The following is a 110,392-nucleotide window of genomic DNA, read 5'->3' as shown; positions in this document are numbered from 1 at the left end:
CGACTCGACCTGCTCCATCGTCAACGCGTCAGCACACAGTCGTATCAACGACCACCTGATACACCCCGTCACGCCAGATGCGGTTGCAGTACTAGGGCGCTTCTGACGGATCTCCGAAGCCGCGGAGATCCGTCAGAAACGCCCTGGCGCTCGGCACCCCGCGCCCGCGGTCCCCGTCGCCCGCCGCGTCGTCGGACTTCTCAGGACGCAGCGGGGGGATCCGGGGCCGCGGGCGGTGTGCGCCGGTCGGCGCGGCGCAACAGCAGCAGCGCGCTCCCCGCGGTGGCGAACTCGCCGGCGGCGAGGCCGAACCACACGCCGTGCGTGCCCCAGATCAGGCCGCACGCGATGACGAGCGGGGCCTTCAGCAGGAGCAGGGGGCCGATGGTCAGGACGTAGGCGGGCAGCGGGCGTCCGAGGGCCTGGAAATAGGCCGCGGTCAGCGGGGCGACACCGGTGACGATCCCGCCGACAGCGATGACGCACAGCGCGAACCGGGCCTCCTCGGCGGCACCGCCGCCACTGACGAAGAGGCCGACGAGCGGTTCGGCGGCGACCGTCAGCAGGATCGCGGTGGCCGCGCCGTAGACGAGTGAGGCCCGCAGCGCGAGCGCCCGGGTCCGCGCGACCCGGGCCGCCAGGCCGCGCCCGGCGTTGTAGCTGACGATGGGCTGCAGCCCCTGGCTCATGCCCGTGTGCGGCATCACGGCGAAGGTCTGCAGGCGGGAGCAGACGACGTACGCGGTCAGCGCTGTCGCACCCCCGGTCACCGCGAGGGTGTCGTTGACCAGCACGGCCAGGACGGTGAGACCGATGTTGGCCAGGAAGGACGGCAGTCCGATGCCCACCTGCGTGCGCAGGGTCACGGCGTGCGGACGCAGGTCGGGGAGGCGGACGCGGTACGGCCGATCGCGCCGCAGGAAGAAGAACCACCAGCTCATCACGGCGGATACGGTCTGCCCACCGACGGTACCCAGGGCGGCTCCGCTCACCCCGAAGCCGAGGCCGAAGATCAGCAACGGGTCGAGGACGATCTGGACCACGATGGCGCCGATCCACATCCGGGTGGAGAACCCGACCCGGCCCTCGGCGCGTACCAGGCTGGAGAACCCGGTGTAGGACAGGGACCCGCACAGCAGGATCACCGCGTACTGCCGGGCGTACTCGTGCAGCGAGCCGCGGGCGCCCAGCACGTCGAGGAGCGGGTCGATGAAGACCAGGCCGGCCACGGTGGTGACGGCGGCGCTGACCCAGAACAGCGTGAAGGCGTTCCCCGCCGCGCGGGCGGCCGCGCGCTCGTCGCCGGCGCCCAGCGCACGGGAGACCAGCGTCGCGCCGCCCGCGCCCACGGTGGTGGCCACGGCTCCCAGCAGGAGCAGCAGCGGGGCGACGAGGTTGACCGCGGCCATCGCCTGATCGCCGACCCCGTGGCCGACGAACCAGGCGTTCGTCAGGGCGTAGAGGCCGAACATGCCGACGGACGCGATGGTCTGGACGCAGTTCTCCCACAGCAGCCTGCCCACCGGGCGGGTCGCCATCCGGCTCACGGCATCTTCGGCCGCGGCAGGCGCGGCCTCCAGCATTTCCCCGTGCTTCGAGATGCGCTTCACGTCCAGCAGGGAACCACGCCCCTGACCTGTTCGACCACCGCGACCTCCCGGAGCACGGGGCGATGGACCGGCACGACGTCTCGACCGCCAATGCCTCGATCCCGAAATCCGTCATACCCCGGGGTATTCGGTGGATTCGGGTGGTCTCATTGATTGGCGCTCAAACTACCTGAACAGGGGAGAACATGACCCCTCGGAGCCCAACCCGTGGTAAGTGCAGCCAAGTTGATCAGGGCTCATTGACGCCCGACGAGGCGTGGGCCACAGTGGAGATCTCGAACTTCTCGGCCAAGGCTCAATTCAGGCAGAGCACGTCCCAGTCCATCGGCGTCGCCCACTGGGGAATGCACGCGACGGCGGTCACATGCGCAGGGAAGAGTAGGTCGCAGCATGGCAGAACTCGGCAAGGCGGCATCCGGCCCCCAGACCTCACGCAACCTCGACAGCCGCGAGTTCCTCGATCTGCGCAGAACGGTCGCGGTTCGATCGAAGACCATTCACGCGCTCGAGGAAGACCCGCAGTACGCGTCGGAAGTGCCGGACGAGGTAAGCCTTCAGCTCACCTACAAGTGCAACCTCCGCTGCCTGCACTGCTACCAGTGGAGCGAACAGGGTTTCTTCCACGAGTTCAGCATCGCCGAGCAGCAGACCGAACTCGGTATCGACATCGTGCGGCGGGTGCTCGCGGCGACCTCCGAGCGGAAGTCGAAACTGTTCGTCTGGGGCGGCGAGCCGCTCATGTACTCGAAGTTCGGCGAGTTCGCCGGCCTGCTGGCCTCCGACCCGCGCCCCGTGACGATGTGCACGAACGGCCTGCTCATGCAGCGCCACGCGGAGGATCTGATACGGATCGGGAAGAACCTCAGCCTCCTGGTCAGCCTCGACGGGCTCAAGGACCACCACGAGGCGCTGCGCGGCGCGCGCAGCTTCGACCGGACGATGCGCAACATCCAGTTCATGATAGATCTCCAGCGCTCCGGTCGCTTCGACGGCACCATCTCGCTGTCCTGCATGGTCAGCAACGAGACCGTCGGGCAGATGTACGAGTTCATGGAATGGGCCGAGGAGCTGGGCGTCGACAGCGTCTATTTCCAGTTCCCCTGGTACATCAACGAGGACGTCGCCGCAGAGATGGACGAGCTCTATCGCGAGGAGTTCTCCTGGCTCAATCCGCTTCAGCCGGGAAAGCCCGCGACGTGGCACTCGTACACCTACCGCCTCAAGCCGGAGGGCATTCCGACGCTACGGGAATCGATGACCAGGCTGGCCGGGCGGCGCTGGAAGTCGCGAATCCGATATCAGCCGCAGGTCGGGCTGGACGAAGTGGACGACTTCGTCCGGGGCACCTCGAAGCCGGCCCAGGGTCGGCGGCGCTGCCTCGCGGTGTCGAACCGCATGGAGGTCCACGCCGACGGAAACGTCAGCTCCTGCAAGTTCTTTCCCGAGTTCGTGGTGGGAAATCTCAATGAAACGGATGTCCTCGATCTCTGGCACAGCGAACGTTTCCGGCGCGTACGGCAAATCCTGCGGAGCAGGGGCCTCATGCCTGTGTGTTCAAAATGCGTACTTCTGTATCTGAATGGAGTCTAGGCGTGGACGCGATCTTCAGCACCGTATCGACATGCCTGCGCAAGGTCCTGGCGCGCGAGGTCTCCATCGAGCCGGAGACGAACATCATCGACGACCTCGGCCTCGACTCCCTGCAGATGATCGAGTTCCTGCTCACGGTCGAGGACGCGCTCCAGGTCGAGCTGGACTTCGAGACCATGGACATGGACTGCCTCCGGTCCGTGGACGCGTTCTGCGGCTTCGTGGCCACCAGGAGCTGAGGACCGGGATCGGATGCGAGCCGTGGAACCGCCGAAGAGCTCCGTGCACCTCGGCCCGGTGGGGGTGGAGGACTCCTGGCGGCCCTCCGACCTCGCCACGCTGCCCCGCGTCGGGTCCGCCCACGGCACCGCCATCGCGCAGGCCCTGGACGAGGTTCTCTCCGCGCTGAGCGAGGAAGGGGACCGGTTGATCACGGCCTTCGAGCTTCCACCCGAATTCGTCGAGGCGATGCGGACAGCGGGCTTCCCGGTGAACCCCTTGCCCCACCCTGAAGGCGTCGGCGACGTCGTCGCGCGCACGCTGGCCCAGGCGGGCGTGCTCCGTCCCCAGGTCGCCGGAATGACCCTGCGGCCGTACGCCGCGCGCCCGGAGTACGAGGATCTCGCTTCCGCGCTGGACCTCGCCTACACGGCGCCCACCGTCGAGTGCGCGAAGCGGGTCAACTCGAAGACGTGGTCCAACGACGTCGTCCTGGCTCACGGATGGAACGGGGCCGCGTGGCCCGTCACCTCGCTCGCCGGGCTGGAGCGCCGGGTCGCGCAGGCCGGTCCCGTCGTGCTGCTGAAGGACCCTTACGGTGTGTCGGGCCAGGGAACCCTGGCGATCCGCTCGGAGAGCGCGTACCGCTCCGTGGCCCGGCACCTCGCCCGGCAGGTCGACCGGGGCAAGCGGCTCGAACTGCTCGTCCAGCCCCTGTTCGACAAGCGCAGGGACATCTCGTCGCACTGGCACATCTTCCCGGACGGCTCCGTACGGAGCGCCGGTCTGCTGGAGAACGATGTCGAGGGCTTCCGCTACCGCGGCTCCTCCCCGGCGGCCCCGGAATCCTTCCGCCAGGAGGAGATCGAGCACATCGACACGGCGGGCAGGACCCTGTGCAAGGAACTCTTCGCGGCCGGATACTTCGGCCCGGTGGACATCGACGGGCTCGTCGCGACGGACGGGACGGTCGTCCCGTGCCTGGAGGTGAACGCCCGCGTATCCATGGGTACCGTCGCGCTGGCACTGACGCGCCACGCCGCGCGGGTGGGCCTGCACGCGACGCTCGAGTTCATCAACACACGGCTGGACGCCGGCGTGCGCCCCTTCCCGTCGTTCGTGAACAGGCTGGACGACGCGGGCCTGCTGTACCGGCGGCAGCGCCCGGGTGTCGTGCCCATCGCGGCCAACACACTCACCCGAGGAGAACGCGGCCGTCTCGTCCTCGGCGTGTTCCACCCGCCCGGTGACGCGGCGCGCGTGCTGCGTGAGGCCATGGGGATCGCGTGCGCGTGCGGGATCCACCCGGAGGACCAGCGCTACTCCTGCCCCGCACGGCCCGCCGACGATCCGGAGCGATGACGGCCTCCGGCCGTCCACCCCCCTTGGAGAGAACAGCCCATGTCCAACATGCCGATCCGCTCCCCCAAAGCAGGCCCGTCCTGGCTGGTGCTACAACTGCTCGAGCGATGCAACCTGCGCTGCCACATGTGCTACGAGTGGGGTGACGGAGGATCCTTCCACGTCCTTCCGGATCTCGCCGAACTCGACGTCGACCTCGTCCTGCGCACCCTCGAGGAGTGCCGGCCGATCCGGCCGTACGTGGAACTGTTCGGCGGGGAGCCGCTGCTCTACAAGGGCGTCTGGCGGGTCATCGACGCGATCCACGCCGGCGGGAGCCAGCTCGTCTTCCCCACCAACGGGACGACACTGCGCAGCCACGCGGACCGGCTGGTGGCCGACCGTCACATCAGGGTGTGGGTGTCCGTGGACGGGCCGCGCGAGGTCAACGACGTACAGCGCGGCGCCGGGGTCTTCGACAAGGCCATGGCCGGGATCGACGCGCTGGACAGCCTCAAGCGCCGCCGCGGCGTGAGGTTCCCCGAGATCGGCATCACCTACCTCGTCACGCCGGACAACGCCGGTCACATCTCGGAGTTCTTCAAGGAGGTCGACCTGAGCAAGCTCGGCGCCGTGAGTCTCGAACTGCAGAGCTTCGCGACGGCCGAGATGCACCGGCACTACGGCCGTGTGGCCCGCGACAACTTCGGCATCCCGGCGGTCCGGCACTCGGCCCCCTACATCCGCAGTCCCCAGTTCTTCGAGTCGATCGACATCGAGGACCTCGTCCGGCAGATGGCCGACGCGCGGGACGCGTGCGAGCGGTCCGGGGTGAAGTTCTTCTCCCGTCCGGCGGCGCTCGAGGCCGAGACCATCGGCGCCTACCTGCGCGCCGACTGGACCGCGATGAAGGACTTCCACGAGCGCTGCGCCGTCCCGTGGCGCTACGCCGAGATCTCCGCGCGCGGCGATGTCACGACCTGCCACACGTTCTACGACATCCCGCTCGGGAACATCCACGAATCCTCGCTGCTGGACATCTGGCAGGGAGAGCAGGCCACGAAGATCCGGAAGCACCTGCGCTCCTCGTTGTGGCCCATCTGCCCCACCTGCACGCGCTACTACTCGCTCGAAACCCACCCGGTCTGACGAGGGCAATGAACATCACAGTGACGTCCGGAGTCGCACTGGGGACGCACATACCCGGGCTGCTGCTCGATCGCGCCCTGACGGCGCGCGGGTTGCCGAGCGGGGTGTACGTGCTGGAGAGGTACTTCCCCGACGAGGTCAGGCAGCGCATACAGACCGCGAAGGGCCGGTACAGCCGCGACTTCCGGCTGGCCAAGGCGGCCCACGCGCTCGCCACCGACCACGCGGAGCTGATCGCGCCGGAGACGCTCGCCGCGCTCTTCGACGAGTGGGACGCGGCCGGAGCGGGCTCGATCACCGTCTTCTCCGGATTCTGGGCGGGGATCGTCGCGGCATACGTCGACCGGCGTCCGGACGTCCGCGTCGACGTGTGCCATGTCGACGCGGTGCCCTCCCCGTCCCATCGCCACGCGGCCGAGGTCACCGGGGGCACGCACACGTGGCTGCTCGACGCGCGGACGAACACGTTGAACGAGGCGATCCCGGTGACGAAGGCCGGCGCGCGGCTCCCCTGGGAGTCGCGGTCGATCAGCTTCCTCGCCCACGGCGGCGGCTGGGGCATGGGGACACATACGTCCGCCGCCGCGCGGCTCGTCGAGGCGGGAGAGCCGGTGAGCCTGATCCTGCCGGAACCCTGGAGTGATCCGCCGGCCGGGCTGAGCGCGTACCACCAGGACCCCGGGTGGGAGCCCAGCCCGGGAACGGCCTTTCCGCGCCTGGTCGCGGGCCCGGGCACGTCGGCTCCCCCGTTCGACTCCCGGGAGCACTGGTCCGACACGTTCGAGCTGACCCGGCGCAGCCGCGCGGTGGTCAGCAAGCCGGGCGCGGGCACGCTCATCGACTCGCTCAACGCCGCGACGCCCGTTCTGTTCACGGAGGCGCTGGGCGGCTGGGAGCTCGCCAATGAGAGCGTCTGGTGCGCCCTCGGGTTCGGGATGCGCCTGTCGGAGTGGCTGGACAAGCGCGATCCGGCGGTGCTCGAGGCGATGCACGAGCGCCTTCGCGCGGCCGGCGACGGGGCCGCGTCCTATCCGGACCGCATCATCGCCCGGGGATTCGGGCGGCGAAGCCGATGAGGGTTCGGGGGCGCGGCGACGGTCGCGCGCCGAGACCCCACCGCATGCATACGGATCGCGATGTTGATGATCCACGAGGGGGATTGATGGCCGTCGGCGACAGTGAATCGCACAGCCTCTCCGTCCGGGGGGCCGAGGGGGGACCGATGCCCCTCACCTGGGGACAGGGAAACATGTGGGACAGCATGGCCGCACTCGGTTCGTCGTCGGACCGTCTCAACATCTCCTGGCCCATTTCCTCACTGAAGGACGGCATCAGCGTGTCCGGGGCGCTCGACCGCCTACGGGGGCTGCTGTCCTCCCTCGACATCTTTCGCGCGTCGTTCGACACCGAGCGCGTGCGGCTGACGTTTCGGGGCGAAGCCGATATCGAGGTCCGCGTGACCGAGGCACCGGCCGACGCGGCTCCCGTGCGCCACGGGTACAACACGCGCAAGGATCCGGCCTGCGCGGAGTTGGCGAGCGGGGCGTTCGGCATGGACGAACCCCAGATCCGCCTGGGACTGCATCACGCCGGCGGAATCGTCACGCAGATCAACGTCGCGATGTCGCACCTCGCGTTCGACGGCGGCGCCCACCGTCCGCTGGACCGCCTGATCCGCCACGCGGTCGAGGGGCGCGACACCTGTGCGCTCGGAATGCAGACCGCGGAACTGGTCGCATACGAGCAGTCGGCCGACCAGGTCCGCAGAAGCGACGCCGTCATCAACGGCTGGTCGGCCTCGTCCGCGAGGCTGCCACCCGGCCGCGGCCTGATGTCGATGACGCCGGGCGCGTTCTCGGTGACGATTCTCCGGTCTCGGGCAGCCGCGGTCGCCGTCGAGGCGCTCGCCCTGCGCCACGGGGTGAGCGCGAGCGGCGTCGTCGTCTCCGCGCTGACGAGAACCATCCGCCGGCACGTCGACAGCGAGCTTTCCGCGCTCCTGCTGGTCTGCAACAACCGGTCGCATCCAAAACTCACGGACTTCGTCGGCCAGACGATCGGGAACGGGCTGCTCGTCCTGCCGGATGACCGGCCCGGCGACCCTTTCGCCGCATACGCGAAGAACATCTACGCCCGGACGATCACCACGTACAGCCGTGCGCGTTACGACTGCATCAAGTGGCGTGCCACGCTCGCCGAGCTCACGGCGAAGGGGCTCGCGACCGACCTCTCGTACTACTTCAACGACGTGCGCAGCGATCGCGGCGTATGGGCGGGCCTGGAGAGCGGGCTGCCGGATCTCAAGGCCATGCTCGAAGAGTCGTCCATCACCACGGTCGGCCGGCGTGACATGGGCGACGCCACCCTCTTCGCCGATCTCGGCAGCGACGGCCACGAGCTGATCCTGCAAGTGGTCTGCGACGACACGCGGATTCCGCCGGCAGACGCCGCCTCGGCACTCGCCGCGCTGGAGAACCTCCTCGTCACCGAGGCCTTGGAAGCCTGAACCGAGCGCGACCGACCGGTTGAGCACGAGCTAGGAGCTGAGAGCGATGCGCAACGAAGCCACCGAGCCGGAGATCCACTACTACCCGCGGCCCTACGGCGTTCAGGAGCGGCTGACGCTGAACACCGAATCGACCGTCAAGTTCATCACCATCGACCCGGGGCAGCGGGTGAGTCTGCACCGGCACGCGAAACGCGACGAGTGGTGGACCGTCCTGGACGGCCCGCTCGACGTGCAGATCGACGATCGCGCGTGGACGGCCGCCGCCGGAGAGCGCATCTGGATTCCGCGCGGCCTCGCCCACCGCATCCACAACCCGGGCGGCGCGCCGCGCAGGTTCCTCGAACTGTCCCTCGGCTTCTTCGACGAAGAGGACATCGAACGCCTCGAGGACGACTACCGTCTGCTCGCCTCCACGGACCGCTGAGCCTGCGCGCTCTCCACCGCGGCACGCAGCTCGTCGAGATGCGCCAGTCCACTCAGCGCCGCGTCGGCCGGCACGCCGAAGTCGATGAGGCACGCGATCTCGTCGACGCCCGCCTCCCGCACGCGCTCCACGACGGGAAGCACATCCGAAACCGCGCCGAACAGGCCGTCCGAGGTGAGATAGCGCTGGTAGGCACCATCGACGGCCGCCGGCGCGTACGTGGATCTGGCCCAGGCCCAGGCCCGCTCCTCCGCGGACGGCCGCCCCGCGGCGGTTCCCTTGCCCGTGGACGGCCCGGCCGAGCGCAGGTTCAGATCAAGCGCGGACTTCAGATAGCGCCGCAGCGGCTCACGCACGAGGCGCTCCACCGACTCGAGTTCCTCGCCGAGGCAGGTGTGCAGCATCAGGACGACGTGTCCGCGACCATCGCGCCCCGAGCCCGCGTAGGCGCGCCGATATGCCGCGACGTTCTCCGCCAACGACTCCATGCTCTGCGTGAGCAGGTTCGTCAGCACACCGGCGCCGACGTGCCCGGCGGTCTCGAACGTGCCCGGGTTGCCGCTGCTGGTGAGCCACAGCGGAATCTCCGCCTGCACCGGCCGCGGGTAGACCCGGCACTCCGGTTCGGCGTCCAATGCCTCGCCCCGCCAGAGCCGACGAAGGGTCTCGACGGCGGCGACGGTGCGCTGCCGGCGATCGGCGTACGCCTCCGGTCGGAAGACGAAGTCCCGCTGGTTCCAGCCGGAGGCGAGCGCGACGCCGGCCCGGCCGTGCGAGAGGTTGTCCACCATGGCCCACTCCTCGGCCACCCGCACCGGATGGTGCAGCGGCAGCACCACACTGCCCGCCCGCACCTGCACCCGCGAGGTCACGGCCGCCACCGCCGCGGCCGTCACCGACGGGTTCGGGAACAGGCCGCCGAAGCGGTGGAAGTGCCGCTCGGGCGTCCAGACGGCGGCGAGCCCGTGCTCGTCCGCGAATCGGGCTCCCTCCATCAGCAGGTGGTAGCGATCGCCCTCGGCTTCCCCGTCGTCGGCGAAATAGAAAAGGCTGAAGTCCACGGTTTCTTCCCGTCAATGGTCTGACGCCAAGGATTGGACGAATCACATGCAACGTGGGCCCGAATTGGCGCTCACGTTAGCAATCGACGCTGCCGAGAGGCCAGCAACAGCAAGGCGCCGCGAGGGGACCCGAGTGCACAACGCCGGCCGGGTGCTACCGTCCGATCATGCTTCGGGCGGAGGACTGATGGAGAGCATCACGAAGAACCGGCAGCCCGTTGAGGCGCTTCGCGCGATGGTCGCCCGCGCCTACGGCCCGGAGGAGGTGTGCGCCGCGGGCGAGGACTGGGTCAGCGAACTGACCGACGGCTGGTTCAACGTGGCTTACCGGATCCGGCTGCGATCAGGCCCGCACGTCGTCCTCAAGATAGCGCCGCCGCCGGATGTCGAGGTCATGACCTACGAGCGCGGTGCCATGGCCACCGAACTGGCGGCGCTGCGGCTGATCCGGGAACACACGAAGGTTCCCGTGCCGGCGGTCGACTTCGCCGATCAGAGCCATGAGGTGTGCGACGCCGACTACTTCTTCATGACGTACATAGACGCGGACAACCTCAATGCCATCAGGAACACCTTGGCCGGGGTGGAGATCGACGCGTACGACGAGGCGCTCGGCGCGATCACCCACGAGCTGAACAGCATCCCGGGCACCTCGTTCGGCCCGCTGGCCGGGCCGGGCGACAGCACGTGGCGCGCGGCCTTCCTGCGGATGGTCGAGGAACTGCTGGGCGACGGCGAGCGGCGCGGCGTCGACCTGCGCCACGGCTACGACGAGATGCGCGAAGTCGTGGCCGCCCACGCCGATGCCCTGGACGAGGTGACCGAGCCCCGGTTCGTCGAGTGGGACCTGTGGCCCGGCAACTGCATGGTGCGCGACGGCCGGATCGTGGCGATCCTCGACCACGAGCGAGCGTTCTACGGCGATCCGCTGATGGAGTTCGGCTTCACCGGGAGTGAGTCGAGCGCTTACGGGGACGCCACGGCTTTCATCCGCGGCTACGGCCACCGGCCGTTCACCACCGCCGAGCGGACCCGTCGGCGGCTGTACAACCTCCACCTCGCACTGATCCAGATCATCGAGACGAGCTACCGGGCACACACCGACACCGAGCAGTACGACTGGGCGTGCGAGCGGCTGCGGGAGACCGTGACCCTGCTCGGCAAGCAAGCACGCTGACGGTCTCCACTCACCGGTGGCCGGTGAACCTGGGCCGCAGCCTGCGCGCCCACCGGACCACATACCGATGCCGGGGCGGCCCGCGCCCGCGTCGTCGAGGTTGCTCGACCGCGAAGAGCGCGTGCAGGACGGCACGGCGTCCGCCTGGGCCGCGAGGACGGTGCGGGCGAGGCGGAGGTGGAGCGGGCGGCGGGCGGTGGGCGGCGGGTTTGTGAGCGTGGCGGAGGATGCCGGCCGCGGTGGTGTGGTCGCGGCGTCAAGGGCTTGGCGGGCGAGGTCGCCGAGGAGGCCGGCGGCCAGGTCGTTGCCGCCTGAGGCGTGGGCGTTGTGGAGGCCGGCGGTCCAGTGCCGGCCGAGGTGGAAGCAGCCGGGCGCGGAGGTCGGGGACCGAGTGCATCCGCGGCCGCGTCTTCGCCACCAGAGCCGAAGCGAACCTCACGCTCTTCGAGTACATCGACGGCTTCTACAATCCCCGCCGCATCCAGAAACGACTCGGCTACCTCAGCCCCATCGAGTACGAGGTGAAGCACTACGCCAACCAGGCAACGACCGAACAAGTGAACCTGAAACCACGCCAAACCGCCCTGACCAGCTAGTCAGCCACCCCCGCACAACGGGGGAACCTCAGCTCGCTTGGAGTACCCCGCGTGGTCTGCCGTGGCCGCGGGGCCTCGGGAGCGGCCGTACCCCCTGAGGTCGGGACAGACGACGGTGAAGCCGCGCCGGACCAGGAGCGGGGCCACGCGGTGCCAGGTCGCGGATGTCCTCGGGTGGCCATGGAGCAGCACCACGGGCGGGCCCTCGCCACCATGGCGAACGAAGATCGATGCCTCGCCCGACTGAACCCGCTTGGTCCCGAAGCCTGCGAACACAGCTGAACCTTCCCGGCCACGACACCACCTGCCCGCCGCGCCCGCAGGCCGCGGACAGTCCCGCCAGGGGGCCAGGCCACCGGAGCCCGCAGGATGCGCCGGCCAACACGCTCCGTCGGCCACTGCGAAGTCGACACACGTTCCCCTGCTTCTGCCCCCGTGGACGTCATGAACACAACTACCCGGCACCGACGCGGCCACCACCGTCAGAACCGCCCGCGGCTCCACGAGAAGACCAAGGCTCGGATGGCGCCGGCCGTGACGGCCCTGCTGCTCGAACGACGCCGGGTTGGCCACTGGACCGCGGCCGTCCTCACCCGGGGACCAGGTCGGCACGTCGGTCCTCAAGGACGCACGGAGCCCCCGGCGGGTACCGGGGGCGGTGGGTGTCTTGTCCGGGCGGGGGAGAAGGGGGTCGGTGACATGGTGCGGGGTCGCTCGTCTGGTGGCGCGCCGAGGACCGAGTTGCCGGCGCCGAAGGTGGTGCGGGACATGCCGGGCTCGACGATCGTCACGCAGAAACCGAACGGTGCGAGCTCGGCGGCGGACGACTCCCGGAATCCTTCGTTTCCCCACTTGGTGGCGTGGTAGAGGCTCATGGCGGGGAAGGCGATCTGTCCGCCGACGCCGGCGACCTGGATGTACCGTCCGCGAACGCGCGGTCCACGACCTCGCGCAGCGCAGTGGTGTCGGTGACGTCCAGGCGGGCACGCCAGAGCTGCTCGCCGTAGCGGGCCGCCAGATCGTCGAGGGTCTCCGGGCGCCGGGCGGTGGCGGCGACCTGGTCGCCTCGTGCGAGCAGTTCGCCACGTACGGCCTCGCCGGTGCCAGGATCGACCGCATCGCCGAGGCCGCCGCTGCCAACAAGCGGTCGATCTACATGCACTTCGGGACCAAGGAAGAGCTGTTCGACATGGTTGTCGCCGACAGCATGCTGGAGTTGGCGAAGGCGGTCTCGATCGACGCCGGTCACCTGCCTGGCTACGCCGGCGAACTGTTCGACCGGCTGGAGCAGCGGACACACGTACGGCGGCTGTACCTGCGGGCAGGGCTGGAGCGACAGCAGCCCATCGACGTGGAGGTCGAGGAGTACCGGCGGAACGTCGCAGCGATCAAGGCCGCACAGGAAGCGGGCCGGATCCGCGCCGACATCCCGGCGGTAGAGCTGATGGCCATGGTGATCGGGCTGGTGATCAGCTGGGACACCGCTTCCTGGTCACTGAAGGCGCTGCAAGCGGAGACCGTTCACGAATCCTTCACCGGCCGCAGGGCCGCCGTGGCCGGACTCATCCAGCCGTCCCGGGTCCACTCCTGAGGGCCATCCGCACGACCACGCCGTCGAGCACTCCGAAGGGTCGGCACAGAGCCCCCGCGGACGCTGGCGGTCCTCCACGACGACGTCCAGTTGGAGATCCTGGGCAACACCGACGAGCTGGACCGTCTGTGCTCGGCGAACTGACAGCAGGCAGATCATGAGGCGGCCGTCTTCAGCGCGCGGGGGAGGTGGATGTGGAGGTGCTCGACCACGACCTCGCGGTCTCGGTCCCGCAGTGTTTGGGCGAGGAGTCCGCAAGTGCGCCGGCCCTTGCCCGGACCGAGAAAACGATCAGGACCGGGTGAGTTTGGCGGCCACGGCATCGAGGACCCAGTCCAGGCCGGTCGTGAAGGATGTCTCGGCGTCCACGTCCGTGCCGTCGTACACGGCCTTGGACAGCGCCGGGAAGCGGCCCGTGGCCAGCATCCGTGTCACATGCGGGCCGGAGGCGCGCTGCCAGTCGCGCTTGGACAGGCCCGTGGCGCGCTCGGCCCGCAGGCTCGCGACCTCGCGCCTGATCGCGCCGGTGAAGTAGGCGCTGACAGTCTCCACGGCGCGCATGACGGTGTCGATGTCGGCGAGGCCGTCGAGGGCGGCCAGCGTGGCCTCGGTCACGGCGAGGCCGTTCGGGCCCAGGGTCGGGCGGCCGCCGAGCAGGTCGGCCAGCCATTCGTGGCGGAGAGCGGCCTGCCTGGTGCGGTGGGCGAGGATGCGCAGCGCCTCCCGCCAGTCACCGGGCTGCTCCTCGGGGAGGATCTCGGCGTGGACCTCGTCCACCATGAGGTCGAACAGCTCCTGCTTGGTGGAGATGTATCCGTACAGCCGCATCGGGCCGGCGTTCAGCCGGGCGGCGACCTTGCGCACCGACACTGCCTCCAGCCCGCCTTCGTCGGCCAGCGCGATGGCGGCGGCGACGATCCGCTCCCGGTCGAGCGGCACGGGGCGAGTCGGCGGCTCCGGCCGGTCCCACACAGTCATGGTCACACCGTTCTGTTGCGTTGCGTCGCCGGGGGGAAATACAGTGTATCGACATGAGACATCGTATCGCCGTGGTCGGGAGCGGCCCTGCCGGCCTTACCTTCGCCCGTGTCCTGCACCGCCATGGCTACCCCGTTGCCGTCCTCGAACGCGATCCCGCCCCCGATGCCCGCCCCCCGGGCGGCACGCTGGACCTGCACGAAGGGCTGGGCCAGCTCGCGCTGGACAAGGCGGGGCTGCTGACGAAGTTTCAGGCGCTGTCCCGTCCCGAGGGGCAGGCCATGCGCATCCTGGACGCGGACGGGACCGTCCTGCGCGACTGGCGACCCCGTCCAGACGACCGGGCCAATCCCGAGATCGACCGCGGGCAACTCCGTGACCTGCTGCTCGGCCCTCTCGACGTCCAGTGGGGGCGGGGTGTGACGCAGGTGGTGCCGGGGACCGGGGACGGCGCACTGGTTCATTTCGCGGACGGGCGGCAGGAGACGTTCGACCTCGTGGTCGGCGCGGACGGCGCCTGGTCCCGGGTCCGCCCGGCGGTCTCGTCGGTGACGCCGCAGTACACCGGCGTCACCTCGGTCGAGACCTCCCTGGACGACGTCGACACCCGCCACTCCGACCTCGCCCGGCTGGTCGGCGACGGTTCCGTGGCTGTGTACGGCGTGAACCGAGCTCTCGTCGCGCAGCGCAACAGCGGCGGCCACGTCAAGGTGTTCGCCCAGTTCCGCGCGCCGCTGGACTGGCACACGGACCTGGACCTGGCCGACGTCGAGGCCGTGCGATCGAGCCTGCTGGCTCTGTTCGACGGCTGGGCCGCTCCCGTCCTCGACCTCCTCCGCCACGGCACCGCTTTCGTCCACCGCCCCCTCTACGTCCTGCCCGTGTCCCACACCTGGACCCACGTCCGCGGGGTGACGCTACTGGGCGACGCCGCCCATCTGATGCCTCCCTTGGGGGCGGGCGCGAACCTCGCGATGCTGGAAGGCGCCGAACTCGCCGAGTCCATCGCCACCGGCCCTGGAGATCTGGACGAGGCCGTCCGCGCCTTCGAGGAACAGATGTGGGCACGGGCCGGCAGATGGGCGAAGATCACGACGGCCGGTCTGGAACGCCTGGTGAGCCCGGACCCCGCCGAAGCCCTCGCCCTCTTCGACCAAGTCCAGCCGTCAGGCCAGCCATCCTGACTGCCCAGCGCGAGAGCACGAGGAGTAACAGCTCGCCACGGCTTCACGGGACGGTACGGCACCGCGACGGAGCGGCCCCGTGCGAGCTGCTGCGGCAATGGCCGGACGGGCAGTCCGAGTTACGCGGCCGCACCCGTCGGCAGACGGCTGCGACGGCTCCTCCGGGGGAGAGGGGAGTGGCCACCGACGCTCTGCTCGCGCTCCTCGCCTGGCCACGCTTTCCGAGCACGCCGGTCCCGTGCGAGGCGTGGCGTTCAGCCGGGACGGCCGGTGGCTGGCCACGGTCGGCAGTGACGCAACGGCCCAGTTGTGGGACGTCCGCGAGCCGTTCTGCCCCCGCCTCCAGACCCGCTTCACCGATCACAGGGACGCTGTCACTTCGGTCGCCCTCGCGCCGGACGGCCGTACGATCGCCACGGCATCCGACGACGGTCGGGCCGCGGTGCGGGAGCTCGCGGACAGCCTCGGTCTGCGCCGGGACACGTCGAGGTCCGCACCGAACATCCGAGTGCCGGCTGCGGCGTTCACCCCGACCGGGGCCTGCTGACACTCACGCAGGCGTACGACGACAACGACCTGGACGGCCCGATGCCGCCGGCCGAACCCTGGGACGCGACACGGCCGACGGCTCCCAGGCGGTCGTCGTCACTCGACACCGAGGACGTCTCCACGGCCGCGTTCAGCCGTGACGTACGCCTGCTGGCACCGGGTCCTCGACGGGAACTATCCGGCTGGAGCCGGCCAGGACGAGGAGCACTCCCCGCGCGAGCCGGAAGCGTTCCCTTCGGCCATGCCGGCCGCGTGGGACGCGTCCGTCCCGGGACCGCGGGGTTCCAGCCGTCCCCAGTGGCAGCCCCGTGGCTGAACCCACCACCGACAGGGGCAGCCGGTCCAGGCGCACGGACGCAAGACCGGGCCCGTCGGTGGCCGTGCACGACAAGGACGGCGTCCGTCGTGGTGCCCCATTGCCCCTGTCGAGGCCGGTGTGCGTTCGCCCAGCCGGCGGCGCAGGCGTTGGCCGGGCCGCTCCTTCACGGAGCGGCCCGGCCTTCGTGTCCCTTCTCCCGTCGGGACGGGCGGCGTGAGCAGCGGCAGGCGCAGCAGGCCCGGCGTGCGTTCCTGGAGCTCATGGAGCCGGGCGCGCTGGACGCGGATCAGGCTCTGGCGGCGGTGCGCGCTCGCCTTCGCCGCTCCAGGCTGTGGAGCAGGCCGTGCCTGAGTACCGCCGCAGCGCCCTCGGATGGCTCGGCCGGACCAGAAAGCGGAGGCGGAGGCCCAGCGGGCGTACAGAATTGAGCAGGGTCGCCGCTGGTTCCAGCACAACCCGCACGGCGCGGACGCCATCGCGGACGCGACGAAGGCCGCCGACGCGGCCCGGGAGCGCACTGCGGGGCCGGATGTGCTCCGAGGTTCCTCGACCCCTCCTGTCAGATTCGGCGCCTAGGCTGTCCTCCAGATTTGATCAAGGAGCAGGACAGTGCAGATAAGGCGTCATCAGGTAGACGCGGCCGCCGTGTCGGCGGCACGCGAGGACTTCGCGAACCGGATCGGGGGTCAGGTGCGGTCCATGTCGCGGGCCGGCCGGATGGCCACCTACGAATGGCAGACGATCGCCGAAGAGTTCCTCGCCTACCTGGGTGCTCTCTCCGTCGAGACACCCGATCTCGACACCCCGGAGGCCAAGGCCGCCCTCGCGGACGCTTCCGAAGCTGCGGCCGGCGCCGTCTGCTACACCGCGTACCACCCGCACTGCAGCTTCCAGGTCTTCCTGGAGTACGTGAACTTCGGCATGAGCTACGACCCGGGCGAGGACGCCCCCGAGGAGAGCGTCACGGTCGGGGAGTGGATCGACGCGCTCTGCCTGGCGCTCCTGAGGGACAGGGCGAAGTGGCACGGCGAGGCCTTCCACTTCGCCCGGGACAAGTTCGCCGGGCAGGCGCAGGGGACGCCCGCCGGTGAACTCGCCACCGGATTGATGGCCATGGTCCTGGACCACACCGGCAGCGACGAGGAGCATCCGCCGAGCGCGCCGGCCAAGCTCGCCGCCATCGACGCCGCCCTGCACCGCATCGCCACCCGCGCCCAGGAGACCGGCGAGGCGTTGCTGGACCGGCCGGACAGCGCGGCGCTGCGCACGCTGCGCGCCCTGGCGGCCGAGGACCGGGAGGCCTTCGACACGGCGCTGGCCGGCTTTCTGGCCAGGCAGAGCACCCTGCACGGTCCTTCGGCCTCCCCGAGCAGCCTTCTGCCGCTCGTCCCCATCGCCCTGGCAGCGCTCGCGTACCGGACCCTGGGCTGGGCGCCCGCTGTCCGCACCGACTACCTCCCGCATGCCCTGATCACCGGCTTCGAGACCCGAGGCCCACGGGTCGCGGGCTTCGGCCGGGACCGGCGGCCGGACGCGGTCGCCGCGCTCGCCGTCGGCCCGTTGGTGGTGGAGCGGCCCGCTTGCGAGCGGACCGTTCACCCGCGGACCGAGGCCATGTACGAGGACGACGTCCGGGAGACGTTCACCTCCGCCGACGGAGAACCCCTCGACGTCTCGCGGCTCGGCTGGGTCATGGGCGATCAGGAGCGCCTCTTCAAGTGGCGCGCGGGTGACCCCGGCGGCGGCGTGACGGACGCCCAGCTCGCGAACCTTCGGCTGGCCTCCCAGATGGGGGCGGCCCTGTTCCGCATCGCACTCGCGGAGCCGGGCACCGAGGCCGAGGTGACCATCGACGGCCGCACGCTGCGCTACCCGGCCGAGCGGGGCGCGGAAGCCGGCGCCGACACCTGGCAGAGAGCCACTGCCTTCGCCTTGATCACCGGCGCACGCGAGGACCTCGCCCCGCTGGTCCTCACCGGACCCGCCTTCACCCGCCCGGACGGCTCCGCCTTCGCCGCCTACCGCGAGGCCCTCCATGCCTACCTGAAGGGCGCCGACCCCGAGCCGGCCGCGCAGGGGGCGTTGCGGCAGGCCGAGAAGGCCAGGGACTGGGGCTTCGCCATGCCGCCGGCCGTGCTGCTGTCGCAGCTCGTGGAGGGAGACGAGGAGAGCTTCAACCTGGCCCTGGCCGACGCGCTCGAAGCCCACCGCGCCTACTACCAAGTCGCCGACCGAGCCGACGATCCGGATGCTTCCCTCAACGTCGACGTCCTCGCTCTGGCCTGCCACGCCCGCCGCCGCGGCTGGGCCATCCGCGTCGAGTCCCCCTACCTCCCGCCTGCCCTCCTGCGGGCCGCCGAACCTTTCTAAGGGCTGTCCCGTAATCCCTGGTGGATCAGCGCGCGGCGTCAGATGCGGTGCATCGCAAGGCGGAGGGACGTCCGCATACTCGCGTGTCGCCGTGCGCATCCGGCGTGTACCAAGCGGGTTTGATCGCCCCGCGGCGTCATTCTCCCCGCGTGCCGAAGGTAATCGGCTGAGATCGCCTTGCGGGCGATCACCTGCCACCAGCGTTCCCATTCCAATGGGGACTGCGGTGGCTGGTGGGGAGTCAGGACATTCTCCCCGCACAGCGGGCAGCGTCCCTCCTGCCGGTCGAGCCGGCGGAGGTTATAGCTGTCAAGTGCGGGTTTGATCCTGCGGCGCCGCTTGACCCAATACTCAGTCAAGGCGGGGTCGTCTGGTGACGCCGCGCCCTTGACCAGGGTGTGTCGGACGATCGGTGTCCAGGACGACTTGACCAGGAAGGTGCCGCTGTCGCGGTCGCCGAAGACCCAGTAGTCGTTCCTGAACTTGTTGTACTTGCCGAAGTACCGTCCGGAGATCCAGTGCTTCGACTTCTTGGGGTGACGGAAGCAGGCCCACTTGTAGGTCAGCTTCCACATGTGGATGTCGATGTCCTTGAAGACCTCGGCAGCCACCACCCCTCGGTAATAGGCAGCCCAACCCCGGATGATGGGGTTGAGCCTGACGATGACCGCCTTCTCGTTCGATCCGCGTAAACCGTGCATCACTTCCGAGAGCCGTTCCCGATGCCGCTTGACGGCGGCCTTGCTCGGCTTGATCAGCAGCTTGCCCACCAGATAGCGGCGGAGATTGAAGCCCAGGAAGTCGAAGCCGTCTTCAAGGTGGACCACTCGGGTCTTCTCCTCGTTGAAAGCCAAGCCCCTCGGCTTCAGCCACTCGGCAAGCCGTGCCTTGACCTCGCGCGCCTGCTGCTCGGTAAAGCAGCACACGACGAAGTCATCGGCGTATCTGACCAGCACCGTAGAGTCAGGGCGCGTCTGCCCCACTGCCCTCTGGGACGGGGCAGTCGCGAGCCGGACTCCGGCCGCCTCCTCCAGGCCGTGCAGAGCGACGTTCAGCAGCAGAGGGCTGATCACACCCCCTTGCGGGGTGCCCTCCTTGGTCGAGGAGAACCCCTTGCCGGGCTCGAACACCCCGGCCCTCAGCCACTGTCCGATCTGCTTCCGCCCCGGGAACATCCCGAGTGCGGAGAGCAACCGGTCGTGATCGATCTTGTCGAACGCCGCTGACAGGTCCGCATCCAAGATCCACACCCGCGTTGAGCCCTTGCGGAGCGTGTTGAAGAGCATCTCGATTGCGTCCTGGCAGCCTCGGCCCGGTCGAAAACCGTAGGAACGGTGCTCGAACCTGGCCTCCCACTCAGGCTCCAGCGCATTGCGTACCCGGCCTTGATGGCACCGGTCGACGATGACTGGAATTCCCAGTGGGCGCTGCTTTCCGTTGGCCTTGGGGATATACACCCGCTTCACCGGCAAGGGTTTCCAGGTGCCCCGGCCCTGGTGCACCTGCACCGCGACCTTGGCCCGATCCTCGGAGGTCAGAGCGACCACCCCGTCCACCCCGGCCGTGACGCGGCCAGCATTGCGCTGCGTCGCCTGCCGCACACTCAACAACGTGTTCGACCGACTGCGCAGCATCAGCTTTTGCAGGTTCCGGACTTGCGCCCAGTCCTGCTCCTGAGCCGCCTTGAAAATCCTCTGCCGCAGTCGCTGTACTTCGAGCTCGCAGGCACGCCAATTTACAGCGTCCCAGTCGATCCCATTGCCCTCAGGTCCGTTCACCATAGGTGCCTAACTTGTCCCTCGGTTCCAGTGCCATGACACAAAATCATCAAAGGCTCACCTGTCCACGTCAGCCCGCTTTCGCGTCCGGGCACCAGGCCCGGTATCCGACCGGTTATCCACGGCAGTCGGCGGAGGAGCCGACCACATTGCCGCAGTTTCCCGTCTCCTTTCGGCTGCCGGCATTCGCTTCTTGGACATCCTGTTCCCGCCCGGGAGTTCAGCTCCCCTTGCGGTCGGCCTACCGCCGCCAACCTTCAGCGACGGACCCGGACGGGGTTTCCACGTTTCGCACACATGAGATGCGACCGGGGTCGGGTGCCCTCTGTACCCCGAGGTCAGCGGTACTCACACGACCAGTAGTTGGTCCCTGGTCGCCGCCTGCCGCTCCTCCACGGCGTAGACCCTGCACCCCGGAATTACTTCCATCCATCCGAGGTCTCTGGGTAACGAGGCATCATCGAGGGTTCACTGTTGTTCACCCACCCGGTCTTCCCCTCCTCCGCTCCCCGGATGGATCGGGGCGCGGTTCGCATGTTCCCTGAGCTTCGAACCCCGGGATTACCCCCAGCGCACGTCAGGGCGGGGACGGGCATCGAGTACTAGCCCGAGATCACGGAGCAGGCATACGCCCACCCTCCTTTCCCGTGGTCCGCTCATGTTGTGCGACCTCGTGTCGCAACCAGTTTTCCCAGTCGAGCATGACCAGGGGCGCGCGGGTGAGGTTCGCCCAGTGCAGATCGGCATGCCCGGTCGTCGTCTCACGGATCCGCACGGCGTCGATGCCGAGGAAGCGGCGGAAGTTCCGGTCGATCCAGCCCTGCCGTACGGATTCCCGGTCGGTGGGCACCGCCGCGAGCGTGCCGAGGGCGTGCTTCAGGTCCGACCACCAGGCGTCGGGCAGAGCGATGTCCTGGGCGAGGGCGGGACCGCCGACGGTGACCGGTGGGACGGGCACATACTCGGTGAGCTCGGCCCGGTAGGCGAGTTCCGACGCGGTCCAGTCGAGGACGCCGCGAAGCCGCGGCCGCGGTACCGATCGCGGCACCTGCGTGTCCGCGGTCGCCGTGCCTTCCCACAGCCGTCCGCCGGCCTTGTCCATCGCGGCGGCGACGACCCGGAGCCAGCATGCCCCGGTCCGGCGTCCGAGGGTGCGGCCCTGCCACCCCCACACCTCCGGCCCCGACGCGGACACCTGGAACCGCTGCGCGGCGGTCGCGTGCGCGCGCCGCATCCGTTCCCTGTCGTCAGGTTCCTTCGGCGCGGTGAACACCGTCTCGCGTACTGCCGGTTCCACCGTCACACCCCCTCCGTCACGACACCGGCCCCGGGGCGCTCAACGGGGCGGGGCAGCAGCGCGTCACGCCCCGGCCACCGGAACACCAGACGGCAGTGCTCCTTGTCCAGGACGTCCCCGGCGGGCAGCAGATCGTCGGGCGTGCCGGCCGGGTGGACCGTCAGGGCGGGGTCAGCGTGCTTGCTGTTGTCGTCGGCGCGCACGTGGCGGTCCCAGGCCCGGACCGTGGCCGCTAGCTGCTCGGCGAGCTGTGGCCCCTGCTCGCCGAAGGCGTGGACGACCCACTCCCACTCCTTGTCCTCCGGGCGTTCGCCGTCCTGCGTCTGGACGTGGGTCACGTAGGCGAGCGAGGCGTCGCCGACGATCGCGGGTGCGTCACGGTCCTTCGCGATGCCGGTCACACCCTCGTCCGGGTCCTGGTGGGCGGCCAGCCGGCAGAAGGCGGGCAAGGTGGTGGCCGCGTACAGCTGCAGGGAGCCGAAGAAGGCGCCCGCCCCCATGACCACACCGGTGGCGACCTCGTGCCGCGGCCTGCGCAGCGCCTCCTCCAGGCCCGCCGTCGGGGCGGCGGCACCGTCGTCGAAGCGGAGCGTCAGGCCGCCGTCGAGAAGGGAGACGACCGGGACGGTGCGGGCCTGCCGCCCCCGGTCGCGGACGAAGCCGCAGTAGGTGAAGTGGCGGGCGTGCAGCACCTGGCCGCGCCGCTCGAAGGAGATCGCCCGGGTGTAGCCGCCGATCTCCAGCGGAAGGACGAGGCGTCCGCCCTCGGCCAGCTGCTCCCGCCAGGCCGGGGCGATGTCCCAGCAGCTGTAGGTGATCACGCTGCCGTCGAAGCCGCCGCGGGGCACGAGGTGGGCGGGTGCGCCGAGGGCCGCGTCGGCTTCGACGACGGTGACGCGGCCGCTGCCGGCCTCCGTGGTGAACCGGCGGGTGCGGCGCACGACCCACGGGTCGATGTCGACGGTGACCACGCGCCCGTCGGGTCCGACGACGTGGGCGATCAGCTCGGCGTTGTAGCCGCCGGATCCCGCCTCGAGCACGATCGCACCCGGCTTCGGGCACAGGTTCTCGATCATGTCGGCCTGGAGCCACGCCGAGGACACCGAGCTGATCGCCGCTCCGGCCTCGTCGCGCCGGGTGACCACGGCCCGGTCGCCGCCGTCGTACGCGGCCGCGAGGTTCGCTTCCGGGGCGAAGCGGTGGCGCGGCACGGTCCGCAGCGCGTCGCGGACCGGCTCGGACGGGGCCCAGCCGCCGTCGATCACCGTCTCGGCCATCGCCTGACGCAGCCGCACCGCCTCGGCCGGCTCACCCGGCACCATCGGCTGCCCGACGGCGATGGGGTAGGAGACCACGGGCGGCAGGTCGGGAACGACTCCGGGCCACACGGCATCCAGCGCCTGCGCGGCCGGGACGAACACGGCGCCGACGCGGGCAAGAGCGTGCAGGTCGAAGAACTCCCAGCGGTCGAACAGCTCCGGTTCCCGGTTGGCCGGGGTTCCCGTCCACGCGGTGATACGGACGACCGCCGTGAGCCGCGGAATGCCGTGACTGTCGTCGACCAGCATCGTCACCACGAGCGCATCCGCCGGATCGGCGACCAGGCCCGTCTCCTCGGCGAGTTCGCGCACCGCCGCGGCGGCGAAGTCCTCCGATGCGGTGGTCTTGCCACCAGGCAGCTCGAGCATGCCGTGCCGGGACCGGCCGAGCAGGACCCGCCCGGCTTCGTCGGTGACGACGGCGAGGGCTCCGGTCAGGGCGTGTCCGGTGGTCGGCCTCTTCTCGACGGCCCGGGTGCCGGTGTGGCAGGGCCCGCGCAGGACCAGGAAGGCCAGACCGTCCGCGTCCAGCCGCTCCACCGTCTCCCATCCGGCGGCGACCAGGGCGATCTCGTCCTCATCCAGGGCGATTCCGCGCCGCTCCGCAGGCGTGTTCTCCACCACCGGCGTGATGACGACGAGAGCGCCACCGTCCCGCAGCCGCTCACCCAGCCCGTGCATGATGCGACCGCGGTCCTTCACGAACGGGTACATCAGCCGCAGCACGACCAGGTCGTACCCCTTCTCGTGCAGCGGGGCCGGGTCATCGCGCTCGATGTCCAGCTGCAGCCAGCGCACGCCCTCGACGTCGGTGTGCTCCGCGCGGGCCCGGGCGATCGCACTGGCGGCGAAGTCGACGGCGTCCACGGTGTAGCCGAGGGAGGCGAGACAGACGGACATCTCCCCGGTCCCGCAGCCCACGTCGAGCGCCCGCCCGCCGCCGTCGGGGGCAGGGGTGTGCTCGGCGAGCAGATCCCGCTCGCGCTCACCGACCTGCCGGAATCCCTTGCCGTCGCTGTAGTGCTGCTCCCACTGGTCGCGGGCGGTGTACGTCAACGTGCTGCTCCTCGTGTAGCGGGGTGATGGCCAGGGCGTGGTGCGGCGCGGAGCCGGGCCAGGGTGCGCCGGCCGCGCTCCACCGGCTCGGGATCGCCGTGGGCGGCGCCGTAGGAGATGCCGGAGACGGCGTCCAGGACGGAGAGGACCGTGAGCCGGGCCTCTTCCTCCGCGGTGAAGGGGCGGCCGTAGCCGTCCATCACGGCCTCCAGAAGGCCCCGCGTCGGCGGCCACCAGCCTGGGCGCGGCCGCGCCCAGGCCGACGACATAGCCGCGGAGCGCGGCTGCTTCTCGCTGGTGGAAGCGGGCGTTCTGGTGGATCTTGACGTACCGGGTGCCGCCCTCGGCGCCACGCGCCCGCCATACGCGGCTTTCCTCGCGTGCCCCAGGTCGAGCAGGGCGGGGTCGGGCACGCCGCGCCGGGTGGCGGCCAGGAGACGGACCACCGCGTCCGGCAGGCCGGGACGGCAACGGGCGCAGTCGGCAGCCTCGGACCCGAACAGGGCATCGTCTGAAACCACCGCAGAGGCCGACTGGCCGGGGCGGGTCATCGCGAATCTCCAGCGACGTGGGCGAGTTGCCAGGTCAGAGCGCCGTTCGGGCTCATGGCGCGCTGAACGTCATCGGCGTCGAAGCGAAGCCGGTACACGGCCGGTTCACCGGCCGCCCGCCGGCGGGCGGCGACATCCCGGACCTCCGCCCAGATGTCCCGGGGGCCGCAGGTCGTCACGTCCCACCGGCGGTGGCCGACCGGTCTCACCCGCATCCACGACCCGCACCGGGGCGCGCCGAGCGTCAGGTCCTCGGCGCCGAAGTGGCGCACCAACCCCGGGTACAGAGCGTCCAAGGCCAGCCACATGCCGCGTGCCGTGTCCGCCGGCGGCGCCACCCGGCTGCGCCGCGTCCGCCCTTCGGCCGTGGTGATCGTCGCGCGGAACCCGGCGGACAGGAACAGCCGGTCGAAGCCGGCACCGGCGCGATGCCCGAACTCGACCGCGCGCAGCTCCGCCTCCACGGTCCCGTCCGGCCGTTTGCCGATCACGGCCAGGCCCGGCCACGACGGCGACGACATCCCGAGCGTCATCAGGGCGCGCCCGCCCGGAGCCAGCTGCACCACCAGGGCCCTCGGCACGCGGCGGACGGCGAAGGAGACGAACATCCGGTCGTAGGGAGCCGCGTCGGCCCACCCCCTGGTGCGTCTCCGGTCGCAACGGCCGGCTGGTAGCCGAGTGCGGACAGGCGCTCGCGGGCGCCCGCGGTGACGTTCGGGTCGATGTCGAGGGAGACGACACCGGCGTCGCCGCACACGAAGCACGCCACCGACGCGGTCACCCCGGCGCCGGTCCCGACGTCCAGCACTCGCTGCCCGGGCCGCAGGTCCAGCTGCTGAAGCAGGTCCGCGGTCATGCCCATCGTGCTCGACATCGCGGTCATGGAGCCCCCGCGGCGCGGACCGGCGGCGCGGCCGACGATCGGCTCGCCGTCGTGCTGGATCGCGACACTGTCCCCGCTGTGCAGCCGCTCCAGCAGCTCGTCCCGGTCGGCCGGGCGGGACCAGTCCAGCAGATCCCAGCGCGGCGGGTCCTCGTCCGGGACACTGCGCCGCACGTACGCCTGGGGCATCAGGATCTGGCGCGGCAGCGCGAGCAGGGCCGCACGCACCGGCTGGGGGCCCAACTCTCCGCTCTCCTCCAGCCGGGCGACCATCGCCGCCCGGGCGGCCGCGGCCCCGGATGTGTCGTCGGCGGACCGAGACGGCGGGAGAGCCGCGGTGGGCATCAGGGCGCCCGGCGCGACCCCGGCCTCCTCCGACACCTCGCGCGGCGCCGCGGCGGGCAGCGTGCGGTCATCGGGCTCGATGTGGCCGCCGGGGGTGAGCGGTAGACCGTCGGTGGCCCGATGCCGGGTGTGCAGGACGCGGCGCCGGCGGCTGATCACGACAGCGCTGCGGGTGACGTGCCCAGCAGCGTCGTGCGGGCGGTCATGTCGACGGGCCCGTCCAGCGCTGCGAGCAGCCCGGCCGGGGCGTCACGCTCGTCAGGGTGGTGGCCGAGGTACGCCTCGACGGTCTTACGGATCGCGGAAGAGCTGGGGGCATGAGCGTCGTCTCGCCTTCGACGTGGGGGCGGTTCTGTGGCCGGGCCGGGGAACTCGTACTGATGGGTCGGCTCGCCGTCTCGTGATCGGACGGCTGGGTGCCGCGGGAGCCGGCCGCGGCCTTCGGTAGGTGCTCCGCCCTGCCTCATCGCTGCCTGGTTCGATCTACGTCGATGCGTTCCCCTCGTGGACGTGATGACGGTGCCGGGGTGTTCAACGACACCGCCGCGATGTCGAACGCCTGCTCTTTCGGACGGTTTGCGCACCCTGGGATTGAGCGGTTCTCCGAAGGTGCTCGGTGCACCGACCCTTGCCGCGCAAGAGCACACGCTCGCCGGCTGATTGGCCGAAACGCCGACGCCCGAGCGCTGTGGCTGTGCGTGATCAGGGACGCCTCGCTACGGGCTCCAGGTCCCGCCGGGTCACGGCCTGGCGGCGGTGACCGCCTCGGTGGGACCACCTCGTCGAAGCGCCCGGACGACGCGAAGGTGGAGAGCGCCTCGCACAGGTGCTGCTCGCAGTGACATGGCCTGCGCGAGTCGGTGGGGCCACGACCCGGCGGGAGAGCCCCGCCGGCCTGCCGCGGCCGCTGCCCCCGTCCTCGCGCACCCGCCTCCGCCCCGGCCAGGCGCCACGGGGGCGGCGCACGGACGGGACGGAGGGTGCCGGCCGCGCCAGGAGACGGCTGAGCCGTTCCTCCGGTGCGGACGGCGAAGGATTCGCCCGTTCCTTCGGAGAGAACTCACCTCGATGCCAGCAGCCCCCGCCTCCGCAACTCCGGTGCCAGGCCGTCCGAGAGCCAGTGGGCCTCCTCCAGGTTCGGGAACCCGGAGAGGATGAACTCGCTCACGCCGATCTCGCGGTACTCCTCCAGCCGGTCGGCGACCTCCGCGTGGCTGCCTACGAACGCCAGCGCCGAGCCTCCGGCCAGGAGCCCGAAACCGCCCCAGAGATTGGGCGCCACGTGGAGACTGTCCAGGTCCTCGATGCCGGCTCCTTCGAGGAGGCTCTGGCCCCTGGCCTGGCCGACCGAGCCACGGGCGCCCAACAGCGCGCGGGCCTGTGCGGCGTGGGCCGGGTCGATGCCGGCGAGATGCCGCTCGGCGTCCGCGAACGCCTGCTCGGCGGTGTCCCGGCTGAGCAGCCAGGCGCGCAGGCCGAACCGCGGCGCCGACCGGCCCTCGGGCACCGCCTCGGCCAGCCACTTGATCTTCTCCACGATCATGTCCAGCGGTTCGAGCCAGCTCAGATAGACGTCGGCGTGCTGGGCGGCGACCGGCCGGGCGTACTCCGAGGACCCGCCGAACCAGATCTCCGGCGGCTCGGCGGGCAGGTCGCGCCCCGGGGCCGTCACGGAGGCGTCCCGCGTCGCGAAGTACTCCCCGGTGTGATCGACCGACTCACCCGCCAGCAGCGGCCGGACGATCCGCAGGAACTCCTCGGTGCGGGCGTACTGCACGGCCTTGTCGCCGTGGTCGCCGTAACGGCGTGCCTCCCACCCAGGTTCACCGGTCACCACGTTCAACGCCAGGCGGCCGTGGCCGGCGAGCCGCTGGAAGGTCGCGGCGTGATGCGCGGTCAGCAGCGGGTGCTGGGTGCGGGGGTGCAGCGCCACCAGGAACCGGAGGGTGCGGGTGTGCGCCAGGAGCACGGACGAGACGATCCAGGGGTCCTCGCAGGAGGACCCGGTCGGGACGAGTACCGACGTGCACCCGGCCTCCTCCACCGCCAGGGCGATCTCCGTCAGGTAGGACAGGGTCGGTGCGCGGAAGCCCCCGGGCCCGGCGGAGTCCCGGTCGGGCAGCACGACGTTGGTGCCGCCCTGCCGGAACTGCCGGGCCTCCCCGGAGCTCGGCAGGTACCAGTGGAGGCGGATCTGGGCGTCGGTCGTCATGTCAACGGCCCGCTTTCGATGGGAGAGGTCGGAGCAGTGAGTTCCGGATCGCCGCGTACACCGGTTCCGGATCGTGTCGGAAGTAGAAGTGGTCACCCGTGAACCAATGGGCGGTGAAGTCCCCGGCCGTCTGGTCCCGCCAGGCCAGGAGGGCGTCGGGCGGCACCGAGGTGTCCTGCTCGCCCCCGAAGACCTCGAGGGGCAGCGGAAGCGGATCACCGGGTTCGTGACGGTAGGAGTCGAGCAGCCGCGAGTCGGCGCGGAACGTCTGCATGACCAGGGCGGTCAGTTCGGGATTGGTGGTCACGTGAGGTGGCAGCGCGCCGTAGCGGGCCTCGATCTCCGCCATGAGCTGCGGGTCGGCGAGGCCCGCAAGCCCGGTGGCCGTCCGCCCGAGCTGCGGGGCGGCGTGGGCCGAGGCGATGAGCTTGCGGGGCAGCGGCTTGCCGCGGGCGCGCAGTTCCCTGATCGTCTCGAACGCGGTCAGGGCGCCGAGACTGTGTCCGAAGAACACGGCCGGCTCGGCGAACTCGGTCTCGTCCACCAGATCCCTGACGAACTCTTCGATGGTGTCCGGTTCCCGCTCGCGCGAGCGGGGACCCCGTCCCGGCGCGCAGATGCCGTAGACCTCCACCCCGGGGAGTTCCGAGCCCCACCGGACGAACTCGCTTGGGATCGCGCCCGCGTGCGGGAAGCAGTACAGAGTGACGAGAGGGCGGTCCGCCAGAGGTTTTCCGATGGTCCAGGCGCTTCGTGGTCCGCTCATGGCTTGTCTCGTTTCTCCGCAGGCCGGGTCGCGCGGCACACCCGCGTCACCTCGCGGCTCCCTTTCACGACCGGTGCTGGATGACGGTGTCGGCCAGTGCCCGCTCCGGGGCGTCCGCCAGGCCGACGAGCACGTCGCCGACCGCCGCGGCCAGCACGCCGGCCTGCTTCGCCGAGACCCGCGTCCCCTGGTAGGACAGCACGGCGGCCAGCTCGCCGTCCTCTTCGGCCACGGTCAGGGTGATGCCCGTCTTGGCCTCCCTGGCACCGAGCCGGTCGAGGAAGACCGGCCGCAGACGCGTCCCTCCCAGCTCCGCCGTGCGGTCGCTGCGCAGGTTCATGTTCAACGTGACATCGGTGTAGGGCGAGCGTCCTGGCTGCCGCACCGGGGCCAGCCGCTCCAGGACGTCCTCGAACGGGGCGCCGGCGTGAACGAACGCGTCGAGCGTCTCGGTCCTCAGCGCGGCCAGTACGTCGCCGAGCGAGCTGTTCGCGGTCACGTCGGACCGCAGCACGACGGTGTTCAGGGAGGGCCCGAGCAGGTCCGGGAAAGCGCCCCGGTCCGGTTGGACGGCGGGGACGCCCACCGTCAGACTCGGCTGGCCGGTCCAGCGGTGCACAGCGGTCACCAGCGCCGCGCCCACCACCATGAACCAGGACACCGAGTGGCGGGTCTGGAGGTGCCGCAGCCGCTGTCCCAGGCCGGCCGGCAACGGCACCGTGACCGCCCCGTCCGGCTCGGGCGCCGCCGGCGGCTCGGGGAACTCGACCGTGCTCCTCGCGCCGTCGAGCCGTTCACGCCAGAAGTCGAGGTCACGGCGGTGCCGCTCGCCTCCGCGGGCCGCTTCGCCGGCGGCCACGAACTCGCGGTACTGCGTGCGCGGCGGCTTGGCGGGTACTCCGTCCGCGACGGCACGGTAGTAGCGGTCGAGCTCCGACAGCAGCGTCGGGACCGATTCCCCGTCGATGACGAGGTGGTGTGCGCACACCAGCAGCGCGTGCGCGTGTGCCCCGAGGTCCGCCACGGCGAACCGCAGCAGACGCCCGGACTCCAGGTCGAAGGGCTGCTCCGCGCTCTCTTCGAGCCATTGGGCCAGTTCCTCGTCCGGCTCGGCGGGGTCGGCGACGGACACCAGCTCGATGCGGGGCCGCCACGGCTCCCGGACGACCTGGCGCAGCGCGCCGCCGTCCGTCACGAACGCGGTGCGCAGGATCTCGTGCCCTGCGACCAGCTCGGCCAGTGCACGGTTCAGCACCGCCAGGCCGAGTGGCCCCTCGGCCTTCCAGGACAGCAGGACCGCGTTGCGGGAGCGCTCCTCGACCTGCTCCGCGAGCCAGAGCTGTCGCTGCAGTGGGCCGGCCGCCGGCAGTCGGTCGGCGGCCGTCGCCGCGTCCGCAGCGACGGCGGACACGCGGTCGCCGAGTTCGCGGTTGCCGAGCCCGCGGTCGCCGAGCCCGCGGTTGCCGAGCCCGCGGTTGCCGAGCCCGCGGTCGCCGAGCCCGCGGTTGCCGAGCCCGCGGTCGCCGAGCCCGCGGTTGACGAGTTCGCGGTCGCCGAGCCCGCGGTCGCCGAGCCCGCGGTCGACGAGCGCGGCGAGGTCGCCCAGGCGGGGGTGCTCGAACAAGGCGCGCATCGGCAGTTTCACACCGAAGTGCTGCTGGATCCGTGCGATCAGCGAGACCGCGTTCATCGAGTGCCCGCCCAGCGCGAAGAACGAGTCGTCGGGTTTCACCGAGGAGACACCGAGCAGTTCCGACCACAGCTGCCCGAGGACCGCCGCCGTGCCGCTCCCGGTGGTGACCGGTCCTACGGCCACCGGTTCGGCCGGGGGTGTCCCCGGCCGGCGGCGCAGCGCTTCCTTGTCGACTTTTCCGTTGGGCGTCAACGGAATCTCCGGGACGGTGCGGAACTCTCCCGGGATCATGTAGCCGGGCACCTTGGCGAGCAGGTGGTCGTAGAGGTCGCGCCGGGTGAGCGGGGCGGTGGTGGCCACGACTGCGACGAGGCGGTCCGGCTCGGTCAGCACCGCGGCGTCGTGGACCTGCGGGTGTTCGAGCAGCGCGGCGCGCACCTCGCCGGGTTCGACGCGGTATCCGCGAAGCTGCACCTGGTCGTCGGCCCGGCCGATGAATTCCAGTGCTCCGTCCGGTCGGTACCGGGCCAGATCGCCGCTGCGGAACAGCTTTCCGTCGCCGAACGGCGACTCGACGAACCGCTGCGCGGTCAGCTCGGGCCTGCCGGCGTAGCCGCCCGCGACCCCGTCGCCGCCGACGTGGATCTCACCGACCGCGCCGACCGGCAGCAGCCGACGGCCCGTCAGCCGGTCCAGGAGCAGCAGCCGGGTGGTGGGGATCGGCCGGCCGATGACGCCGGCGTCCGCGTCGACGTCCGCCCGGGTGACGGTGTGGATGCTGGCGTGCACCGTGGTCTCGGTGATGCCGTACATGTTCACCAGCCGCACATGGGGACGGCGTTCCAGCCAGTCACCCAGTACCGCCGGGCGCAGGGCCTCGCCTCCGAAGATCACGTAGCGCAGCCGGTTGAGCCCCGTGGGCGTTGCCGGTTCCCGGTCCGCGATACGGCCGAACGCGCTCGGGGTCTGGTTGAGCACGGTGACCCCTTCGCGTTGCAGCAGCGCCCAGAACTGCTCCGGGTCGCGGGTCTGCTCCTCGGTCACGAGCACCAGCCTGCCGCCGTGCACGAGTGCGCCGAAGACCTCCCAGACCGAGAAGTCGAAGGCGTAGGAGTGGAACATCGTCCACACGTCGCTCGGTCCGAACACGAACGGGAAGCGCTCGTTGGTGACGAGCCGCACCAGGTTCCGGTGGGTGATCACCACACCCTTCGGCTTTCCGGTGGTGCCGGAGGTGTAGATGCAGTAGGCGGGCGCGTCGGCGGCCACCTGAGGCAGGTCGCGGTCGGTGCCGGGTTCGGCGTCGGCGGCGACGGCGGTCCCCGAGAACCCCGGGATGTCAGCGCCGTCCGGGGTCACCGCGAGCCGGGCCTTGGAGTCGTCGAGGATGAAGGCCGCCCGCTCCCGCGGCCCCGCAGGGTCGACCGGCAGGTACGCGGCCCCCGCGAACAGCACGGCGAGGATGGCTTCGATCTGCCGTGGCCCTCGCGGCAGCAGCAGGGCGACGAGTTCGCCCGGCTCCACGCCGTGTTCGAGGAGGACCTTCGCGAGCCGCTGGGACCTGGCGAGGAGCTGTCCGTAGGTGATCTCCGTGCCTTCGTGCGTCAGAGCCACGGACTCGGGCCGGCGCCCGGCGGCCTGCCGGACCAGTTCGTGGACGGTGGTGTCCGGGTACGCGGCGTCGGTCGCGTTCCAGACGGCCAGTTGGGTGTGGCGTTCGTCGTCGGTCAGCGGGTCCAGGTCACCGAGCGCGGTGTGCGGTCGCTTCGCGACCTGCCGCAGGACCGTCGTGAAGTGCTCCGCGAGGGCGGCGATCTGGTCGTGGTCGAAGTAGCGGCCGTTGTAGACGAGTACGCCCTTGTGGCCGCCGTCTTCCGCGCGCAGCACGAGGTGGAGGTCGTACTTGCCGTAGCCGCCCGCGAGGCCGGTCTCCTCCTGTGGCCCGGTTCCGTCGAGGACCGTGACGAGCACGTCGAACAGGGCGGTGCGGCTCATGTCCTTGACCGGGTCGATCCGGCGTACCAGCTCGTCGAACCGTGCGTGCTCGTGCCGCTGGGCGTGCGCGCGCTCGGCCGCGACCGCGGTCGCCAGCCGGCCGAAGGTGACGTCCGGCTGCGCCTCGAAGCGCAGCGGCAGCAGGTTGGACAGGGGGCCGACGATGTCGCGGTCGGCGTCGTGGCGTCCCGGGTGGGTCAGACCCAGCACCAGGTCGGTCTGTCCGGTGTACCAGCCGAGGACGGCGGTGAAGGCGGCCAGCAGCACGTCAGCGGGGGTTACGCCGAGCCCTTCGGCGAGCGTGCCGACCGCTGTGTCCGCCGGGACCGAGAAGCCGGCCGCGGCCTCCTCGTAGACGTGGACGGCGTCGCGCTGACGCCGTTCGGGCAGGCGCAGGGGTTCGGCCGGAGGGCTGAGCACGGCGGCGCGTGCCTCGATGTCCGCGCGCCGCGCCTCTTGCGGTATCCGCTCGTGCCAGGTGCTGAAGCTGCTGGGTTCGGGGGTGTCGCCGAGGAGCTGCCGGGCGAGGAGCCGCAGCGAGTGGTCGTCCGCGACGGCCTGGTGGGCGGTCAGCGCCAGCCAGGCCGAGCCGTCTTCGCGCGGCAGCACGGTGACGCGCAGCAGCGGGCCCTCGACCAGGTCGAACGGTGCGGTGGCGGCTGCGCGCAGCGCTTCGGGGCCGGTGCCGGCGGGCAGCCACTCCGGGCGCACCGGGAGGGTCTCGTGGATGCGCTGCACCACCTGGCCGTCCACGTGGTCGAACGTGGTGCGCAGCGCCTCGTGCGCCCGCACCACCGCCGAGACGGCGGCGTCCAGCCGGGACCGCTCGGGGGCCTCGGGAAGCCGCAGCACGAGCCTGAGGTTGTGGTAGGTCGGCGCCGCCGGATAGATCTCCCCGTTCTCGAACCGGTCCACGAACCACATGCGCTGCTGGTGGGGGGAGGCGGGCCGGACGAGGACGGCGGGCGCTGTCCTCGGGGCGGTGCGGTCCGGCTCGACGGGGACGGCGGGCGCTGTCCTGGGGGCGGTGCGGTCCGGCTCGACGGGGACGGCGGGCGCTGTCCTGGGGGCGGTGCGGTCCGGCTCGACGGGGATGGCGGGCGCTGTCCTGGGGGCGGTGCGGTCCGGCTCGGACGGCACGGGGTCCGCGGCCGGCAGGTCGTCCGTCTCTTCCGGGGCGGCGGCCGGAGCCACCGCGGCCGTGAAGTCGTGCAGGCGGGGGTGGTCGAACAGGGTCCGGATCGACGCCGCCTCGGCGTCGTAGAGCCTGTTGACCGCGAGCACCAGCTTCTCCGCCAGCAGCGAGTGGCCCCCCAGCTCGAAGAACGAGTCTTCCGGGCCGATCTCCCGCACGCCGAGCACTTCGGCCCAGAGACGGGCCATCTCCGTCACCGACTCGTCCGCGGCCCGCTCCGGAGCAGGGCCGGGCCGTGGCCGTTCCACGGCTCCGGGGTCTGTCTCGAGGTCCCGTCGGACGTCGATCAGCGGCGTCTCGGGGTTCTCGGCGACCGAGTCGAGTATGGAACGGTAGTCGTGGGCGAGTTCGGCTATCCGGGTGGGGCCGACGGCTCCGGTCGGGTCCTTCCACAGCACGTGGGTGCCGGCGCTGTCCTCTCGCACCATCGTCGCCAGGACGAAACCGGCGGAGCTCTCCATGCCGAGCAGCCGCAGCGACGCCCGGTGCTCGCCGTGGTGCAGGGGCAGATCCTGCACGTCGACCCCGGCCCGCAGGCCGGCGTTCCAGACCTGGAACACCGTCTGGTGGGTGCGTGCCCCCGCTTCCGGCCCGGTGAGGCCGGCCGCCCGGATGATCGCCGGCAGTGGCAGGTTCCCGTGCGCGACGGCGTCCCTCACGCGACCGTGGACACGACGCGTCAGCGAGGCGTAGGTGTCGTCCGCCGTGGGCCGGTCCAGGACCGGCAGGGGGTTCACGAAGTCCCAGACCAGTTCGCGCAGCGACGCCGAGGACCGGCCGTGGTAGGGCACGAACGACAGGACGTCCGAGCCTCCGCCGTAGCGGCGCAGCAACGCGAAGTAGCTTCCCAGGAGCACCGAGGTGTAGGAGACGCCGATCTCGGTGGCACGTGAGCGCAGCCGGGCGGCGAGTTCTCCGGGTAACAGCTCCTCCAGCACGGTGTACCGCGTCTCGTCCACGCTCGGCGGCAGCCGGAAGCCGATGTCCTGCCCGCCCAGCGTCTGCCGCCAGTACTCCCGGTCGGGTTCGCCTTCCGGACCGTCGGCCAGCGCGTGCGACCGCTCGGCGAAGCGCACCAGTTCGCCGTGGTCGGGGGCGACCGGAGTGGCACCCGCGTAGGTGTCCCTCAGCGCCTCCAGGAGCACGAGGATCGACGCGCCGTCGAACACCAGGTGGTGCACGGCCAGGACCAGGACGGTGAAGTCCGCGCCCCGCAGCAGCTCCACCCGGGCGAGCGGTCCGCGGCGCAGGTTGAACGGCCGTTGCCAGCTCCGGCGTACGGCCTCGTCCCTGGGGAGGTCCGTCGTCGTCTCCGTCACCGGGATCTCCGGGCCGCCCGAGCGGTCCAGGACCAGGCCGCCCGGTGTGGCCAGTACCCGGCCGCGGAGCTGGGGGTAGAGCTCGCCGATCTCCCTGACCGCCGCACGCAGGCGTGCCACGTCGAGTGAACCGGTCACTTCGAACGGCGTCGGGATGATGTTCGTCCAGGCGGTCGGGTCACGTTTCCACGCGACCCAGATGGCTTCCTGCCCGACCGAGAGCGGGACCTGCTTCGGGTCACTCACATGTGCCTCATTTCCGCGTCGCGTCCGGCTTCTTCTTCGCCGCCCGGTGCTTGTCCGGTGCGGCGAAGTCAGGTCGGTCCATGGCGGACAGCCGGATGTGTGGGGGGGCGTTGACGCGCTGCCGCGCGCGACAACGGGAGACGTCTGCCGGCCCCTGGGCGTCGGCATCGGTGGCTCTCCTCGCTCGGGCGAGGACCGGGGCCATGGGCAGACGGGTTCGGCCGAAGCGGCGGATCTCGGGGCTCACCGCCCGGATGATGGTCCGGGCTCACCGCCCGGATGGTGGTCCGGGCTCACCGCCCGGACGGTGTGGGCGGCGCCGCGTCGGCGAGCAGTTGGTGGGCGGGTCAGGCTCGTCTTGTTGCTGGGATCACACCTGGATCCGCACGTGCAGCCGCCTGAGCCACGCGTCGAGCTGCAACACCATCTCGACGTCCGCACGGCCGAGCCAGCCACCACGGTCGAGCCGGCTCGGATCGTCGACGACAGCGGCGGCGGCACGACGGTCCAGCAGCGTGTGCACAGGGGCCGCCGAGTCGTTCAACAGCGCCCGGAGGCGGCTCAGGAGAGCGGATTTGTAGTACGTGTCGTAGGTGATCGGGTAGGGCACCTTCGGCCGGGTGCGCACCGACTCCGGGACCAGGTCGTGCCCGAGGGCGCGCAGGAGGCTCTTCTCCCTGCCGTCGAAGGACTTCGCCGGCGCCGGCAAGTGGTACACGGCCGACACCACCTGAGGGTCGGCGAACGGAAAGCGCACCTGCAGCCCGGCGGCCGTCGATATCCGCTCCGAGTGGAGCACCGTCTGCTCGAGCAGCCGGGTGATCGTCAGGTGATCGATCTCGCGGGCGAGGCGGTCGGCGCGGGACGCGCCCGGCGGGTGCCGCACCTCGGCGACGGCTTCGCGGAACAGCGAGTCGATCCAGCCGGACACGTCGATGGCGCAGAGCAGATCGGCGTCGAACAGCCCGGCCCCGATGCCGTACGGCAGTCCGAAACGCCGGGAACGCTCGATCCAGGGAAACGATGTCAGAGCACGGGTGGGGTCGGGATCCCCGCCGAGCCCGGTGAACACCGCGTCCGCGCCCTCCCCGCTGAGCACCACCGGCACCGCCTCCGCGACCCGGCGTCCGAAGACGTACGGCGTGATGTTCTTGTCGCCGAACGGGGTCGGGTGGTCCTTGGCCGCGGCGACCTCGGCCAGCAGACCGGGTTCCGAGAGCTCGCGGGGGTCGATCTCGGCCTCGTGATGCTCGCACCCGAGGAAGTCGACGACCTCCTGCGCGTACGGCCGGTCGGGAACCGGGACACCGGTCTGGTCGAACACGACCGTGAAGGTCTTCGGGGGGTGTTTCGCGATGCCGGCGGTGAGGCCGGTCAGCACACTCGAGTCCAGTCCTCCGGACAGCAGCACAGCGGGCTCGGAGTCGCCCAGCGCACGGCGCACGGCATCGTCCAGCAGCTCTCTGACCTGCTCGACGGGGCGGCCCGGTGGGGCCTCCGGTGGATCCTGCAGTGACCAGTAGCGCGCCTCGGAGCCGACACCGCCGGCCCGGAACTCGACCGTGCTTCCGGGCACCACCTCCCGCACGTCCGCGAGCACCCCGCGCCCCGGCGGGCGCAGTTGCGTGATCAGCGCGCTCAGGCCGTCGGCGGTGAGCCGGGGCCGGACCCACGGGTGCCGCGCGAGAGTGGCGAGGTCGGAGGAGAACAGCAGGCCGTTCCCGGTCACCACATAGCTGAGTGGCTTGATGCCGAGGCGGTCGCGTCCCAGCAGCACCCTGTCCGCGTCCAGGACGGCGAACGCGAAGTCGCCCTGGAACCGCTCGACAGCGGCTCGCCCCCACTTGAGGTAGGCGTGGGCCACCAGTTGTGAGGGCGAGTACCCCGGGCGCACCGCCAGCGAGGCCGCGAGGCCGGTGGCGTTGGCGAGGTGACCGTCGAAGACCACGGCCACCGGCGGGGCCCCGGCGCGCTCGAGCACCGCCGGCCCTGTGGGCCCGGTCCAGGTGGGACCGACCGTCTGCACAAGGGCGGCACTCTCGTGCCGCCATGTCCCGTGTCCGACCCTGCCGCGCACAGCGAGGTCCGTCATCACGCGGCTGAAGTCCGCTTCGCGCACCTCAGCCTTTTTGGAATAAGCCGACCATCCGGCAAAACTAGACATCGAGACCTCGCGAGATTCTGCAGCCTCACGTAATTCACAGGATTCGAATTACGTCCGTACCGTCTGCCGCGCATGTCCGTTTTTCGGTGACCGCCCCAATAACTTCCGCGACACGTTCGACTCATTTCACTCTGTTGAGCGCTGAGCTCTGGCCGTCACTTCTTGGAACCTCATGGCAATGTAGCCCGACCGGCCGCCGGTAATGTTACGGGATCATGAAATGTGGAAGGTCGAGGCGCACTTATGGCACCTGTCGTCATGTCCTGAATGTTCCGTCTCCGTCGTTTCTTCGTCCTTGCCCACGGAATGGGATGGCACGCGAAATGAACAGCGAAAAGTACGGCTTCGCTGCGGCGGCCGGCATGGATTCCACATTTCATGATCCCGCAACATTACCGGCGATCAACGGGGGAAGATTGCCATGAGGTTCCAAGGAGTGACGGCCGGAACGCAGTGGCAATAGCGCACGAGCGGGGTCGTCCTGGGGTTGACACGGGTTCGGATCTTGCAATGCTGGACCAGTCAACGGGGTGACACTCAATGCGCCGCAAGGTCTTGGCGGCGGGCGGGCGCGACGAACAGGTACGCCACATAGCTCACGGAGATCCGATGACGCAGGAAAACTCTGTCGCCGTAGTCGGGTTGAGTTGCCGATTCCCCGGTGCTCACAACACCGAGGAGTACTGGAGAAACCTTTGCGCGGGCATCGACAGCATCAGCCACTTCGATCGGTCCGCACTCGACGCGTCGGGAATCGACGCCGCGCTCGTCACGGATCCCAGGTTCGTTCCGGCCCGCGGAGTGGTGCCCGACGGTGAACTGTTCGACCGGGAGTTCTTCGGGTACAGCGCCGCCGAGGCAGCGACGATGGACCCGCAGCACCGCGTCTTCCTGGAGTGCGCCGCACAGGCCCTGGACGACGCGGGCATCGACCCCGACCGGTCGGGGGAGTGGACCGGCCTGTTCGCGGGCGGTGACCACACGCCCGCGCCGCCGGCGGGCTCCGTCGACACCGCCACGGCCACTCAGCGGCTGATCGGGCGGGAGAAGGACTTCCTGGCCACCCGGGCCGCATACAAACTCGACCTGCGCGGCCCGGCGATCACCGTGCAGACAGCCTGCTCGACCGGGCTGGTAGCGGTCCACCAGGCGTGCCAGGCGCTGCTCGGCCACGAGTGCGACGTGGCACTCGCCGGAGCCGCCGCGCTCCACCTCCCGCAGGTCGGCGGCCATCTCCACCAGGAGGGGTCGATCCTCTCCGCGGACGGCCGCTGCCGCGCCTTCGATGCCGACGCCTCCGGCACCGTCAACAGCGGCGGCGTGGGAGTCGTCGTACTGAAACGCCTCACCGACGCGCTGGAGAACGGCGACCGGATCGTCGCCGTGATCCGGGGATCGGCGGTGAACAACGACGGCCGGGAGAAGGTCGGCTACACGGCGCCCTCGGTGACAGGGCAGCGGGACGTGATCAGGATGGCGCTGGCCCGGGCGGGCGTCTCCTCCGACGAGATCGGCTACGTGGAGGCGCACGGCACCGGCACACCCGTCGGGGACCCGGTCGAGGCGGCCGCGCTGACCGCGGCCTTCGCCGCCGAGAGCGAGGGCTCCCGGACCGGTCCCTGCCTGCTCGGCACCGTGAAGGCCAACATCGGCCACACCGGCGCCGCGGCGGGCATCGCCGGCCTGATCAAGACCTCGCTCATGCTGCACCACCGCGTCTTCGTCCCGACCCCGCACTTCTCCCGCCCCAACCCGGCCCTGGACCTCGACGCGTCACCGTTCCGGGTCAGCACCGAGTACCGCCCCTGGGAGCAGGCCGGTTCACGGCTCGCCGGCGTCAGCTCCTTCGGCATCGGCGGCACCAACGCCCACCTCGTCCTGGAGGAACCGCCCCGCACCGAGCCGGGCGATCTCCATGAGGCAGACGAGGCAGACGAGGCAGATGAGGCAGACGGGGCAGACGAGGCAGATGAGGCAGACGGGGCACACGCACTCTGCCTGTCCGCCGCCACCCCCGAGGCGCTGCACACGCTGCGCACCCGGCTGGCCGACCGGTTCGGCGCGGCCGACGCGCCCCGGCCGGTGGACGCGGCACGGACCCTGGCCGCGCGCCGGCGCTTCCCGTACCGCCTGTCGGTCGTCGCCCGGAACGCCGCCGAGGCCGCCGCGCTGCTGCGGGACAGCGACCGGACCGCCCGGGCCGCGGAAGCTCCCCGGGTGGCCTTCCTCTTCCCCGGACAGGGCGCCCTGCAAGCCGGTCACGGACAGGCCGCCCACGCACTGCTCCCGGTGTTCCGCGAGGTCTTCGAGACCTGCCGGGCCCACGTCCGCGCCCGCCACGACATCGACCTGGCACCGGCGCTGGACCCCGGCACCTCCCCCGACTGGTTCCTCGACACCCGCCACCAGCAACTCGGCCTGTTCGTGTACGGCTACGCGCTGGCCCGGCAGCTGTCCGCCTGGGGCGTCACCCCCGAGTCCTCCCTGGGACACAGCGTCGGCGAGTACGTGGCCGCCGCGGTCGCCGGTGTCTGGGACCGGCAGGACGCACTGGACCTCGTCCATGCGCGCGCGACCGCGATGCACCGGGCGCCGTCCGGCCGGATGCTCGTGGTGCGAGCACCGCTCGACGAGGTGACGCCGCTGCTCGACGACAGTGTGTCGCTCGCCACGGTGGGGACGGGTTACGTCGTCGTGTCCGGCCCGACGGAACGGATCGAGGCGCTCGCCGCCGACCGGCAGGCCGCCGGCACCGCGAGCCGGCTCCTGCCGACCGCCCACGCCTTCCACTCCCCGCTGATGGCGACCGCCGCCGACGAGCTGCGCAAGGCCGTGGCCACGGTGCCGGGGAAGGCGCCGCACCAGGCGTGGATCTCCGGACTCACCGGCGAGTGGACGGCCCCCGAGCAGGCGCGGGACCCCGACTACTGGGCCCGGCAGCTCACGGGCACCATCCGGCTGGACCTCGGGATGCGCACGCTCGCCGAGGGCGGCGCGCCGGTCCTGGTGGAGCTGGGGCCCGGGGACTCGCTGACCCGGGAGGCGATCCGCCGGTCGGCGGACCTCGTCGCCGTGCCGCTCCTGGGCCGCTCCCCGGCCGATGAGCGCGGGAACCTGCTCGGCGGTCTCGCGCGGCTGTGGGAGGAAGGGGTGAGTGTGGACTGGGAGTCCCTGGCGCCCGTCCGCGCCGGACGGATCTGCTCCCTGCCGCCCCATCCGCTGGCCCGAACCGCCGTGCCGGCCCCGCTCGCGGCACCGCCCCGTCCACCGGCGGCCGCGCCGGTCACGCCCCCGTCCTCCTCGCACCGGACCCCGCAGGCCGTCGCCCCTGTGTGGACGCAGGCCGGTGCCGCCCGTCCCGGCGCCTACGACGTGCTGCTCGCCGGAGACTCCGCCGGGCTCGGCGCGGCCCTGTCCGGTCACGGGGTCACCGCGGTCGCCTGGCGGCCCGGTGCCCTCGCGGCGGCGGCCGGCGACATCGCGGTTCGGACCGGGCGCCGCCCCCTGGTGATCGCCGTTCCACCGGAGCGGGAAGCGCTGACCGGTCCGGACGCGCCGGACGTCGCCCCGGTGCTCGCCGAAGCGGTCGAGACCGCCGGGCGGCTCGGCGCCCCCTTGTTCGTCGCGGGCCGCGGGCTGACCGACGTCCTGGCCGCCGCCCCGGCGGCCGCCGCCCCCGACTGGGGCGCCTGGGCCGCGCACCACTTACGGACCGGACAGCCCGTCGCCCTGCTCGACCTCGGTGACGGCACCGCACCGTCCCGGCTGCCCGGCCCCGGGGCCGACGCGCACGCCTGGCGCGGCGGGCTCTGGTGGGATCTCCGACAGAGGCCCGTGCAGCTCCCCGCCTCCACGGCGGACGGCCCGCCCCCGTCCTGGACCGTGGTCGGCGACGGGCACCCGCGCGCCGCCGCGCTGGCCGCCGATCTGGCCGAGCACGACCTGCCGGTACGGGAGTACGTCGAGGCCGCGCCGCCGCCCGACCTCACCGCTCCCGTGCACGCCGCCGTGGACGGTGTGGCCTGGACCAGCCGGACCACGCCGCTCACCCGGCGGACCGAGCTGAGCCGGCGGCTGGACCTGTACTGCGCCGGGCTGACCGGGCAGCAGATCGTGGCGATGACCGGCCTCACGGACGGACGGCGGACAACCGACCAGGAGCTGCGCCGGCGCATTGATCCCGACCGGCGCCTGCCCGCACTGACCGACTTCTGCCTGCGCGTCCTGGAGCAGGAGGGCTGGCTGTCACGGGACGGCGACCACTGGCAGGCCGCCGACACGCTCACCGCCTCGCTGGCCGCCGCGCTGGCCGTCGAGTCCGAGCTGGACGAACTCCCGGGCCTGACGCGGATGCTGCGCCATGTCACCGCCGCCTACCCCGACGTCCTCGCCGGTCACCGCACCCCCGTATCGGTTCTCTACCCCGACGCCGACACCGGGTTCCTCGACGACTGCCTGCGCGACAACCGGATTCCGCTGGACGACTGCGCCGCCGCGCTGGAGGCCCTGCGCGACGTCGTGCGCACCGCGACCGCCGGAGCCGGGGAGACCGGCCGGACGCTGCGCGTCCTGGAGATCGGCGCGGGAGCCGGCCGGCTCACCTGGCCCCTGCTGACCGAGTGGCCCGGCCGGCGGGGCATCGAATACCACATCACCGACGTCAGTCCGCTGATCGTGCGGCGTGCCGAGGCCCACGCGGCCGAACTCGGTCTGACCGGCCTGAGGTTCTCCACCTACGACATCGGAACGGACCCGGCCGACCAGCGGCTGGTGCGGGGCAGCTACGACCTGGTGCTCGGGTACAACGTCGTCCACGTGGCCGAGTCGGTTCCCACCGCGCTGCGGCGGCTCGCGGGGCTGCTGCGGCCCGGCGGCCGGCTGGGCCTGGTCGAGGTCACGGAGATCGCCCGCTGGTCCCATGTCATGTGGGGCCTGGCCCCGGGATGGTGGGACTTCGAAGACGAACTGCGCACCGACTCCATCCACCTCGACGCACCCACCTGGCTGCGAGCGATCGACGACGCCGGATTCACCGACGTCCGGGCGGTGGACGCCAGTCTCGCCAGTGACCACGTGGTGGTGTTCGCGGCCGGCCCCGGACCCGAACCCGAACAGCCGCCGGGCGACGGCGGGCTGCTCTACCTGCCCCGGACCGGCCCGGACTCCGCGGACCGGTGGCGGGAAGTGCGCGAGCGGCAGCCCGGCCGCGCCCCCGCCTGGGTGGTGACCGAGGACCCCGACTCCTGGCAGGGCGAGCGGCTGCGCCGCGGACTCGACCCCTCGCCGGACAGCCACGCCTGGGGGCACCTGGAGGTCCCCCGCGTCGATCCCGGCCGGCTGGCGCGTCTGCTCGCCCTGGACCCGCCGCCCGGACGCCTGCGACTGCCGGACGGCCCACCCGCACCCGAGGCGGACCCGACGGCCCCGGGTGCGGACGCCGGGTCCGCGGCGCCGGCGCCGGCCACACAGGTCACGCCGGCCGCACCGACCCCGGCCGAACCGTCCGGCACGGCCGGCGCGGACGGCCTCGCGACGGACCTGGCCGCCCTGTGGTGCGAGGTGCTGGGCACCCCGACGGTGGGCGACGACGCCGACTTCCACGGGCTCGGCGGAGACTCGCTGATGCTCGTGCAGCTCAGCGGACTGATCGGCAGCCGTCTGGGCCACGACGTGCCCGTCACGTCACTGCCGCACGACCTCACCTTCGCCGCGCTGGTCAATGCCGTCCGGCACCTCGTCCCCGCCGTGGAGCAGACCCGCGCCCCCGACGCCACGGCACCGGCGCCGCTTCCCGACCCCACGCCCGACCACCTGCCCGACCACCTCACCCTGCTCCGCGCGGCCGACTCGGGCCGCCCGCTCTTCCTGGCGGCACCGGCCACGGGCAGCACCCTGTGCTACCGGCTGCTCGCCGACCATCTCGACGGCAGCCGGCCGGTCTACGGTCTGGACGCGCCCGGCCTCAACGACCACCGCCGTCCGCTGGCCCGCCTCGAGGACATCGCCGCGCACCACGTCACCGTGTTGCGGCAGGTGCAGCGCAACGGGCCGTACCTGCTGGGCGGCTGGTCGTACGGAGCGATGGTCGCCCACGAGATGACCCGCCTGCTGGAGACGATGGGCGAGTCGGTGGAGCTTCTTGTGGGCATCGACGGCTTCCTGCCCGCCACCGGCGGCCTGCCGGTCGGCGCCCTGCCGCACTGGCTGGTGCCCAGCCTGCGCCTGCAATGGGAGGCCCGCTTCCACGGCGCCCGCTCCCGGCGCCCGGTGCCGGAACGGCCCGAGGGCGAGCTGCCCCGGGTGCGGGAGCTGGCCGGGCTGCGCCTCACCGCCGGTGTGCCGGACTACGTACGGCTGCACAACACCAGCATCAGCGCCCTGCTGCGCCACCGCCCCCGGCCGGTCCGCGCACCGATGCTGCTGCTCAAGGCCGGCACCGACCAGGACCGGCGTACCAAGCTCGGCCGGCGCATCGCCCCGCTGTACGGCGCCGGGGTGACCGTGCGCCCCCTGCCGGGCGACCACCACAGCATCCTGGGCAGCCGGCACGTACCCGCGCTCGCCGCCGCGATCGACCAGGCCCTGGCGCCACCGGCGGACTCCGACCGCTGACGCACTCCCCCCACCCCGATTGGCTTGCCCATGGTGCGACGACGTCCTGCCCAGCCACGCAACTTCTCGTCCGACCCCGACCGCCCCAGCTTCCTGGAGGAGCTGTACCAGGGCCGCTTCCGCTGGGACCTGGTCCACCCCGTCGCCGAGCAGGACGCGGCCGACCGCGCGGCCGGGGACCGGGCCGTCGCCGAACTGGGGGCCTTCCTGCGCGAACACGTCGACCCGGCCGAGGTGGAGGAATCGCGGCGGCTGCCCGAGAGCCTGTACCCGCTGCTGCGGTCCCGGGGCTACCTGAGCCTCCAGCTCGACCCCTCGCTCGGCGGCCTGGGCCTGTCGCACTTCAACGTGTTCCGGGTCGTGCAGGCCGCCGCGAGCCACTGCTTCCCCGTCGCCCTGGTGATGGGCATCGAGAACTCCGTCGGCGCGCCCGCCTTCTGGCCGGTGGTGCCGGACGGGCCGCTGAAGGACCTGCTGCACCGGCACCAGAAGCTCGGCGGCCTGTCCGGCACCGCGGACACCGAACCCGGCGGCGCCGCCAACCAGCACCGGGCCACCACCGCCGTGCCGGTCGACGGCGGGGCGGCGTACGTGCTCGACGGCCACAAGGTCTTCGTGGGGCACGCGCCCCTCGGCACGCTGTTCAGCGTGACCGCGACCGTCCGGGAGAACGGCACCGCCACCAACCAGGTCTTCTTCGTGGAGGCCGACACCCCGGGGTTCTCGCGCGGGCGGTGGCACGAGTTCTCCGGCATCCACGGCTTCCCCAACGGCTGGATCACCCTGGACAACGTCCGGGTGCCCGCCTCGCACCAGCTCCTGGAGGAGGGGAACGGACAGGCCCGCCTGACCCCCGCCGTCTCACGGCTCGTCACCCGGGGACGGCTGCACATGATCGTGGCGCCGTCGCTGGCCGTGGCGAAGCTGTGCTGCCGGTGGTCCCGTGAGTTCGTCAACCGCCGGGTGGTGGACGGACGCCCGCTCGGGGAGTACGAGGAGATCCGGCGCAGGCTCGCCGACTCGCTCGCGGAGACCTTCGCCGTGGAGAGCGTCGCCCGCGCCGCCCTGCTCAACGAGGACCAGGACCTGGGACGCAACACGGCCTTCGAACAGAACGTCGCGAAGAACATCGCCTCCGTCGTCGCCGACCGCGTGGCCGACCGGACCCTCTCCCTCACGGCGGCGGAGGGCTATGAGACGGCGGCGAGCAAGAAGCGCCGCGGGGCACCGGCGCTGCCGGTGGAGCAGGCCGTCCGCGACGTGCGCAACATGCGGATCTCCGGCGGCGTGGACTTCATGATCGACTACTGGCTGGCGGGCCGCAACATCCTGTCGTACTACTACCCCGAGCCCGACGAACCCGAAGCCCCGGCCGCCCCCGACGCGAGCCTCCTGGACGCCGACCTGACCGACCGCAACCGCGCCCATCTCGCGGCGGTCGTCGAGGAGACCCACCGGTTCGGGCTGACCTGCCGGGAGCTGGCCCGCCGCCACCCGGACCGGTCCGAGCTCACCGCCCGCCAGCGCGTGCTGGTCCTGCTCTCCCAGATCTCCGCCGAACTCCTCACCATGGCCGTCGTCCTGGCTCGCGCCTCCGGCATGACACGGACCGCCGCGCCGGCGGCCGAGGACGGCCAGCGCCTGGCCGACCTGTACTGCGAGGCGGCCCGGCACCGTGTGGCCGGGCACCTGCGGCAGCTGCGGGACGCCGCCTCCGACGACGACAGCGCCGACTACGCCGGGCAGAGCACAAGCTGGCTCTCCGCCACCGGGCCCCACCCGCTCTCCGAGGACCTGCTCTGACGAGGGAGCGGCGTCACCCGCCGTGCGGACACGTACTCGACGAAGGAGCAGTTGCCATGACGGTCCCCGACCACACCACCCAGGGCCGCCCGTCCGGCGCCCCGGAGCCGGACGAGGAGGTGGTGGTCCCGGCCTCGGCGTTCCAGCAGCGGATCTGGCTCGCGGAACGGATGGACGCCGCCGCCACGTACAACGTGCCGCTGGCCTGGCGGGTGACCGGCCCGCCGCTCGACGCCGACACCCTGCGGCGTGCCCTCGCGCTGCTGGTGGCACGGTTCGAGATCCTGCGCACCCGGTTCGAGGAGCGGGACGGCACCCTGCGGCAGCGGATCGGCGTGCCCTGGAGCCCGCGGGTGGACCGGGTCGACCTGCGCGGGGACGGCGCCCCGCAGGACGCGCTGCACGCGTGGCTCCGCCGGGCCGCCGACGAACCGTTCGACCCGGCGTCGGGCCGGCTGCTGACCGCCGCGCTGCTGGAGACGGGCGGCCCCGGGGGACAGGTGCTCTTCGTCCGCCTGCACCACCTGGTGTGGGACGGCGAGTCCGCCGGGATCTTCCTGCGGGAGCTGGCCGACTGCTACACGCAGGCGTCCGGCGGCGGCCCGGCGCCCGGGCACCGCCCTCTCCCGGCGGTGGCCGCTCCGCGCGACGGCCGCGCACAGTACCGGGACTTCGTCGCCGCGCAGGACGGCGGCGACACCGGGCAGCGGGCCGCCGAGCTGGCGTACTGGACCGACCACCTCGCCGGGGCGCCCGCCTACCTGGACCTCTCGCCCTGCGGGCCGGACCCCGAGGGCAACGGCACCGTGACCGTCCCCCTGCCCGCGGGCCTGGCCGCCCGGCTGCGCCGCGTCCAGCAGGACCAGGTCTGCACCCTGTACCAGCTCGCGGCGACGGCGCTGGCCGCCGTCCTGCACCGCTGGACCGGCCGGGACGACGTCGTCTTCGGCGCCCCGCTCGCACAGCGCGACGACCCGCGCTTCGCGGGGCTGATCGGACCGTGCCTCAACACGGTGGTGCTGCGCTCGCGCCCCGCCGCCGACGCGACGCTGCGGGACCTGCTCGTCAGCCTGCGCGGAGAAGTCCTCGACGCGTACCAGCACAGCGGCGTCCCCTTCGAGAAGGTGGTGGAGCGGCTGAACCCACCGCGCCGCTCCGGCCACGTCCCGTACGCCGACGTGACCCTGAGCCTGGAGACCGTCCCCGCCGAGCCGCCCCGGCTGGGCGGGGGCACGCTGGTCAGGCTGCCGCTGTCCTCGGAGGACGCCGACTACCGGGCCAAGTTCGGACTGACCGTGGTGCTGACGCTCTCCGGTGACACCCTCGAGGCGGCCTTCTCCTACCGCGGCGACCACGCCCACCGGGCCGACGTCGCCCAGCTGGCGACGCTGTACGGGCGACTGCTGGCCCGGCTCCCGGAAACCCTCGGCAGCCGCCTCGACACCCTCGACCTCGTGGCGGACGACGCCGCGGAGCTCGCCCGCCTGGACGCCTGGGAGAACGGCGGTGAGGCCGGCCCGACGACCACCGTCCCGGACCTGCTCGGCCGATGGGTCCGTCAGACGCCCGACGCCCCGGCCGTGGACACCGCGCGAGGCGTCCTCACCTACGCCGGACTGCACCGGCGCGCACTGGCCCTCGCCGCGCGTCTGCGGCCGCTGTGCCCGGCCGACGACCCGGTGGTGGCCGTGCTCCTGCGCCGGGGCGAGGACCTGGTCGTCGCGATGCTCGCCGCCTGGTACGCGGGCGCCGCCTTCTGCCCTCTCGACCCGGACCTCCCGGCGGCCCGGGTGGGCGAGCTGCTCGACGACCTGGGCGCGTGCGCGGTGATCGCCGACGGCCCCTCCGGCGCCGCGCACCCCGCCGCGGCCGGCCTACCGGTCCTGGGCGTCGTGCCGGGTGCCGGGGACGGCCTGCCGGTCCTGGGCGTCGTGCCGGGTGCCGGGGACGGCCTACCGGTCCTGGGCGTCGTGCCGGGTGCCGTGGACGGTCGGCCGGTCCTGGGCGTCGTGCCGGGTGCCGTGGACGGCCGGCCGGGACAGGACCGGCCGGCGACGGGGACGGACACCGTCGGCCCGCACCTGGCCTCGCCGCGGGCGGCGGCGTACATCGTCTACACCTCCGGTACGACGGGCAGGCCGAAGGGCGTCGTCGTCCGCCACCGCAGCCTGGCCCAGCTCGCCTCGTGGGGACGGGAGTCGTTCGGTCTGGAGCCCGGAGACCGGACCGGGCAGCTCCTGGGAGTCGCCTTCGACGCCACCCAGTGGGACGTGTGGTCCGCCCTCGCCTCCGGCGGCTGCGTCGTCCCCCACGAGGGAGCACCGGCCGCCGACGACCTCGCGGACTGGCTCACCCGGCGGCGAGTTACCGTCGTCCTGCTCGCCACACCGCTCGCGGAAGCACTGTGGGCGTCCGGGGCGGCACTGCCGCGGCTGCGCCAGCTGATCGTCGGTGCCGCCGCCCTGACGAGGACGCCGCCCGCCGGCACCCCGTACCGGATACGCAACGCCTACGGTCCCACCGAGTCGACCGTGATCGCGCTCACTCACGACCTCTCCGGCGGTGCCACCGGGCCGATGAACACCATCGGACGGCCCATCGCCGGAACCCGGGCCGAGATCCTGGACCCGGCGGGGCGGCGCTGCGCCGCCGGAGTGCCCGGCGAGATCTTCCTGCGGGGCGCGGGCGTCGCGGCCGGCTACTGGCGGCGGCCGGAGTTGACGGCGGAGCGCTTCCACGGCCGCGCCGGCCCGGTCTACCGCACCGGGGACCGGGGCCGGTGGCTGCCGGACGGCACCGTCGAGTACCTGGGCCGGGTGGACCGGCAGCTGAAGGTCCGCGGCCACCGGATCGAACCGGGCGAGATCGAGGCGGCGCTGCTGCGGCACCCCGCGGTGTCCTCCGCCCTCGTGCACGGCGACCCGGGCCGCACGCCCAGCCTGGTCGCCTACCTCGTCGCCGCGTCACCGGCGGGGCAGCGGCCCGACCGCGCCGAACTGCTCGACGACCTGCGGTCCCGGCTGCCCGCTCCCTCGGTCCCCGAGGCGTACGTATGGCTGGACCGGCTGCCCCTGAACGCCAGCGGGAAGGTCGACACCGCGCGGCTGCCGCGGCCGCGCCGCGAGGACCTGCCGGTGGCCGCCGAGCGGACCGCCCCGCGCGACGACACGGAACGGCGGATCACGGCCGCCTGGGCGGAAGTCCTGGGCCGCGACGAGATCGGCGTGCACGACAACTTCTTCGACCTGGGAGGCAACTCCCTCCTGCTCACCCGGCTGCACACCTCGCTCCACGGGCGCGGGTTCACCGCCCTGACCCTGACCGCGCTCTACGAGCACACCACGATCGCCGCCCTGGCGCGGTTCCTCACGGCTTCCGAAGCACAGCCCGCCGCCCCCGCCGACGGGCTCCGCGACCGCGCGGCGCGGGCGCGCCGGGCGATGGCGGACCGGGGCTCGCGCGGCAGGGACGGCCGGGCGGGCGTCCGGGGGAGTGACGGCTGATGTCTCCACCGCCCGGCAACGCGTCGCGCGGCGTGCTCCGTACGGTGCTGGCCGCCGAAGTGCTCTCCATGAGCGGCTCGCAGCTCAGCGCCGTGGCCATGCCCTGGTTCGTCCTGGAGAGCACGGGTTCGGCGGCGGACATGGGGGTGGTGATGGCGGCCCAGATGATCGCCGTCGCCCTCTTCGGCGTACTGGGGGCTCCGCTGAGCGGACGCCTCGGCCCCCGCCGGGTGCTGGTGGCATCCGACCACAGCCGTGCCCTGCTGGTGGCGCTGGTGCCGCTGCTGCACCAGGCCGGTCTGCTGCCGCTGCCGGTGATCATGCTCCTGCTCTTCGCCATCGGCTCCTTCTTCGCCCCCTACACCGCGAGTCAGCAGGCGCTGCTGCCGTTCCTCGCCGGCGAGGACGAGAAACTGCTCAGCCAGGCCAACGCCCACCTCCAGGGCGCGACCCGCCTCGCCATCCTGATCGGCCCGCCCGTCTCCGGACTGCTCGTGAGCTGGCTCGGTGCGCCGACCGTCCTGCTCCTGGACGCCGGGACCTATCTGGCCTCCGCGCTGATCCTCGGTCTCCGTATCCCGCGCGGCCTCGCCCCGCCGGTCCGCACCGCCCGCCGGAACACCGGGGCCGCGGTGAACGTGCTGCGCCGCGACCGGCTGCTGGGCTGCTGGACCCTCGGACAGGTCCTGACCGAAACGGCGTGGCAGGCCCTGTTCGTCCTGCTGCCGGTCCTCGCCCTCGAGCAGTACGGCGGCTCGGCCACCCTGGCCGGTCTGCTGCTCGGCGCCTTCGGCGGCGGAGCGCTCAGCGGCACCCTGCTCGTCGGACGGGCTCTGCGACGCCTCTCCCCGACCCGGCTGTCGGTCCTCGGCAGGATCGGCCAGACCGCGGCCTTCTTCGCCCTGCTGCTGCCGCTGAACGCGCCCGGACTCGCCGCCGTCCTGTTCACCGCCGGGCTGCTCAACGGCCTGTCCAACGGACCGATCGCGGCCGTGCGCACCGCGCGCATCCCGGCCCCGCTGCGGTCGACGGCGCTCACCCTGATCGCCGCCTTCGGGCTGACCGGCGGAAGCGTCGGTCTGGTCACCAGCGGAGCGGCGGCGGAGAGCCTGCCGCTGCACACCGTGTTCGCCCTGCTGGCCCTGTGCCAGGTCCTGGCCGCCGCGTGCTTCGTCCTGGGCGCCCGCCGGCCCCGCCGGGGGACGGCGGCGCGAACCCCCCGCGAAACCGGCCCGCCCGTTCCCACCCCACCGCGCCCCGCCCATGACCGACGGCCTCCCCGCCCCGACTCACCCGACGCATGACGGACGAGAAACGAAGGATGCCGATGACCTCGCTCGCACAGCGCTGCTGCCCGCATCTGGCAGGCGCCCCCGACACCGACCACGCCCTCGGGCCCGACTTCGTCCAGGACCCCTTCCCCGCCCTCGACCGGCTGCGGACCGAAGGCCCGGTGCACCTGGTCACCCTGCCCAACGGCGCCGAACGCTGGCTCGTCACACGCCACGACGACGTGATCCAGGCCCTGGAGGACCTCCGGCTGAGCAACGAGCTCGGGCGCGGTCTCCAGCAGAGCCTGCCGCCCGAGCCGCTGCCGCCGCGCGCCCAGGTCGGCCTGCGCACCACGCAGCTCCTCGGCCGCGCGATGGCCAACCTCGACCCGCCGGACCACGACCGCCTGCGCAAGCTCATCGTCCGGGGGTTCAGCGCGAAGCGCGTCGAGGGAATGCGCGACCGAATCCAGCAGAGCACGGACGAACTGTTCGACGCGCTGGGGGACGCGCCCGAGTTCGACCTGGTCGAAACGGTGGCGAACCGGCTCCCCATCGCGGTGATCTGCGAGCTGCTGGGCGTCCCGGCCACCGACACCGGACTCTTCCGCACCGCCGCCTCCGTGGTCGGCGGCCATATCGCCGACGACGAGGCCGCCCTGCGCGTCGTCGCGGCCCTCGACGCCTTCGACGCCTACGTACGCGAACTGATCGACGCCCGCCGTACCACGCCGCGGGCCGACCTCATCAGCGACCTCGTCACCGCCGAGACGGACGGCGAACGCCTGACGGAGGACGAACTCGTCAGCATGATCGGGATCGTCCTCTTCGGCGGCTACGAGCCCTCCGCGCAGCTGATCGGCAACGCCCTGGTCGCGCTGTTGCAGCACCCGGACCAACTCGCCGCCGTACGCGCCGACTTCGGTCTGATCCCGGCCGTGATCGAGGAGACCATGCGGTACGACGGTCCGGTCACGCCGGGACTGAGCCGCTACGCCCTGGAAGACGTCGAGATCGGTGGCACGACCATCCCCAAGGGCTCCTACGTCATCGTCAGCACCGCCTCCGCCAACCGCGACCCCGAGCACTGGCCGGACCCGGCGACGTTCGACATCGGACGCTCGTTCACGGCGCGCTCGCTGGGGTTCGGCCACGGACTGCACTACTGCGTGGGGGCACGCCTCGCCTCCCTGGAGGTGGAGATCGTGATCGCCGCCGCGCTGCGCCGCTACCCCCGCCTGCGGCCGGCCGTCCCGGTGGCGGAGATGGAGCGCCGGCCGGGTTCGGTGCGCGGGCTGCGCGCGATCCCGTTGCGGGTCGACTGAGCGAAGACGGCCGGCACGCGGGAGGTCTGTCCGGGAGCCATCGCTTCCCGGACAGACCTCCCGCGTTCACCCACCGACCGAGCCCGATCGCCCCGCCCGCAACACGCTCGCCCCGACCGGCCGGTCGCCTCGCGCCTCCTGCCGCCGCGCCGGCCGCCCGGCGCTCGCGACCTGGGGGCCGGGGGCCGCGAGGACGGTCCGGCGGCTTCCGCACCGCCCCTGCCGGTCCGCGGGGCCGAGGCGTCAGGCGGCGCCGCCGTCCGGTTCCGGGCCCGGCGGACGAACACCTCGTACAGGTCCTGCGTGGCCTGCGGTACGGAGTCCGCCTTTCGGCGCCGGAGTAGCAGCAGCACATGGCCGACCTCACCGGCGAACGGCCGGCAGGTGAACCGGCGAACGGCCGGCAGGTGAGGGTGCCGAGCCGCTGCGAGGGGGCGCCGACCACGCTGAAGTCCGGCCTCTTGCTGCGGCGGGCGCAGAACGATCACTGACGGCGCCGCGAGCGGTTCGTGCAGCCGGGGAAGTCGGCGCAGAATGGGAATGTGATCTTCCGAAGCGGCCGGGCAATCCCCTGGCGGGGGCGGACCGTATACAGGGGTGTGCCGAGCTTCCGGTTCCCCGCCGACCGTCTCCCCGACGAGGCTCTGCTGTCCGGTCTGGCCGCCGGTGATCCGGATCTGGCGGTCACCTTCGTACGGAGGTTCCAGCGCGCGGTCTTCGGTGTCGCCGTCGCCGTCACCGGAGATCGGCAACTTGCCGAGGACATCGCCCAGCAGACGTTCGAGCGTGCATGGCGTCATGCGCAGATCTACGACTCGCGCCGCGGGTCGGTGACGACCTGGCTGACGACCATCGCGCACAATCTCGCCATCGACGCCGTCCGTGCGCGGCGGACGCAGCCGGTGGCACCCGAGGACCTCGACGCGCTCCTCGACGCCGTGACCGATACCCCCGAGCAGTGGGCGCTGGCCGACGAGGCCTCGTCCCGGCTGCGGGCCGCCGTGGCGCAGCTGCCGCGGGAGCAGGGCCGTGCCCTGGTGATGGCGGGCATCTACGGAATGACGGCCCAGCAGATCGCCGACCGGGAGAAGATCCCGTTGGGCACCGCGAAGACCCGGATCAGGACAGCGATGGGCAAGCTGCGCACCACACTCGCCTCTCCGAATCGAGGGGACCATGGCCAGTGACATGACCTGCGAGGCGCTGCGGGAGATCGGCGCCGAGATGGCACTGGGCGTGCTGCCCGGCCGTGAGCGGGCGGTGGCGGTCGCGCATCTGGACCGGTGCGCGGCCTGTCGGGAGTACATCGAGCACATGACCCTGGTGGGCGACGGACTGATCGGGCTGGTGCCGGGCAGCGAGCCGCCGCTCGGGTTCGAGACCCGGGTGGCGCGCGGACTGCCCCAGGACGTGACGGCGCACGAGGGGGACCCCCACACGCGGGCGTCCGGCCCCGCGTACGAGGCGGCCCGCAGTCGCGCACGCCGTGTCCGGCTGCGGGTCGCATCCGCCGCGGCCCTGTTCGCGCTTGTGTTCGGATTCGTCGGCTGGGCGGTCGGCACCGCCATCGAGAGTGTCACGGCCCCGAGCTCCCCTGCGGTGGAGACCCAGACGCTCTTGATGGAGGGAGAGCTGACCTCGGCCTCGGGCCTCGGGCCGTCGGTCGGCGACGTCTACGCCCACCCCGGAGACCCGGGGAAACCGGGTTGGATCTACATGAGCGTCGACCTCGCCGCTGTCGGCACGCCCTACAGCGGCAAGGTCGTCTGCCTCCTGGAGCGCTCGGACGGCACCATGATCCGCGTGGGCACGTTCTCCCTGAGCAACGGACGTGGTGACTGGGGTGCGGCGGCCCCGGTCGACCCCGAGGCGCTCTCCGGCGCCCGTCTGACCACCTCCGACGGCACCGTCCTCGCCACCGGCCACTTCGAGACCGGCCCGAGCGCGTGACATCGGCGCCCCGCCACGACCTCAGGGGCAGGCGGTGCGGTGTCCCGGGCCGGGCAGCGTCGCGTCGAGTGCGGCGGCCAGATCGGCAACCGAGGGCCGGGACGACGGATCGGTCCGAAGGCAGCCGTCGATGGCCGCCGCGAGCCTTCCGGGCAGACGCCGCCGCGAGCCGATCGGCGGGGCGGTCCCTGCCGACTGCGGATACCAGTCGTCCCGGCCGCCCGTGACGCTGCCGCCGCAGGGCTCGTCCCTGTTCTCCCCAAGGGGAGAGACCTCGCGGGCAGCCCCGCGGCTGAACGGTGTGTCCCCGGCGGCGACCTCGTACAACGTGATGCCGATGCCCCACACGTCGGCGGCTGCCGACAGCGGTCCGCCGCGGGCCTGCTCGGGAGCGAGGTAGCGGAACGTGCCCACCCCCGCGGGCGCGGGCCCGGGCGGCCGCGCGATGCTCAGGTCGAACACCTTGACGTGACCGCGGTCCACCACCACGTTCGACGGCTTGAGGTCCAAGTGCAGCAGACCCTGACCGTGGAGGTAGTGGATCGCGGAACACAACTGCACCCCGAGCAGCGCCACGTCGGCGGCGGACGGCCGGCGCCGCAGCCGGTGGACGAGGTGGGACAGCGTTTCGCCGGTCAGCGTCTCCAGCACGACGAACGGCACCGGCGACTCGAACGTCTCGTACGCGCGGACCAGGTGCGGATGGGTGAAGGCTTCCAGCCACCGCCCCTCACGCAGCAACTGGTCGCGGAGCTGCTCCTGGTCCCGGCGGTCGGGGCGCACCGCCTTGATCACACAGCGGCAGTCCCGTTCGTCGCTCCAGACGTCGTAGACGTCGAGCCAGCCGCTGCGCGCCAGATGCGCCAGGACCTCGTAGCCCGGGACCGGTCTCGTGCCGGGTGCCAGCGGAGGCGCGGTCCGCGCCGCCGGGACGCTCACGGCAGCACCGTCCCCGGGGCCGAGGACCCGGCTGGGGCCGCACCGGCCAGGGTGCCCAGCCGGTGCAGCCGGGCGTATGTCCCGCCTCGCTCGAGCAGGTCGTCGTGGGTGCCGCACTCGACGATCCTGCCCTGGTCGAGAACCACGATCCGCGTGGCGTCCCGGACGGTCAGCAGGTTGTGGGAGATGACGACGGTCGTCCGCCCGGCCATGAGCCGGCGCAGCGGGTCCATGATCCGACGGCCGGACCGCACATCGAGGCCGGTGGTCGGTTCGTCGAGGAGGAGCACGGGCGCGTCCCTGATCATGGCGCGGGCGATCGCCAGGCGCTGGCGCTGCCCGCCGGAGAGCGTCCGGCCGCGCTGGCCGACCATCGTGTCGTAGCCCTCCGGGAGCAGCTCGATGAACTCGTGCGCGTCCGCGGCGCGCGCGGCCGCGACGATGTCCGCCTCCGTCGCCTCTGGCCGGCCGTAGGCGATGTTGTCCCGCACGGTGCCGTGGAAGACCAGCGTCTCCTGCCAAACCACCGCGACGCTCTCCCGCAGGTCGGACAGGCGCAGGTCCCGCAGATCCGTCCCGTCGAGGCGGACCGCGCCCTGGTCGGGGTCGTAGAAGCGCAGCTGCAGCTTCGCGACCGTCGACTTGCCTGCCCCGCTGGCCCCGACCAGCGCCAGCGTCTCTCCGGCTGCCGCGTGGAACGACACGTCCGACAGCGCCCAGGACGGCGTACCGGGATAGCGGAAGGAGACGTTGTCGAACTCCACGTCACCCCGCGCGCGGCCGATCCGACGGGCGCCGGCGGCCTCGACGACCTGCGGCCGCTGGTCCAGCAACTCGATGATCCGTTCGGCCGCGGCGGACGCCGCGTAGAAGGTGGTGCCGAGGTGGGACAGGCCGCGGACCGGACTGTAGAGGTTGCCGGCCAGCGCCAGGAAGACCAGCAGTTCGCCCAGCGTGAGCTGCCCCTGGGCCAGCTTCCAGGTGCCCAGGCTCATGACCGCGAGGACGCCGGACACCTCGATGACCTCGACGAGCGATCCGTAGACGGCGCGGATCCGCGTCGAGGCCATCGTGGCCCGGAACCTCCCGACGTTCTCACGCTCGAACCGGCGTTCCTCCCACCTCTGCCGGTTGTACGCCTGCACCAGGGCGACGTTGCCCAGCGACTCCTCGGCGATCGCGCTGATCGCACCGCTGCGGCGCCTGCGCTCCCGGGACGCTTCCTTGATCAGCCGCGAGAAGTGCCGGGCGGCGCCCCAGAACAGCGGCACGATGACCAGGGCGAGGAGGGTCAGATCCCACTGCAGATAGAACAGCAGACCGAGGAAGACACCCAGGCGGATCACGTAGTAGAGGGCGTCCGCCACTCCCGAGAGCAGGAACGTCTCGACCGCGTCGACATCGCCCGTCACCCGCGCCAACACGTCTCCGAGCCGCCGGCGTTCGAAGAACCCGAGCGACAGGCCCTGGACGTGCCGAAACGCATCGGAGCGAAGCGTCAGCAGGAAGCGTTCGCTGACCCGCGTGGACGTCACATCGTCGGCGAACCCCAGAATGCCGGAGCCGATGATGAGCCCCAGATAGCTCGGTGCGATCCACACAAGCGGTCCGACGTCGCGGGGAACGAGCACGTCGTCCACCACGATCTTGAAGAGCCAGATCTCCGTGGCGTCGAGGGCGGGGCCGATCAGGCTGAAGAGGACGAGGGGAGCGAACCAGCGCCGGCCGCCGCGGGTGTAGGGCCAGAACCGGCGGAACACCTCGCGCGGCGACACCGGGGGCGCGGCGGCCACCACATCGCAAGCCTCACCCACCGACAGCAGACGTCGCAGGACATGCACCATGGCATGCGTTCCTCGTGGAGGGACGGACGGCTCGTGGAGGGACGGACGGACGGAGCGGACCAGCACCCTCCGGTCCCCGGTCCGCTCAGCCTCCGCGGTGTGGTCACCAGCGTCCGTGTCCGTGGCGGTCGCCGCAGTCGTGCCCGTGACGGTCGCCGCGGCCGTGTCCGTGACGGTCGCCGTGGTCACGGCCGTGTCCGTGACCATGCCCCGAGGAGTCGTCGCGGCGCGACGTGTCATTGTCGCGGTCCCGGCGATGGGCAGGGATCAGATTGCTGAAGATTGCCATGACATTCCTCCTGGAACTCGCTGCACATGGGATACGTCTCAGGGCGGGACTTGGATGGCGTTCCGGGACAAGAGTTTGAAATGGGTTGCGTATCGGCCGAAGCCTGGACACGGTTCATCCCAGCCGTGCCGCGAGCCCTGAAAGGTGCTGACAGGGACTCTGTGTCCGGGAGGCGCGGAGCGGATGCGCGAACCGCCAGATGCCATCGGCCGGCGACCTGGAGGGCCTGCGGGGCGCCGCGGGTGGCACCTTCGGCGAAGAAGGGCGCCCGGTCACGGCAGACGATCTCGATGCCGGGCCGCTCGGCGAGCCAGGCCGCGAGCGTGTCCGCCTCCCTGTCGGGAAGGAGGTCGACCGGGCGACGTGTCTCGACGTCGACGAGCACGGTTCCGCAGACACGGCCCTTGCGCTGGGCGTACTCGTCCACGCCGACCACGCGGGGTACCGCGGTGGCGGGGTCCGGCAGCGAGGTGATCAGCCTCAACAGGGTGTTCCGGCTGACCGGAACCTTGAAGGCGTCCGTCATCCGGGCGCCGGCCCGGCCCGCGAGCGCAAGACCGACCGGCACCAGCGTCGACTGCAGCCGCTCGGTCCGTCGCCCGAACCTGCGGGTGAGACCGGGTACTTGCTCGGCGAAGGTCATGCGCTCGCGGGATTCCTCCTCGCAGACGAACCTCCGCACCCGCAACGACACCACGACGAACTTGCCCCCTGTCGGCAGGTCACGAGGAAATCGCAGGTAGGGAGCCGTGTGTTCGCCCCGACCAGCGCCCGCACCCCGGACAGGCCGCCCGTCCCGCGGTCGTGCGGGCCTCGACCCGGACGACCGTGTCGATCACCTCGACCGATTCCACCGACACGCCCTCGACCGAGGAAAACAGCAGCTCGTTCAACTGCGGCAGCACTTCGTTCAGGGCGAAGGACTGTCGGCCACACCACCATCCAGCCAGGCGATCTTCGGGCGAACTTTAGTGGTCGTAGGCGGTCGGCGCGCGCATGAACCTGCCTCCACTCATCAGGCCCCTTGGAATCGATCACCTAGGGAACCGGGAGGCGCTCTACCGGCGGACCGCCGAGATCAGCCCGCCGGGCCGCTCCTCGCGCTGCGGCGGGGTGCTGATCGGGCGGCCGTAGGCGGCAGCGCGCTCGCGCAGGGTGTGGCTGGCGGCCTCCCAGCCGCGCCCGGCCAGCCAGCCCACCGGATCGTCGGGCATCTCCGAGACCCACATGGACGCCGCCGATCCCGGCGCGGCGTCCGCGCCGAAGCGCTCGATGACGCCGCGCGAGCCCAATGTCAGTCCCATCCGACTGCCTGCCGCCGACTGCGCGCTGATCCGGGCCAGCAGCAGCTCCACCGCATCCTCGGGCAGATAGATCAGTAGTCCTTCGGCGATCCACGCGGTCGGCACGGCCGGGTCGTGCCCTGCGGCGGCCAGCGCGCCTGGCCAGTCCTCACGCAGATCCACCGCGACGGTGATCCGCTCGCAGCGCGCGACGGCCCGCTCCTGGCGAAGCACCGAAGCCTTGAAGTCCAGTGGGGCGGCGGTGTCGACCTCGAACAGCCGGGTGCCCTCGGGCCAGTCCATCCGGAAGGCCCGGCTGTCCATGCCGGCGCCGAGCAGCACGACCTGCCGGACCCCGGACGCGGAGGCCTGCCGCAACAGGTCGTCGAGGAACTTCGTCCTGATGACGATGGAGAACGACACGGCCAGCCGACGGCGTCGCGCGGCCTCGTCATCGGGCGGCGGCGAGGAGGGCCACAGGCCGCCGGCGGTGGCGAAGGCCCGTGCCAGTGGGTCACGGAACAGCGCGTTCTCCCGCTCGGTCTCCAGCGCCCGCACCCTGGCCACCCCCACCGCCGTGGCCCACACCCCCGACGGCTGCACCCGCTCCTGCTCATCAGTCACCGCGCCAGCCTAGCCTCGCGCTTTCGCGAGGTGGGGTGTCCGAGGCTTGATCAATAAGCGGAGAGTGCCCCTGACCTGCAACGATGTGACTTGTCTAGGGTCATGTCGCCGTAGGGAAAGAAGCACTCTCCAGGTGAAGAGGCGTATCGGGTCGTACCCGCGTGTCCGCATCGAGGGCGGCGGCCGGGCGGTGGTCTCGCAGGCCGGGGGCGTGCTGCTGGTCGAGACCGTCCGCAAGGCCGGTTTGGACACCGCGATATCCGCGGCGCTGACGCCGTGGCGGAAGCCGCGGGCGGTGCACGATCCGGGGAAGATTCTGCTGGACGTGGCCCTGGCGGTGGCGCTGGGCGGAGACTGCCTCGCGGATGTCGGCATGCTGCGGGCCGAGCCGGCCGTGTTCGGGCCGGACGGCATGCGGATCACCTGCTTCGCCACCAACACCGCTGACCGGCCGATCGCCGAACTCGAGCTCCGCCACCGCCTGCGGGCCCGGGCCGAGGACCGCATCCGGGCCGCCCGGGCCACCGGCCTGCGCAACCTGCCCCTGCACCACACCGCCCAGAACAAGGTCTGGCTGGAGATCGTCCAGATCGCTCTCGACCTGCTGGCCTGGATGCCCATGCTCGCCCTGACCGGCCAGGCCCGCCTTTTCGAGCCCCGCCGGCTGCGATTTCGTCTGTTCTCCGCGGCCGGGCAGCTCGTCACCACCGGTCGGCGCCGCATCCTCCGCCTCGCCCGCCACTGGCCCTGGACCCATGAAATCACCGGCGCCCTTGAACGGCTTGCGCTCCTGCCGAACCCCGGCTGAACAGCAGATTCGCCTGTCCCTACGAGAAGAGGATCCAGCCCGGAGCAGTGGAACCCGGCGCCCACCCGAGGCGACACTCGGGCCGTCGGAATGCCCGCCATCAGCCACCGAGAGCGAAACGGCCCACCGACTCCGTCGGCGGACCGTCATGCAAGATCGAGGCTAGAGGGATACACGGGGGCATGGTAGTTGTCGGTGCTGAGTCCGGTGCTGCAGAAACGCTTCGCTTTTCACCGATCTGCCCATTACGGATCAGGTGCTGCGCGTCGGTTGGACAATGATCGCTCGATATGCGAACAATGTAGTTACAGCTCATGCGGTTTCGGGCGATGCTGGCCAATTTCGGGCCTGCGGCTCGCGAAACACATGGTCACAGTCCGCTGGGGTTATTCGCCGGGGTCTTTGGCCGTTACGGTCACACGCCCTGCCATTCCGCATGACGGCCTGGGCTCGAATTCACCTGAACGAAATGGAGGAAACGTCATGCCTATTATCGACCCGAACAAGAAGGACGGGGGCACCAAACTCCCGGCGGGAGTAAGTCAGGGGCGAAAGTCTGTCCATCTGGAGGCGTACACCGGCAGGGGCAGCCTTATCGCAGGCAAGGGCCGCTTCCAGGCGAAAGGCAGGCTGACCACCACGGATGGTCAGCCCATCGCGGACGCCACGCTCGAATTCCACCTCAAGGGCGACAACACGCTCTACGACACGGTGGACACCGACCCCGACGGGTACGCCGAATACGACACGGCACAAACCACCGCGGACGTACAGGGCATCCTCATCGGGGGCTTGAGCGGGTACACCATTCACTTCGCCGGCAATCCGACCTTCAAAGCGGCTACGGCCGAGGGTGCTATCCACGTCACCGCGTAGCCGGCTGTCGCCCGCATTCCCAGCCTCACGCACAAAACATCCGTCGCGGCGAAGCACCGGGCCATCATGCCGACGTCGCCGACCGCGGGCGCGAGACCTTCCACGCCGTTGACTGACCGGGCAGTTCATCCTGCCCGGGACGACAGCTGGAGGCTTTCCCGCGACGCGGAAAGCCTCCAGGAGGACCCGGCCGCTGTCGGGAAGCCGGACCGCTGTGCAATCCAGACAGACCCGCCGACACCACTGGCGCCCCGGCTCCCCGCCACGCCAGCCGGCACTCCGCATCATGAGGAGAACAGGGTGAAGAAGCAAGCTCCCGCGGCTACGACCGCTTTGAGCGAACCGATCGAGAACTTCATCAAGGACGGCACCTTCCGCCACCCCGCTGCGTCGAACAAGCCGGGGGACGAGCCGTATCTGGAGATCTATGGCCCGGAGGAACTCGGGGCCTGGCAGGTCGAAGACGGAGGGCTGGCGCTGATCTGCTCCGCGTCGATGACCCGGTCGAATCACCAGGCCATCGACATCGGCGGCGCTGTCCTGACCCAGGACTTCGATCCCCCGAACGGCAGGAAGGTCGAGATCACCTGGATGCACAGCAAGAACACGGACCCGTCGTGCCACGGGACCCTGCAGTCCTACGGGGCCTACGTGCTGGACACCTCCAATGATGAGGTGGTCGCCGAGAAGCACCTCCAGCCCATCAGCACCGTCTTCACCCACATCCCGGCCGAGCAGAAGCTGACATTCACCGTCAACAGCGGGGCCTCCTACGCCCTCCGCTTCGAGGGTGAGACCGGCACCACCGGCGGCGCCATGATCTACCAGGTCGTGGGCCAGGCAGCCACCGAGTACTGAGGAGCTGCCGTGCCGACCGCGAGCCGCCCCGACGCGCGGCGAGGAAAGGCACGGCGCTCAACCACGGCACATCCAGCACACGATGTGCTGCGTCACCGCCTGCTCGTGGTGTCCGCCCGCCAGCGCCGGGACCCCGAGCGACCGGAGCAACCCACTGAACCCTCGGTCAGTAACCCGCGTATCTCTCGTGGCTGCGGCTTCGTCAACCGTAGGACGTTCCTCAGGGTCGATGGGCACCGAGTGCGAGGCCGGCCTCGATGGCCATGGCTGTGAAGGCGATCGTGTCGCTTCCCCGGCGCCCCATGGCACCGTCATAGGCGGATGGCGCGCCGGCGGACTCGCGAACCCGCAGGGTCTCGATGATGATCGGGTGCTGGCGGGACTCGAAGACGGTCAGGGCATACCGGCCCGCGCCGCTCTTGGAGGTGAGGGATCCCGTCGGGAACACGGGAGCAGGTAATGCAGGCGGCTGACGCCGAGCACACCCCACTCCACAGCGCCAGGCTCGTCCGCCTCATCCGGGCTCATGACCAGCGCCTCGTGCCAGCCCGGACCAGTAGCCCGACAGGTTGCCCTGGATGAACGCGCGCAGAGCGGCGTCATCGGACCACACCTCGGACTCGCTGATGACCGAGCCGCGGACCGTCACACCGTGACGGACGAGTTCGTGCCAGGTGACCGGGTCGATGCCGAACCGCCCAGCCGCCTTGATCTCACATGCTGGACGACAGCGACCGCGGCCTCATCCACGCCCTGCGCATCGACGGGCGGGCGCCGTTCAGCGCGATCGCCGATGTCCTCGGCGTCTCGGCGCAGACGGTCTCCCGCCGCTACAGGCGGTAATGCGCAGACGCTGCGCTGCGGGTGGTGGGCCTGGCCGAGCCGCAGCGCAGCGACCGCACCCAGTGGCTGCTGCGGCTGACCACGGGCCGCGCGCCGCCCAGGACCTTGCCGACGCGCTGGCCCGCCGTGCCGACACATCCTGGGTCAAGCTCGCCTCGGGCGGCACCGAGATCGTCGCCATCGTGCACACCTCGACCGCCGACGGGCCCGCCGGACACGCGCTGTTGCTGCACGACATCCCGCGCACGGCCGGCATCACCGCCGTCTCCGCACATTGCGTGCTGCACACCTACCTCGGTGGGCCCACCGCCTGGTCCGGCCATGAACAAGCCCTCGACGCCACGCAGCGGCGCCGCCTGCGCACCGCCCTAGCTGAGGCGGCAGCTGTCACCGCCGTCTCTGGGGCGCGGGCGGCCTTTACCGATGCCGATTCCGACCTGATCCCTGCCCTCCAGCGCGACGGTCGGGCGAGCCTGAGCAGCCTTGCCGCAGCCACCGGCTGGTCGCCCGCCACCGTCGCGCGTCGGCTGGAGCAACTGCGGGCCGACGGCCGGCTCTTCTTCGATGTCGAACTCGACTCCACCCTGCTGGGCGTCAACACACAGGCGCTCCTGTGGATGGCCGTCGCCCCCGCCCGCCTCGACCAGGTCGCCCGTAGCCTGGCCCGGCACCCCGAGCTGGCCTACGTGGCCGCCGTCACCGGCCCCCACAATCTCACCGCCCACGCCTTGTGCCCCGACCCAGCGGCGCTGCACCGCTACCTCACCGAACGCCTGGGCACGCTGAAGGCGATCCGCACCCTGGAGAGCGCACCCGTGCTGCGCACGCTCAAGATGGCCGGACCGCTCCCGACCACCGGCAAGCCGCTCATGCGCCGCCGCTAGCTCGTGCCATACCACGCGCGGGTGGCGTGGGAGCCGCCCCATGGCGGCGGAGGCGTCCAGCCCATGCCCGACGACATCCCCGACCGCCAGGCCGACGCGCGCTCCGGACAGCGATATCACGTCGTACCAGTCGCCACCGACCCTGGCAGGCGAACGCCGCCCTGCACCGCATGGTGTTCACTCGGCTGCGCCACGACCCGCGCACCCAGGCGTACTACGAACGCCGCGCTCGTTGATCACCATGCCGACCGAGTAGGACAGCCGGCGTCCGCGCTGGGCGAGCCAGGCCACGAACCCATGGGTGCCACCACCGGAGTCGCAGCGGATCAGCGTCCGCCGCCCTCGCCGGTACTTCCCCGGCGGTTGAGCGAGAGCGAGGCGGGTGGCGGTGATGTGGTCGGCGGCCGTGTTCGAGCCCGCGTTGCCTGGGCGGAGGAGAGCCGCGACGGGTTCTCCGGTTCCTCCGGTTCGTAGTCGACGAACCCCGTGAGCGGGTGGTGGCCGTAGGTCTTCTTCCAAGAGGACTTCGAGGGCGTGGGATCCGACGTGGAGGATCTGTTCGACGTAGCCGTCCTGGAGGCGGGTGCCGGCCAGTACCGACAGCCGGATGCCGACGGCGCGGGTGAAGCGGCCGGAGGGCATGGCGTCGGCCTGTTCGTTACAGGTGATCGCTGCCCGTGGCTGTCCGAGGTCGCGGTGGATCTCGGTGGCGTCGGTGGCGAGCCGGGCGTGGGTGAAGTACGTCAGCCGGTCGGGGTCGTGGCTGTCGGGGCGGATCGAGCCGAGCAGGTCCTCCGAGCGGGCGAGTGCGGTACTGGCGGCCCTGGCGTCGTCGCTTGCGCGGCCGGGCGCGTGCTTCGGCGAGTTCGGTGCAGGCCAGCTTCAGACGGTGGCGCCGCCACCGCAAGTGCGCGACCTTGCGGGCCCGGGAGCAGAACAGCTTGTCGCTGCGGACCGTGCCCGGGTCCTGTCCGCCGTACGGCGGCGCTTGAGTTCGCCCATAGGCGAATACCTAGCGTCGATTCCATGACAGAAGACAACCTCAATGGTCGGCTTCGGATCGCCGTGGTGATCGGAAGCGTCCGTAAGCCCAGACTGGCCGATCCTCTCGCCGCGTGGTTGGAGCGCGAACTCACCGCGGTCAACTGGCTCGACCTCGACATGATCGACCTTGCCTCGGCCTCGCTGCCGATGCACGAGATGCAGCCGGGCGGGGCAACTGCGTCCCCGATCGCTGCTCGGCTGGCGGACGCCGACGGATTCGTGTTTCTCACACCGGAGTACAACCACAGCTTCCCCGCGCCGGTGAAGAACGCGATCGATTGGCACTTCACCGAGTGGGCGTACAAGCCGGTCGCGTTCGTCGGATACGGCGGATCCGGCGGCATCAGGGCCATCGAGCAGTTGCGGACGGTCTTCCCGGAACTGCGCGCCACCACCGTCCGGGAGTCGGTGCTGCTGCCGATGGCGTGGGAATACCTCGACGCCGACGGCCGTTTCGTTCCTCCACCGGGTACGGTGCAGGCGCTGCACGCGGCGATGAACGAATTGCGCACCTGGGCGCGGGCGTTGCGCTCCCTTCGACTCGCAGATCGGGCCGGTGGGGAATGAACAAGCTGACAGGACCGGAACTGCGCGCCGCGATCGTGCTGGCGTTCGGCGGATTGATGGCGGTGCTGGACGCCACGATCGTCGCGGTGGCGCTGCCTCATCTGATGGCGACGTTCGGTGCGTCGTTGACCTCCGTCCAATGGATCATCACCGCGTACACGCTCGGCATGGTCGCAACGATGCCGCTGGCTGCCGGTCTTGCCGCGCGCTGGGGCGCACGGCGCGTGTACCTGGGGGCGCTGGTCGGTTTCGCGTTCGCCTCCGCTGCCGCCGGGGCGTCCGGCAGCCTGGGATGGCTGATCGCCGCGCGAGCGGCACAGGGTCTCGGCGGGGGCCTGATGACGCCCCTCGGGATGGCGATCGGGTTCGGCACGGTCGCGCCCGAACGCCGCGGTCGGATGATAGCGGTCACCGGCCTGCCGATGCTGATCGGACCGATCCTGGGCCCGGTACTCGGCGCGTTGCTCCTGGGCACCGGGTTGTGGCGGCCGTTGTTCTTCATCACGGTGCCGCTGGCGCTGCTCGGCGGTGTCGGCACGCTGGCCTGGCTGCCAGTCGATACCGCACACCGACGGCGGGTCCGGCTCGACCTGTTCGGAGCGATGCTGCTGGTTCCGGGCATTGTCGCGGTGGCCTACGGCATCAGCGCCCAGGACGGCCCGGCCTGGGTCCGGATCGCCACGGCTGCCATCGGCCCGGTGCTGGTCGCGGTCTTCTCAGCTCGGGCACTGACCCATCCTGAACCGCTGTTACGCATCGGCCTTCTGCGGAATCCGAGGTTCGGCCAGGGCGCCGCAGTCCTTGGCCTGTATGCGGCCCCCTACTTCGGCACCGTCGTGCTGACGCCTGCCTACGTGCAGATCCTGCGCTCGGACAGCGCATCGGTCACGGCGGCGTTGATGGTTCCCGGTGCGGTCGGCATGGGCATCAGCCTGCAGCTCGCTGCCCGAGGCATGGAACGGCTTGGTCCCCGGCTGATCGTCGGCACCGGGCTCGGCCTCGCGATCGGCTCCGGCCTTGTCCAGGCGATCATTCTCCGGCCCGACACTCCCTACCTGATGCTCGGACTGCTCGGGCTCCTCCAAGGAGCGGGCACCGGCGCGATCATGATGCCGACGATGTCCAGTTCCAGCCGCGATCTCAACGGCCCCGACCTGGCCTCGGCCTCCGCGCTCCTGTCCCTGGTGACCACGATCGCGAACGGAATGGGCACAGTAGCGGTCAGCGCGCTGTTCACCGTGCTGACCGCCGCGATGACCGGTGGCGGGTCGCTCTCGGCTCTGGCCGGCGAAGGAGCGGCGGCCAGCGCCGCCGACGCGGACACCATCGTGGATTCCCAGCGGTTGACCCACGTGGCGGCCCTCATCGTGATGTCACTTGCCCTGGTCGTGCGTCTGCGCTCTCCACGCCGCGCCCCCGTGATACTGGACCGGCAGGATTCATCGGCGAACGCGGGGCATACACCATGACCACCACCGAGCACCCCGGCGAAGCGAACCATGCCTCACTCACGGTCGGGCAGGTAGCCAGGGCCGCGGGGATCACGGCCAACGCCGTCCGCTTCTACGAGCGCTACGGTGTGATCAGCGGTTACCGCAACAGCGGCAACGCCCGCCGCTTCACCGTCGACGCGATCTGCCGGATCAAACTTGCACTCGCCGCACAACGCGTGGGAATCACCCTCAAGGAGAGCGCCGACATCCTCGCCGGTGTCCCGCCCCTCTCACCCGATCTCAACCAGTGGGCTGCTGCGGGGGAGGAACTCGTCCGGATCGGCCGCGCCCGCATCAGCCAGCTTCAAGCGACTGTGAACGAACTGGACACCCTCGATTTCCTGAGGTCGGACCTCTCAAAAGGCCAGCCCCAAGCCCAAGCTCGCTGACGATGGACATGGACACGCCGATCGCTCGCCGTGCAACAGGCCGCACACCCAGCGTGAGAACGGGCGCAGTGCGGCGGAGCGGGATCAGTCGGTGTCGAGGCCGTCGATCAGGCGGTTGAGGAGCCGGGTGAAGGTGGCTTCGGGCGTGAGGGGGCGTCCGGGGGCGGCGAGGGCTTCGGCGAGTTCCGGGTGGTGGCCGTCCGCGGCGACGGTGGCGAGGTAGCGGGCTTCGACTGCGACTCGGTCGGGGGACTGCGCGGCTGCGGTCCGCGCGATCTCATGGGCGACGTGTCCGGCCACGCATGCGGTGAGTTGGGCGAAGACCTCCAGCTTCGCCGCACCGTCCAGTCCGGTGGGCCGCAGGGCGAGATGACGAGGGCGACCTGGCGTGGCCTCCCGGCCAAACAGAACGATGTCGGGTGGGAGCCGGGGCTGCTGGTGCCGGCCGCCGACGGCAGCCCGCTGATCACGGACCACGACTTCCCGCGCGCCGAGGGCGACTTCCCACCCTCTTGGTGCGCTCACCGTACGGCAGGGGCCTGCCGTGGTCTCCCATGTACGGCGTGCTCTTCGCCGAACAGGGTTTTCACGTGGTGCTGCAGAGCTGTCGCGGCACCGGCGGCTCCGGCGGTGCAAGCGCCCTGTGGCGCAACGAGGCCGCTGACGGCCAGTCCACGGTGTCCTGGCTGCGCGAGCGGAGCTGGTTCAACGGAACACCGGGGACCCTCGGCCCGGACGACCCCGGACCGGCCTCGCAGATGCTGGTCACCGACGGTCCCCCTGGCCCGCACCGTCGCCGACCTGCGACTGGCATACGAGGCGCTGGCCGGGACCGGCCCGCGGGACCCGCGGGCCGTACCGGTATCCCTGTACGGCGAGCCGCTGGCGGGGCCGGTCAAGGTCGCGGTTGTCGCCGATCCCGGAGGTCACGGCATCCACCCCGCGGTCCGCGGGGCCGTCACGGCGGCAGCGGACGCTTTGCGCGACGCCGGGTACGACGTGCGGGAGATGGCGGGCGTTCCGCGGATGGCCGAGGCACTCGAGACATACGGCCGGATCACCGTGACCGAATTCGCGCCGACCTGGCCAGTGGTGCGGAAACTGCTTGGCGAAGGCGGAGACCGCTACATCCAGATGGCCATGAAGAAGACTCCTCCTGCGAATGCCGCAGAGTTCACGAAGCTGATGGGGAACTGGCTCAGTATCCGCCGCTCCTGGGCGGAGTTCCTAAGGGTTGTCCCGTAACCCCGAGGAGTTGCGCCACGGCCCTTTGGCCACGAGGGTCAACACTGTGACCACCGGGGTTCGTCTCGGTGGCCCTCTCCGCATCGATGAACGCGTAGCGCACGGCTACTTCGTCGACTCCCTCGCGAAGAAGGCCGCGGCTTTTTTCAGGACCTCGATCGTCTGCTGCTGTTCCCGGTTCTCTCGCCGCAGACGACGCAGCTCTTCCTTCTCGCGCCTGGTCAGCGCGCCCGCCAGCCCCTGGCCCCGGTCGGCCTTGTCCTGGTTCACCCAGTTCCGCAGGCCCTCCGGGCTCACCCCGATCTGGCGGGCGACCTCGGTCACCGTCTTCCCCGACGAGTGGACCAGCGCGACCGCGTCCCGCTTGAACTCGGCCGTGTACCGCTTGCTCGTGTTGCTCTTCTTACTCACTACCTGGACTGCTTCCTCCGGGACCCATCCGTCCCAGTTTCAGGCTGTCCAAATCAACGGGGGAACTTCAGCTTTCGGGGCATGCCTTCGTCAGTACGACGGTCGCGGAGAGGGCGCGCAGATCATCGAAGGCTCGGGAGAGATGCACGTTCAAGCTCTGTGAGGGATCGTCGATCCAGGCTTGGGCCGCGTGGTGAAAGGCCGCCCAACCGGTCTGAGCAGCGAGGCCGGCCAGCCGGTCGGCGACACCGCGCTGCCGCAGCGCCTCCGCTACGGCGTCAGTGAGCGACGCCGCCTTGGCCAAGTCGCGTTCGCGGAGCGCTGGTGTCACTGCGATGATCGCCAATCGTGGTTCGGAGAACGGGCGGTTGTCCTCAAGGATCCGTCCAGCTTTCCGGAAGGCGCAGAGCAGTACCTCGAGCGGTTGCAGACCATCGGGCGCTTCGGCTACTTCTTGCATCAGCGCGGCGCGCAGATCGGCTTCGCCGTCGAAGAGCACCTCGCGCTTGTCCGGGAAGTGCCGGAAGAACGTGCGCTCGTTGACGCCGGCCCGGGCAGCGATCTCAGCCGTGGTGGTCTGGTCGAACCCGCGCTCCCGGTACAGCTCCAGTGCCGCCTGCTGAAGACGGCGGCGCGCTTCTACTCCGCTCCGTGGCACCCCCCGAGGCTACCGCATGTGTCAGCGACCGACGCTACGTTGCGCCAGTAACTGGCGCTACCGTAATGTCAGTGACTGGCGCTACTTGGCGCCAGTCACTGACATTACGTGGGAGAACGATCCGTGCATGTATTTGTCACTGGTGGGTCCGGCCTGACCGGCCCCGCCGTCGTCGCCGAGCTCACCGCAGCCGGCCACACCGTCACCGCTCTGGCGCGCTCGGATGCCGCCGCCGCCCGGCTGGAGTCGCTGGGTGCCGCACCACACCGCGGCTCCCTGGACGACCTCGACAGCCTGCGCCTCGGCGCTGAAGCCGCCGACGGCGTCCTGCATATGGCCTACGGCGGCGACTTCTCCGACCTCGACGACATGATGCGGCGCGACCGGACCGCGATCGAGGCGCTCGGCCAACCGTTGGAACACTCGGGCAAGCCGTTGGTCATCACCTCGGGCACGCTGGTCATGCCCGCCGGCCGGGAGACCACTGAGAAGGACGAGCCCGACACGGCTGGGATCGCCGCATTCCGCATCGCGGGCGAGCGAGCGTGCCTGGGCTTCACCGCCCGGGGAGTGCGCACGAGCGTGGTCCGGCTCGCTCCGACCGTCCACGGCCCCGGAGACTACGGCTTTATCGGCATGCTCATCGCCACCGCACGAAGGACCGGAATCTCGGCCTACGTCGGCGACGGCGGCAACCGGTGGCCTGCGGTACATCGGCTCGACGCGGCCATCCTGTTCCGCCTGGCATTGGAGAAGGCTCCTGCCGGCAGCGTGCTGCATGGAGTAGCCGAGAGCGGCGTAACCCTGAAGAGGATCGCGGAGACGATCGCTCAGGGCCTCGGTCTGCCTGCGGTCTCGCTGACCCCGGACGAGGCTGCCGCGCACTTCCCGAGCCCGTTCATGGCCACTGTCTACGGCTTCGATGCGCCCGTCTCCAGCTCTTACACTCAGGAGTTGCTCGGCTGGTCGCCCACCCACCCGACACTGCTTGAAGACCTGGAGCACGGCGATTACTTCGCCACGCCGACCTCCTGACCACCTCTCATCAGCGCCGATAAGACGCTGATCCTTCCCGGCGGAGGTCAATCTCGAAAGGACCAGAACTGGCGACCAGTGTGGTCAGCGAGCGGGCCGCCCGTAGCCGGCACGCTGCCGAGGCAGGGTGGGCATGCCCAGGTCCATCCTGCCCATCGCGGCGGTGCGGCGGCCCTGGGTGCGCTTGCTGCGCAGGAACTTCAGGGTCAGGTCGAGTCCTTCGACCTCACCGTGCCAGCCTTCATCGATCGCGCGTTGGCGGCGGGCCTGCAGGTCGGTCTCCAGCTCGTCGAGGCGGGGCAGCATCTCGGGGTTGATCGACAGCATCGGGCATCGGATGCAGGCTTCTCTGAACTTGTAAGTTGCGGCCCCTCGATCCCCTCCATGGCCTCGATAGAGTCGGGGTGATGACTGGGAACCGAGGCCGTTGGCCGAAGATCGATGAAGAATGCGGCGTCAAGGACGTGACCCGGCGTCCATCCTGATCCTGGAAGTGGCTGGGCGAGCGGGGTGTGAACGCCATGATCAGGATGGACGCCGGGTCACGTCCGCTGGAGTGGTGTATCGACGGCCACTCGGTGATCTCGTGTCGAGGCTATGCGGTGAGTTCGGTGGGCAGGGCAGTGTCGTCGGTTTCTGACTCGATCGGGTGGAGGCGGGCCTTGGCGAGGAGGTCGAGGCCCGTGTAGCGGCGGGCCTCGGTCCATTCGTCGTTCTGCTCGGCGAGGACAGCGCCGACAAGGCGGACGACGGCGGTTCGGTCGGGGAAGATGCCGGCCACGTCGGTGCGGCGGCGGATCTCCTTGTTCAGACGTTCCTGCGGATTGTTCGACCAGATCTGCCTCCAGAGTTCACGCGGGAAGCCGGTGAAGGCGAGCAGGTCGTGCTGGGCTGCGTCCAAGTGGGTCGCTGCCTTGGGGAACTTGGCTTCCAGAGCGTCCAGGACGTGGGCCATCTGGGCCGTCACCGCGTCGGTGTCGGGCTGTTCGAACACGGTCCGCAGCAGAGTCGCCACCCAGGGCTGGGCTGACTTCGGGACCTGGCTCAGGAGATTCCTCGCGTAGTGGGTGCGGCAGCGCTGCCAGGACGCGCCGGGCAGCGTGGCGCCGACCGCGTCGACGAGGCCGGCGTGGGCGTCGGAGACGACGAGCTGGATCCCGGACAGGCCCCGGGCGACGAGCGAGCGCAGGAAGGCGAGCCAGCCGGCGCCGTCCTCGGCGGTCGCGACGTCCAGGCCGAGGATCTCGCGGTGCCCGTCGGCGTTGACCCCCACCGCGACCAGGGAGTGGACGTTGATGATCCTGCCGCCCTCGCGGACCTTCTGCGTGAGCGCGTCGACCCGGGCGAAGGTGTAGGGACCGGCGTCGAGCGGCCGGTTGCGGAAGGCGGTGACCTGCTCGTCGAGGTGCTTGGCCATCGCACTGGCCTGGGACTTCGACAGCTGGGTGACGCCGAGGGACTCCGCGAGCTTCTCGACCCGGCGGGTGGAGACACCGAGGAGGTAGGCGGTGGCGACCACCGAGATCAGGGCCTGCTCTGCCCGGCGACGCCGTTCCAGCAGCCAGTGCGGGAAGTAGCTCCCGGTCCGGAGCTTGGGGACGGCGAGTTCGACCGTGCCGGCCCTGGTGTCCCACTCGCGTGGGCGGTAGCCGTTGCGGTGGTTGACACGTTCGTCGCTGACCTGCCCGTATTCGGCATTGCAGAGGGCATCGGCCTCCGCGGACATGAGCGCGTCGGCGAACGTCTTCACCATCGCGCGCAGCAGATCGGGACTCGCCGCGGCGAGGTTGTTCTCGGCGAGGGCATGCAGGGGCACACTGTCGGGTGCGGTCATCGTGCTGATCTCCTTCGAGCTTCGACATCTCGAAGATCAGCCGGTGGCCGTTCTCGTATCCGGGCACTCACTCCGACGCCCGGGCAAACGCCCGGACCAGGTGGGAACCCGTACACCACTTCCCAGGACGCAACCGTAGGTTCTTGCGGACTTGCGTGGGCGGGTCCCCGGCGGAGGCAAAAGGGAGTGACCGTGGCTGGCGCACGGCTCGGAGAGTCTGTGGCACATCCGGCTCCCCTGGACCACGGACGCGGACGAACTCATAAGGGAGTACGCCGAGCAGCACCCGGTGGAGGAGGTGCCCTTCCTGTACTTCGAGCACTACCCCGGCACCACCTTCGCGGACAGCCCGCCCACGAAGGAACTCCTGGACACGGCGGTGTCCGACCGGCCTTGTCTGTGCCAGGACTTCAGCGACCACGAGCACTGGGTCAACAGCCGGATGCTCGAACTCATGGGCGTCACCAAGGACACCCCCGACCCCGTGCCGGGGCTGGAGATGTTCGTCCGGGACGAGGACGGCGAACCGACGGGGCTGCTGCGGGAGAGCGTGCACCGGCACTTCGTCGACGTGATGTGGGAGGAGATCGGCTGGGCCCCGCCGGCCGACCTCGGCCCCGAACGCGTCAGCACGTTCTTCCGCTTCATGACCGAGAACGGCGTCATCGGGCTGCTGGAGGCGCTGGTCCCGGACGAGCGCATCCTCGACACGGTGGCCGAACTCGACCGGCGCGGCGAGCTGAACATGTACTACGAGGGTGCGGTCCGCTTCCGCGGCGCCGAGGACCTGTCCGAGGCCATCGACCGGCTGAAGGACTACCGGGCCCGCTACGCCGGTCCGCACATCGGGCTGAACACGCTGAAGCTGTTCCTCGACGGCACGAACGAGAGCGGCAACAGCGCGCTGCTCACGCCCAGGTGCGACCACGCGGACACCGCGGATCTGGGCGAGATCGCCATGGAGACCGACGAGCTGACCGACTGCCTGCTCGTCTGCAACCGGGAAGAGGTGGACGTCCACATCCACCTGGTCGGCGACCGGGCCTTCCGGATCGCCTGCGACGCGGTGGAGGCGGCCCGCGCCCGGTGCGAGGCGACGGGCGACGAGTGGCGGACCCAGGTGACGCTGGCCCACTGCGAACTGGCCGACCCAGCGGACATGGAGCGCCCGGCGAAGCTGGGCATCATGATCAACTGGACCTCCCACTCGTCCGGCGGCTACTTCGGGGAAGGGGCGCGCAAGCACCTCGGCGACGAGCGGTGGAACCGCATGTACCGCTTCGACGAGATGGCCGCCTCCGGAGCGACGGTCACCTTCGCCAGCGATGTCGTCACCGGGTACGAACTGCGGCGTGCCGCGCCCCTGTTCGGAATGCAGATCGCGCACACCCGGGTCGACCCCGACTACCCGCTCGACCCGGAGTCCTGCCGGGACGGCGTGCGCCCGCCGACCTCCGCGCGACTGCCGCGCGATCTGCTGCTCAAGGGCTACACGATCAACGGGGCCCGGCAGTTGCGGATGGCCGCGACGACCGGATCCCTCACGGTCGGGAAGGCCGCGAACCTGAACGCATTCGGCTCTGATCTGTTCGACGTCGACGCCGATCGCATCGGTGACATCACGGTCGACGCGGTCGTCTTCGAGGGGAAAGTCGTGGCGGGTTCCCTCTGACGGCGTCGGGCCCCGGGGGCCGGCCTTCTTTCTGTCCGTCGGCGCTCAGCGCCCCGACGGACAGATGGGACTCGGCTCGGCCCTCAGGTGCCAGGAGCCCGTCGCTCGGTCGTGGCGGGAGTGCGTGGCGACGACACCACCACGGCGCCCCATACGTCGACCGCTCATCGCGCCGACCTGCTGAGTCGCTTGACGGGGCCGCCTCAGGCCACCTCCGGTGTGGTGTCCTCGAAGCCCAGCTCGCGCAGGGCGGTGCGCAGCCGGTCCGCCGCCTCGTCGAGGTCCTTGTCGTCCGCCGGGCCGGCCTTCGAGAAGTCGAGGTCCTCCATGCCCCACGCGGGCGCCACGTGGATGTGCAGGTGCGGTACCTCGAAGCCGGCGACGACCAGTGCCGCCCGTGGCGCGTCCCAGGCCCGCTGCACGCCCCGGCCGACGGACTGCGCCACCCGTACGCAGTGCCCGAGCAGGTCGCCGTCCACCTCCGTCCACTGGTCGACCTCCTGGCGCGGTACGACGAGGGTGTGTCCGGGGGCGAGCGGGGCGATGGAGAGGAAGGCCGTCACCTGTGGGTCCTGCCAGACGAACCGGCCGGGCAGTTCACCGGCCATGATGCGGGAGAAGACGCTGCTCATGCCAAGACCTTACGGGCTGGTGGGGTGGGCGGGGGGCGAAAGGAGTCAGGTCAGGGAAGGCAGGGCAGCTCCGGGCAGACCAGTGTCGTGGCGGCCCAGGCGAGGCCGGCGCCGAACGCGGTGAGCAGCAGCCGGTCGCCCGGCTTGACGCGGCCCTCGGCGATCTCCTGCGCGAGCAGGATCGGCACCGAGGCCGCCGAGGTGTTGCCGACGTGCTGGATGTTGCTCGCCATCCGGTCGGCCGGGATGTCGAGCAGGTCGCCCAGCGCTGCGAGGATGTGGGTGTTGGCCTGGTGGATCACGAACCGGTCCACGTCGGCCAGTTCCCAGCCCGCCGCCGCGAGCGCCTCGCGCGAGGCGGCGGTCATCCGCTTGACCGCGTTGTTGAAGACCGGGAGCCCGGACATGGTGATGTACCGCTGGGTGCCGGAGCCGGGCCCGCCGGGCTCCGGGTGGCGCGATCCGCCGCCCGGGGCCTGGATCAGGTCGCCGAGACCGCCGTCGCTGCCGAGTACCACCGGGCCGATCTCGCCCTGCTCGGCGCCGGGGACGCCGGCCCGGACCACCGCCGCGCCCGCGCCGTCGGCGAACAGGGCCGAGGTCGACGGGTCCTGGGGATCGAGGTGGCTGGTGATGGTCTCCGCCCCGATGACCAGGACGCGCCCCGCGGTGCCCGCGGCGATCAGTCCGCGGGCGGTGGCCAGCCCGTAGAGGAACCCGCTGCAGGCCACCGACAGGTCGAACGCCCCCACCGCGCCGAGACCCAGCCGGGCCGCGACGCCGGGTGCGACGGCGGGGAGCTTCTTGTCCGGTGACGAGGTGCAGACGATGACCGTGTCCACCTCGGTGACGCCCGCCGAGTCCAGCGCCCGCCGGGCGGCCTCGACGGCGAGGTCCGAGGTCGCCGTGCCGGGTGTGACGACATGCCGCTGGTCGATCCCGGTACGGCTGCTGAGCCAGTCGGCCGGGACGCCGAGGCGTTCGCCGAGCACCTCGTTGGTCAGCACGGTCGGCGGCAGCCAGTAGCCGATGCCCGCGAGCACCGCGGCGGGCGGACCGTCAGCGGACCGCGCGGGAGGCGTGTGCGCCATCGCCCGTCACCTCCACACTCGGCGAGCGATAGTGCCAGTAGTGGTCGGCGGCGGGCAGCCAGGCACGCCGCAGCGGGTCGTGCACCACCCGGACCACCAGGCTGACGGGGACGAACAACAGGAAGTACAGGGGAAGGAGGAGCAGATTCCGCATCGTGACGACCTCTTCGGTGCAGGGCTTCGGTCCGGTGTTCAGTCCAGGGGGATCTCGTCGCGCCAGTCACCCGTCTCCCGCCATTCCGGCTGCCCCTCCTTGGTCAGGAAGTAGCCGCCGAGCGCGAGTACGTCGATGTCCGTGCGCATGAAGCAGGCGTAGGCGTCCTGCGGTGAGCGCACGATGGGTTCACCGCGCACGTTGAAGGAGGTGTTGACCAGCACCGGGCATCCGGTCAGGTCACGGAAGGCGCTGAGCAGGCGGTGGAACTGCGGGTTGGCCTTGCCGTCGACGGTCTGCACCCGGGCGGAGGAGTCGACGTGGGTGACGGCGGGGATGGTGGACCGCCGCACGCGCAGCAGGTCGAGACCGGTCAGGCCGGTGGTGTCGGGGCCGCTGAGCCGCTGTGCCTTCGCGACCTCGGCGACCATGAGCATGTAGGGGCTGTCCTGGCCGAGATCGAAGTAGTCGCCGGCCGCGTCGGCGAGCACCGCGGGGGCGAACGGCCGGAACGACTCCCGGAACTTGATCTTCAGGTTCATCGCGGTCTGCATCTCGGGATCGCGGGGATCGCCCAGGATCGAGCGGGCCCCCAGCGCGCGGGGACCGAACTCCATCCGTCCCTGGAACCAGCCGATGATCTTCTTGTCGGCGAGCGACTTGGCGACCCGTTCGGCGATCCCGTCCGGACCGAGGTACTCGTACGGGATCGCCTCACGGTCGAGATAGGCGCCGATCTCCTCGTCCCCGAACGCGGGCCCGAGCAGCGAACCGGACATCGCGTCCTGGCCGTCGGCGTACCTGGGCCGGGACGCGCCGCGGTCCAGCGCGACGGCCATGGCGGCGCCCAGCGCCCCGCCGGCGTCGCCCGCGGCCGGCTGGACCCATACCTCGTCGAGGTCCACCTCGCGGGAGATCCTCCCGTTGGCGACGCAGTTCAGCGCCACCCCGCCGGCCATGCACAGCCTGCTCTCGCCGGTGAGCCGCAGGCTCGTGCGGGCCAGCCGGACCAGGATCTCCTCGACGACCTTCTGCACCGACGCCGCGAGGTCGAACTCCCGCTCGGTCAGCGGGCTTTCGGGGGTCCGGCGGGGTCCGCCGAAGAGCTGCTCGAAGGCCCGGCCGGTCATCACCTGCCCGCGCAGGTACTCGAAGTACCGCATGTCGAGCCGGAACGACCCGTCCGGCTTGACGTCGACCAGCTTCTCCCTGATGAGGTCGGCGTAGCGCGGTGTGCCGTACGGCGCCAGCCCCATCACCTTGTACTCGCCGGAGTCCACCTTGAACCCGCAGAAATAGGTGAACGCGGAGTAGAGCAGACCGAGGGAGTGCGGGAAGCGGATCTCGGCGACCTGCCGCAGCGCGCTGCCCCGGCCGTGCCAGATGGTGGTGGTGGCCCAGTCGCCGACGCCGTCGACGCACAGCACGGCCGCCGACTCGTAGGGGCTCGGCAGGAAGGCCGACATGGCGTGCGACTCGTGGTGCTGTCGGCACTCGACCTTCGGCACCGGACCCCGGCCCACCTTGCGCAGTTCTTCGCGCACCCGGGTGGCGGCCCGCGACTTCGCGGACAGCCACTGCGGCAGGGTGTCCCGGAACACCTGGTACCCGCTCGGGGCGGCACCGACGTAGGTGGCCAGGACCCGCCGGAACTTCACGGCCGGGTCCTCGTAGTAGGCGACCGCGTCGAGATCGCCGAGGGTGGCGCCCGCCTCGCGCAGGCAGTACCGCACCGCCTGCTCGGGGAAGGCCGGATCGTGCCTGCGGCGGCTGAACCGCTCCTCCTGCGCGGCGGCGAGGGGCGCCCCGTCGGCGACGAGGGCCGCCGCGCTGTCGTGGTAGTAGGCCGATATCCCGAGGACCAACCCGGTCATGACTGTGCTGCCCTTTCCTCGCGGTGGACGGGCGCGTGGACGGCGGGGCGCCGGCCCCGGTCCGACCGGCGGGCCCGGCGGGCCGCCTGCCTCGCCCAGAACGAACTCGGCGGATTGAGCGACCGGTAACCGGCCCGGATCCGCTCCCACACCGCCGTCTGCGCTTCGACGCCCTGGGCCAGCACGATCGCGCTCATGTAGGCGTCGATGGCGTCGGCGGCCCAGGCCGAATGCCCGGTGGCCACGTTGTCGATGGTGTTGTGCAGGTCGACGAAGCGGGTGCTGAAGCCGTGGTGCCGCAGGTCGATACTGGCCCGGCGGTAGCTGCCGCCCACCCCGGACAGCTCCATGGCCAGGTTCAGCCCGAAGATCTCCGGCATGAAGGTCTGCGGGAGGCGTCCGATGCTGAGCCAGTACACCGGCAGTTCCAGCGAACTGGCCCTGAAGCCCGGCCAGTTCGCGAACTCGGGGGAGTCGGTGGGGGGCAGGTGCACGTCCATCTGGGCGAGGAGCTTGCGGTAGACCACCGGGTGGCTCAGGTCGTGCACACCGTTGCCCAGTTCGTCGTAGTACGTCTCGAACAGGAAGGAGCCGTGCTCGGCAGCGGCGTGCTCGTAGTCGGTGAAGCCCTGGAGCCACGCGCCGTCGATCAGGGTCAGCGGAGCGAGCTGCACCGTGGAGTCGATGAGTTCCTCGCGGGAGGCCGGCTCGTTGTCGCCGTCCGCGAAGGCCTGGTCGTGCCGGTCGTGCTGGTCCAGCAGCCAGGGCCGCAGCCCCTGAGGGGTCCAGGGCGTCGGCAGCTGATCGGGGCTCTTGTCGAGTCCGTGCCGGGCCCGGGCCAGCCAGGCACTCGCGTAGTCGTACGCGTACCGCCGCAGCTCGGGGGTGTCCTGGCGCCGCTGCAACAGGTGGTAGGCCGACCGGACGTCGGTGGGCGTGGGGTTCGTGCCCGTCGGGCCCGGCGCGGGCCCGGACCGCAGGAGCGCCGGCAGGGGATGGGAGACGGGGCGTCCGGCACCGGGCGGCGGCGCGACGGCGGACGTACCTGCCGGCAGTGAGTCGATCCAGCGCCGGATCACCGAGAGGTCCTCCGGCGAGAACACCCGGAACATCGGGCCCCGCTCCATCACCAGTCCGTTGACCAGGGGGCTCGCCCCGGAGCGTCCCGGGCGCACCAGCTTGCTCGCCGCGAGGGCGTCCAGCAGCGGCGCCGGGTCGTGGCGGGCCTCGCGCAGCAACTCGTTGAGGGGACGGCCGTCGAGTTCGTAGCGGTGGTGGTAGACCGCGCCCTCCCGGGCCCGCCGGCTGATCAGCTCGGCCATGGTGAAGGCGGGATCGCGCGCCGCGCACAGGTCCGCGTACACGTCCTCGTGCCAGCGCTCCAGCCCCGCCCAGGCCCAGCGGAAACCCGTGGCGACCCGCTCCCCGGTCTTCTCCTCCTGCGCCAGCAGGGACGCCCAGACCGGGTCCCAGCCCGGCGCGGGCGGCTCCGACCTCAGGCGCTCGGCCCAGCGGCCCGCGCCGTCGGCACCCCCGGCCGCGACGACCAGGGCGGGCAGCAGCCCGGCCACCCGCAGACACGCGTCGGCGCCGAGGATCTCCGGCCGGAACTCCTCCGGGTGCCGGCTCATCGCCAGCAGGACGGCGGGCAGGTAGAACTCGCGGTCCGCGATCCGCTGGTCGAGGGTGAGCCGGGAGGTCGGCACCGCGTATCCGGCCAGCTCCGCCTCCTGGAGCAACGCCACATAGGCACTGCCCCGGGACGCGTTCGGCTGTCCGACGCCGACATCGGAGGCGTAGAGCGCGAGGACACTCAACGCGTCGCTGTCCTCGGCGGTACCGGGGCCGCTCAGCCACTGCAGCCAGGCCCCGGCCACGACGGCCAGCGGCGCGCAGGCCAGCGCCGCCCGTTCGGCCAGCACCGCGGCCGTGCCGGGCACGGCGTCCGGCGCGTCGCACTCGCCGAGCAGGGCGAGACAGCGGTCCCGCTCCCGGGCCGACCAGGCGGCGACGCCGTCGCGGAGTTCGGTGAGGCCCGCTCCTTCGGTTTCCGGGGCCGGCAGGCCGCGCACTTCGGCGCGGAGCCGCTCCGTGAAGCCGGCACCGGGGAAGACGGCCTCCGGGTCGAGCGCCAGGGCGTACAGGGTCCGGCTCGCGTTGTCGGCGGCCGGCGGGGTCGGGGGCGTTGGGCGCGGTGCCGCGTCCGGCTGGGGGACGGGGACGGACATGATGCCTCTCCTTGCATGCGTCCGGCTCCGGGCGCCGGCCGCATCCGGCCGGCGCCCCGAGGCGCGGTCAGAACATGGGGTAGATCGACGTGTCTTTCTTCCGCTTCTTCTTGCGCCACCACATCAAGCTGGCCATGAACTTCTTGAACGCCATGGTCGTGAGGCCCTTTCAGCGCAGTGAGAGCATTCCGGCGAGCAGTTCGGCGATGACGTCGTGGCCGTGGTCGGTGAAGTGGCCGCGGTCGACGAACAGCCAGTCCTCGCTCGTCGTCACCTTGGCCAGTTCCGGGGACAGGTCGATGAAGCGCACGTCCTGTTTGTCGCACTCGGCGCGCAGCGCCTCCGCGTAGCTCCGGCCGGTGGCGGCCTTGGTGCCGTCGCCGAACAGCTCCTCCAGCGACACCCCGAGCGCGGCGAGCTTGTCCAGCTCCTTGAAGATCAGGGCCTCCTGCTCGGAAGGCTCGTCCCGGACCCAGGTCGCCACCGGCGAGAGCACATAGGTGATCCGGGTGCCGGTCCCCGCGGTCAGCTGCCGCCACCCCTGGAGGTGCCGCGCCGCCAGCTCGGCCGAGCGGGCGATCAGCTCCGGCATCGGCGGCAGCGGTTCCCGCTCCGCGCGCTCGGGGCCGTCCTGCGCCCTGTCGCGCGACCAGAGCCGCCGGCCGGCCTTGCGGTGGCGGGCGCGCAGTTCGTCCATGAGGTCGTAGTACTCGTTGCAGTAGAAGAACGCGCCGTGGTCGCCCTGCTGCCAGGCGGGCAGCCGGCTCAGCAGCAGGTTGTTCAGGCCGGAGAAGAGGACGATCTCCTCGATCTCGGGGACCAGGTGCCGGAAGAGCAGCATCTGGACCACTTCCTGGGTCGAGTTGAAGCTGCGCCCGCCGAAGTTCAGCCACGGCGTCGACGGCGCGTAGCGCGACCACAGGTACGACGGGATGGTCGCGGCGTCACTGGTGGCGCCGACGCCGAACGCGGCCGAACTGCCGGCGAACAGCCGCACCGGCCCCTTGGCGATGTCACTGTCCGGCGAGGCCCGCAGACCGTCGGGACCATGGGAGAAGCGGAAGCCGTACCGGTCGGTGTTCAGGACGTCCGAGGTGTAGTTGGTCTTGTTGGCGAACATCAGGTAGGGCAGATAGTGGGTCGACCCGCGGTCGTCGAAGTCGTCGTACTGCATCATCTGCGGAGTCAGCACTTCCCGGTGCAGCTTCAGGCCCATGTCCGTTGTCCTCTCAGGCGATCGCACGGGCGAAGGCGTCGACCACGTCGTCGACGGTGCGGACGTTCGGGGGCTGCTCGGCGCCGGAGAAGACCTCGACGCCGAACTCCGCCTCCAGCTTCAGGACGAGACGGGCGTACAGCATCGAGCTGAGCCCCAGTGCGTTCAGTTCGTCCGAGCCGTCGATGCCAGGAACCACGACGCCGACGTCCTCCAGCGTCTCCATGAGCTGCTCGACGACCCGTTCCTTGATGTCGGCCGTGCTCAGCATGCGTTCTCCTTCGTGATGGGTGCGTCCGACGCCCTCTTGGCCGTCAGAGCCAGCAGGTCGTAGCGGGTGACCGGCAGGCCGTCCTGATTCGCCACCTCGACCTCCCAGCGGACCTCGCCGTGGTCGGTGCCGGGGCGCGGGGTGATCTCCTTGGCGGTCAGGGTCACGGTCAGCTCGTCGCCGGGGCGTACCGGTGCGAGGAACACGAGGTTCTCCAGGCCCTGGTTGGCCAGCACCGGCCCGGGTCCCTCGGTCACGAACAGGCCGGTGGCCAGCCCGATCACCAGCGAGCCGTGCGCGACGATCCCGCGCAGGACGGGATTGCGGGCGGCGGCGGCCTCGTCGGCGTGGGCGTAGAAGCGGTCGCCGGTGAGCCGGGTGAACCGGTCGATGTCGGCCCGGGTGACCGTGCGCCGCCCGGTCACCAGCGCGTCGCCGACCCGGAGGTCGTCGAGGTGGCGTCCGAGCAGGTGGGTGTCGTGGATGACCCGTGCGCCGCCGTGCACCCACCTGTTGGTCACGGCGCCGGACACGGTGGGGGAGCTCTCCAGCACCACGGCGGCCTGCTGAGCGCGCAGCCGACGCAGGCACTCGGCGGCGCCGGGGCCGGTCCGGGGCGTGGGCCGTGCGGCGGGCTCCACCACCTCGACCCGCTCGTGCCAGGGGGCGATGGCGTGCACGAGCGTGCGCGCCGCGGCCGGGTCCCCGGTGACCAGCCAGCCGCGCAGTCCGCCCCGGCCGAGCGAGAGACCGGCGGCGATCTCGTCGGCCGTGCGGTACGGGATGAGCGTGCCGACCGGGCCGAACGCCTCGACCGTGTGCAGGGGCCGCGGGTCGGCGTCCGGGCGCGCGGCCAGCAGGACCGGCGCCATGAACGCCCCCGTCCGCGGATCGCCGCCGGTCACCTCGGCCCGGTCGGCGGACCCGGTCACCGTGGCCGCCGCGCCGGACAGCTCGCGCACGGCACGCCGGACGGTGTCCCGGTGGGCCGGATCGACGAGCGGTCCCATCCGCACACCGGGGGCGGCGGGAGGCCCCACCGTCACGTCCGCCAGTGCGGCGGCGGTCGCCTGCGCCACCCGGTCGAGCAGGCCGGCCGGGACGAACGCCCGCCGCACCGCCGCCGCGCTCTGGCCGGCGTGCGCGGTCAGACCGGCGACCAGGCGGTCGACGAACCGGTGGAACGCGGGGTCGTCCGGTGCCGCGTCCGGCCCGAGCACCGCGCAGGTGAGCGGTTCGGCCGCGAAGTGGCAGCGCGGTTCCACGGTCAGCCGCAGCAGACGGGCCCGCAGCCGGGCGGCCGTCGCCCGGGTGCCGGTGAAGGAGACCAGGTCCTGCGCGGTGAAGCAGTCGGGCAGGGCCACCGGTCCGGAGACCGTCTGCAGCGCGCCCTCGGGCAGCACCCCGGCCGCGACGACCGACTCGACCAGCCGGGTGACCAGGGCGGCGGTACGGCCGGCGGGCCGGACGACGCTGGGCAGGCCGGCCAGATAGCTCAGGGCGAACTGTTCGAGGACCGTGCTCACCGGGAGGCTGAAGCCGTTGATGTGCAGGGCGACACCGGGCCGGTCCACCGTCGTCAGCCCCGACACCACGCCGGCGCCCCTGGCCACCTCGGCGGCCTCACCGTGCACCAGGACCTTGTCCTCGGCGGCGTCCGCGTCGGGCAGCAGGCCGGTGACCGCGGCGGCGTGATGACGGACCGTCAGAACCCCGCCGTCGATGTCGGCCGCGGCGTCGGCGGGGGTCGCGCCCAGCGCGCCGGAGAGCTCCGACAGCTCGCCCAGCAGGGCCCGGTCGCGGCCGAGCAGTCGCACGAGCTCGCGGAGCTGCCGGGCGCGGCGCTGCCGGCTCAGGGACCGCACCGCCGGCGAACCCACCGACCGGGCGTGCCGCAGCGCCGCCGTCAGATCGGTCCGCGCCGTCGACACCCGGAAGATCTCGCATCCGGTCGTCGCGTCGTGATGTGCCCTGCCCTTGTCATCGGGCGTGTACCACCGCCCACCCACATAGTGCGGAATCATTCACAGAACCCTTCTCGGCAGGACCGGGCATCACTGTGCCGGGCACTGCTTTCGGTTCCCTTCCGGTCGGCTTTCCACGGACCCGGAAGATCGATAGCCGGTGAGAAGCGAGCGAAAAGCCCCTTCGAGCACTCTGATCTCCGATGCGCACGAGCCCGCCACACGGGCTGACGGCGGCCGGCGCCCGGGGCCGGACACCGGCGGTCCCTCTTCAGGAGGCAGCAAGATGGGCGAGGATTTCACCGACCGGCGACTGGCCCGCACCCCGATCGCGATCGTCGGTATGTCCGGGCTTTTCCCGAAGGCCCGCAACCACCGGGAGTACTGGCAGAACGTCGTCGCGGGGATCGACTGCACCGAGGACGTACCGGACTCCCGCTGGCGCACCGCCGACTACTACGACCCGGACCCGACGGCGCCGGACAAGTCGTACGCACGGCGCGGCGCGTTCCTGCCCGACGTCGAATTCGATCCGCTGGAGTTCGGGCTGCCCCCCAACCAGCTGGAGATCACCAGCATGCAGCAGGTGCTCAGCCTCGGTCTCGCCCGGGACCTGCTGCGCGACGCGGGCGCGCCGGACTCGGCCTGGTACGACCCGCTGCGCACCGGCGTGGTGCTGGGTGTCACCGGCCGGCCGCCGCTGGCGCACGGACTGACCGCCCGGCTCACCACCCCGGTGCTCAAGGAGGTGGTCCGCAGCTGCGGCCTGTCCGCCCGGGACGCCGAGGAGATCGCCGAGAAGTACGTCACCGCCTTCCCGCCGTTCCAGGAGAACTCCTTCCCCGGCTACCTGCCCAACGTGATCGCCGGACGGGTGGCCAACCGGCTCGGCCTGGGCGGGATGAACTGCACGGTGGACGCGGCCTGCGCGGCGTCGCTGGCGGCCGTCCGGCTCGCCGTCTCCGAACTGGTCGACGGCCGCGCCGACATGATGATCACCGGCGGGGTGGACACCGAGAACTCGATCTTCGAGTACGTCAGCTTCGCCAAGGTCGGCGCGCTCTCCCACAGCGACCGGATCAGTCCCTTCTCCGCGGCGGCCGACGGCACCCTGCTCGGTGAGGGCATCGGCATGATCGGGCTGCGCCGGCTGGCGGACGCCGAACGCGACGGCAACACCGTCTACGCGGTGATCCGCGGCATCGGCTCCTCCAGCGACGGCCGGGCGAACAGCATCTACGCGCCGCGCGCCGAAGGCCAGCGGGTCGCCCTCGACCGGGCCTACGCCGACGCCGAGTGCTCACCCGCGTCGGTCGGCCTGTTCGAGGCGCACGCCACCGGCACGGTCGCCGGCGACCGCACCGAACTGACCACGCTCGACGGCCTGCTGCGCGGCGCCTCCGACGAACGCGGGTTCGCGGCGCTGGGCAGCGTGAAGTCGCAGATCGGGCACACGAAGGCCGCCGCGGGCACGGCCAGCCTGATGAAGGCGGCCCTCGCCCTGCGCGAGAAGGTGCTGCCCGGCACGATCAACGTCGACGAGCCCAACGGCTCCGTCGAGTTCACCGACGCCCCGTTCTACGTCAACACCCGGACCCGGCCCTGGGTCCTCGACCCGGCCCGCCCGGCCCGCCGGGCCGCCGTCTCCGCCATGGGGTTCGGCGGCACCAACTTCCACTTCGTGCTGGAGGAGCACCGCCCCGAGCGGACCGGGCAGCGGGTGCTGCACCGCACCCCGACGGCCCGCCTGTGGCACGCCCCGGACCGGGAGACCCTGCTGGACCTGGTACGCGGCGACGCCCCGGCCGGTGACGGCGGCGCGGACATCCCCGCCGCGCACGCGCGCATCGGCTTCGTCGCCCTCGACGACGAGCACGCGAGCGCCCTGCGCGAACTGGCCGTCCGGGAACTCACCGACGCCGAGGACGTCGAGGAGTGGTCGCATCCCCGGGGCGTGTTCTACCGCCGGCACGCGGCACCCGACGTGCGCGTCGGCGCGCTCTTCGCCGGGCAGGGCAGCCAGTACGTCGACATGGGCCTGACGGCCGTACTCAACAACCCGGTGGTCGGCGCCGCGTTCGACGCGGCCAACGCGTCGTTCGCCGACGCCGGCCCGCGCCTGGGCCAAGTGGTGTTCCCACCGCCCGCGTTCGACGCCGAGACCCGCGGCCGGCAAGAGGCGACGCTGCGCCGCACCCAGTACGCGCAGCCGGCGATCGGCGCGCTGTCGGCGGGCCAGTTCGGCGTCCTGCGGGAACTGGGCCTGGTCTGCGCCGGGTACGCCGGGCACAGCTTCGGCGAGCTGACCGCGCTGTGGGCCTCCGGCGCCCTCGGCGACGCCGACTTCCACCGGATCGCCGCGGCGCGCGGCGCGGCCATGATGCCGCGCGAGGGACACGACCCCGGCACCATGGCGGCGGTGTTCGCCACCCGCGAGGAGGTCACGGAACTGCTCGTGGAGTTCCCCGGGGTCGTCGTGTGCAACCACAACAGTCCGGGCCAGGTCGTCGTCGGCGGTGGCACCGAGGAGGTCGAGCGGCTGCTGGCCGAGTGCCGGGACCGCAGGACCAGAGCGGTCCGGCTGCCGGTGGCCGCGGCCTTCCACACCGAGTACATCGCCCACGCGCTGGACACCTTCGGGCCCCAGGCGCTGGCCACCACCATCACCGAACCCGCCGCGCCGGTGTACGCGAACTCGCCGGGGGCCGAGTACGGCGCCGACCCCGAGGCCAACGCCCGCACCCTGATCCAGCAGTTGCGCCGGCCCGTCGAGTTCGTGTCCGCGCTGCAGCGGATGCGGGACGACGGGATCACCGTGTTCGTCGAGTTCGGACCCCAGCAGCAGCTCAGCCAACTGGTCACCCAGACCCTGGGCGACGGGGTGCGGGTCATCCCCACCGACGCGGGTCCGCGCGGCGACAGCGACCTGATGCTGAAGCGGGCCGCGGTACGCCTCGCCGTGCTCGGCCTGCCGCTGACGGGCATCAACCGGTACGCCGAACCGCTGCCGGAGCCCACGGTGGCCAAGGGCCCGACCGTGTCGCTGTCCGCGCCGGAGTACACACCCCCCGAGCGGCGTGCCGCCTACGAGGCCGCGCTCACCGACGGCTACCGGGTGCCGTCCGCCACGGCGGCGCCCACCCCGACGCCCACCCTGCTCGCCCCTCCCACCGCGGATGTGAAGGACGACATGCCCGAGGCCCTGGACCAGTACCTCTCGTTGCACGCCCAGTACCTGGAGAGCCAGTCGCGGGTGACCGCGCAGATAGCCGAGGCGCTGGGCCGGCCGATGGACGCGCACCTGGCCGGGGCCGTCACCGCGGCGGCCCGGCAGAGCGAGGCCGTCGGCCAGGCCCACGGCCGGGCCGGTGAGGTCCTGGCGAAGCTGGCCGAGCTGCGGTCCGGGCCCCCCGGAGCGGCACCGGCCCTCACCCCACCGGCGGCCGGTGACGGCACCCTCGACGCGATCACCTTCGAACCGGCGCCGGCGCCGGCGCCGCTGCCCGATCCGCTGCTGATCGGCGCCGGTGCCGAGACGTACGTCCAGAACGGCCTGCCGCACCCGCCCGAGCCCGCGGAGGCCCCGCCCGCGGCACCGGCGCAGGAGCACCCGGTGACCGGCGACGACGTGCGCACCCAGCTGATCGAGGTGATCGCGGAGAAGACCGGCTACCCGACGAGCATGCTCGACCCCTCCATGGACCTGGAGACGGATCTCGGCGTGGACTCCATCAAACGGGTCCAGGTGCTGTCGGCGCTGCGCAAACGGATGCCGCAACTGCCGTCCGTGGAGCTGGAGCGACTCGGTGAGCTGCGCACGGCCGATCAGATCGCCGCCTACCTGAGCGAGGCCGGTGATGCGGCCCCAAAAGCGCGTGAGGCCGGCGCGGGCACGCGCCGGTACCTCGTCGAACTCGTCGCCCTGCCCGCCCCCGACGTACTCGACGGCGCCTACCGGGCCGACCCGGTCGCCATCGTCGTCGGCGGCGAGCGGACCGGCGGTGACCCCACCGACGCCGACGCGCTCGCGGACGGGCTGACCGCGCGCGGCTGGACCGTGCGCCGGGTGCCGCCGGGTGCGGAACCCGCCGGACCCGTCACCGACGACGTCGACCTGTGGCTCTGCCTGCTCGGCGCCGAGCCGGAGTGGGACGCGGCCCGCCGGCGCCTGGCCGGCACCGTCCTGCTGGCGAAGCAGGCCGCCCTCACCCTGCCCGCGCGGGCCCACCGCACCGGTTTCGTCACCGTCACCCGCCTCGACGGCGGACTCGGCCTGCACGGCCGGCGCGGCCCGGTCGCCTCGCTCGTCGGCGGCATCGGCGGCGCGGTCAAGACCCTGGCGCAGGAACGCCCGGGACTGTTCTGCCGCGCCCTCGACATCGACCCGGGGCTGCCGCGGGCCGACTTCGTCACCACCGTGCTCGACGAGATCCAGGACGCGGCACTCGACACCGTAGAGGTCGGCGTCGACGCCACGGGGACGCGCCGGACCGTGGCGCCCGGCCCGCACGGCCCGGCCCGCCGGGTGTCCGAGGTCGGCGGTGCGCCCCTCGACGAGCTGACGCCGACCGATCAGGACGTGCTGCTCGTGACCGGCGGCGCCCGCGCGGTGACCGCCCGGTGCGTGCGCGCGCTGGCCGACGCCACGGCCGCCCGGTTCGTGCTGCTCGGCCGGACCGAACCGGGCACCGAACCCGAGTGGGCCGCAGGGGTCGCCGACGCGCGGCTCAAGGACGCGGCGATCGCGGCGCTGTCCGCGGACGGCGTACGGCGCAGCCCCCGGGAGATCGACCGGATCTGCGCGGACCTGCTGGCCCGGCGGGAGGTCGGGCAGACCCTGGCCGCGCTCGGCGACCGCGCCGACTACGTCCGCGCCGACGTCACCGACGCGGCGTCCGTCGCCGCCGCGCTGGCCGGACACCGTGCCCGGGTGACGGGCGTGGTGCACGGCGCGGGCGCGCTCGCCGACGCGCTGCTGCCCGACAAGACGGCCGACCAGATCGAGCACGTCCTCCGGGTCAAGCTGGACGGCCTGCGCAACGTACTGGACGCCCTCGACCCCTCGGCCCTGCGCCACCTGGTGCTGTTCACCTCGGTGGCCGGACTGCTCGGCAACCCGGGGCAGGCCGACTACGCGGTGGCCAACGAGGCGCTGTGCCGGTTCGCGGCGGGCTGGAAGCACGAGCACCCCGCCGCGCACGTCACCGCCATCGACTGGGGCGCCTGGCGGGGCGGCATGGTCACCCCCGACCTGGCCGACCTCTTCGCCGAGCGGGGTGTGCCGCTGCTGGACCCGGAGGCCGGCACCCGGGCCTTCGTCGAGCAGTTCACCCGGCCGCACCGGTCCGACGTACGCGTGCTGATCGGGGAGAGCAGGACGCTCGGCGGTACGCGGGTGGGGCCGCCGGCCGCGTTCACCGCGCGCCGGGACATCACCGCCGTCGCGGCCGATCCGGTGCTCCGGGCGCACACGATCGGGGCGCACCCGGTGCTGCCGAGCACATTCGGACTGGGCTGGCTGGTCAACGTCGTGGAACGGGCCAACCCCGGGCTGTACGTGACAGGGGCCCGGGACTTCCAGGTCCACAAGGGGATCGTCTTCGACGGCAGCGCGCCCGGCGCCCACCGGATCGTCGTCGAGCCCGGCGCGGGCGAGGGGGCGCAGAGCACGGTGCGGGCCGCGGTGAGCGGTGCGAACGCCGACGGGCGGCCGGTGCCGCACTACGCCGTCACCCTCGTCCTGGCGACGGAACCCGCGCCGGCACCGGTCATCGACGTCCCGCCGGTCGTCGACGGACCGGAGGACGCGCTGGAGTGGTACCGCGACGCTACGATGTTCCACGGCCCGCCGTTGCAGGGACTGCGCCAGGTGCTGGAACGCACGTCCACCCGGCTGACCCTGCGGTGCCGGCTGGCGGACGCGGACGTGTCGGGCCGGGCGTTCCACGGCCTGCTGCACGGCCCGGTCCTCGCGGACCTGCTCCTGCAGGCACTGGGCGTGCTGGGCGGCGAGCTGCTCGGCCGGCCCTGCCTGCCGCTGGGCATCGGCCGCGCCGAGTGGTTCGCCCCGCTCCCCGACGACGAGCCGTTCCTCATCGTGGCCGAGGCCGCCGACGGGGCCGGCGCCGGCGACCAGTTCACCGGCACCGCGACCGCGACCACCCTGGACGGCCGGGTGCTGCAGCGGTTCGCCGACGCGGACTTCGTGGCCACGGCCGGCATGGCGGGGAAGTTCCGGCGTTCGGTGCGCGGGCGGCAGGACGCCGCCGATGCCGTGACCGTCCCGGAGACGCGTGGGAGAAACGGGCGGAGCGCGCAGGGCGCACAACCGGCCGACGTCCCGACCGGCGCGCGCGGCAAGGGAGCCCGGTCATGACGGCCCCGGTGCGGACCGGCGACGGTGTCGCCCGGGACCCGCGGCGCATCCACCGTGAACTGCTGCGGCTGGACCGGCCCTGTTTCGTGATCCGCGACGACTCGGGCGTCGGTGTCACCGTCGACCCCGAACTCGCCCGCCGCACACGGGTGCTGGCCTCGGTGCCGCCGCTGCCGCCCGAGTCCCTGGGCGACCGTGAGTTCCTGGCCGCGCACGGCGTACGGCAGGCCTACGCCGCCGGAGCGATGGCGGGCGGTATCGCCTCCGCCGACCTGGTGACCGCCCTGTCCCGGGCGGGCTACCTGGCCTCCTTCGGGGCCGGCGGCGTGGTGCCCGACAAGATAGACCAGGCGCTGACCCGCATCCGGCGGCAGACGCCGGGGACGCCGTTCGCCTGCAACCTGATCCACAGCCCCAGCGAGCCGGCCATGGAACGCGCGGCGGTACGGCTGTTCCTGCACCACCGGGTGCGGTGCGTCGAGGCGTCGGCGTTCATGGACCTGACCCCGCAGATCGTGCACTACCGGGCCGCCGGGCTGGTCCGGGAGGACGACGGTTCGGTCCGGGCCGAGCACCGGCTGATCGCCAAGGTGTCCCGGGCCGAGGTCGCCGAACGCTTCCTGCGGCCGGCCCCGGCGGACCTGCTGCGGGGACTCGTCCAGGACGGGTCGATCACCGCCGGGCAGGCCGAGCTGGCCGCGCGGACACCGATGGCCGACGACATCACCGCCGAGGCCGACTCCGGCGGCCACACCGACCGCCGGCCGCTGGTGGTGCTGCTGCCGGAGCTGATCGCCCTGCGCGACCGCGTCCAGCGCGAACTGGGGAACCCGCGGCAGGTGCGGATCGGCGCGGCCGGCGGCATCGGCACCCCGGCCGCCGCCGCCACCGCGTTCGGGCTCGGCGCCGCCTACGTGGTCACCGGGTCGGTCAACCAGTCCTGCGTCGAGGCCGACCAGTCCCCGGCCGCCAAGGAACTGCTCGCCGCCGCCGGGACCAGCGACTGCGTGATGGCACCGTCGGCCGACATGTTCGAACTCGGTGTCCACGTGCAGGTGCTGCAGCGGGGCACCATGTTCGCCGGCCGCGCCAGGCGCCTGTACGAGCTGTACCGGGCCCACGACTCGATCGAGTCCCTCCCGGACGACGACCGCCGCGAACTGGAGAAACGGGTCTTCCAGCGGCCCCTGTCCGACGTGTGGCAGGACTGCGTGCGCTTCTTCGCCGAGCGGGACCCGGCACAGATCCGGCACGCCGAGGACAACCCCAAGCGCCGGATGGCCCTGATCTTCCGCTGGTACCTCGGACGGTCCTCGGGATGGAGCGTGCAGGGTGCTCCCGAACGCGCCGCGGACTACCAGATCTGGTGCGGCCCCGCGATGGGCGCGTTCAACCAGTGGGTCACCGGCACCTACCTGGCCACGCCCGCCAACCGCGGCGTCGTCGACGTCGCCACCCACCTCATGCGCGGCGCCGCCTACACCAGCCGGGTCCACCAGCTGCGGCTGGCCGGCGTACGGCTGCCGGCGGAGTGCGCCACCTACCTGCCGGCGCCGCCGGCCACCCGCGGAGGCGATCAGCGGTGAGCCCGACCCACTGCAAGCTGTGCTCGCTCGGCAGCGGCCACCCGGGCATCGCCATCGACGCACAGCAGGTCTGCAACCTGTGCCGGATGGACCTGGCCGGCGACCTGCTGGTGAACTACCGGTACACCAACGACGTCTTCCGCGACTTCCAGCAGGCCGGTCCGAATCCGGACGGCCCCTACGACTGCCTGTTCATGTACAGCGGCGGCAAGGACAGCACGTACATGCTCGACAAGTTCGTCAACGAGTACGGCAAGCGCGTCGCCGCCTTCACCTTCGACGTGCCCTTCGAGTCCAGCCACGCCGCCGACAACATCCGGCTGGCCAGGGAGCGCATCGACGCGACCTTCATCGAGGACGCCGACGACGAGAACATCAAGCTGATGATGCGCGAGGTGTTCAACCGGCCCGCACCCGCCAGACCGGGCGGCTACCTCGACGAGAAACTGCCCTGCGTCTCCTGCCGCACGTTCTTCGTGATCCGCGCGATCCTCTACGCCTTCCGCCACCGCATCCCCTACATCGCGATGTGCGCGGACCCGCAGCAGATCCTCACCATGGAGTCGAACGTCCTGGAGGTCGTGCGCGGCTTCTACCGCACCTTCGGACAGCGGCTCGCCGACACCTGGTTCGGCGGCGAACTGCAGCGCATTCTGTTCGCCGAGGAGAAGGACCTGCCCAGGATCGTCTTCCCGTTCATCGCGATGCGCCACGCCTACGACCCGGACCGCATGGTCGAGGAACTCAAGGCCAAGGGCCTGTACAACTCCTCGCCGATGGAGACGCACTGCACGCTGTTCCCGCTGCTGAACTACTACTCGTTCAAGCACTGGGACTGCATGTTCTACAAGCTCAACGCGGCCAGCCGGGTGCGGGCCGGCCGGCGCGGCTCCGGGGGCGGGCGGTCGACCTTCAGCATCAGGTTCCCCGAGACCCTCGACCTCCTCGGTGTCGAGCGGCGGTTGCGCGAGGTGACGCTCGCGATCGCCGCGGGCGAGGGCGACCGCGACGGGCGGCGCGCGGAACTGGTCGGGATCTTCCGCGACCTCGGCGCCGACGAGGAGGCCGCGGGGTTCGTGGCCGACAGCTTTCTCGACATGCCGGCCGTGGCCGACGACCTGGGGATCCGGCTTACCTGAGAGGACCGCACGTGGAGCCGACCGTTACCGACACGGACATCGCGATCATCGGCCTGAGCTGCCGGCTGCCCGGCGCGGACGATCCCGAGCAGTTCTGGCGCAACCTGTGCCAGGGGCGGGAGACCGTCACGTTCTTCACCGACGCCGAACTGCTCGCCGCGGGCGCCGACCCCGAGCTGATCCGGCAGGAACGCTACGTCAAGGCGGGGCAGGTGATCGAGGGCGCCGACCGGTTCGCCGCCCCGCTGTTCCGCATCCCGCGCGAGGAGGCCGAGATACTCGACCCGCAGCAGCGCGTCCTCCTGGAGTGCGCGCTCACCGCGCTGGAGGACGCGGGCTGCGACCCCGCCCGCCACCCCGGACCGGTCGGCGTGTACGCGGGGGTTGGGCTCAACGCCTACGCGTGGCTGGCGCTCGCCGACCGGTTCGCCGGCGGGTCCGCGCTCGACCGCCACCGGCTGATGGTCGCCAACGACAAGGACTTCCTCGCCACCCGCGTCTCCTACAAACTCGATCTGCGCGGGCCGAGCGTCAACGTCAACACCGCCTGCTCGACCTCGCTGGTCGCCGTCCACCTGGCCTGTCTGAGCCTGCTCGGCGGCGAGTGCGACATCGCGCTCGCGGGCAGCGCCCACCTGCGGGTGCCGCAGACCGAGGGCTACCTCCACCAGGACGGCATGATCTTCTCGCCGGACGGGCACTGCCGGGCCTTCGACGCCGACGCGCGCGGCACGGTGATCGGCAGCGGCGCGGGCGTGGTCGTGCTCAAGCGGCTGGCCGACGCGCTCGCGGAGGGCGACCGGATCCGCGCGGTGGTCAAGGGCACCGCCATCAACAACGACGGCTCCCGGAAAGCCGGGTACACGGCGCCGAGCGTGGCCGGACAGGCCGCCGTCATCACCACCGCCCAGCAGGTCGCCGACTGCGCCCCACGGACCATCGGCTACGTCGAGGCGCACGGCACCGGCACCGCGCTCGGCGACCCGATCGAGGTCGCCGCGCTCAACGAGGCGTTCGCCGACGCGGGGATGGCACCCGGGTCCTGCCCGATCGGCTCGGTGAAGACCAACATCGGGCACCTGGACACGGCGGCGGGCATGGCCGGCCTGATCAAGACCGTGCTGATGCTGGAGCACGGCCAGTTCGTGCCGACGGTGAACTTCAAGAACCCCAACCCCGACATCGACTTCGCGGGCGGGCCGTTCTACGTGAACACCGAGGCGGCCGACTGGCCGGCGGGGCCGTGGCCGCGGCGGGCCGGCGTCAGCTCCTTCGGCATCGGCGGCACCAACGCCCACGTCGTACTCGAAGAGGCGCCGTCCCGGGAGCCGGCGCCGGCGGTCGAGGGGCCGCACCTGCTGCTGGTCTCCGCCGACACGCCCGCCGCCCTCGAACGGTCCGCCGCCGCCCTGGCCCGCCGGCTGCGTGGCAGCGGGGCGAACCTGCACGACGTCGCCACCACACTCGCCCTCGGCCGCCGCGAGCACCGCTGCCGCCGGGCGCTGGTCACCGGGCCCGACGAGACCGCCGACGACGCGGCGCTCGCGCTCGCGCTGGCCGACCCCGGCCGCGTCCACAGCGGCGTACGCGGCCCGGACGGGACGCGGCACGCGTTCGTCTGCACCGGCTCCCTGCCGGACGGCGGCGCCCACGCGGCGGCGCTGTACCGGGAGTCGCCCGCCTTCAGGGCACTGGTGGACGCCTTGCTGCCCGGGGACGGCGCGGCGGGCGAGTCGGTGCTGACGTCCGGTGACGCGGTGGCGGCGGCCGTGGCGGAGACCGCGCTGGCCCGGCTCTGGACCGCCTGGGGCGTCCGGCCCGCCGCGGTGATCGGGCTCGGCGCGGGCCGGCGCGCGGCGGCGTGCGTCGCGGGCGCCACCGACCCGGCGGCCCTCCTCGATGCCGGGGCCGTGGCGGAGCGGGCTCCGCGGATACCGCTCTGGCGCGCGGGGTCCTGGCAGGCGGCGGGCGCCGTACGCGGGCCCGCCCCCGCCACCGACGACACCGGCCCGACCGGGGCGGCGAAGGACGAGACGCTGGACCGGGTGCTGGCGGGTACCGGCTGGTCCGCGCTGGAGCTGTACCCGGGCACCGGCACCGGGACCGAGGCGCTGCTCCGGGAGGTCGGCCGGGCGTGGACCGAGGGGACGCCGGTCGACTGGGACCGCTTCTACGAGGGCCGGACCGGGCGGCGGGTCGAACTGCCGACCTACCCCTTCGAGCGGGCCAGGTACTGGATCGACACCGACGGCCCGGCCCGGAAGTCCGCCACCACCCTGCGCGAGCGGTTCGGCACGCTGACCGCGTCGGCACAGCAGGACCTGCTGGTGCGGTACCTGCGGGAGGAGATCGGGGCCGCCCTCGCCGCCAAGGACCTGGGCGACGAACTGCCCGATGCGGACCGTGACCTGTTCGAACTCGACGTGGAGTCGCTGATGCTGATCGAGGTGGTCGCCAAGCTCGGTGACGAACTCGGGTGCGAGGTGCCGCTGACGGCGTTCATCGACCACCCCACCATCCGGGGTGCCGCGCTCAGCCTCACGGAGCTGCCGGGGTATCCGGGCGCCGCCGTGGTCTGACACCCGGTTCGTACGACGGCGCGGTCCGGCGGCCGGCTCCCCGTAGCGGGGGAGCCGGCCGCCGTCGTCGTCGGCGCGGTCCTCAGCCGGAGAGCCTGGCGCGGCGGCGGCTGATGAGGCTCCGGTCGGGCCGTGCGAGGTGCCGGCGCGCGGTGTCCGCGCCCGCCGTGCCGCCGAGCCGGGCGGCCATGGTGCGGATGGTGGGGCACCGGAACATGTCCACGACCACCAGGTCCGTGCCGGAGTCCGCGCGCAGCCTCGCCACCACGTCCACCACGTTCAGGGAATTGCCGCCGGACTCGAAGAAGTTGTCGTCGAGTCCGAACTCCCCGGCGGGCAGCGCCTCCCGCCAGGCCCGGGCGACCAGCCGCTCCAGGTCGGTCCCGGGGGCGGGGCCGGTGCGGGCCGCGGTGCCGCGCACCGGTGCCGGCAGCGCCTTGCGGTCCACCTTCCCGTTGTCGGTCAGCGGAATCCGTGCCAACGGGACGAACGCGGTGGGCACCATGTAACGCGGCAGTGCGGCCTCGGCGTGCCGGCGCAGGACGGCGGCGTCCATCGCCCCGGCTGCCGGGTTCTCGGCCGCCGGGTTATCGGTCCCCGGGTTCTCGGTCCCCGCGTCCGCGGGGACGACGTAGGCCACGATGCCGCGCCCGTGCGACGCGTCCTCGTGGACGACGGCGACGCAGCGGGCGACGGCGGGGTGTCCGGCCAAGACGCTCTCGATCTCGCCGAGTTCGATCCGGTAGCCGTGCAGCTTCACCTGGTTGTCGGCCCGGTGGAGGTACTCCAGCTCCCCGTCGGCGCGGTGGCGGACCACGTCACCGGTGCGGTACATCGACCCCGGGCGGCCCGGCTCGCGGACGAAGCGTTCGGCGGTGAGGTCGGGCCGGCCGAGGTAGCCGTCCGCGACGCCGTCCCCCGCGATGTACAGCTCACCGGGCACGAACGGGGGCACCGGCTCGCCCCGGCCGTCCAGCACGTAGCACCGGGTGTTGGCGATCGGCCGTCCGATCGTGACCCGCCGCCCCGCGCGCACCCGCGAGACCGCGGACCAGACCGTGGTCTCCGTCGGGCCGTACATGTTCCACACCTGACCTGCCCGGTCCGTGAGTTCGGCGGCCAGATCGGCGGGCAGCGCCTCTCCGCCGCACAGCACCCGCAGCTCCGCCCGGCCGGGCCAGCCGGCCGAGCACAGCATGCGCCAGGTGGCGGGCGTCGCCTGCAGCACGGTGGGCGCGGTGCGCTCGACCAGGGTGCGCAGCGCGAACCCGTCGGCGGCGGCCTGCTCGGACGCCACGTCGACGCGCCCGCCGACGGTGAGCGGCAGGAAGAGTTCGAGCCCCGCGATGTCGAAGCACACCGTGGTGACGGCGAGCAGCCGGTCGTCCGGCCCGCACCCCGGTTCGCGCGCCATCGACATCAGGAAGTTGCTCAGCGCCCGGTGCCCGACCTGCACGCCCTTGGGGTTTCCGGTCGACCCGGAGGTGTAGATGACGTACGCGGGCGCGTCGGGCGAGGCGCGGTCGAGCCGGCCGGTCTCCCGGCCCGCCGCGCGCAGCGCCTCGTCGGGAGCGAGCAGCGGTACGTCGCCGCCGAGGCCGTCCGCCGCACCGGGGTCGGCCAGCAGCAGGGCGAGCCGGGCGTCGGCGGCCATGTGGTCGAGGCGGCGGCGCGGATAGACCGGGTCGAGCGGCACGTAGGCCGCGCCGGAGGCGAGCGTTCCCAGCAGCACCGGGACCAGGTCGGCGCGGCGGCGCAGCAGCACACCGACCCGGTCCCCCGGTCCGATGCCGCGCGCCGCCAGGGCCCGCGCCACCCGGTCCGTGCGGTCCGCCAGTTCGCGGTAGGTCAGCTCGGTCTCCTCGTCCGAGACCGCGACGGCGTCCGGACGGGCGTGCGCCTGCCGGGCGACGAGCGTGGTGACGCACTCCAGGACCGGCTCCGCGGACGCCGTGTCGTTCCACTCCACGAGGACACGCCGGCGCCGTCGCCGGGACATCAGCGGCACGGCGAGGACGGGTCCGGCGGTGTCGCAGGCGGCGGCCTCGGCCAGGCCGGCGAGGAAGTCCGCGCAGTCCGCGGCGAGTCCGGCGGCGGCCTCAGGACCGAACTCCCGGCCGTCGAGCAGCCAGGTGCACCGGGTGCCGTCGGCGGCGACATGGACGGCGGCGGTACGCCCGCGCAGAGCGTCCGGCGGCGGCGCGGCACCGAGGTGCAGGGCGGTCGGCAGCGTCCCGGACGCGTCCGTGCCGCGCGGTCTGGGGTAGCGGGTGCGCAGATCGCGCAGGTGGGGACCGCGGCGGGCCACGGCCGACAGCGCGCCGGCGACCTGGTCGCGGAAGTCGGCGAAGCTCCGGTCCGGGCCGGGGACCCGCAGCGGGACCTCGGTGGCGAACAGCCGGCCCGCCGCCGGGTGCGGCAGGTCCGCCGGCGGACCGACGGAGAGCGCCACGTCGAAGGGGCCCGTACCGCTCAGCCCGTTCAGCCGGGCGAGGAACGCGAGCGTCGCGGCGACCGCGTGCGCGGCGAGCGGGCGGGGGACCGGGACGCTCAGCTCGTGCCGTCCCTCGGCCGCCGTGGGGGAGGGGTCGCGGTGCGGCAGGGCGAACGGCGCCGGCCGGGTCAGCCGGTCCGCCCAGAACGCCTCGTGCCGCCGGGCCGCCGCGGAGTGCCGCGCGAACGCCTCGACGAACGCGCCGTCCGGCAGCGGTAACGCGTCGCCGGCCGACAGGTGCCAGAGCGCGGCCAGGTCCTGGACCGCGAGGACCGCGCCGTCCACGGACGCGAACCCGGTCAGGCGCAGGTCGCCGTCGGCGGTGGCGACGGTGAGCGCGCTGTCGTCGAGCCCGGTGATCGTGCCCGGCCGGGCCGCCGAACGGGTCGCGGCGACGGCGGCGGCGGTGACGAGGACGACGTCGTCCGGGCCCGTCAACCGCGCCGCTCCCCACGCGTTGGGGTGCGGACCGAAGTCGGCCGCGCGCACCAGGGCGTCCAGTTCGGCCGCGCCGCGCGTCCAGCGCAGGAGCCCGCCGTCCGGCAGCGGATCGGTGAGACCGCGGTACGTGCGCAGGCTCGCATCCTGTGGCCGCGGGCGCACCGTGTCCTGTTCGAGCCCTTCGACCAGCTCGGTGAAGGACTCGATCGCGGCGTGCAGGCACTTGGCGTTGAGGCTGAAGGCGGTGTCGTCCGGTTCCAGCGGTACGCCGCGCTGGACCAGGATGTCGCCGGCGTCGGCCTCGGCGGTCATCACGTGCCACGTCACGCCGTGGTCGCGGGCCGGGCCGGCCGCGGATTCCACCAGCGCCCAACTCGTCGCGTACAGACCGGCGTGCCGGGGCAGCGGTCCGTCGTGGTAGTTGACGGCCAGCCGCCGGGGCACGTCGAGCACGCCCTGGGACAGCATCCGGAGATTGGCCGCGCTGAACAGGAAGTCGACCGGGACCCGCCGCAGCGAGACCTCCAGCTCCGGTCCGTACGGGAGCGGGTCGAGTCCCTTCTCCTCGGCCCAGGCGGCGAGTTCGGGATCGTCGGTGACGAAGGCCGTGACCCGGTGGCCGCGGTCGAGCAGGATCTGCGCGCACCGCGCGGTCAGGGGATTGCCCCCGACGACCGCGCACGACCACGGCCGGCCGGCGGCGGCGTCGGGCCCGGGCATCACGGGGCGCTGGGTCGCTGCCATGGCGACGGTCCTCTCCTCGCGGGGAAATTTCGCGTGCAATTCCATGTGCTCGTTACGCTCATCTCACTCGTCGCGCTACTTTGATCCTCCGTCTTTCGCGGCGTCCCCCGCCACCGCGTATACCATGCGTCGAAGAAACGTCATGGACCGTTAATGCGTAATTTCGGGGGGACCGGGCGTACATGGACGACACCGAAACGCTGATCCACTTGTCCGTGCGGCCGAACGATCTCGATGCGCAAGGCCACGTGAACAACGCCGTCGGTCTCGAATACCTGGAGGCCGGGCGCTGGGACTGGTTCGCCCGCCACCGGCTCGTTCCGGACGGCACGGTGGCACCCGTGGTGGCCCGCGCCGAGATCGACTACCTGGCGCCCGTCCCCTACACCCGCCTCGTCGTGGCAACACGCCTCGTCACGCCGCTGGGGCCCGGTGCGGACGGCTCGCGGGCCTTCCGCGCCGACTTCCGCCAGGAGATCAGGATTCCGCAGCGCGCGCGGCCCGCCCTCCGCGCCCTGATCACCCTCGCGTTCGTGGACCGGGAACGCGGCGGCGGTCCGGTCAGCCTGCGCGCGTTCCGCGAGCGCGCGGCAGCGCCGGGCACCACCGACGGGAATTGATCCGGAACATGCGGATATTTTAACCGGACCCGGGCCCGGCTGTTTTGTGCGGTGTGTGGCCCAGGAGATCTGTCGTTGGCCTGACGGTAACTCGGCGGTGGGACCATTGCATGTGGTCCGGGTGATAAGGCGGTGCAACGGCGCACAGGGTGCCCGGAGGTCCGCATGGTTCGCTTTCACCCCGAGGAACTCTTATGCCGAGACCCGGTCCGCCGCGCACTCAGTTACCCGGCATGAACGAGCCGGGTGCGCATTCCCCACGGCTCAGGCTGCTCGGGCCGGTCGCGCTGATCGCGGAGCGGGGCACGCTGGACGTCGGACCGCCTCGCCTGCGGGTGGTTCTCGCCGTGCTGGCCCTCAACGCGAACCGGGTCACCCCGGTCGAGAAGCTGGTCGACGCGCTGTGGGAGGAGGCCCCGCCGTCCACCGCGCGCGGCCAGATCCAGGTCTGCATCTCCGCGCTGCGCAAACTGCTCGACCGCGCCGGAGCGCCCGGCATCATCAAGACCCGTCCGCCCGGCTACCTGTTGGAGCTGGCCCCGGACCAACTGGACACCGAACGGTTCGCCCTGCTGGTCGCACTGGCGGGCAAGCAGGCGGAGGCGGGCCGCCTCACCGACGCCGCGGCGACGCTGCGCGAGGCGCTGCGGCTGTGGCACGGCCCCGCGCTGGCCGGAGTGCGCAGCAGCCTGGTCCAGCGCAGCGCCGCACTGCTGGAGGAGTCCCGCCTCACCGCGCTGGAACGGCGGATCACCCTGGATCTCGCCCTCGGACTGCACGGGCAGGTGACCGGCGAACTGTACGCGCTGTGCGCGGAACACCCCGGCCGGGAAGGGTTCCGCGGCCTGCTCATGCTCGCCCTGTACCGCTGCGGCCGGCAGGTCGAGGCACTGGCCGTCGCCCGCGCCGCACGCCAGTTCCTGATCGACGAGGTGGGTATCGAACCCGGCCTGGAACTGCGCGAACTGGAACGCGCCGTCCTCCACCAGGACCCGGGCCTCCACCTGTCCGCCGACCAACTGCCGCCGGACCTCGCGGCCGAGCCGGACACCACCGGCGGGACACCGCCACCGGCCGAGCCGAACACCGCGCCGAACACCGCGCCGAACACCTGGCCGGGCGCCGACGAGCCGCCCTGCCAGGTGCCGCACCTGCTGCCCGCGAGCATCGCCGACTTCACCGGCAGACAGGCCCAGCTCACCCGGATCGAACGCCTGCTGACCGAGGACCCGCATCCGTACGCGGTGCGCATCGTGGCGATCTGCGGCAAGGCCGGCGTCGGCAAGTCGAGCCTCGCGGTACGCGTCGCCCACCAGCTCGGCGACGCCTTCCCGGACGGCCACCTCTACGCCGACATGGGCTCCGGCCGGGGGGACGAGCACACCTCCCGGTTACTGGGCCGCTTCCTGCGCGCCCTGGGCGTCGAGGGATCGGCCGTCCCCGACGACCTCACCGAACGCGCCGAGATGTACCGCAGCAGACTGGCCAACAAGCGGATCCTGGTCCTGCTGGACGAAGTGGCGGACGAGGAACAGGTGCTCCCCATGCTGCCCGGCAGTCCGACCTGCGCGGTCATCGTGACGGGCCGGACCAGACTCGGCGGCCTGTCGGGATGGCACCGGGTGGACGTCGGCGTCCTCGACACGGACGAGTCGATCGAACTGCTCGCCCGGATCGTCGGTGAACGGCGGATACGGGCGGAACGGGACGCGGCGGTCGAACTGGCCGGCCTGTGCGGCGGACTGCCGCTGGCCCTGCGCATCGCCGGGGCCCGGCTGGAGTCCCGGCCGGACCACCGGATCGGCGCACTGGTACGGCGGCTGGCCGACGAGTCCCGGCGGCTGGACGAGTTCACCCACCAGGGACTGGCGCTGCGCTCCAGCATCGACGCGGCCTACCGCGAACTGAACGGGCAGGCCCGGCGGCTGCTCCGGCTGTGCACGCTCATGCCGAGCCCCCACTTCCCCGGCTGGACCGCCGCCACCCTGCTGGACATCGGTCCGCGGCAGGCCCAAGACCTGTTGGAGAGCCTGGTGGACGCCCAACTGCTGGACACCGTCACACCCCTCGACACCCCGCTGCCGCACTACTGCCTGCATGACCTGATCCGCCTGTACGCCCAGGAACAGCTGACGCTGACCGAGAGCGAGGAGGACCGCAGGGCCACCCTCGGGCGGGTGCTGCGCGCCTGGCTGGCACTGGCCCGGCAGTGGCACCGGGAACTGCACGGCCAGGACTACACCACCCCGGAGGCGGGCCTCGCCGAGGCGGGCACGGTCCGCTGGGCGCCGGAACGCAGCTCCCTCATCGCGGCCATCAGGCTCGCCGCCGAGACCGGCTTCCACGAGCTGTACTGGGATCTGGTGCTCACGTCGGCCGGTCTCTTCGAGCGCGGCGGCTACCTCGACGAGTGGCACGAGACCACCCGACTGGCACTGGCCGCGACCGAGCGCGCCCGGAACCACCGGGTCACCTCGGCCATGCTGTACTCGGCCGGCCGGCTGTACGTGAGGCGGCAACGACTGCGCGAAGCCGAACACAACGTGGGCGCGGCACTCTCGGAACGACGGCGCTCCTGGAACGACGGCCCTCCTGAGTGACGGCTCGACCCGCCCGGCGGGGCGGCGCCGCAGCCGAACAGCGCCTCCGGATCCGGTTCCTCCCCCTCCTCCCCGAACAGCCCGTCCTCCTCGCTGAGCCCGGTCAGCTTCTCCAGGGACGGCATGTCCACCTCCGCCGGCCAGGCGGGCAGGACGAGTTCCTTCCCGGCCGCCGCGCCGATCTTCGTGTACTCCGTGAGGACCTGGCGTGCCTCGTCCGGGTGTGCTGAAGTCCTCCACCAGCTCCGGGTCCGTCTCCGCGAAGGGGGACGCGATCACGTGAGGCTGCCCCCAAACAGGACCGCGCGACAGACCTCACGGAGTCCTACTAGGGCGTGTTGTGAAAGTGGATCATCATCGTGGATGATCACTGGCCGTGGGGCGTGGTGATCTGACGAACGGCCAGTGGGCCCGGCTGAAGCCGTTGCTGCCGCATGGCAAGAAGCCGGGTCGACCGCCGACGTGGACGCGCCGGCAGTTGATCGACGGCATAAGGTGGCGGACCCGGACCGGAGCGCCGTGGCGGGACGTGCCCGAACGGTACGGGCCCTGGGACCGCGTCTACGACCTGTTCCGACGCTGGCAACGGGACGGCACCTGGAAGCGGATCTTCGTGCAGCTGCAGGCCGAGGCCGATGCGAAAGGCTTGATCACGTGGGACGTGAGCGTGGACTCTACGGTCGCCCGGGCTCACCAGCACGCTGCTGGCGCGCGTAAAAAGGGGCACTGCAGAAGGAGCCTCCCGGTGGCGTCTTCACCGAGCCCGACGACCATGGCCTCGGTCGGTCGCGCGGCGGGCTGACCTCGAAGCTGCACCTGGCCGTGGAGCAGGGCCAAAAGCCTCTGTCACTGCTGATCACCGCCGGGCAGCGGCACGACAACCCGCAGTTCCAGCCGGTCCTGGAGGGCATCCGGGTGCCCCGCATCGGCCCGGGCCGGCCACGGACCAAGCCGGACAGGGTCCGCGCGGATAAGGCGTACGGCTCCCGCGCGAACCGGGCCTACCTGCGCAGACGCGGGATCGGCTGCACGATCCCGGAGAAGGCCGACCAGGTCCGCAACCGCAAGAACCTCGGGGCCCGCGGTGGTCGTCCGCCCAAGTTCGACAAGGACGACTACAAGGAGCGCCATGCGGTGGAGTGCGGCATCAACCGGCTCAAGCGCCACCGGGCCGTGGCCACGAGGTACGAGAAGCTCGCGGTCCGCTACGAAGCGACGGTGCTGGTCGCGGCCATCAACGAATGGCTGTGACCAGTACGCTTACGACTGGTGCGACGGCGTCGAATCGGTCAGCGACTTGAACAGGTGCACGTCCGCGTGCCCTCCAGGGATACCCAGGGTCCGACCGGTCTCGGCATAGCCGTGGCGCTGGTAGAAGCCGGGAGCCTGGAAGCTGAAAGAGGAGACGGTGACGCGATCGCAACCGCGTCGCCGTGCCTCTGTCTCAGCTGCCTGCAGGATCCTGCTACCCCACCCGTCCTTGCGGCTGTCCTCGCGAACCCACAGCAGCTCGATGCCGCAGAGGCCGCCCCAAGTCCATGCGGCCAGCCCGCCGACCAGTTCGCCTGCTTCATCGGTGACCTTGATCGAGAACGTTCCGCGGTCAGCCGCACCTGTGGCGGCCGTGTTGAAGGCGACCAATTCCTCGGTCAATCGGTCGTTGAGGTCGGTGTCGCGCTCGCCGATGGTCAGAGTCAGGGCGGGGCTGTGGTCAGTCGTCACGCCGCGGAGTATGTCAGTCCGTCCGGCTCCACAGCACGCGATTACTCAGGACCATGATCCACTTTCGCAACAGACCCTAGGCAGATGTGGCCCGTGAGCTCTTGAGCGCCGCGTGCAGCGCCTCGCACAGGCGGGCGGTCTGTTCTTCGCCGAGGTCGGCCAGGGGCGCCTGCTGAGCCGCCCGTTCCAGCAGCTGTTCCCTCAGCACGGCCCCTTCCGGCGTCAGGGCGAGCATCTTCGCGCGACGGTCGGTGGGGTGGGGTTTGCGTTCGACCAAGCCGCGGTCCGCCAGGCGGTCGATTACGAAGGTGACGTTGGACGGCTCGCAGCACATGATGCCGGCCAGCTCGCGCATGGTCCGGGGGGTGTCGAGGTCACGCAGTGCAGTGGCCTGAGGCAGTGTCAGTCCCAGGTCAGCGACGCAGCGACGGGCGTGTTCTTCAAACATTCGATCCAGGTCGCGGATCAGGGTGCGGAGCTCCCGGTGGCGGCTGCCGGGACGGGAGCCGACCGTTTCGGGGGTCTGCTGCATGGGTCGGACGATACCAGGATGCTTCAAGGAATGACATCTCAAGTAGAGATACTTAAAGCTAGGATCTTTTGCATGTCTTTGCTTGCAGCTTGAATCATGTAAGCCATAGTTTTCCTTCCGGTGTCCAAGCCGGTGCGCTGACCGACACCGTTCGATGCGGGCCCTACAGACAGGCACAGGGGGAATTCATGCTCTGCCCAGCACGCACGGCTGAGGACGTGATCGATCTGGGCGTGCTGGGAGCCCGCTTCACAGCCGATCCGTACCCTCTGTACGCGAAGATGCGCCGCAGCGGCCCTGTCCACCGGGTACGGCTGGACGGCGGTGTCGAGGCGTGGCTCGTGGTACGGCACCAGGAGGCGCGGGCGGCCCTTGCAGACCCCCGGCTCACCAAAGACTGGTCGACTGCCGCGCCCGGGCTTCGCGCCTTCCGCACGGGCCACCCGGAGCGGTCCACGCCTCTGGTCGGCGGTTCTCTTCTTGCCGCTGACCCGCCCCGGCACACTCGTCTGCGCCGACTGGTGACCGCGTCCTTCTCCGCGCGCCGTGTCGCCGAGCTCGGTCCCCGTATCCAGCAGCTCGCCAACCGCCTGGTGGACGACCTGGTCCGTCACCCGCGTGTCGACGCGGTCTCGGGACTCGCCTTTCCTCTCCCTATCATGGTGATCTGTGAGCTGCTCGGGGTGCCCGAACTCGACCAGGAGCGGTTCCGGGAGTGGTCCACGACTCTGGTGACTGCGGACGGCGCAACACCCGCCTACCGTGACGCCGCCGCCGCAGTCAACGCCTACCTTGACGAACTCATCGAGGCAAAACGGTCCCAGCCCCAGCCGGGAGACGACCTACTGGCTGCGCTCCTGCGCGTCACCGAGGAGCAGGACGACCACCTCTCCACCGACGAACTGCGCTCCCTGGCACAGCTGTTACTCGTCGCCGGACATGAGACCACCGTCAACCTCATCGCCAACTCCCTGCTGGCCCTGCTCCAACATCCGCGCCAGCTCGCAGCCCTCCGAGCCGACTATTCCCTGCTGGAAGGCACCATCGAGGAAACCTTGCGCCACAACAGCCCGGTGGAGTGCGCCACCTGGCGGTTCGCAGTGGAGCCGGTCGAAATCGGTGGCGTCCTCGTCCCGGGTGGCGGAAGCCTGGTCCTCGTGGCGCTGGCAGCCGCCGGCCACGACGAGGACCAGTACCCGGACGCCGCGGAATTCGACATCACCCGGGCCTCCGGTGGCCACCTGGCCTTCGGCCACGGCATCCACTACTGCCTGGGCGCGCCACTTGCCCGCCTGGAAGCCCGGATTGCACTGCGTACGCTGCTTGAACGCTGCCCCGCGTTGGCCCTGGACACCGACGCCGGGCCTCTCGCCTGGCGGCCCGGGATGCTCGTGCGCGGCCCCGAACGACTTCCCTTGCTTCCCGGTGCCTGAAGCTCAGGGACGGTGGGGCGTCCGTCTCCGGCCTCTCGCCCGCCGTCCCCTCTGATCCCATCCCAGCCGTCGACACACGGCCGTGCAGGCCGGTGAACACAAGGAACGACCACTGACGTGAGTGCAACAGCGAACACTGACAGCAAGGCGGAAGTGCAGCCCTCTCCGCTTTCCGCCCCTGCGATCCTGGTCTTTTCCTCCGTGGCGGTGGGCTTCGTGATGGCCGCACTCGACGCCACAGTGGTGAACGTCGCGGGGGCCAGTATCGAGGGAAGCCTCCATCTCGGACTGCCCTCGCTCACCTGGGTGGTCGACGGCTACATGCTCGCCTTCGCCTCGTTGCTGCTGCTTGCCGGATCGATCGGCAGCCGGTTCGGCGCGAAGAAGGTCTATCTGGTCGGCCTGGCCGGATTCACCGCCGCCTCACTGGCCTGCGCACTGGCGCCCACGGGCGGAGCGCTGGTGGCCGCCCGCGCCGTGCAGGGCGTCGCGGCCGCGCTCTTCCTGCCCGGTTCGCTGGTCCTGCTCGTGCACGCCTTCCCCGATCCGGCCAGACGCGCGCGGATGGTCGCGCTGTGGTCGGGGGCCGGCGCGGCCGCCTCCGGTCTCGGCCCGGTGATCGGCGGTCTGCTGGTGGGGCTGTGGGGCTGGCGGAGCGTCTTCGTGATCAACGTCCTGATCGGTGTCGTCGGCCTGTTCCTGACGGCTCGGCTGATCAAGCCCGTGCCGGCGAACACCGAAGACACGCTCAAGATCACCCAGCACGTCCTGAGCGTGCTCGCCTTGGTCGGCCTCGCCTACACACTCATCGAGGGACCGAGCCAGGGCTGGACCGATCCGGTCGTCCTGTCCGGCGCGGCGGCCGCGGTCGTTCTCGGCGTCGTCTTCGCCCTGCGCGAGGTGCGTGGACCGGCTCCCGTCTTTCCCGTACAGCTTTTCCGTAACAGCCAGTTCTCCGTGGCCAACCTCGTCGGCTTCCTGCTCAACTTCGGGCTGTACGGCGTGCTCTACATGCTCGGCCTGTTCCTCCAGCAGGAGCACCACGCCAGTCCCATGCGCGCCGGCTTCCAGATGCTGCCCATGATGATCGTGTTCGTCATCGGCAACCTGACCGTTGCCCGGTTCGTGACCAAAGTCGGCACCCGGCTGCCGATGCTCATCGGCTTGACCGTCGCGGCCGTGCTCTCAGCCCTGCTCGCAGTCCTGGCATCGCAGCCGTACTGGCTGCTGGCCGCGGTGGTCTCGGTCGCCAACCTCGGTCTGGGCGTCACCGCACCCGCGATGACCGCCGCGCTCATGGACGCGGCGGGCCGCCAACACGCCAGCGTCAGCAGCGCCACATTCAACGCCAACCGACAGATCGGCACCCTGGTGGGTGTGGCCGTCACAGGCACCGTGCTCGCCTCGGTACACAACTGGGACACCGGAGCCCGGACGACCTTCGCCGTGGCCGCAACCGCCTACGCGATCGCCGCACTGCTCGTGGCCCGCTGGGCCAGACGGCCCTCCGACGAAGGGACACCGGCGGCGTAGATCTGCCTGTCCCTCGCAGCCTGCCGCCGTCCACCGCGCTTTTTCTACCCGGCTGCTTGCCATCAGCCACCCCTTTTTTGTCCCCGTCATCGTCCTCACGACTCCTCCCGGACATGCCGCTCAGGAAGAGGTAAATGACCATGGCTTCTCCCAGTTCGACCAGCACTGTGCAAGTTGCCGATCCGGCGCTGGCCCCGCTCTTCACTCCATTTGAGATCGGCAGCCTGCGGTTACCGAACCGGCTCGTCATGGCGCCCATGACGCGGGCCGCCTCACCGGGCGGTGTGCCAGGCACCGACGTCGCTGAGTACTACGCCCGCCGGGCACGGGGCGGCATCGGCCTGATCGTGACCGAGGGCACCGTCATCGGCCACGCCGCTTCCGCCGTACCGGACGGCATACCGTTCTTCGCCGGCGCCGAGGCACTCGCCGGCTGGTCCCGTGTGGTTGCGGCGGTACACGCCGCCGGCGGCCGGATCGTGCCGCAACTGTGGCACGTCGGCGCCTACGACGGCCCCGACGCCGCCAGAAATCCTGCCGTCGAACCGGTTGGCCCCTCTGGGCTGGGGCTCTCCGGAGCGCCGCTCGGCACACCCATGACCGAAGCCGACATCGCGAGCGTGGTCGAAGCGTTCGCCCGTGCCGTCACCGACGCGAAACAACTCGGCTTTGACGGCATCGAACTGCACGGCGCACACGGTTTTCTCATCGACCAGTTCCTGTGGTCGCACACGAACCGACGAACTGACCGCTACGGCGGAAGCGCGACGGAACGCAGCAGGTTCGGCGCGGAAGTCGTGGCCGCCTGCCGAGCCGCGGTAGGGCCCGACTTCCCGATCATTCTGCGCATCTCCCAGTGGAAAATGACCGACTTCGAGGCCAGGATCGCCAACGCCCCATCGGAACTGGAGGCACTCCTTACACCGCTGGCCGAGGCCGGCGTCGACGCCTTCCAAGCATCCACCCGCCGATTCTGGCAACCCGAGTTCGCGGCATCGAAGCCCGAGCTGGGGCTGGCGGGATGGGCGAAGAAGGTCACCGGAAAACCGAGCATCGCCGTAGGGTCGGTCGGGCTCGAACCCAGTGACTTCCAAAACGCCTTCGCCGGACAGGGGGCGGGCGTCGCACCGCTCGACAGGGCGACCGCACTGATCAAGCGAGGCGACGCCGACCTGCTGGCGATCGGCCGCCTGCTGGTGTCGGACCCGGAGTGGGCAGCCAAAGTACGCGACGGACGGATAGCCGAGCTGCTGCCGTTCGACCCCGCGGCGCTGGCCTCCCTGACGTGACCCCTCTCAGGCTCATTCTTCGGCCTACCGGCGCTGGCCACACCTGCCCGCGCATTCCTTCCAACCTGAACTAAAAAGGGATCGATCATGGTAAACGGAAAGATCCGGGTCGGGGTGGTGGGCGCCAGCCCCGAACGGAGCTGGGCGGCGCGCGCCCATCTGCCGGCGCTGTCAGCCCTGCCGGAGTACGAAGTCACTGCGGTCGCGACCACCCGGAAGGAGAGCGCGAACGCCGCAGCGGAGCGATTCGGCGCGCTACACGCCTTCACCGACGGCCTGGAGCTTGCCGCATCACCGGACGTGGACCTCGTCGTCGTGGCCGTCCGTGTGCCTGCGCACTTCCCGCTGGTGGAGGCTGCGCTGGCCGAGGGCAAACACGTGTACTGCGAGTGGCCCCTGGGCCGCACAACGCAGGAAGCCGAAGTCCTCACACAGCTGGCGGCACGGTCCGACGGTCATCAGGCTGTGGGGCTCCAGGCGCGACTCGCGCCTGCCATCCAGTACGCTCAGCAGCTGCTCGCGGACGGCTACGTGGGCCAGGTCACGTCCGCGTCCGTGCACGGCGCCCGCAGCCGGGGAACTACGAACCAGATCCCGGGCTGGGCCGCCTACGTTCTGGACCGAACTTCGGGGGCCGGCACGCTCGAAGTGGCCGGCGGCCACACGATCGACACGCTCGAGCAGCTGCTCGGCCAGATCGTTCAGCTCTCGGCCACGCTGGCCGTCCGGCGACAGGACTTCGTCCTGGCCGAGACAGGCGTCCCATTCCAGGCCACGGCTGCCGACAGTGTGCTCCTTCAGGCCCGGCTGACGGACGGCACCCCCGTCTCGGTGCACCTTCACGACGGCAGAGTCACCGAGGCCCGAACAGCCTTCGAGATCGCCGGCACGGAAGGGACGCTCACCCTGGAGACCGCTGGCCCCGGCAGCAACTCCGGGATCCAGATCAGCGAGCTGCGGCTGATCGGAAGCCGGCTGCCCGATGGAGGCAAACCCCGTGTGCTGCCCATCCCCCCTCCTACCGCCGTGTGCCACCAACAGTGTCAGAGCTGGGCGCACTGAACGTCGCACAGACATACGCTCGCCTTGCCGAGGACATCCGGCACGGCACCCGCACCGTCGCGGACTTCGGCGCGGCCCTGCGGTTGCACCGGCTCCTTGACGAGATCCGCACCTCAGACGAGATGGGCACACGGTGGACCGCGTGACGTCGCAGCACTCCGACCTGCCATCTGCGGAGCCGGAGACTGCGCTCCCGCAGATAAATATCACCCCCGACGGCATCCTGTGCTTCGCCCGGCGCTGGATCCGCTGCTGGAACGAGCGCGATCTCGAGGGCCTGCTCATCCACTACGCCGACGACGTGGTCGTGAACTCGTCGGCCGCCGCTCGCCTGAGGCCAGACTCAGGAGGGCGCTTGAGAGGCAAGGAAGAGTTGCGTGAATTCTGGACGCACGGGCTCGGGCTCTTCCCCGACCTGAGGTTCGAACTGACTGGCCTCGCCATCGGTCCTCACACGCAGACGGGCCCGCGGACGATCGTGCTGAACTACCGGAACCAGGCGGGTCAGAGAGTCAGCGAGGGCGTCCATGTCGGCCGCAAGCGGGTCGAGCGGCTCATGCGCCAGGCCGGCCTGGCCGGGATCAGCCCCCCGCCGGGGCAAGGGCTTCACTCGCCGGGACCCGGACGCCGATCTTGCTCCTGACCTGGTGCAACGCGGCTTCACCGCGAACGGGCCGAACCGGCTGTGGGTCACCGACCTGACCATGATCCCCACCGGGGAGGGGCCGCTGTGGCTGTCCGCGATCCGCGACGCGTTCTCCCGCCGGGTCGTGGCCTGGGAGACCTCCGCCCGCGCGGACGCGGACCTGGTCCTCACTCCGCTGGAGTATGCCCTGGCCAGCCGCGAAGTCGTCCCCGGCGAGCTCGTCCACCACGCCGACCACGGCTGTCAGGGCTCCCACGGCTGGAGTGACGGAAGGGCGGGCGGGATGGGCGGCGCGGCCACGGCCGGGGATCGGGGCGCGCTCGGCTGGTTGCGCGTCGGCCGGTGCCGACGCGCCGCTGCCGCTGCACCGGGGCGGCGGGGTGAGGCGGGGTAGGCCGGCGGGGGAGAGATCGGGGCGGGGGCGGTGCCAGCGTGCGGGGTGGCGCCACCGGCCGGCCGCGTCGCGGGCGACGTCGACGCCGACTTCCACCACCAGCTCGGGTTCCACCAGCGTGACGTCCAGGGTCTCGCGGCTGCCCCATCCGGCGGAGGGGGCGCCGAGTGGTGGCCGTAGGCCATCGCGGCCAAACTTCGGCAGTCGGCGCAGGGTCTCGCCGTCACCGTCTTGGATCAGCCCCCCGGCTCCCGGCCGTGCAACGGCCGGGGGCCGGGGGCCCGCG

General features: G+C 71.6%; 80 protein-coding genes and 5 pseudogenes. 45 read left to right on the top strand and 40 right to left on the bottom strand.

Annotation, left to right across the window (positions count from 1 at the left end):
- Positions 1–200: 200 nt before the first annotated feature.
- Positions 201–1,610 carry an MATE family efflux transporter gene (locus tag ACFV9M_RS26585; protein WP_385077897.1) on the bottom strand — a complete coding sequence of 470 codons (1,410 nt, stop codon included), beginning with the start codon at positions 1,608–1,610 and terminating at the stop codon, positions 201–203.
- Between the two features lie 390 nt (positions 1,611–2,000).
- Between ACFV9M_RS26585 and ACFV9M_RS26580 the strand changes: the two genes are divergently transcribed.
- The 7 genes from ACFV9M_RS26580 (at position 2,001) to ACFV9M_RS26550 (ending at position 8,842) form a co-directional block, all read left to right on the top strand.
- On the top strand, positions 2,001–3,200 hold the full coding sequence (locus ACFV9M_RS26580; protein WP_385077900.1) for a radical SAM protein: 1,200 nt from the start codon (positions 2,001–2,003) through the stop codon (positions 3,198–3,200).
- A gap of 2 nt (positions 3,201–3,202) precedes the next feature.
- Entirely contained in the window at positions 3,203–3,439 is a 237-nt protein-coding gene (locus tag ACFV9M_RS26575; protein ID WP_385077902.1) for an acyl carrier protein, read from the top strand.
- Positions 3,440–3,461: 22 nt separating this feature from the next.
- Positions 3,462–4,781 carry a hypothetical protein gene (locus tag ACFV9M_RS26570; RefSeq protein ID WP_385102552.1) on the top strand — a complete coding sequence of 440 codons (1,320 nt, stop codon included), beginning with the start codon at positions 3,462–3,464 and terminating at the stop codon, positions 4,779–4,781.
- Positions 4,782–4,820: 39 nt separating this feature from the next.
- Entirely contained in the window at positions 4,821–5,909 is a 1,089-nt protein-coding gene (locus tag ACFV9M_RS26565; protein WP_385077906.1) for an SPASM domain-containing protein, read from the top strand.
- Between the two features lie 8 nt (positions 5,910–5,917).
- A complete protein-coding gene (locus ACFV9M_RS26560; RefSeq protein ID WP_385077907.1) occupies positions 5,918–6,985 on the top strand; it encodes a hypothetical protein in 1,068 nt (355 codons plus the stop codon).
- Between the two features lie 86 nt (positions 6,986–7,071).
- Complete coding sequence (locus ACFV9M_RS26555; RefSeq protein ID WP_385077910.1) at positions 7,072–8,415, top strand: hypothetical protein; 1,344 nt, start codon at positions 7,072–7,074, stop codon at positions 8,413–8,415.
- Between the two features lie 46 nt (positions 8,416–8,461).
- A complete protein-coding gene (locus ACFV9M_RS26550) occupies positions 8,462–8,842 on the top strand; it encodes a phosphomannose isomerase type II C-terminal cupin domain (RefSeq protein ID WP_385077912.1) in 381 nt (126 codons plus the stop codon).
- Here ACFV9M_RS26550 and ACFV9M_RS26545 read toward each other — a convergent pair.
- Positions 8,812–9,903, bottom strand: a complete 1,092-nt coding sequence (locus ACFV9M_RS26545) for a MupA/Atu3671 family FMN-dependent luciferase-like monooxygenase (protein ID WP_385077914.1) — start codon at positions 9,901–9,903, stop codon at positions 8,812–8,814. The two genes, ACFV9M_RS26550 and ACFV9M_RS26545, sit on opposite strands and share 31 nt — an antisense overlap.
- Positions 9,904–10,090: 187 nt before the next feature.
- On the opposite strand from ACFV9M_RS26545, the gene ACFV9M_RS26540 reads away from it, so the two are divergent.
- Entirely contained in the window at positions 10,091–11,080 is a 990-nt protein-coding gene (locus ACFV9M_RS26540; RefSeq protein ID WP_385077916.1) for a phosphotransferase family protein, read from the top strand.
- 227 nt (positions 11,081–11,307) lie between these two features.
- Entirely contained in the window at positions 11,308–11,676 is a 369-nt protein-coding gene (locus ACFV9M_RS26535) for an IS3 family transposase (RefSeq protein WP_385077919.1), read from the top strand.
- Positions 11,677–11,706: 30 nt separating this feature from the next.
- Here the strand turns inward: ACFV9M_RS26535 and ACFV9M_RS26530 are convergent.
- The 3 genes and pseudogenes from ACFV9M_RS26530 to ACFV9M_RS26520 all read right to left on the bottom strand — a co-directional run.
- A pseudogene (locus ACFV9M_RS26530) lies at positions 11,707–11,952 on the bottom strand (alpha/beta fold hydrolase); the annotation flags it as partial.
- Between the two features lie 344 nt (positions 11,953–12,296).
- A complete protein-coding gene (locus ACFV9M_RS26525; RefSeq protein ID WP_385077921.1) occupies positions 12,297–12,551 on the bottom strand; it encodes a hypothetical protein in 255 nt (84 codons plus the stop codon).
- Positions 12,548–12,838, bottom strand: coding sequence for a hypothetical protein (locus tag ACFV9M_RS26520; protein WP_385077938.1), 291 nt, complete (start codon positions 12,836–12,838; stop codon positions 12,548–12,550). The genes ACFV9M_RS26525 and ACFV9M_RS26520 overlap by 4 nt, the downstream gene beginning before the upstream one ends.
- Here ACFV9M_RS26520 and ACFV9M_RS26515 point away from each other — a divergent pair.
- Complete coding sequence (locus ACFV9M_RS26515) at positions 12,734–13,267, top strand: TetR family transcriptional regulator (protein ID WP_385102554.1); 534 nt, start codon at positions 12,734–12,736, stop codon at positions 13,265–13,267. The genes ACFV9M_RS26520 and ACFV9M_RS26515 overlap by 105 nt on opposite strands.
- Positions 13,268–13,558: 291 nt before the next feature.
- On the opposite strand, the gene ACFV9M_RS26510 is transcribed toward ACFV9M_RS26515, so the two are convergent.
- Entirely contained in the window at positions 13,559–14,245 is a 687-nt protein-coding gene (locus ACFV9M_RS26510) for a TetR/AcrR family transcriptional regulator (protein ID WP_385077924.1), read from the bottom strand.
- A gap of 53 nt (positions 14,246–14,298) precedes the next feature.
- Between ACFV9M_RS26510 and ACFV9M_RS26505 the strand changes: the two genes are divergently transcribed.
- The 3 genes from ACFV9M_RS26505 to ACFV9M_RS26495 all read left to right on the top strand — a co-directional run bounded on the left by ACFV9M_RS26505 (position 14,299) and on the right by ACFV9M_RS26495 (position 18,667).
- On the top strand, positions 14,299–15,429 hold the full coding sequence (locus ACFV9M_RS26505; RefSeq protein ID WP_385077927.1) for an FAD-dependent oxidoreductase: 1,131 nt from the start codon (positions 14,299–14,301) through the stop codon (positions 15,427–15,429).
- 97 nt (positions 15,430–15,526) lie between these two features.
- The gene (locus tag ACFV9M_RS26500) at positions 15,527–15,976 is read left to right on the top strand and encodes a WD40 repeat domain-containing protein (protein WP_385077935.1); all 450 of its coding nucleotides are present in this window, start codon (positions 15,527–15,529) and stop codon (positions 15,974–15,976) included.
- 930 nt (positions 15,977–16,906) lie between these two features.
- Positions 16,907–18,667: an immunity 49 family protein gene (locus ACFV9M_RS26495; RefSeq protein ID WP_385077929.1), complete on the top strand. Its 1,761-nt coding sequence runs from the start codon at positions 16,907–16,909 to the stop codon at positions 18,665–18,667.
- Between the two features lie 38 nt (positions 18,668–18,705).
- Here the strand turns inward: ACFV9M_RS26495 and ltrA are convergent, their stop codons facing one another.
- The 10 genes from ltrA to ACFV9M_RS26445 form a co-directional block, all read right to left on the bottom strand.
- A complete protein-coding gene (ltrA, locus tag ACFV9M_RS26490) occupies positions 18,706–20,448 on the bottom strand; it encodes a group II intron reverse transcriptase/maturase (RefSeq protein ID WP_385102550.1) in 1,743 nt (580 codons plus the stop codon).
- 610 nt (positions 20,449–21,058) lie between these two features.
- A complete protein-coding gene (locus ACFV9M_RS26485) occupies positions 21,059–21,748 on the bottom strand; it encodes a hypothetical protein (protein ID WP_385071200.1) in 690 nt (229 codons plus the stop codon).
- A complete protein-coding gene (fxlM, locus tag ACFV9M_RS26480) occupies positions 21,745–24,117 on the bottom strand; it encodes a methyltransferase, FxLD system (protein ID WP_385071197.1) in 2,373 nt (790 codons plus the stop codon). The genes ACFV9M_RS26485 and fxlM overlap by 4 nt, the downstream gene beginning before the upstream one ends.
- Positions 24,114–24,317, bottom strand: a complete 204-nt coding sequence (locus tag ACFV9M_RS26475; protein ID WP_385071195.1) for a hypothetical protein — start codon at positions 24,315–24,317, stop codon at positions 24,114–24,116. The genes fxlM and ACFV9M_RS26475 overlap by 4 nt, the downstream gene beginning before the upstream one ends.
- A 347-nt stretch (positions 24,318–24,664) precedes the next feature.
- Positions 24,665–25,276: a hypothetical protein gene (locus ACFV9M_RS26470; RefSeq protein ID WP_385071192.1), complete on the bottom strand. Its 612-nt coding sequence runs from the start codon at positions 25,274–25,276 to the stop codon at positions 24,665–24,667.
- Positions 25,201–26,055, bottom strand: coding sequence for an NUDIX domain-containing protein (locus ACFV9M_RS26465; RefSeq protein WP_385071189.1), 855 nt, complete (start codon positions 26,053–26,055; stop codon positions 25,201–25,203). Before ACFV9M_RS26465 ends, ACFV9M_RS26470 begins: the two co-directional genes overlap by 76 nt.
- 901 nt (positions 26,056–26,956) lie before the next feature.
- Positions 26,957–28,108 carry an LLM class flavin-dependent oxidoreductase gene (locus tag ACFV9M_RS26460; protein ID WP_385071188.1) on the bottom strand — a complete coding sequence of 384 codons (1,152 nt, stop codon included), beginning with the start codon at positions 28,106–28,108 and terminating at the stop codon, positions 26,957–26,959.
- 1 nt (position 28,109) lies between these two features.
- Positions 28,110–28,874, bottom strand: a complete 765-nt coding sequence (locus ACFV9M_RS26455; RefSeq protein WP_385071185.1) for a thioesterase II family protein — start codon at positions 28,872–28,874, stop codon at positions 28,110–28,112.
- Positions 28,875–28,938: 64 nt separating this feature from the next.
- Positions 28,939–35,262, bottom strand: a complete 6,324-nt coding sequence (locus ACFV9M_RS26450; protein ID WP_385071182.1) for an amino acid adenylation domain-containing protein — start codon at positions 35,260–35,262, stop codon at positions 28,939–28,941.
- A 370-nt stretch (positions 35,263–35,632) separates the two neighbouring features.
- Complete coding sequence (locus tag ACFV9M_RS26445; RefSeq protein ID WP_385071179.1) at positions 35,633–37,243, bottom strand: asparagine synthetase B family protein; 1,611 nt, start codon at positions 37,241–37,243, stop codon at positions 35,633–35,635.
- A 723-nt stretch (positions 37,244–37,966) separates the two neighbouring features.
- Here ACFV9M_RS26445 and ACFV9M_RS26440 point away from each other — a divergent pair.
- The 8 genes from ACFV9M_RS26440 (at position 37,967) to ACFV9M_RS26405 (ending at position 53,890) form a co-directional block, all read left to right on the top strand.
- Complete coding sequence (locus ACFV9M_RS26440; RefSeq protein WP_385071176.1) at positions 37,967–44,038, top strand: beta-ketoacyl synthase N-terminal-like domain-containing protein; 6,072 nt, start codon at positions 37,967–37,969, stop codon at positions 44,036–44,038.
- Between the two features lie 30 nt (positions 44,039–44,068).
- Positions 44,069–45,841 carry an acyl-CoA dehydrogenase family protein gene (locus ACFV9M_RS26435; RefSeq protein WP_385071174.1) on the top strand — a complete coding sequence of 591 codons (1,773 nt, stop codon included), beginning with the start codon at positions 44,069–44,071 and terminating at the stop codon, positions 45,839–45,841.
- A gap of 56 nt (positions 45,842–45,897) precedes the next feature.
- Complete coding sequence (locus ACFV9M_RS26430) at positions 45,898–49,344, top strand: AMP-binding protein (protein ID WP_385102547.1); 3,447 nt, start codon at positions 45,898–45,900, stop codon at positions 49,342–49,344.
- A complete protein-coding gene (locus tag ACFV9M_RS26425; protein WP_385071169.1) occupies positions 49,344–50,648 on the top strand; it encodes an MFS transporter in 1,305 nt (434 codons plus the stop codon). Before ACFV9M_RS26430 ends, ACFV9M_RS26425 begins: the two co-directional genes overlap by 1 nt.
- 23 nt (positions 50,649–50,671) lie before the next feature.
- The gene (locus ACFV9M_RS26420) at positions 50,672–51,940 is read left to right on the top strand and encodes a cytochrome P450 (protein ID WP_385071166.1); all 1,269 of its coding nucleotides are present in this window, start codon (positions 50,672–50,674) and stop codon (positions 51,938–51,940) included.
- 353 nt (positions 51,941–52,293) lie between these two features.
- The gene (locus tag ACFV9M_RS26415) at positions 52,294–52,431 is read left to right on the top strand and encodes a hypothetical protein (protein WP_385071163.1); all 138 of its coding nucleotides are present in this window, start codon (positions 52,294–52,296) and stop codon (positions 52,429–52,431) included.
- Between the two features lie 108 nt (positions 52,432–52,539).
- Complete coding sequence (locus ACFV9M_RS26410; protein ID WP_385071161.1) at positions 52,540–53,127, top strand: RNA polymerase sigma factor; 588 nt, start codon at positions 52,540–52,542, stop codon at positions 53,125–53,127.
- On the top strand, positions 53,117–53,890 hold the full coding sequence (locus ACFV9M_RS26405) for a hypothetical protein (RefSeq protein WP_385071158.1): 774 nt from the start codon (positions 53,117–53,119) through the stop codon (positions 53,888–53,890). Before ACFV9M_RS26410 ends, ACFV9M_RS26405 begins: the two co-directional genes overlap by 11 nt.
- Positions 53,891–53,911: 21 nt before the next feature.
- Here ACFV9M_RS26405 and ACFV9M_RS26400 read toward each other — a convergent pair whose 3' ends face one another.
- The 5 genes from ACFV9M_RS26400 to ACFV9M_RS26380 all read right to left on the bottom strand — a co-directional run bounded on the left by ACFV9M_RS26400 (position 53,912) and on the right by ACFV9M_RS26380 (position 58,833).
- Entirely contained in the window at positions 53,912–54,829 is a 918-nt protein-coding gene (locus ACFV9M_RS26400; protein WP_385071155.1) for a serine/threonine-protein kinase, read from the bottom strand.
- Positions 54,826–56,673, bottom strand: coding sequence for an ABC transporter ATP-binding protein (locus ACFV9M_RS26395; RefSeq protein ID WP_385071152.1), 1,848 nt, complete (start codon positions 56,671–56,673; stop codon positions 54,826–54,828). The genes ACFV9M_RS26400 and ACFV9M_RS26395 overlap by 4 nt, the downstream gene beginning before the upstream one ends.
- Positions 56,674–56,909: 236 nt before the next feature.
- Positions 56,910–57,605, bottom strand: coding sequence for a transposase (locus ACFV9M_RS26390; RefSeq protein ID WP_385071149.1), 696 nt, complete (start codon positions 57,603–57,605; stop codon positions 56,910–56,912).
- Between the two features lie 79 nt (positions 57,606–57,684).
- Positions 57,685–57,855: a hypothetical protein gene (locus ACFV9M_RS26385; RefSeq protein ID WP_385071147.1), complete on the bottom strand. Its 171-nt coding sequence runs from the start codon at positions 57,853–57,855 to the stop codon at positions 57,685–57,687.
- Between the two features lie 165 nt (positions 57,856–58,020).
- Positions 58,021–58,833 (bottom strand): class I SAM-dependent methyltransferase, encoded by an 813-nt coding sequence (locus tag ACFV9M_RS26380; protein WP_385071207.1) that lies wholly within the window; start codon positions 58,831–58,833, stop codon positions 58,021–58,023.
- A 169-nt stretch (positions 58,834–59,002) separates the two neighbouring features.
- Here ACFV9M_RS26380 and ACFV9M_RS26375 point away from each other — a divergent pair, with 169 nt between their 5' ends.
- The 3 genes from ACFV9M_RS26375 to ACFV9M_RS26365 all read left to right on the top strand — a co-directional run bounded on the left by ACFV9M_RS26375 (position 59,003) and on the right by ACFV9M_RS26365 (position 61,411).
- Positions 59,003–59,677, top strand: coding sequence for a transposase (locus tag ACFV9M_RS26375; RefSeq protein WP_385071144.1), 675 nt, complete (start codon positions 59,003–59,005; stop codon positions 59,675–59,677).
- A gap of 483 nt (positions 59,678–60,160) precedes the next feature.
- Positions 60,161–60,553, top strand: coding sequence for a hypothetical protein (locus ACFV9M_RS26370; protein ID WP_385071141.1), 393 nt, complete (start codon positions 60,161–60,163; stop codon positions 60,551–60,553).
- A gap of 300 nt (positions 60,554–60,853) precedes the next feature.
- Complete coding sequence (locus ACFV9M_RS26365; RefSeq protein ID WP_385071139.1) at positions 60,854–61,411, top strand: hypothetical protein; 558 nt, start codon at positions 60,854–60,856, stop codon at positions 61,409–61,411.
- 220 nt (positions 61,412–61,631) lie between these two features.
- Here ACFV9M_RS26365 and ACFV9M_RS26360 read toward each other — a convergent pair whose 3' ends face one another.
- Positions 61,632–61,859, bottom strand: a complete 228-nt coding sequence (locus ACFV9M_RS26360) for a hypothetical protein (RefSeq protein ID WP_385071137.1) — start codon at positions 61,857–61,859, stop codon at positions 61,632–61,634.
- 269 nt (positions 61,860–62,128) lie between these two features.
- Here ACFV9M_RS26360 and ACFV9M_RS26355 point away from each other — a divergent pair, with 269 nt between their 5' ends.
- The gene (locus ACFV9M_RS26355) at positions 62,129–62,254 is read left to right on the top strand and encodes an AsnC family transcriptional regulator (RefSeq protein ID WP_385071136.1); all 126 of its coding nucleotides are present in this window, start codon (positions 62,129–62,131) and stop codon (positions 62,252–62,254) included.
- A 62-nt stretch (positions 62,255–62,316) separates the two neighbouring features.
- Positions 62,317–63,138, top strand: a complete 822-nt coding sequence (locus tag ACFV9M_RS26350; protein ID WP_385071133.1) for an Lrp/AsnC family transcriptional regulator — start codon at positions 62,317–62,319, stop codon at positions 63,136–63,138.
- Positions 63,139–63,168: 30 nt separating this feature from the next.
- On the opposite strand, the pseudogene ACFV9M_RS26345 reads toward ACFV9M_RS26350, so the two are convergent.
- Together ACFV9M_RS26345 and ACFV9M_RS26340 are read right to left on the bottom strand one after the other, a co-directional pair.
- Positions 63,169–63,291, bottom strand: a pseudogene (locus tag ACFV9M_RS26345) (protein phosphatase); the annotation flags it as partial.
- A 27-nt stretch (positions 63,292–63,318) separates the two neighbouring features.
- A pseudogene (locus ACFV9M_RS26340) lies at positions 63,319–63,683 on the bottom strand (transposase); the annotation flags it as partial.
- A gap of 481 nt (positions 63,684–64,164) precedes the next feature.
- Here ACFV9M_RS26340 and ACFV9M_RS26335 point away from each other — a divergent pair.
- Genes ACFV9M_RS26335 through ACFV9M_RS26325 form a run of 3 tightly spaced genes read left to right on the top strand, consistent with a single transcriptional unit; the run spans position 64,165 to position 66,631 of the window.
- On the top strand, positions 64,165–64,749 hold the full coding sequence (locus ACFV9M_RS26335; RefSeq protein ID WP_385071131.1) for an NADPH-dependent FMN reductase: 585 nt from the start codon (positions 64,165–64,167) through the stop codon (positions 64,747–64,749).
- Positions 64,746–66,218, top strand: a complete 1,473-nt coding sequence (locus ACFV9M_RS26330; protein ID WP_385071128.1) for a DHA2 family efflux MFS transporter permease subunit — start codon at positions 64,746–64,748, stop codon at positions 66,216–66,218. The genes ACFV9M_RS26335 and ACFV9M_RS26330 overlap by 4 nt, the downstream gene beginning before the upstream one ends.
- Positions 66,215–66,631: a MerR family transcriptional regulator gene (locus ACFV9M_RS26325; RefSeq protein ID WP_385071125.1), complete on the top strand. Its 417-nt coding sequence runs from the start codon at positions 66,215–66,217 to the stop codon at positions 66,629–66,631. Before ACFV9M_RS26330 ends, ACFV9M_RS26325 begins: the two co-directional genes overlap by 4 nt.
- A gap of 84 nt (positions 66,632–66,715) precedes the next feature.
- Here the strand turns inward: ACFV9M_RS26325 and ACFV9M_RS26320 are convergent.
- Positions 66,716–66,997 (bottom strand): annotated as a pseudogene (locus ACFV9M_RS26320) (TetR/AcrR family transcriptional regulator); the annotation flags it as partial.
- A gap of 53 nt (positions 66,998–67,050) precedes the next feature.
- On the opposite strand from ACFV9M_RS26320, the pseudogene ACFV9M_RS26315 reads away from it, so the two are divergent.
- Positions 67,051–67,873 (top strand): annotated as a pseudogene (locus ACFV9M_RS26315) (CocE/NonD family hydrolase); the annotation flags it as partial.
- A 108-nt stretch (positions 67,874–67,981) separates the two neighbouring features.
- On the opposite strand, the gene ACFV9M_RS26310 reads toward ACFV9M_RS26315, so the two are convergent.
- Entirely contained in the window at positions 67,982–68,287 is a 306-nt protein-coding gene (locus ACFV9M_RS26310) for a transposase (RefSeq protein ID WP_385071122.1), read from the bottom strand.
- A 67-nt stretch (positions 68,288–68,354) separates the two neighbouring features.
- The gene (locus tag ACFV9M_RS26305; RefSeq protein ID WP_385071119.1) at positions 68,355–68,945 is read right to left on the bottom strand and encodes a TetR family transcriptional regulator; all 591 of its coding nucleotides are present in this window, start codon (positions 68,943–68,945) and stop codon (positions 68,355–68,357) included.
- A gap of 123 nt (positions 68,946–69,068) precedes the next feature.
- Here ACFV9M_RS26305 and ACFV9M_RS26300 point away from each other — a divergent pair, with 123 nt between their 5' ends.
- Positions 69,069–69,980: an SDR family oxidoreductase gene (locus tag ACFV9M_RS26300; RefSeq protein WP_385071117.1), complete on the top strand. Its 912-nt coding sequence runs from the start codon at positions 69,069–69,071 to the stop codon at positions 69,978–69,980.
- An 84-nt stretch (positions 69,981–70,064) separates the two neighbouring features.
- Here the strand turns inward: ACFV9M_RS26300 and ACFV9M_RS26295 are convergent, their stop codons facing one another.
- Positions 70,065–70,307, bottom strand: a complete 243-nt coding sequence (locus tag ACFV9M_RS26295; RefSeq protein WP_385071115.1) for a recombinase — start codon at positions 70,305–70,307, stop codon at positions 70,065–70,067.
- 268 nt (positions 70,308–70,575) lie between these two features.
- Complete coding sequence (locus ACFV9M_RS26290) at positions 70,576–71,814, bottom strand: IS256 family transposase (RefSeq protein ID WP_385071112.1); 1,239 nt, start codon at positions 71,812–71,814, stop codon at positions 70,576–70,578.
- Between the two features lie 196 nt (positions 71,815–72,010).
- On the opposite strand from ACFV9M_RS26290, the gene ACFV9M_RS26285 reads away from it, so the two are divergent.
- Positions 72,011–73,486, top strand: coding sequence for an amidohydrolase (locus ACFV9M_RS26285; RefSeq protein ID WP_385071205.1), 1,476 nt, complete (start codon positions 72,011–72,013; stop codon positions 73,484–73,486).
- 203 nt (positions 73,487–73,689) lie between these two features.
- Here ACFV9M_RS26285 and ACFV9M_RS26280 read toward each other — a convergent pair whose 3' ends face one another.
- The 8 genes from ACFV9M_RS26280 to ACFV9M_RS26245 all read right to left on the bottom strand — a co-directional run bounded on the left by ACFV9M_RS26280 (position 73,690) and on the right by ACFV9M_RS26245 (position 82,976).
- Positions 73,690–74,118 (bottom strand): HIT family protein, encoded by a 429-nt coding sequence (locus tag ACFV9M_RS26280; protein WP_385071109.1) that lies wholly within the window; start codon positions 74,116–74,118, stop codon positions 73,690–73,692.
- Positions 74,119–74,168: 50 nt separating this feature from the next.
- Positions 74,169–75,209 carry a ketoacyl-ACP synthase III gene (locus ACFV9M_RS26275; protein WP_385071107.1) on the bottom strand — a complete coding sequence of 347 codons (1,041 nt, stop codon included), beginning with the start codon at positions 75,207–75,209 and terminating at the stop codon, positions 74,169–74,171.
- Entirely contained in the window at positions 75,178–75,363 is a 186-nt protein-coding gene (locus tag ACFV9M_RS26270) for a hypothetical protein (protein WP_385071104.1), read from the bottom strand. The genes ACFV9M_RS26275 and ACFV9M_RS26270 overlap by 32 nt, the downstream gene beginning before the upstream one ends.
- A gap of 38 nt (positions 75,364–75,401) precedes the next feature.
- Complete coding sequence (locus ACFV9M_RS26265) at positions 75,402–77,237, bottom strand: carbamoyltransferase (RefSeq protein WP_385071101.1); 1,836 nt, start codon at positions 77,235–77,237, stop codon at positions 75,402–75,404.
- Positions 77,234–79,465 carry an iron-containing redox enzyme family protein gene (locus ACFV9M_RS26260; protein ID WP_385071098.1) on the bottom strand — a complete coding sequence of 744 codons (2,232 nt, stop codon included), beginning with the start codon at positions 79,463–79,465 and terminating at the stop codon, positions 77,234–77,236. Before ACFV9M_RS26260 ends, ACFV9M_RS26265 begins: the two co-directional genes overlap by 4 nt.
- 169 nt (positions 79,466–79,634) lie before the next feature.
- Entirely contained in the window at positions 79,635–80,681 is a 1,047-nt protein-coding gene (locus tag ACFV9M_RS26255) for an Inducer of phenazine A (protein WP_385071095.1), read from the bottom strand.
- A 13-nt stretch (positions 80,682–80,694) separates the two neighbouring features.
- A complete protein-coding gene (locus ACFV9M_RS26250; protein WP_385071093.1) occupies positions 80,695–80,952 on the bottom strand; it encodes a phosphopantetheine-binding protein in 258 nt (85 codons plus the stop codon).
- Positions 80,946–82,976 carry an aldehyde dehydrogenase family protein gene (locus ACFV9M_RS26245; RefSeq protein ID WP_385071091.1) on the bottom strand — a complete coding sequence of 677 codons (2,031 nt, stop codon included), beginning with the start codon at positions 82,974–82,976 and terminating at the stop codon, positions 80,946–80,948. The genes ACFV9M_RS26250 and ACFV9M_RS26245 overlap by 7 nt, the downstream gene beginning before the upstream one ends.
- A 226-nt stretch (positions 82,977–83,202) precedes the next feature.
- Here ACFV9M_RS26245 and ACFV9M_RS26240 point away from each other — a divergent pair, with 226 nt between their 5' ends.
- From ACFV9M_RS26240 to ACFV9M_RS26225, 4 genes are read left to right on the top strand one after another with little or no spacing between them, the layout of a single operon-like run.
- On the top strand, positions 83,203–89,292 hold the full coding sequence (locus ACFV9M_RS26240; RefSeq protein ID WP_385071088.1) for an SDR family NAD(P)-dependent oxidoreductase: 6,090 nt from the start codon (positions 83,203–83,205) through the stop codon (positions 89,290–89,292).
- Positions 89,289–90,878 carry a PfaD family polyunsaturated fatty acid/polyketide biosynthesis protein gene (locus ACFV9M_RS26235; RefSeq protein ID WP_385071085.1) on the top strand — a complete coding sequence of 530 codons (1,590 nt, stop codon included), beginning with the start codon at positions 89,289–89,291 and terminating at the stop codon, positions 90,876–90,878. Before ACFV9M_RS26240 ends, ACFV9M_RS26235 begins: the two co-directional genes overlap by 4 nt.
- Positions 90,875–92,017 (top strand): OzmP, encoded by a 1,143-nt coding sequence (locus ACFV9M_RS26230; protein ID WP_385071082.1) that lies wholly within the window; start codon positions 90,875–90,877, stop codon positions 92,015–92,017. The genes ACFV9M_RS26235 and ACFV9M_RS26230 overlap by 4 nt, the downstream gene beginning before the upstream one ends.
- A gap of 11 nt (positions 92,018–92,028) precedes the next feature.
- The gene (locus ACFV9M_RS26225) at positions 92,029–94,596 is read left to right on the top strand and encodes a type I polyketide synthase (protein ID WP_385071078.1); all 2,568 of its coding nucleotides are present in this window, start codon (positions 92,029–92,031) and stop codon (positions 94,594–94,596) included.
- Positions 94,597–94,678: 82 nt separating this feature from the next.
- Here the strand turns inward: ACFV9M_RS26225 and ACFV9M_RS26220 are convergent, their stop codons facing one another.
- The gene (locus ACFV9M_RS26220) at positions 94,679–98,275 is read right to left on the bottom strand and encodes an amino acid adenylation domain-containing protein (RefSeq protein WP_385078554.1); all 3,597 of its coding nucleotides are present in this window, start codon (positions 98,273–98,275) and stop codon (positions 94,679–94,681) included.
- A 182-nt stretch (positions 98,276–98,457) separates the two neighbouring features.
- Between ACFV9M_RS26220 and ACFV9M_RS26215 the strand changes: the two genes are divergently transcribed.
- The 3 genes from ACFV9M_RS26215 to ACFV9M_RS26205 all read left to right on the top strand — a co-directional run bounded on the left by ACFV9M_RS26215 (position 98,458) and on the right by ACFV9M_RS26205 (position 102,746).
- Positions 98,458–98,895 (top strand): acyl-CoA thioesterase, encoded by a 438-nt coding sequence (locus tag ACFV9M_RS26215; protein ID WP_385078551.1) that lies wholly within the window; start codon positions 98,458–98,460, stop codon positions 98,893–98,895.
- Between the two features lie 233 nt (positions 98,896–99,128).
- On the top strand, positions 99,129–101,495 hold the full coding sequence (locus ACFV9M_RS26210; protein ID WP_385078549.1) for a BTAD domain-containing putative transcriptional regulator: 2,367 nt from the start codon (positions 99,129–99,131) through the stop codon (positions 101,493–101,495).
- 376 nt (positions 101,496–101,871) lie between these two features.
- Positions 101,872–102,746 (top strand): IS5 family transposase gene (locus ACFV9M_RS26205; RefSeq protein WP_385078546.1). Its coding sequence is split into 2 segments (ribosomal slippage): positions 101,872–102,216 and positions 102,219–102,746, totalling 873 coding nucleotides; the frame shifts between segments, so codons are not numbered across the junction.
- A 9-nt stretch (positions 102,747–102,755) separates the two neighbouring features.
- On the opposite strand, the gene ACFV9M_RS26200 is transcribed toward ACFV9M_RS26205, so the two are convergent.
- Positions 102,756–103,217: a GNAT family N-acetyltransferase gene (locus ACFV9M_RS26200; protein ID WP_385078544.1), complete on the bottom strand. Its 462-nt coding sequence runs from the start codon at positions 103,215–103,217 to the stop codon at positions 102,756–102,758.
- Positions 103,218–103,293: 76 nt separating this feature from the next.
- Complete coding sequence (locus tag ACFV9M_RS26195) at positions 103,294–103,749, bottom strand: MarR family winged helix-turn-helix transcriptional regulator (protein ID WP_385078541.1); 456 nt, start codon at positions 103,747–103,749, stop codon at positions 103,294–103,296.
- Positions 103,750–103,937: 188 nt separating this feature from the next.
- On the opposite strand from ACFV9M_RS26195, the gene ACFV9M_RS26190 reads away from it, so the two are divergent.
- From ACFV9M_RS26190 to ACFV9M_RS26165, 6 genes are all read left to right on the top strand, one after another.
- Complete coding sequence (locus tag ACFV9M_RS26190) at positions 103,938–105,182, top strand: cytochrome P450 (RefSeq protein ID WP_385078538.1); 1,245 nt, start codon at positions 103,938–103,940, stop codon at positions 105,180–105,182.
- 117 nt (positions 105,183–105,299) lie between these two features.
- Positions 105,300–106,715 carry an MFS transporter gene (locus tag ACFV9M_RS26185; RefSeq protein ID WP_385078535.1) on the top strand — a complete coding sequence of 472 codons (1,416 nt, stop codon included), beginning with the start codon at positions 105,300–105,302 and terminating at the stop codon, positions 106,713–106,715.
- A 134-nt stretch (positions 106,716–106,849) separates the two neighbouring features.
- A complete protein-coding gene (locus ACFV9M_RS26180; protein WP_385078533.1) occupies positions 106,850–108,004 on the top strand; it encodes an NADH:flavin oxidoreductase in 1,155 nt (384 codons plus the stop codon).
- An 87-nt stretch (positions 108,005–108,091) separates the two neighbouring features.
- Positions 108,092–109,066 (top strand): Gfo/Idh/MocA family protein, encoded by a 975-nt coding sequence (locus ACFV9M_RS26175; protein WP_385078531.1) that lies wholly within the window; start codon positions 108,092–108,094, stop codon positions 109,064–109,066.
- 142 nt (positions 109,067–109,208) lie between these two features.
- Positions 109,209–109,709 (top strand): nuclear transport factor 2 family protein, encoded by a 501-nt coding sequence (locus tag ACFV9M_RS26170; RefSeq protein ID WP_385078528.1) that lies wholly within the window; start codon positions 109,209–109,211, stop codon positions 109,707–109,709.
- Positions 109,710–109,713: 4 nt separating this feature from the next.
- Positions 109,714–110,106, top strand: a complete 393-nt coding sequence (locus ACFV9M_RS26165; protein ID WP_385078526.1) for a DDE-type integrase/transposase/recombinase — start codon at positions 109,714–109,716, stop codon at positions 110,104–110,106.
- Positions 110,107–110,392: the final 286 nt, after the last annotated feature.

This window comes from Streptomyces sp. NPDC059895 (genome assembly GCF_042731035.1).
Taxonomy (GTDB): Bacteria; Actinomycetota; Actinomycetes; order Streptomycetales; family Streptomycetaceae; genus Streptomyces.
This window is presented reverse-complemented; position numbering and strand designations above follow the sequence as displayed.

What these genes read in the sequence shown, in the direction of transcription:
- ACFV9M_RS26580 (WP_385077900.1), top strand. Translation starts at nt 2,001, where the DNA reads ATGGCAGAACTCGGCAAGGCGGCATCCGGCCCCCAGACCTCACGCAAC.
- ACFV9M_RS26565 (WP_385077906.1), top strand. Translation starts at nt 4,821, where the DNA reads ATGTCCAACATGCCGATCCGCTCCCCCAAAGCAGGCCCGTCCTGGCTG.
- ACFV9M_RS26560 (WP_385077907.1), top strand. Translation starts at nt 5,918, where the DNA reads ATGAACATCACAGTGACGTCCGGAGTCGCACTGGGGACGCACATACCC.
- ACFV9M_RS26555 (WP_385077910.1), top strand. Translation starts at nt 7,072, where the DNA reads ATGGCCGTCGGCGACAGTGAATCGCACAGCCTCTCCGTCCGGGGGGCC.
- ACFV9M_RS26550 (WP_385077912.1), top strand. Translation starts at nt 8,462, where the DNA reads ATGCGCAACGAAGCCACCGAGCCGGAGATCCACTACTACCCGCGGCCC.
- ACFV9M_RS26540 (WP_385077916.1), top strand. Translation starts at nt 10,091, where the DNA reads ATGGAGAGCATCACGAAGAACCGGCAGCCCGTTGAGGCGCTTCGCGCG.
- ACFV9M_RS26535 (WP_385077919.1), top strand. Translation starts at nt 11,308, where the DNA reads ATGCCGGCCGCGGTGGTGTGGTCGCGGCGTCAAGGGCTTGGCGGGCGA.
- ACFV9M_RS26525 (WP_385077921.1), bottom strand. Translation starts at nt 12,551, where the DNA reads ATGAGCCTCTACCACGCCACCAAGTGGGGAAACGAAGGATTCCGGGAG.
- ACFV9M_RS26510 (WP_385077924.1), bottom strand. Translation starts at nt 14,245, where the DNA reads ATGACTGTGTGGGACCGGCCGGAGCCGCCGACTCGCCCCGTGCCGCTC.
- ACFV9M_RS26505 (WP_385077927.1), top strand. Translation starts at nt 14,299, where the DNA reads ATGAGACATCGTATCGCCGTGGTCGGGAGCGGCCCTGCCGGCCTTACC.
- ACFV9M_RS26500 (WP_385077935.1), top strand. Translation starts at nt 15,527, where the DNA reads ATGGCCGGACGGGCAGTCCGAGTTACGCGGCCGCACCCGTCGGCAGAC.
- ltrA (WP_385102550.1), bottom strand. Translation starts at nt 20,448, where the DNA reads ATGGTGAACGGACCTGAGGGCAATGGGATCGACTGGGACGCTGTAAAT.
- ACFV9M_RS26475 (WP_385071195.1), bottom strand. Translation starts at nt 24,317, where the DNA reads ATGGACGGCTACGGCCGCCCCTTCACCGCGGAGGAAGAGGCCCGGCTC.
- ACFV9M_RS26470 (WP_385071192.1), bottom strand. Translation starts at nt 25,276, where the DNA reads ATGTTCGTCTCCTTCGCCGTCCGCCGCGTGCCGAGGGCCCTGGTGGTG.
- ACFV9M_RS26460 (WP_385071188.1), bottom strand. Translation starts at nt 28,108, where the DNA reads ATGACGACCGACGCCCAGATCCGCCTCCACTGGTACCTGCCGAGCTCC.
- ACFV9M_RS26455 (WP_385071185.1), bottom strand. Translation starts at nt 28,874, where the DNA reads ATGAGCGGACCACGAAGCGCCTGGACCATCGGAAAACCTCTGGCGGAC.
- ACFV9M_RS26440 (WP_385071176.1), top strand. Translation starts at nt 37,967, where the DNA reads ATGCGCCGCAAGGTCTTGGCGGCGGGCGGGCGCGACGAACAGGTACGC.
- ACFV9M_RS26435 (WP_385071174.1), top strand. Translation starts at nt 44,069, where the DNA reads ATGGTGCGACGACGTCCTGCCCAGCCACGCAACTTCTCGTCCGACCCC.
- ACFV9M_RS26430 (WP_385102547.1), top strand. Translation starts at nt 45,898, where the DNA reads ATGACGGTCCCCGACCACACCACCCAGGGCCGCCCGTCCGGCGCCCCG.
- ACFV9M_RS26425 (WP_385071169.1), top strand. Translation starts at nt 49,344, where the DNA reads ATGTCTCCACCGCCCGGCAACGCGTCGCGCGGCGTGCTCCGTACGGTG.
- ACFV9M_RS26420 (WP_385071166.1), top strand. Translation starts at nt 50,672, where the DNA reads ATGACCTCGCTCGCACAGCGCTGCTGCCCGCATCTGGCAGGCGCCCCC.
- ACFV9M_RS26415 (WP_385071163.1), top strand. Translation starts at nt 52,294, where the DNA reads ATGGCCGACCTCACCGGCGAACGGCCGGCAGGTGAACCGGCGAACGGC.
- ACFV9M_RS26405 (WP_385071158.1), top strand. Translation starts at nt 53,117, where the DNA reads ATGGCCAGTGACATGACCTGCGAGGCGCTGCGGGAGATCGGCGCCGAG.
- ACFV9M_RS26395 (WP_385071152.1), bottom strand. Translation starts at nt 56,673, where the DNA reads ATGGTGCATGTCCTGCGACGTCTGCTGTCGGTGGGTGAGGCTTGCGAT.
- ACFV9M_RS26390 (WP_385071149.1), bottom strand. Translation starts at nt 57,605, where the DNA reads ATGACCTTCGCCGAGCAAGTACCCGGTCTCACCCGCAGGTTCGGGCGA.
- ACFV9M_RS26370 (WP_385071141.1), top strand. Translation starts at nt 60,161, where the DNA reads ATGCCTATTATCGACCCGAACAAGAAGGACGGGGGCACCAAACTCCCG.
- ACFV9M_RS26355 (WP_385071136.1), top strand. Translation starts at nt 62,129, where the DNA reads ATGCTGGACGACAGCGACCGCGGCCTCATCCACGCCCTGCGCATCGAC.
- ACFV9M_RS26335 (WP_385071131.1), top strand. Translation starts at nt 64,165, where the DNA reads ATGACAGAAGACAACCTCAATGGTCGGCTTCGGATCGCCGTGGTGATC.
- ACFV9M_RS26330 (WP_385071128.1), top strand. Translation starts at nt 64,746, where the DNA reads ATGAACAAGCTGACAGGACCGGAACTGCGCGCCGCGATCGTGCTGGCG.
- ACFV9M_RS26325 (WP_385071125.1), top strand. Translation starts at nt 66,215, where the DNA reads ATGACCACCACCGAGCACCCCGGCGAAGCGAACCATGCCTCACTCACG.
- ACFV9M_RS26295 (WP_385071115.1), bottom strand. Translation starts at nt 70,307, where the DNA reads ATGCTGTCGATCAACCCCGAGATGCTGCCCCGCCTCGACGAGCTGGAG.
- ACFV9M_RS26290 (WP_385071112.1), bottom strand. Translation starts at nt 71,814, where the DNA reads ATGACCGCACCCGACAGTGTGCCCCTGCATGCCCTCGCCGAGAACAAC.
- ACFV9M_RS26280 (WP_385071109.1), bottom strand. Translation starts at nt 74,118, where the DNA reads ATGAGCAGCGTCTTCTCCCGCATCATGGCCGGTGAACTGCCCGGCCGG.
- ACFV9M_RS26275 (WP_385071107.1), bottom strand. Translation starts at nt 75,209, where the DNA reads ATGGCGCACACGCCTCCCGCGCGGTCCGCTGACGGTCCGCCCGCCGCG.
- ACFV9M_RS26270 (WP_385071104.1), bottom strand. Translation starts at nt 75,363, where the DNA reads ATGCGGAATCTGCTCCTCCTTCCCCTGTACTTCCTGTTGTTCGTCCCC.
- ACFV9M_RS26265 (WP_385071101.1), bottom strand. Translation starts at nt 77,237, where the DNA reads ATGACCGGGTTGGTCCTCGGGATATCGGCCTACTACCACGACAGCGCG.
- ACFV9M_RS26260 (WP_385071098.1), bottom strand. Translation starts at nt 79,465, where the DNA reads ATGTCCGTCCCCGTCCCCCAGCCGGACGCGGCACCGCGCCCAACGCCC.
- ACFV9M_RS26255 (WP_385071095.1), bottom strand. Translation starts at nt 80,681, where the DNA reads ATGGGCCTGAAGCTGCACCGGGAAGTGCTGACTCCGCAGATGATGCAG.
- ACFV9M_RS26250 (WP_385071093.1), bottom strand. Translation starts at nt 80,952, where the DNA reads ATGCTGAGCACGGCCGACATCAAGGAACGGGTCGTCGAGCAGCTCATG.
- ACFV9M_RS26245 (WP_385071091.1), bottom strand. Translation starts at nt 82,976, where the DNA reads ATGATTCCGCACTATGTGGGTGGGCGGTGGTACACGCCCGATGACAAG.
- ACFV9M_RS26240 (WP_385071088.1), top strand. Translation starts at nt 83,203, where the DNA reads ATGGGCGAGGATTTCACCGACCGGCGACTGGCCCGCACCCCGATCGCG.
- ACFV9M_RS26235 (WP_385071085.1), top strand. Translation starts at nt 89,289, where the DNA reads ATGACGGCCCCGGTGCGGACCGGCGACGGTGTCGCCCGGGACCCGCGG.
- ACFV9M_RS26220 (WP_385078554.1), bottom strand. Translation starts at nt 98,275, where the DNA reads ATGGCAGCGACCCAGCGCCCCGTGATGCCCGGGCCCGACGCCGCCGCC.
- ACFV9M_RS26215 (WP_385078551.1), top strand. Translation starts at nt 98,458, where the DNA reads ATGGACGACACCGAAACGCTGATCCACTTGTCCGTGCGGCCGAACGAT.
- ACFV9M_RS26210 (WP_385078549.1), top strand. Translation starts at nt 99,129, where the DNA reads ATGAACGAGCCGGGTGCGCATTCCCCACGGCTCAGGCTGCTCGGGCCG.
- ACFV9M_RS26195 (WP_385078541.1), bottom strand. Translation starts at nt 103,749, where the DNA reads ATGCAGCAGACCCCCGAAACGGTCGGCTCCCGTCCCGGCAGCCGCCAC.
- ACFV9M_RS26190 (WP_385078538.1), top strand. Translation starts at nt 103,938, where the DNA reads ATGCTCTGCCCAGCACGCACGGCTGAGGACGTGATCGATCTGGGCGTG.
- ACFV9M_RS26180 (WP_385078533.1), top strand. Translation starts at nt 106,850, where the DNA reads ATGACCATGGCTTCTCCCAGTTCGACCAGCACTGTGCAAGTTGCCGAT.
- ACFV9M_RS26175 (WP_385078531.1), top strand. Translation starts at nt 108,092, where the DNA reads ATGGTAAACGGAAAGATCCGGGTCGGGGTGGTGGGCGCCAGCCCCGAA.